General features: G+C 71.4%; 96 protein-coding genes, 1 tRNA gene and 5 pseudogenes (2 of these 102 running past the window's edge). 63 read left to right on the forward strand and 39 right to left on the reverse strand.

The window, feature by feature from the left end; translation table 11 throughout:
• Window positions 1-162 carry the start of a class I SAM-dependent methyltransferase gene (locus AB0I83_RS01705; RefSeq protein ID WP_363303194.1) on the reverse strand. Its footprint begins 648 nt before the window's first position, so 162 of the gene's 810 nt are visible here — the first part of the coding sequence; the start codon lies at window positions 160-162; its stop codon lies beyond the left edge, outside the window.
• Between the two features lie 98 nt (window positions 163-260).
• Window positions 261-1,757 (reverse strand): phosphatase PAP2 family protein, encoded by a 1,497-nt coding sequence (locus AB0I83_RS01710; protein ID WP_363303195.1) that lies wholly within the window; start codon window positions 1,755-1,757, stop codon window positions 261-263.
• Between the two features lie 214 nt (window positions 1,758-1,971).
• Here AB0I83_RS01710 and AB0I83_RS01715 point away from each other — a divergent pair, with 214 nt between their 5' ends.
• From AB0I83_RS01715 to AB0I83_RS01730, 4 genes are all read left to right on the forward strand, one after another.
• On the forward strand, window positions 1,972-2,745 hold the full coding sequence (locus AB0I83_RS01715) for an IclR family transcriptional regulator (protein ID WP_356531889.1): 774 nt from the start codon (window positions 1,972-1,974) through the stop codon (window positions 2,743-2,745).
• Window positions 2,742-3,590 carry an SMP-30/gluconolactonase/LRE family protein gene (locus AB0I83_RS01720; RefSeq protein ID WP_363303196.1) on the forward strand — a complete coding sequence of 283 codons (849 nt, stop codon included), beginning with the start codon at window positions 2,742-2,744 and terminating at the stop codon, window positions 3,588-3,590. The genes AB0I83_RS01715 and AB0I83_RS01720 overlap by 4 nt, the downstream gene beginning before the upstream one ends.
• 225 nt (window positions 3,591-3,815) lie before the next feature.
• Complete coding sequence (locus tag AB0I83_RS01725; protein ID WP_363303197.1) at window positions 3,816-5,054, forward strand: aminotransferase class I/II-fold pyridoxal phosphate-dependent enzyme; 1,239 nt, start codon at window positions 3,816-3,818, stop codon at window positions 5,052-5,054.
• Between the two features lie 13 nt (window positions 5,055-5,067).
• The gene (locus tag AB0I83_RS01730) at window positions 5,068-6,099 is read left to right on the forward strand and encodes an MBL fold metallo-hydrolase (RefSeq protein ID WP_356531894.1); all 1,032 of its coding nucleotides are present in this window, start codon (window positions 5,068-5,070) and stop codon (window positions 6,097-6,099) included.
• A 13-nt stretch (window positions 6,100-6,112) separates the two neighbouring features.
• Here the strand turns inward: AB0I83_RS01730 and AB0I83_RS01735 are convergent, their stop codons facing one another.
• Entirely contained in the window at window positions 6,113-6,733 is a 621-nt protein-coding gene (locus tag AB0I83_RS01735) for a VTT domain-containing protein (RefSeq protein WP_356531896.1), read from the reverse strand.
• Window positions 6,730-7,506 carry an MBL fold metallo-hydrolase gene (locus AB0I83_RS01740; protein WP_356531898.1) on the reverse strand — a complete coding sequence of 259 codons (777 nt, stop codon included), beginning with the start codon at window positions 7,504-7,506 and terminating at the stop codon, window positions 6,730-6,732. Before AB0I83_RS01740 ends, AB0I83_RS01735 begins: the two co-directional genes overlap by 4 nt.
• Window positions 7,507-7,687: 181 nt before the next feature.
• On the opposite strand from AB0I83_RS01740, the gene AB0I83_RS01745 reads away from it, so the two are divergent.
• Together AB0I83_RS01745 and AB0I83_RS01750 are read left to right on the forward strand one after the other, a co-directional pair.
• A complete protein-coding gene (locus AB0I83_RS01745; protein WP_356531900.1) occupies window positions 7,688-8,104 on the forward strand; it encodes a hypothetical protein in 417 nt (138 codons plus the stop codon).
• Between the two features lie 122 nt (window positions 8,105-8,226).
• Window positions 8,227-10,512, forward strand: a complete 2,286-nt coding sequence (locus tag AB0I83_RS01750; protein ID WP_363303198.1) for a phage holin family protein — start codon at window positions 8,227-8,229, stop codon at window positions 10,510-10,512.
• 20 nt (window positions 10,513-10,532) lie between these two features.
• Here the strand turns inward: AB0I83_RS01750 and AB0I83_RS01755 are convergent, their stop codons facing one another.
• Window positions 10,533-11,585: a LacI family DNA-binding transcriptional regulator gene (locus tag AB0I83_RS01755; RefSeq protein ID WP_356531904.1), complete on the reverse strand. Its 1,053-nt coding sequence runs from the start codon at window positions 11,583-11,585 to the stop codon at window positions 10,533-10,535.
• A gap of 206 nt (window positions 11,586-11,791) precedes the next feature.
• Between AB0I83_RS01755 and ligA the strand changes: the two genes are divergently transcribed.
• The 4 genes from ligA (at window position 11,792) to AB0I83_RS01775 (ending at window position 18,375) form a co-directional block, all read left to right on the forward strand.
• Window positions 11,792-13,888: an NAD-dependent DNA ligase LigA gene (gene ligA / locus AB0I83_RS01760; protein ID WP_363303199.1), complete on the forward strand. Its 2,097-nt coding sequence runs from the start codon at window positions 11,792-11,794 to the stop codon at window positions 13,886-13,888.
• An 882-nt stretch (window positions 13,889-14,770) separates the two neighbouring features.
• Window positions 14,771-17,059, forward strand: coding sequence for a protein translocase subunit SecD (gene secD / locus AB0I83_RS01765; protein WP_363303200.1), 2,289 nt, complete (start codon window positions 14,771-14,773; stop codon window positions 17,057-17,059).
• Window positions 17,060-17,193: 134 nt separating this feature from the next.
• Complete coding sequence (locus tag AB0I83_RS01770) at window positions 17,194-17,937, forward strand: YoaK family protein (protein ID WP_363303201.1); 744 nt, start codon at window positions 17,194-17,196, stop codon at window positions 17,935-17,937.
• Window positions 17,938-18,069: 132 nt separating this feature from the next.
• Window positions 18,070-18,375: a 4a-hydroxytetrahydrobiopterin dehydratase gene (locus AB0I83_RS01775; protein ID WP_363303202.1), complete on the forward strand. Its 306-nt coding sequence runs from the start codon at window positions 18,070-18,072 to the stop codon at window positions 18,373-18,375.
• Window positions 18,376-18,480: 105 nt separating this feature from the next.
• Here AB0I83_RS01775 and AB0I83_RS01780 read toward each other — a convergent pair whose 3' ends face one another.
• From AB0I83_RS01780 to AB0I83_RS01790, 3 genes are all read right to left on the reverse strand, one after another.
• Window positions 18,481-19,311 carry an aldo/keto reductase gene (locus tag AB0I83_RS01780; RefSeq protein WP_356531913.1) on the reverse strand — a complete coding sequence of 277 codons (831 nt, stop codon included), beginning with the start codon at window positions 19,309-19,311 and terminating at the stop codon, window positions 18,481-18,483.
• Between the two features lie 145 nt (window positions 19,312-19,456).
• Window positions 19,457-21,256, reverse strand: coding sequence for a long-chain fatty acid--CoA ligase (locus tag AB0I83_RS01785; RefSeq protein ID WP_363303203.1), 1,800 nt, complete (start codon window positions 21,254-21,256; stop codon window positions 19,457-19,459).
• 228 nt (window positions 21,257-21,484) lie between these two features.
• On the reverse strand, window positions 21,485-22,378 hold the full coding sequence (locus tag AB0I83_RS01790) for a LysR substrate-binding domain-containing protein (RefSeq protein ID WP_363303204.1): 894 nt from the start codon (window positions 22,376-22,378) through the stop codon (window positions 21,485-21,487).
• A 115-nt stretch (window positions 22,379-22,493) separates the two neighbouring features.
• Here AB0I83_RS01790 and AB0I83_RS01795 point away from each other — a divergent pair, with 115 nt between their 5' ends.
• Window positions 22,494-23,531, forward strand: coding sequence for a bile acid:sodium symporter family protein (locus tag AB0I83_RS01795; RefSeq protein ID WP_363303205.1), 1,038 nt, complete (start codon window positions 22,494-22,496; stop codon window positions 23,529-23,531).
• Window positions 23,532-23,603: 72 nt separating this feature from the next.
• Here the strand turns inward: AB0I83_RS01795 and AB0I83_RS01800 are convergent, their stop codons facing one another.
• Window positions 23,604-24,449, reverse strand: coding sequence for a helix-turn-helix transcriptional regulator (locus tag AB0I83_RS01800; RefSeq protein ID WP_363303206.1), 846 nt, complete (start codon window positions 24,447-24,449; stop codon window positions 23,604-23,606).
• A 134-nt stretch (window positions 24,450-24,583) separates the two neighbouring features.
• Between AB0I83_RS01800 and AB0I83_RS01805 the strand changes: the two genes are divergently transcribed.
• Together AB0I83_RS01805 and AB0I83_RS01810 are read left to right on the forward strand one after the other, a co-directional pair.
• Complete coding sequence (locus AB0I83_RS01805; protein ID WP_363303207.1) at window positions 24,584-25,030, forward strand: nuclear transport factor 2 family protein; 447 nt, start codon at window positions 24,584-24,586, stop codon at window positions 25,028-25,030.
• Window positions 25,027-25,890: an NAD(P)H-binding protein gene (locus tag AB0I83_RS01810; RefSeq protein ID WP_363303208.1), complete on the forward strand. Its 864-nt coding sequence runs from the start codon at window positions 25,027-25,029 to the stop codon at window positions 25,888-25,890. Before AB0I83_RS01805 ends, AB0I83_RS01810 begins: the two co-directional genes overlap by 4 nt.
• Window positions 25,891-25,935: 45 nt before the next feature.
• Here the strand turns inward: AB0I83_RS01810 and AB0I83_RS01815 are convergent, their stop codons facing one another.
• A complete protein-coding gene (locus AB0I83_RS01815; protein ID WP_363303436.1) occupies window positions 25,936-26,142 on the reverse strand; it encodes a hypothetical protein in 207 nt (68 codons plus the stop codon).
• 68 nt (window positions 26,143-26,210) lie between these two features.
• Window positions 26,211-26,498: a hypothetical protein gene (locus AB0I83_RS01820; protein ID WP_363303209.1), complete on the reverse strand. Its 288-nt coding sequence runs from the start codon at window positions 26,496-26,498 to the stop codon at window positions 26,211-26,213.
• A 175-nt stretch (window positions 26,499-26,673) separates the two neighbouring features.
• On the opposite strand from AB0I83_RS01820, the gene AB0I83_RS01825 reads away from it, so the two are divergent.
• Together AB0I83_RS01825 and AB0I83_RS01830 are read left to right on the forward strand one after the other, a co-directional pair.
• On the forward strand, window positions 26,674-27,516 hold the full coding sequence (locus AB0I83_RS01825; RefSeq protein ID WP_363303210.1) for a helix-turn-helix transcriptional regulator: 843 nt from the start codon (window positions 26,674-26,676) through the stop codon (window positions 27,514-27,516).
• Window positions 27,498-27,707: a DUF397 domain-containing protein gene (locus AB0I83_RS01830; protein ID WP_363303211.1), complete on the forward strand. Its 210-nt coding sequence runs from the start codon at window positions 27,498-27,500 to the stop codon at window positions 27,705-27,707. The genes AB0I83_RS01825 and AB0I83_RS01830 overlap by 19 nt, the downstream gene beginning before the upstream one ends.
• A gap of 62 nt (window positions 27,708-27,769) precedes the next feature.
• Here AB0I83_RS01830 and fdhD read toward each other — a convergent pair whose 3' ends face one another.
• The gene (gene fdhD / locus AB0I83_RS01835; RefSeq protein WP_363303212.1) at window positions 27,770-28,618 is read right to left on the reverse strand and encodes a formate dehydrogenase accessory sulfurtransferase FdhD; all 849 of its coding nucleotides are present in this window, start codon (window positions 28,616-28,618) and stop codon (window positions 27,770-27,772) included.
• A gap of 5 nt (window positions 28,619-28,623) precedes the next feature.
• Window positions 28,624-28,710, reverse strand: a pseudogene (locus tag AB0I83_RS01840) (Fe-S-binding domain-containing protein); the annotation flags it as partial.
• A gap of 257 nt (window positions 28,711-28,967) precedes the next feature.
• Between AB0I83_RS01840 and AB0I83_RS01845 the strand changes: the two are divergent.
• From AB0I83_RS01845 to AB0I83_RS01925, 17 genes are all read left to right on the forward strand, one after another.
• A complete protein-coding gene (locus tag AB0I83_RS01845) occupies window positions 28,968-29,918 on the forward strand; it encodes a beta-ketoacyl-ACP synthase III (protein WP_363303213.1) in 951 nt (316 codons plus the stop codon).
• Window positions 29,919-29,994: 76 nt separating this feature from the next.
• Window positions 29,995-30,672, forward strand: coding sequence for a GntR family transcriptional regulator (locus AB0I83_RS01850; RefSeq protein ID WP_363303214.1), 678 nt, complete (start codon window positions 29,995-29,997; stop codon window positions 30,670-30,672).
• 247 nt (window positions 30,673-30,919) lie between these two features.
• On the forward strand, window positions 30,920-32,101 hold the full coding sequence (locus AB0I83_RS01855) for an ROK family transcriptional regulator (RefSeq protein WP_356531934.1): 1,182 nt from the start codon (window positions 30,920-30,922) through the stop codon (window positions 32,099-32,101).
• A 315-nt stretch (window positions 32,102-32,416) separates the two neighbouring features.
• A complete protein-coding gene (locus tag AB0I83_RS01860; protein ID WP_363303215.1) occupies window positions 32,417-33,943 on the forward strand; it encodes a sugar ABC transporter ATP-binding protein in 1,527 nt (508 codons plus the stop codon).
• Window positions 33,940-34,992: an ABC transporter permease gene (locus tag AB0I83_RS01865; RefSeq protein WP_363303216.1), complete on the forward strand. Its 1,053-nt coding sequence runs from the start codon at window positions 33,940-33,942 to the stop codon at window positions 34,990-34,992. The genes AB0I83_RS01860 and AB0I83_RS01865 overlap by 4 nt, the downstream gene beginning before the upstream one ends.
• A 96-nt stretch (window positions 34,993-35,088) precedes the next feature.
• Window positions 35,089-36,126, forward strand: coding sequence for a substrate-binding domain-containing protein (locus tag AB0I83_RS01870; protein WP_356531939.1), 1,038 nt, complete (start codon window positions 35,089-35,091; stop codon window positions 36,124-36,126).
• A gap of 47 nt (window positions 36,127-36,173) precedes the next feature.
• Window positions 36,174-37,394, forward strand: a complete 1,221-nt coding sequence (locus tag AB0I83_RS01875) for a Gfo/Idh/MocA family oxidoreductase (RefSeq protein WP_363303217.1) — start codon at window positions 36,174-36,176, stop codon at window positions 37,392-37,394.
• A 12-nt stretch (window positions 37,395-37,406) separates the two neighbouring features.
• On the forward strand, window positions 37,407-38,411 hold the full coding sequence (locus AB0I83_RS01880) for a sugar phosphate isomerase/epimerase family protein (RefSeq protein ID WP_363303218.1): 1,005 nt from the start codon (window positions 37,407-37,409) through the stop codon (window positions 38,409-38,411).
• 319 nt (window positions 38,412-38,730) lie between these two features.
• Window positions 38,731-42,435, forward strand: a complete 3,705-nt coding sequence (locus AB0I83_RS01885; protein ID WP_363303219.1) for a ThuA domain-containing protein — start codon at window positions 38,731-38,733, stop codon at window positions 42,433-42,435.
• Window positions 42,436-42,531: 96 nt separating this feature from the next.
• Window positions 42,532-43,650 carry an inositol-3-phosphate synthase gene (locus AB0I83_RS01890; RefSeq protein ID WP_363303220.1) on the forward strand — a complete coding sequence of 373 codons (1,119 nt, stop codon included), beginning with the start codon at window positions 42,532-42,534 and terminating at the stop codon, window positions 43,648-43,650.
• Complete coding sequence (locus AB0I83_RS01895) at window positions 43,647-44,858, forward strand: SCO3242 family prenyltransferase (protein ID WP_363303221.1); 1,212 nt, start codon at window positions 43,647-43,649, stop codon at window positions 44,856-44,858. The genes AB0I83_RS01890 and AB0I83_RS01895 overlap by 4 nt, the downstream gene beginning before the upstream one ends.
• Window positions 44,855-45,718, forward strand: coding sequence for a sugar phosphate isomerase/epimerase family protein (locus AB0I83_RS01900; RefSeq protein WP_363303222.1), 864 nt, complete (start codon window positions 44,855-44,857; stop codon window positions 45,716-45,718). Before AB0I83_RS01895 ends, AB0I83_RS01900 begins: the two co-directional genes overlap by 4 nt.
• Window positions 45,712-46,365 carry an EboA domain-containing protein gene (locus tag AB0I83_RS01905; protein ID WP_363303223.1) on the forward strand — a complete coding sequence of 218 codons (654 nt, stop codon included), beginning with the start codon at window positions 45,712-45,714 and terminating at the stop codon, window positions 46,363-46,365. The genes AB0I83_RS01900 and AB0I83_RS01905 overlap by 7 nt, the downstream gene beginning before the upstream one ends.
• Window positions 46,365-47,213: a TatD family hydrolase gene (locus AB0I83_RS01910; RefSeq protein WP_356839809.1), complete on the forward strand. Its 849-nt coding sequence runs from the start codon at window positions 46,365-46,367 to the stop codon at window positions 47,211-47,213. The genes AB0I83_RS01905 and AB0I83_RS01910 overlap by 1 nt, the downstream gene beginning before the upstream one ends.
• Window positions 47,214-47,216: 3 nt before the next feature.
• Window positions 47,217-48,392 (forward strand): metabolite traffic protein EboE, encoded by a 1,176-nt coding sequence (eboE, locus tag AB0I83_RS01915; protein WP_363303224.1) that lies wholly within the window; start codon window positions 47,217-47,219, stop codon window positions 48,390-48,392.
• Window positions 48,389-49,780 carry a nucleotide pyrophosphatase/phosphodiesterase family protein gene (locus AB0I83_RS01920; RefSeq protein ID WP_356839811.1) on the forward strand — a complete coding sequence of 464 codons (1,392 nt, stop codon included), beginning with the start codon at window positions 48,389-48,391 and terminating at the stop codon, window positions 49,778-49,780. The genes eboE and AB0I83_RS01920 overlap by 4 nt, the downstream gene beginning before the upstream one ends.
• A 41-nt stretch (window positions 49,781-49,821) precedes the next feature.
• Window positions 49,822-50,892, forward strand: a complete 1,071-nt coding sequence (locus AB0I83_RS01925) for a sugar phosphate isomerase/epimerase (protein ID WP_363303225.1) — start codon at window positions 49,822-49,824, stop codon at window positions 50,890-50,892.
• A 76-nt stretch (window positions 50,893-50,968) separates the two neighbouring features.
• Here AB0I83_RS01925 and AB0I83_RS01930 read toward each other — a convergent pair.
• A pseudogene (locus AB0I83_RS01930) lies at window positions 50,969-52,325 on the reverse strand (DUF2254 domain-containing protein).
• A 191-nt stretch (window positions 52,326-52,516) separates the two neighbouring features.
• Between AB0I83_RS01930 and AB0I83_RS01935 the strand changes: the two are divergent.
• From AB0I83_RS01935 to AB0I83_RS01965, 7 genes are all read left to right on the forward strand, one after another.
• Window positions 52,517-52,604, forward strand: a tRNA-Leu gene (locus tag AB0I83_RS01935).
• Between the two features lie 210 nt (window positions 52,605-52,814).
• Window positions 52,815-53,831 carry a LacI family DNA-binding transcriptional regulator gene (locus tag AB0I83_RS01940; protein WP_363303226.1) on the forward strand — a complete coding sequence of 339 codons (1,017 nt, stop codon included), beginning with the start codon at window positions 52,815-52,817 and terminating at the stop codon, window positions 53,829-53,831.
• Entirely contained in the window at window positions 53,828-55,372 is a 1,545-nt protein-coding gene (locus tag AB0I83_RS01945) for a sugar ABC transporter ATP-binding protein (RefSeq protein ID WP_363303227.1), read from the forward strand. The genes AB0I83_RS01940 and AB0I83_RS01945 overlap by 4 nt, the downstream gene beginning before the upstream one ends.
• Window positions 55,362-57,326, forward strand: a complete 1,965-nt coding sequence (locus tag AB0I83_RS01950; RefSeq protein WP_356530473.1) for a substrate-binding domain-containing protein — start codon at window positions 55,362-55,364, stop codon at window positions 57,324-57,326. Before AB0I83_RS01945 ends, AB0I83_RS01950 begins: the two co-directional genes overlap by 11 nt.
• A 20-nt stretch (window positions 57,327-57,346) precedes the next feature.
• Window positions 57,347-58,306 (forward strand): ribokinase, encoded by a 960-nt coding sequence (locus AB0I83_RS01955; protein WP_363303228.1) that lies wholly within the window; start codon window positions 57,347-57,349, stop codon window positions 58,304-58,306.
• Window positions 58,303-58,692 carry a D-ribose pyranase gene (rbsD, locus tag AB0I83_RS01960; RefSeq protein WP_356530469.1) on the forward strand — a complete coding sequence of 130 codons (390 nt, stop codon included), beginning with the start codon at window positions 58,303-58,305 and terminating at the stop codon, window positions 58,690-58,692. Before AB0I83_RS01955 ends, rbsD begins: the two co-directional genes overlap by 4 nt.
• A 130-nt stretch (window positions 58,693-58,822) precedes the next feature.
• Entirely contained in the window at window positions 58,823-59,149 is a 327-nt protein-coding gene (locus tag AB0I83_RS01965) for a UBP-type zinc finger domain-containing protein (protein ID WP_363303229.1), read from the forward strand.
• 102 nt (window positions 59,150-59,251) lie between these two features.
• On the opposite strand, the gene AB0I83_RS01970 is transcribed toward AB0I83_RS01965, so the two are convergent.
• Both AB0I83_RS01970 and AB0I83_RS01975 read right to left on the reverse strand, forming a co-directional pair.
• On the reverse strand, window positions 59,252-60,787 hold the full coding sequence (locus AB0I83_RS01970) for an ABC transporter substrate-binding protein (RefSeq protein WP_363303230.1): 1,536 nt from the start codon (window positions 60,785-60,787) through the stop codon (window positions 59,252-59,254).
• Window positions 60,784-62,808, reverse strand: coding sequence for an ATP-binding protein (locus AB0I83_RS01975; protein ID WP_363303231.1), 2,025 nt, complete (start codon window positions 62,806-62,808; stop codon window positions 60,784-60,786). The genes AB0I83_RS01970 and AB0I83_RS01975 overlap by 4 nt, the downstream gene beginning before the upstream one ends.
• Window positions 62,809-63,190: 382 nt before the next feature.
• Between AB0I83_RS01975 and AB0I83_RS01980 the strand changes: the two genes are divergently transcribed.
• Window positions 63,191-63,625: a VOC family protein gene (locus tag AB0I83_RS01980; RefSeq protein ID WP_363303232.1), complete on the forward strand. Its 435-nt coding sequence runs from the start codon at window positions 63,191-63,193 to the stop codon at window positions 63,623-63,625.
• A gap of 38 nt (window positions 63,626-63,663) precedes the next feature.
• Here AB0I83_RS01980 and AB0I83_RS01985 read toward each other — a convergent pair whose 3' ends face one another.
• Window positions 63,664-64,473, reverse strand: a complete 810-nt coding sequence (locus tag AB0I83_RS01985; RefSeq protein WP_363303233.1) for an N-formylglutamate amidohydrolase — start codon at window positions 64,471-64,473, stop codon at window positions 63,664-63,666.
• A gap of 136 nt (window positions 64,474-64,609) precedes the next feature.
• Window positions 64,610-65,488: a septum formation family protein gene (locus AB0I83_RS01990; protein WP_363303234.1), complete on the reverse strand. Its 879-nt coding sequence runs from the start codon at window positions 65,486-65,488 to the stop codon at window positions 64,610-64,612.
• Window positions 65,489-65,933: 445 nt separating this feature from the next.
• Here AB0I83_RS01990 and AB0I83_RS01995 point away from each other — a divergent pair, with 445 nt between their 5' ends.
• Window positions 65,934-66,953 (forward strand): alpha/beta hydrolase, encoded by a 1,020-nt coding sequence (locus AB0I83_RS01995; RefSeq protein WP_356839826.1) that lies wholly within the window; start codon window positions 65,934-65,936, stop codon window positions 66,951-66,953.
• Between the two features lie 129 nt (window positions 66,954-67,082).
• On the opposite strand, the gene AB0I83_RS02000 is transcribed toward AB0I83_RS01995, so the two are convergent.
• The gene (locus AB0I83_RS02000; protein ID WP_356530454.1) at window positions 67,083-67,745 is read right to left on the reverse strand and encodes a ScbR family autoregulator-binding transcription factor; all 663 of its coding nucleotides are present in this window, start codon (window positions 67,743-67,745) and stop codon (window positions 67,083-67,085) included.
• Between the two features lie 562 nt (window positions 67,746-68,307).
• Here AB0I83_RS02000 and AB0I83_RS02005 point away from each other — a divergent pair.
• Window positions 68,308-68,988, forward strand: coding sequence for an HAD family phosphatase (locus tag AB0I83_RS02005; RefSeq protein WP_363303235.1), 681 nt, complete (start codon window positions 68,308-68,310; stop codon window positions 68,986-68,988).
• A gap of 292 nt (window positions 68,989-69,280) precedes the next feature.
• Here the strand turns inward: AB0I83_RS02005 and AB0I83_RS02010 are convergent, their stop codons facing one another.
• From AB0I83_RS02010 to AB0I83_RS02020, 3 genes are all read right to left on the reverse strand, one after another.
• Window positions 69,281-69,745 (reverse strand): SRPBCC family protein, encoded by a 465-nt coding sequence (locus AB0I83_RS02010; RefSeq protein WP_356530450.1) that lies wholly within the window; start codon window positions 69,743-69,745, stop codon window positions 69,281-69,283.
• Window positions 69,746-69,965: 220 nt separating this feature from the next.
• Window positions 69,966-70,622 carry a YceI family protein gene (locus AB0I83_RS02015; RefSeq protein ID WP_363303236.1) on the reverse strand — a complete coding sequence of 219 codons (657 nt, stop codon included), beginning with the start codon at window positions 70,620-70,622 and terminating at the stop codon, window positions 69,966-69,968.
• A gap of 202 nt (window positions 70,623-70,824) precedes the next feature.
• Window positions 70,825-71,289, reverse strand: a complete 465-nt coding sequence (locus AB0I83_RS02020; RefSeq protein WP_363303237.1) for a cyclic nucleotide-binding domain-containing protein — start codon at window positions 71,287-71,289, stop codon at window positions 70,825-70,827.
• A gap of 214 nt (window positions 71,290-71,503) precedes the next feature.
• Here AB0I83_RS02020 and AB0I83_RS02025 point away from each other — a divergent pair, with 214 nt between their 5' ends.
• Both AB0I83_RS02025 and AB0I83_RS02030 read left to right on the forward strand, forming a co-directional pair.
• The gene (locus tag AB0I83_RS02025; RefSeq protein ID WP_363303238.1) at window positions 71,504-71,953 is read left to right on the forward strand and encodes a universal stress protein; all 450 of its coding nucleotides are present in this window, start codon (window positions 71,504-71,506) and stop codon (window positions 71,951-71,953) included.
• Entirely contained in the window at window positions 71,950-73,074 is a 1,125-nt protein-coding gene (locus AB0I83_RS02030; RefSeq protein WP_363303239.1) for an adenylate/guanylate cyclase domain-containing protein, read from the forward strand. Before AB0I83_RS02025 ends, AB0I83_RS02030 begins: the two co-directional genes overlap by 4 nt.
• Window positions 73,075-73,114: 40 nt before the next feature.
• Here AB0I83_RS02030 and AB0I83_RS02035 read toward each other — a convergent pair whose 3' ends face one another.
• From AB0I83_RS02035 to AB0I83_RS02045, 3 genes are all read right to left on the reverse strand, one after another.
• Window positions 73,115-73,585 carry an ATP-binding protein gene (locus AB0I83_RS02035; protein WP_363303240.1) on the reverse strand — a complete coding sequence of 157 codons (471 nt, stop codon included), beginning with the start codon at window positions 73,583-73,585 and terminating at the stop codon, window positions 73,115-73,117.
• Between the two features lie 183 nt (window positions 73,586-73,768).
• On the reverse strand, window positions 73,769-74,179 hold the full coding sequence (locus AB0I83_RS02040; protein ID WP_356530443.1) for a VOC family protein: 411 nt from the start codon (window positions 74,177-74,179) through the stop codon (window positions 73,769-73,771).
• Window positions 74,180-74,264: 85 nt separating this feature from the next.
• Window positions 74,265-74,657: an AraC family transcriptional regulator gene (locus tag AB0I83_RS02045; RefSeq protein WP_363303241.1), complete on the reverse strand. Its 393-nt coding sequence runs from the start codon at window positions 74,655-74,657 to the stop codon at window positions 74,265-74,267.
• A 69-nt stretch (window positions 74,658-74,726) separates the two neighbouring features.
• Here AB0I83_RS02045 and AB0I83_RS02050 point away from each other — a divergent pair, with 69 nt between their 5' ends.
• The 3 genes and pseudogenes from AB0I83_RS02050 to AB0I83_RS02060 form a co-directional block, all read left to right on the forward strand.
• Window positions 74,727-75,107, forward strand: a complete 381-nt coding sequence (locus AB0I83_RS02050) for a hypothetical protein (protein ID WP_363303242.1) — start codon at window positions 74,727-74,729, stop codon at window positions 75,105-75,107.
• A gap of 129 nt (window positions 75,108-75,236) precedes the next feature.
• On the forward strand, window positions 75,237-75,704 hold the full coding sequence (locus tag AB0I83_RS02055; RefSeq protein ID WP_363303243.1) for an NUDIX domain-containing protein: 468 nt from the start codon (window positions 75,237-75,239) through the stop codon (window positions 75,702-75,704).
• A gap of 182 nt (window positions 75,705-75,886) precedes the next feature.
• A pseudogene (locus AB0I83_RS02060) lies at window positions 75,887-76,174 on the forward strand (hypothetical protein); the annotation flags it as partial.
• Here the strand turns inward: AB0I83_RS02060 and AB0I83_RS02065 are convergent.
• A pseudogene (locus AB0I83_RS02065) lies at window positions 76,164-76,400 on the reverse strand (IS5/IS1182 family transposase); the annotation flags it as partial. The pseudogenes AB0I83_RS02060 and AB0I83_RS02065 overlap by 11 nt on opposite strands.
• Window positions 76,401-76,526: 126 nt before the next feature.
• Window positions 76,527-76,694 (reverse strand): annotated as a pseudogene (locus tag AB0I83_RS02070) (transposase); the annotation flags it as partial.
• A 454-nt stretch (window positions 76,695-77,148) separates the two neighbouring features.
• On the opposite strand from AB0I83_RS02070, the gene AB0I83_RS02075 reads away from it, so the two are divergent.
• The 5 genes from AB0I83_RS02075 (at window position 77,149) to AB0I83_RS02095 (ending at window position 82,611) form a co-directional block, all read left to right on the forward strand.
• Complete coding sequence (locus AB0I83_RS02075; protein ID WP_363303244.1) at window positions 77,149-78,027, forward strand: helix-turn-helix transcriptional regulator; 879 nt, start codon at window positions 77,149-77,151, stop codon at window positions 78,025-78,027.
• A complete protein-coding gene (locus AB0I83_RS02080; protein ID WP_363303245.1) occupies window positions 78,024-78,278 on the forward strand; it encodes a DUF397 domain-containing protein in 255 nt (84 codons plus the stop codon). Before AB0I83_RS02075 ends, AB0I83_RS02080 begins: the two co-directional genes overlap by 4 nt.
• A 421-nt stretch (window positions 78,279-78,699) precedes the next feature.
• A complete protein-coding gene (locus AB0I83_RS02085) occupies window positions 78,700-79,986 on the forward strand; it encodes a cytochrome P450 (RefSeq protein WP_363303246.1) in 1,287 nt (428 codons plus the stop codon).
• A 32-nt stretch (window positions 79,987-80,018) separates the two neighbouring features.
• Entirely contained in the window at window positions 80,019-81,206 is a 1,188-nt protein-coding gene (locus tag AB0I83_RS02090; RefSeq protein WP_356530525.1) for a cytochrome P450, read from the forward strand.
• Between the two features lie 397 nt (window positions 81,207-81,603).
• Window positions 81,604-82,611: a LacI family DNA-binding transcriptional regulator gene (locus tag AB0I83_RS02095; RefSeq protein WP_363303247.1), complete on the forward strand. Its 1,008-nt coding sequence runs from the start codon at window positions 81,604-81,606 to the stop codon at window positions 82,609-82,611.
• Between the two features lie 74 nt (window positions 82,612-82,685).
• Here AB0I83_RS02095 and AB0I83_RS02100 read toward each other — a convergent pair whose 3' ends face one another.
• The 6 genes from AB0I83_RS02100 to AB0I83_RS02125 are packed head-to-tail and all read right to left on the reverse strand — an operon-like array spanning window position 82,686 to window position 91,301.
• Window positions 82,686-83,396 (reverse strand): hypothetical protein, encoded by a 711-nt coding sequence (locus AB0I83_RS02100; protein WP_363303248.1) that lies wholly within the window; start codon window positions 83,394-83,396, stop codon window positions 82,686-82,688.
• A gap of 33 nt (window positions 83,397-83,429) precedes the next feature.
• The gene (locus AB0I83_RS02105; RefSeq protein WP_363303249.1) at window positions 83,430-85,670 is read right to left on the reverse strand and encodes a glycoside hydrolase N-terminal domain-containing protein; all 2,241 of its coding nucleotides are present in this window, start codon (window positions 85,668-85,670) and stop codon (window positions 83,430-83,432) included.
• Window positions 85,667-87,643 (reverse strand): beta-galactosidase, encoded by a 1,977-nt coding sequence (locus tag AB0I83_RS02110; RefSeq protein ID WP_363303250.1) that lies wholly within the window; start codon window positions 87,641-87,643, stop codon window positions 85,667-85,669. Before AB0I83_RS02110 ends, AB0I83_RS02105 begins: the two co-directional genes overlap by 4 nt.
• A 25-nt stretch (window positions 87,644-87,668) precedes the next feature.
• Complete coding sequence (locus AB0I83_RS02115; protein ID WP_363303437.1) at window positions 87,669-88,604, reverse strand: carbohydrate ABC transporter permease; 936 nt, start codon at window positions 88,602-88,604, stop codon at window positions 87,669-87,671.
• A 5-nt stretch (window positions 88,605-88,609) separates the two neighbouring features.
• Window positions 88,610-89,626: an ABC transporter permease subunit gene (locus AB0I83_RS02120; protein ID WP_363303251.1), complete on the reverse strand. Its 1,017-nt coding sequence runs from the start codon at window positions 89,624-89,626 to the stop codon at window positions 88,610-88,612.
• Between the two features lies 1 nt (window position 89,627).
• Window positions 89,628-91,301, reverse strand: a complete 1,674-nt coding sequence (locus tag AB0I83_RS02125; RefSeq protein WP_363303252.1) for an extracellular solute-binding protein — start codon at window positions 91,299-91,301, stop codon at window positions 89,628-89,630.
• A 377-nt stretch (window positions 91,302-91,678) separates the two neighbouring features.
• Between AB0I83_RS02125 and AB0I83_RS02130 the strand changes: the two genes are divergently transcribed.
• The 10 genes from AB0I83_RS02130 (at window position 91,679) to AB0I83_RS02175 (ending at window position 107,307) form a co-directional block, all read left to right on the forward strand.
• On the forward strand, window positions 91,679-94,603 hold the full coding sequence (locus tag AB0I83_RS02130) for a glycoside hydrolase family 3 C-terminal domain-containing protein (protein WP_363303253.1): 2,925 nt from the start codon (window positions 91,679-91,681) through the stop codon (window positions 94,601-94,603).
• Complete coding sequence (yicI, locus tag AB0I83_RS02135; protein WP_363303254.1) at window positions 94,600-96,867, forward strand: alpha-xylosidase; 2,268 nt, start codon at window positions 94,600-94,602, stop codon at window positions 96,865-96,867. Before AB0I83_RS02130 ends, yicI begins: the two co-directional genes overlap by 4 nt.
• Window positions 96,868-97,296: 429 nt before the next feature.
• Window positions 97,297-98,829, forward strand: coding sequence for an aldehyde dehydrogenase family protein (locus tag AB0I83_RS02140; RefSeq protein ID WP_363303255.1), 1,533 nt, complete (start codon window positions 97,297-97,299; stop codon window positions 98,827-98,829).
• Between the two features lie 102 nt (window positions 98,830-98,931).
• Window positions 98,932-100,503, forward strand: coding sequence for a GMC oxidoreductase (locus AB0I83_RS02145; protein WP_363303256.1), 1,572 nt, complete (start codon window positions 98,932-98,934; stop codon window positions 100,501-100,503).
• Window positions 100,500-101,573 carry a glycine betaine/L-proline ABC transporter ATP-binding protein gene (locus AB0I83_RS02150; protein WP_363303257.1) on the forward strand — a complete coding sequence of 358 codons (1,074 nt, stop codon included), beginning with the start codon at window positions 100,500-100,502 and terminating at the stop codon, window positions 101,571-101,573. The genes AB0I83_RS02145 and AB0I83_RS02150 overlap by 4 nt, the downstream gene beginning before the upstream one ends.
• Complete coding sequence (locus AB0I83_RS02155; RefSeq protein WP_363303258.1) at window positions 101,573-103,555, forward strand: ABC transporter permease subunit; 1,983 nt, start codon at window positions 101,573-101,575, stop codon at window positions 103,553-103,555. The genes AB0I83_RS02150 and AB0I83_RS02155 overlap by 1 nt, the downstream gene beginning before the upstream one ends.
• Window position 103,556: 1 nt before the next feature.
• Window positions 103,557-104,546: an ABC transporter substrate-binding protein gene (locus tag AB0I83_RS02160; RefSeq protein WP_356530413.1), complete on the forward strand. Its 990-nt coding sequence runs from the start codon at window positions 103,557-103,559 to the stop codon at window positions 104,544-104,546.
• A 139-nt stretch (window positions 104,547-104,685) separates the two neighbouring features.
• Window positions 104,686-105,249 carry a PadR family transcriptional regulator gene (locus AB0I83_RS02165; protein WP_363303259.1) on the forward strand — a complete coding sequence of 188 codons (564 nt, stop codon included), beginning with the start codon at window positions 104,686-104,688 and terminating at the stop codon, window positions 105,247-105,249.
• On the forward strand, window positions 105,246-105,986 hold the full coding sequence (locus tag AB0I83_RS02170) for an ABC transporter ATP-binding protein (RefSeq protein ID WP_363303260.1): 741 nt from the start codon (window positions 105,246-105,248) through the stop codon (window positions 105,984-105,986). Before AB0I83_RS02165 ends, AB0I83_RS02170 begins: the two co-directional genes overlap by 4 nt.
• Window positions 105,976-107,307: an FtsX-like permease family protein gene (locus AB0I83_RS02175; RefSeq protein WP_363303261.1), complete on the forward strand. Its 1,332-nt coding sequence runs from the start codon at window positions 105,976-105,978 to the stop codon at window positions 107,305-107,307. The genes AB0I83_RS02170 and AB0I83_RS02175 overlap by 11 nt, the downstream gene beginning before the upstream one ends.
• On the opposite strand, the gene AB0I83_RS02180 is transcribed toward AB0I83_RS02175, so the two are convergent.
• Complete coding sequence (locus AB0I83_RS02180) at window positions 107,300-108,493, reverse strand: low temperature requirement protein A (RefSeq protein ID WP_363303262.1); 1,194 nt, start codon at window positions 108,491-108,493, stop codon at window positions 107,300-107,302. The genes AB0I83_RS02175 and AB0I83_RS02180 overlap by 8 nt on opposite strands.
• A gap of 217 nt (window positions 108,494-108,710) precedes the next feature.
• Window positions 108,711-110,600: an ABC transporter ATP-binding protein gene (locus AB0I83_RS02185; RefSeq protein ID WP_363303263.1), complete on the reverse strand. Its 1,890-nt coding sequence runs from the start codon at window positions 110,598-110,600 to the stop codon at window positions 108,711-108,713.
• A 323-nt stretch (window positions 110,601-110,923) separates the two neighbouring features.
• On the opposite strand from AB0I83_RS02185, the gene AB0I83_RS02190 reads away from it, so the two are divergent.
• Window positions 110,924-111,475: an EF-hand domain-containing protein gene (locus AB0I83_RS02190; protein WP_363303264.1), complete on the forward strand. Its 552-nt coding sequence runs from the start codon at window positions 110,924-110,926 to the stop codon at window positions 111,473-111,475.
• Between the two features lie 325 nt (window positions 111,476-111,800).
• Here the strand turns inward: AB0I83_RS02190 and AB0I83_RS02195 are convergent, their stop codons facing one another.
• The 4 genes from AB0I83_RS02195 to xylB form a co-directional block, all read right to left on the reverse strand.
• Window positions 111,801-112,172, reverse strand: a complete 372-nt coding sequence (locus tag AB0I83_RS02195) for a hypothetical protein (protein ID WP_363303265.1) — start codon at window positions 112,170-112,172, stop codon at window positions 111,801-111,803.
• A 263-nt stretch (window positions 112,173-112,435) separates the two neighbouring features.
• Entirely contained in the window at window positions 112,436-113,275 is an 840-nt protein-coding gene (locus AB0I83_RS02200; RefSeq protein ID WP_356530404.1) for a hypothetical protein, read from the reverse strand.
• On the reverse strand, window positions 113,275-114,552 hold the full coding sequence (locus AB0I83_RS02205) for a VWA domain-containing protein (RefSeq protein ID WP_363303266.1): 1,278 nt from the start codon (window positions 114,550-114,552) through the stop codon (window positions 113,275-113,277). The genes AB0I83_RS02200 and AB0I83_RS02205 overlap by 1 nt, the downstream gene beginning before the upstream one ends.
• A 70-nt stretch (window positions 114,553-114,622) precedes the next feature.
• On the reverse strand, window positions 114,623-114,711 hold the final stretch of the coding sequence (gene xylB, locus AB0I83_RS02210) for a xylulokinase (RefSeq protein ID WP_363303267.1). Its footprint extends 1,399 nt past the window's final position; 89 of the gene's 1,488 nt are visible here — the last part of the coding sequence; the start codon falls outside the window, past its right edge; its stop codon occupies window positions 114,623-114,625.

Below are 114,711 nucleotides of genomic sequence, written 5' to 3' on the forward strand. Positions count from 1 at the left end.
CGCGGTGATGGTGCCGGGTCCGCAGCCCACGTCCAGGACGGTCATGCCGGGGCGGAGTTCACCGATCAGGTACGCCGCCGAATTGGCGGCGGTCCGCCACCGGTGCGACCGAAGCACCGACTCGTGGTGGCCGTGGGTGTAGACGGCTGTTTCCTCTGGCATGGCCGTACGTCCTCTCTCCGGCCCCGGTAGCGGGCGATGGTGACGACGGTACGCCGCGATGTCGCATCATGAGATGGGCGTCTCATCAGGCGAACCATTCAGACGGGCATCGGGCAGTACACCGTGAGCGCCTCGGGCAGCTTGTCGATCATCAACTCCGTTCCGCTGTGCGCCACTTCGCCGTCGAACGCGTACGGGGTGCCCGGTGCGAGACCGGCGAGCCGCACCCTGCGGCGACGTACGGCCGCGTGGGCGGGGGACCGGGACAGAGGACCGGCGATCGCTGCTGCGAGGAGCCTGAGCCCGGGGGTCCGGCCGCCGTGCACCACGCGTACGTCCAGCAGGCCGTCCGCCAGGTTGTGCCGGCGGCCCGGGGCGGGGCCCACCCGCCTGAACAGGCCGTTGCCCACGAAGAGCAGCCACAGCGGCCGCTGCTCCCCCTGGAGCTCGGCGGTCAGGGGGCGTGAGCCGCGCAGCGCCTCGAAGGCGGCGAGGACGCCCGCCGGCCAGCCGCCGATCCGGGGCGACCAGCGCTCCCGGGTCCGGACGAGCTCCGGGTAGACGCCGAGGCTGAAGGCGTTGAGGAAGTAACCCGGTGCCCCCTCCGGCCCCTGCGGTCCCGGCCGGAAGCGGCCCAGGTCGACCCGGACCGCGTCGCCCGCGGTCAGCGCCGTCACCGTGTCGTGCACCGTCTCGATGCCCAGGTCGTAGGCGAAGTGGTTTAGGGTCCCGCCGGGGAAGACGGCGAGCGGCACGCCATGGGTGGCCGCGACGGCCGCGGCCATGTTGACGGTGCCGTCGCCCCCGCACACGCCCAGTGCCTTGCCCTGCCGCGCGGCCTTCTCCAGGCAGCCGGCGAGATCCGCCGGCGCGCACTCCACGGTCGCCGCCAGGGGCAGGCTGTCGCGGATCACGGCGGCCGTGGCGGTCGCGGAGCCCGACTTCCGGTTGACGACCACCACCAGGTCCTCGCCGGCGGTCAGCGCCGGGGCCTCGGCCGGCGGCCTGCCGGGGGCCGGCAGCTGCCCACGGGTGGGTACGACGCCCCGTAGCGCGAACGCGGCCCCGACGCCGAGCGCCGCGCCGGCCACCACGTCGCTCGGATAGTGCACCCCGGTGTAGACGCGGGACGCGGCGACGGCCACCGCCACCGGGGCGACGACGGCGCCCCAGGCCTTCGACTCCAGCGCGACGCCGGTCGCGAAGGCCGCGGCGGACGCCGCGTGTCCCGACGGGAAGGAGGTGGTGTACGGCTGCCGCTTCAGCTGCCTTATGACCGGTACCAGATCCACTATCGGACGCTCCCTGCGGACCGCCCCCTTGCCCACCGTGTTGATCGCCGCCGAGGCGACGGCCAACGAGGCGATCCCGCGCAGCGCCGCCCTGCGGGACCGGGCACTGCTGCCCAGCGCCGCCATGCCCGCCGCGGCCCCGAACCACAGCAGGCCGTGGTTGGCGCTGCGGCTCAGCCTGGGCAGCACGGGCTCGGCGCCGGGCCAGTGTCTTTCGGCCACGCGCTGGAACGCGGCCAGGTCGCGTTGCTGGAACCGGGCCCGCCAGCGGCCGGTGGAGGGGAGGTTGTTCGATGTGGACATGGGACAGCGAATACCCTGCGACCGGGCGGTGAACCAGGAGGCGCGCCCGTCCGGCACCGTCGGATCCGGCGGGGTCGTGGTTTATGTGGCGTTCTGCCCCCAACCGTGCCGCTCGGTCTCCGGGAGCGCATTGCCCGGACAAGTTCCCTGCGGTTAGCCTGCGTTCGTGATTCCGGTCAATGACCGGAGTGTCGAACAGGATTGGCAGGCGATCATGGGGCGACTCGTCCCCGCGGTGACCAGGGCGCTGGATGTTCTCGAGCTCTTCCTCCAGAGCGAGGGGACTCTGTCCGCACCCGAGGTCACCCGCAAGCTCCAACTGCCCCGGACCACCGTCCACGAGCTGCTCACCACGCTCGCCGCGCGTTCCTACCTGGTCGCGGTACCCGAGCAGCCGGGCCGCTACCGGCTCGGCGTGCGCACCTACCAGCTCGGCAGCCGGTACGCCGAGCAGCTCGACCTGGCGGCCGAGGGCCGGCAGGTGGCCGGCGAGGTCGCCGAGACCTGCGGCGAGACGGTCCACGTGGCGATCCTGGAAGACACCGAGGTCATCTACATCGCAAAGGTGGACTCCACCCACGCCGTCCGCATGGTCTCGGCCGCGGGCCGCAAGCTGCCCGCCCACTGCACCTCGGTCGGCAAGCTTCTGCTCGCCGCCCTTCCGGAGGCGGAGCTCGACGCGCGGCTCGACGGTCGGGAGCTCGTGGCCATGACCGACAACAGCCTCACCGACGCCGCGGAGCTGCGGGAGGCCCTCGACGTCGTCCGCAAGAGGGGCATAGCCGTCGAGCACCGGGAGTCGAACCCGGACGTGAGCTGCGTGGCCGCGCCGGTCCGTGACAGGGCCGGACGGGTGGTCGCCGCTCTCTCGATCTCCGTACCGATGATCCGCTGGAGCGAGGAGCGGGAGGCGGAACTCGCCCAGCTCGCCGCCAGGGGCGCCGACGCGCTGTCCGGGCGGCTGGGCCACCACCGGGGGCAGATGTGACGGCCGCTCCCGAGGTGGCCGTGCGGGAGTGCGCCGAGCTGGGTGAGGGCCCCACCTGGGACCCGGCCTCCGAGCGGCTGATCTGGGTCGACATCCTCTCCGCCCGCGTCCACACCTACCACCCGTCCACCGGCCGCCGTACGGTCATGGCCACCGGTCAGCACGTGGGTGCGGCCAAGCCCCGCGCGGGCGGCGGTCTCGCGGTCGTGCTCCGGGACGGCATCGGGCTGTACGACGCGGCGGGAGCCTTCACCTGGCTGGTCCACGACCCCGTCCCCGGCCGACGGGGCAACGACGCCGCCGTGGCGCCGGACGGCGCGCTCTGGGCGGGCAGCATGCGCTACGACGAGGCGGTCGGCGGCGGCACCCTCTCCCGGATCGCGCCGGACGGCACGGTGACGTGCGCACTGGACGCGGTGACGGTCAGCAACGGCACCGGATGGGGTCCGGACGGCCGGCTCATGTACTACATCGACACCCCGACCCGGCGGGTCGACGTCTTCGACGTGGACGGTGAACGAGTCACCGGCCGACGCCCCTTCGTCCTGGCCGAGCACGGGCCTGGCTGGCCGGACGGGCTGACGGTGGACGCCGAGGGCTGCGTGTGGGTCGCGTTCTGGGACGGCGCCGCGCTGCGCCGGTACACCCCCGACGGGCGGCTGGACCGGGTGGTGGAGCTGCCGGTCCGCCGGCCCACGGCGTGCGCGTTCGGCGGGCCCGGCCTGCGTGACCTGTACGTGTCCACCGCCCGCACGGGCCTGGACCTGCCCCATCCGCTGTCGGGTTCCCTGCTCGTGCTTCCGGACGCCGGGCAGGGCCTGCCGGGAGTTCCGTTCGCCGGGTGAGCGGGTGAGCGGGTGAGCGGGTGAGCGGGCCGGGCGGGCCGGGCGGGCCGGGCGAGCCGGGCGAGCCGGGTGGAGCGTCGGGCGAGGGGCGCGCGGGGCGGGTGATGCGCCAGGCGAACCGAGGCGGCCCGTTTCCGCCGCCCCCTTGCTCCGGTGCGCGGGCGCCCGCCCGGGAACCTCCGTATAAAGGGGCCTGAGGGCGACGCAGGCGGAGGAGGCCCCGGGATGGCACGGCGCGAGCGGAAGCAGCCCCACCCCCTCGGGGGCGACCGGGGCCCGGTCAGGTACGGGCCGCCCGCCCCCGATCCCGGCCTTCCCGTCCTGCCCGAACTCGCCGGGGTGCTCGCCGCCTCCGCCGCCTGGACCCGGCCCGAGCCACCCGGAGGCGGAACGATCCTGCGGGAGGCCGCCCGTGCTTACTGGGAGCGCCGGGGGCTGCACGGCGACCCCGGGAGCATCGTGGCCGCTCCCGGCCCGCAGCCCCTGCTGCTCGCGCTGATCGCCGCGCACGGCGGCGACGTGCTGATGCCCCGGCCCTGTCCGGCCGGCTGGATGCCGCAGGCGCGGCTGCTGGGCCGGCCCGCCTACCACGTGCCGACCCCGGCGGAATGCGGCGGCATCCCCGACCCGTACGCGCTGCTGGAGACCGTACGCAGGGTGCGCGCCGAGGGAGGCAGGCCCCGGCTTCTCCTGATCTCCGTCGCCGACGACCCGACCGCGACCCTCGCCCCGCCGGAACTGGTGCGTGAGGTCTGCGAGGCCGCCGTGGCCGAGGGGCTGCACGTCGTCAGCGACGAGACCTGGCGCGACACCCTGCACCGCCCGCACGACACGGTCCTGCTCAGTCCGGCCGAGATGTGCCCCGACGACGTCACGGTCGTGTGCGACCTGGCGGGAGCTCTCACCCCGTCCGCCTGGCCGGTGGCTGTCGCACGGTTCCCCGACACCGTGCGCGCGGCCGCCCGGCGTGCCCGCGTCCTGGACGTCCTCACCGCGCTCGGCGCCCTCGTCGCGGAACCGGTGGCCAGGGCGGCGGCCCACGCGCTGTGTGAGCCCGAGCCGGTCAGGGCGAGGATCCGCCAGGCGGCGGCCCTCCAGGCGCACGTGGCCTCCGCCGCCCACCGCGCGGTGCTCGGAGCGGGCGCCCTGGCCAGGCCGCCGCAGGCGGGACGGCACCTCTACGCCGACCTCGGCCCCCTGCGCACCCGCCTGGCGGCCCGGGGTGTCACGGACTCGATGGAGCTGGAGGAGTACCTCACGGAGCGCCTAGGCGCCCCCGCCCCCGGTGGGCACCGCTTCGGGGACGAACTGGGCGCCCTGCGGGTGCGGCTGAGTACCGGTCCGCTGCTCGGCTCGACCCCTGAGCAGCAGACGGAGTCCCTCACCGCGGTGGAGCCCTTGGAATTGCCCCATGTCGCCCAAGCGCTGAGCATCTTCGAAGCAGCCCTCGATGAACTCCGATGACAGGAGCCTCTCGATGACGGAACAGACCGAGCGCCCCCTCGCCGGAGCCGGCCACGCGCCCACGGGCCGTCCCGCGCCCGCCGCGGCGCCGCGCCGCCTCGGCGAGCTCCGTACCTGGCCCCGCACGTTCGCCGACCGGCTCACCGCCCCGCTCCCGGGTGTCAGGGGCATGACCCGGCTGGCCAGGGAGCGTGCCATGCGGCCCAACGCCGAAGGGCTCCGGGGTATCCACCGGCTGCCGTACGCCCCCCGGCCGCTGCCCGACGCGGGGCCGGACACGACCGCCGTCACCTGGGCCGGGCACGCCAGCTGGATCATCCGTATCGGCGGACTCACGGTCCTCACCGACCCGGTCTGGTCACGCCGCATCCTCGGCACCCCGGCCAGGATCACCCCGGCCGGGGTCCGCTGGGAGGAGCTCCCCACCGTGGACGCGGTCCTGATCAGCCACAACCACTACGACCACCTCGACGCCCCCACACTCCGCAGGCTCCCCAGGGACACCCCGCTCCTCGTCCCCGCAGGACTCGGCCGCTGGTGCAGGCGCCGCCGCTTCACCTGCGTGACCGAGCTCGACTGGTGGGAATCGGTGGAACTGGGCGGGGTCCGATTCGACTTCGTACCGTCCCACCACTGGTCCAAGCGCACCCTCCTGGACACCTGCCGGTCCCTCTGGGGCGGCTGGGTGCTCGGCGACGCGCAGGGGCGGCGGCTCTACTTCGCCGGGGACACGGGCTACGGCCACTGGTTCAAGGAGATCGGCCGCCGCTACCCGGGCCTGGACCTGGCCATGCTCCCGATCGGGGCGTACGAACCCCGCTGGTGGCTCTCCGACGTGCACACCGACCCCGAAGAGGCCGTACAGGCGTACGGCGATCTCGGGGCCCGTGCGATGGCCCCGATGCACTGGGCGACGTTCCTCCTCTCCGCGGAACCGGTCCTGGAACCGCTGACCCGGCTGCGCACCGCCTGGCAGCGGGCCGGGTACCCGCGCGCCGACCTCTGGGACCTGCCGGTCGGCGGCTCCCGCCTCCTGGACCCCTGAACCCGTCCCGCCCTCAGCCCGCCGTCCGGGCCCGCACCCGCCGCCAGAGCGCCGGCGTCCCGCTGATCAGCAGCGTCAGCACGACGGCGGCCACCACCCCCTGCCACGGCTCGCGGAACAACGAACCGCCCAGGATCCCGATCAGCTGGTACGTCGCGGCCCACGCGAGGCACGCCGGCACATCGCCCCGGGCGAACTGCTTCAGCGGCATCCGGCCGAGCAGGCAGGCCAGCATCACCGGGATGCGCCCGGCCGGTACGAGCCGGGACAGCACCAGCACCACCGTGCCGTGCTCGTCCAGCTTCTCCTGTGCCTGCGCGAGCCGTTCCGGAGCGGCCCGCCGGGTGATCGCCTCCAGCCACTTCGACCCGTTCCTGGACCGGACCCCGCGCTGTCCCAGCCAGTACAGGCACACGTCCCCGAGGAACGCCGCAGCCGCGGCCACGACGAACACCACGAGCAGGGTGAGGGGTGACATCCGGTGGAAGGCCACCACGGCGGCCGAACTCACCAGAGCCCCCGTCGGCACCACCGGCACCAGCGAACCCGCAGCCACCAGGACGAATAGCGACGGATAGGCGACGGCCTGCTGCGTCGACTCTGTCGGCAGCTCCCGCAGCACTTCCTGTATCACCTACGGGCCTCCGGCCTCACATGCTCGCCGTGCCCCAGCCGGTGCACCGCCACCTCCGGCGCCAGCAGGGCCGCCTGCCGCACGAACTCGTCGCCCGGCGAATGGAACTCGTGCGGCCGGACCCCGGCCATCCCGATCGGCCAGTACGTGCCGTAGTGCACCGGAACCGCGGACCGCGGCTCCAGCAGGGTCAGCACCTGCGCGGCGCGCGCCGCGTTCAGATGGTGGTGGCCCAGGTTCGGGCCCCAGCCGCCGACCGGCAGCAGCGCCACGTCGACCGGCCCCACCGCATCGGCCATCTCCTCGAAGAGCCCCGTGTCACCCGCGAAGTACGTCCGGGACTCGCCCTCGACGACGTAACCCAGGGCGGGCACCCGGTGCGGGCCGACCGGCAGCCTGCGCCCGTCGTGCAGGGCCGGGACCGCGCGGACCAGCACCTCGCCGACCCGCACCACGTCCCCGGGCCCGACCTCGGAGATCCGCAGCCCGCGCACCCGGCGCAGCACCCGCAGGCCGGGGACGGCCCGGACCGCCCCCCGGGGCACGACCAGCAGGCTGCCGGGGGCGAGCCGGGCCAGCGACGGCAGGTGCAGGTGGTCGGAGTGCAGGTGTGAAATCAGGACCGCGTCCGCCACCGCGGCCCGCGGGGGCGGCACCTCGCCGCGGCGGCGGCGCAGGTGCGCGAACCGGCGCACGAACAGCGGATCGGTCAGCACCCGGACCCCGCTGTCCTCGATCGTGCAGGTGGCATGACCCCACCACGTGACCTCCACCGCTCCGCCTCCTCGTCCGTGCCACCGACCTGTCCAGGCGTACGAGCCTAGGCCCTCCGCGCCCCTGCCCCGCCTGAGTGCTCCTTCGCGCCCGCTCCGGCACGGGTTCGCCCGGCTACACAGGGCTACGGGAGGGGTAGGGTCATTGCCTGCATCCGAGCGCGTGGGGGGGAAACGTTTCATGGGGGACGTCGTCGGGGACGTACGGGTGGCTGCCATCGCCAGTCTCACACCGCTGGAGGAGCTCGACGGCGACCCGTTCCTCGTCGACACCCGGAGCCAGCACGCCATGTGCGCGCGCTGGGCCGCCGATCAGGGATACGTCGTCACCCGCCAGCTGCGCGTCTACGGGCTGCGCCCCGACCACCACGCCCTGTGGGGCGGCGCGGACGGTGGCCACGTCGAGCTGTTCGTGGCGCCCAACGGGCGGGTGCTCGAACGCGCCCTCGTCTCGGTGCCGGGCTTCGAGGCCGAGTGCGAGCGGCGCGGTGTCCGGCTGGAACTCGCCGGTCTGGAAGAGCCCGAATACACCGCGCGCACCAAGGCCAGCGTCCACCGCAGGCTCTCCATGCCCACCGCCGGCTACGACGGCTGCTGACCCCCGCAGTGCCCGCCGGGGCCCGCGCGGGAACCCGGGGCCCCGAGGTACCCCGAGGGGGCTGTGGCAGGCTTGACGCGGCTCCGTGACGAACACCGGGCCCGGAGGTGAGGTGGAACGGCGTGAGCGACCGGCGATGGCGGACCGCGGGCGGAGCCCTGATACGGGTGATCTCGGTGTGGGCCGTCTCCACCCTCACCATGCTGGCGCTCGCCGGTCTCCTGCCCGACTTCCAGCTCCAGTCCGACGACGGCGACAGCGTCACGAGGACCGCGTTCACCGCCGCCTGGGGCGCCGGCGCGTTCGGCCTGCTCTCCGCCCTGGTGTGGCCCCTGCTCGTCAGGGCACTGCTCATCGTGCCCGCACTCGTACTGGGTGCGCTGGTCTTCTTCCTCAACGGCTCCCTCCTGCTGATCGCCCTGCGGCTCATCCCGGACGGGCGGGGGGACGCCGCCCCGGAGACCGCCGTCGTCGTGGCCGCCGTCATGTCGGCGGTCGCCTCCGGGGCGTCCACCGCGCTCGCGGTCCGTGACGACGACGCCTACCGGCGCAGACTCTCCCGCCTCGCCGACCGGCGCCGCAGACGCGACGGCACACCCGGGTCCGCGGACGGCGGGCGGGGCGGACCGCCCGGCATCGTGTTCGTGCAGCTCGACGGCGTGGGCCATCAGGTACTGGAACGGGCGGCGGCCGACGGCGTCATGCCGACCGTGGCCGGACTGCTGGCCGACGAGGCGGGGCACCGGCTCACCCCGTGGACGACCGACTGGTCCAGCCAGACGGGCGCCAGCCAGCTGGGCATCCTGCACGGCAGCAACCACGACGTGCCCGCGTTCCGCTGGTTCGAGAAGGAGAGCGGCACCGTCATGGTCTCCAGCAGGCCGGCGAGCGCCCTCGAACTCCAGCGCAGGGCGATCGCCCGCACCCGCGACGGCGGCCTGCTCACCGTCGACGGAGCGAGCCGCGGCAACCTGTTCAGCGGCGGAGCCGACCAGCTCGCCCTGGTCCTCTCGATGGCCGCCAGGCGAGGCAAGGGCCGCCGCTCCAGGGCCGGTTACTTCGCCTACTTCTCCGACCCGGCCAACGCCGTGCGCACGGCGCTGTCCTTCGTGGCCGAGGTGGGACGGGAGATCGGCCAGTCCACCCTGGCCCGGGTGCGCAAGGAGTCGCCCCGGGTCAAGCGCGGCGGGCTGTACCCCTTCATCAGGGCGTTCGCGACGGTCCTCGAACGCGACGTGGTGGTGGCCGCCGTGATCGGCGACATGTTCGCCGGACGCACCGCCGTCTACGCCGACCTGGTCGCCTACGACGAGGTCGCCCACCACTCCGGACCGCACAGCAGGGACGCGGAGAAGGTCCTGGCGCGCCTCGACCGCTCACTGGGACTCATCCTCAAGATCGCTGACCACACCCCCCGCGGCTACCGGATCGTGCTCCTCTCCGACCACGGCCAGAGCCCGGGGGAGACCTTCGCGGGCCGGTACGGCCTCACGCTCAAGGAACTCGTACGGGCGGGCTGCGGGCTGCCGGTGCCGCGCAGCGCGCAGCGCACCCGCAGTGCCTCGGAGGCCCGCGACGCCCTGCGTACGGCCCTGCACAGACCGGTCGGAGGGCGGGAGGCGAAGCACCCCGCGAAGTCGTCGGACCCGGTCGTGCTCGCCTCCGGGAACCTCGGTCTGCTGTCCTTCCCCGACATCGAGGGGCGCGCCTCGCGCGAGCAGCTCGACCGCAGGTACCCCGCGCTGCTCGGCACGCTCGCCGACCATCCGGGCATCGGTTTCCTGCTCGTGAGGAGCGAGAGGCACGGATCGGTGGTGCTCGGCAGGGGCGGGACGGAGACCCCGGTCGCGGAGCTGGCGGACGGTGAGGGGCCGATGGCGGTGTTCGGTGCCGGCGCGGCGGACGCGGTACGGCGCACGGACACCTTCCCGCACGTCGCGGACGTCATGGTCAATTCGATGTACGACCCCGGAACCGGCCGGGTGCACGCCTTCGAGGAGCAGATCGGCTCGCACGGGGGGCTGGGAGGCGAGCAGTCCAGGCCGTTCCTGCTGTGGCCGCGCACACTGGCGGACCCCATGGACGCGTTGGCCGCGGACGCTCCCCGGACGCCTGCCGCGGCCGGTCCGGCCCAGGGCGACACCCCCGCGGGTACGGCCCCGGCCGGTCCGGTCGGGGCGGAGGCCGTGCACCGGATACTGGCGCGCTGGCTGAGGGAGCTCTCCGGACCGCAGGTCCCGCTGCGGCCGGGTGGCCCCGACGTCGCCGGAGCCACCGGTGAACCCGTCACGGACGGGCCTGTCCGGCTGCTCGACGGGCGGCCGCCGGAAGGGCACGTCCCCGAGGTGCCGCTGCGGGGTCAGCCCCTCCCGGACCCGGACGACGTCGTCCCGGGCGCGCGCGGCTGACCCGTCCGGCGGGATGGAGGTCAGGCCGACTCGCGACGCACCAGTGTCGGATGGAAGATCACGGACGGTTCGGGACGGCCGGACTTGCCAATCTGCTTCAGCAGCAGGCGGGCCATCTCGGACGCCATCTCCTCCACCGGCTGACGCACCGTGGTGAGCGGGGGGTCGCAGGCCGGTGCCGCGCTGCTGTCGTCGAAGCCGACCACTGCCACGTCCCCGGGCACGTCCCTGCCCGCCCGCAGCAGCACGGGCATCGCACCCAGCGCCATCAGGTCCGAGGCGATGAACACCCCGTCCACGTCCGGCCGGTCCCGCAGCAGCTCCCGCATCGCCGCGGCCCCTCCCGTGTGCGTGAAGTCCCCCTCCGCGACCGCCACGTCCCCGATCCCGTGCTGCACCAGCGCGTCCAGGAACCCGTTCAGACGTGCCTGGCCCGCGGGCATGTCCTGCGGGCCCGCCACGGTGGCGAGACGACGCCGCCCCAGCGACACGAGGAGGTCGGCCGCCATCTGCGCACCCGCGCGCTGGTCGGCCTCGACGTAGGTGAGGGGCGAGTGCCTGCGCGGCCGGCCGGCCAGCACGGCGGGCAGCCCGGTGTCGTGGAGCAGTCCGGGCAGCGGGTCGTCGGCGTGCGAGGAGATGAGCACCACCCCGTCGACGTGCCCCTGGCGCAGGTAGGACAGCAGCTGATTCCGCGAGGCCTCGTCGTCGGCCAGCATCAGCACCATCTGGATACCCGCCGGGCGCAACACGTCGAGGACTCCGCCGACCACCCGGCCGAAGTGCGGGTCGGAGAACATCCGGCCGACGAACGGCTCGGCGACCGGGCGCCGTTCACGCTCGGACACCACCAGCGCGACCGAGTCGGTCCGCCTGGTCACCAGTGAACGCGCGGCGCGGTTGGGGACGTAGCCCGTCGTGGCCACCGCCTCCTCCACCACGCGCCGCAGGGCGGGGTCCACCGTGGTCGCACCGTTGATCACCCGGGAGACCGTGGCCCGGGACACGCCGGCCACCGCGGCCACGTCCTCCAAGGTGGCGGGGCGTACGGGCGGCGAGACGTCGGCAGTCATGCCGTCTTTTATACCGGGTGGCCCGACGGGCACGCGAAGGGTTCCGGCACGTCAGTGGGCGTGCCGTGCATGGGCGAGGCACCTGGCAGGTCGGGCAGCACGATCGGGTCGTCCGGGGCCCGGTGGGCGCAGGGGCATTCCGCGAGGGAGGTTCGCTCGATCCGGGGTCAGGCGCTGTTGTCAGTGGCGCACGGCAGGATGGTGGCATGACGACGAACCCAGTTGGTGCGCCCGCCGACAGTGCCGCCTACGCAGTTGCCGTGGAAGAGGCGAAGCGTGCCGCGGCCGCGTACTACACCGCAGGTGAGAGCAGCCTCGACGACGACGCGTACGACCGTCTCGTGCGCGGCATCGCGGCCTACGAGGAGGAGCACCCGCAGGAGGTGCTGGACGCCTCGCCGACCGGGAAGGTCGCGGGCGGGGCGGCGTCGGGGGATGTACCGCACACCGTTCCCATGCTCTCGCTGGACAACGTCTTCTCGGCCGAGCAGTTCGTCACCTGGACCGCGTCCGTGGAGCGGCGCATCGGCCGGCCCGTCGCCGCGTGGAGCGTGGAGCCCAAGCTCGACGGCCTGGCCGTCGCGGCCCGCTACCGCGAGGGCCACTTCGAGCGGCTGATCACCCGGGGGGACGGGACGGCCGGGGAGGACGTCTCGCACGCCATGGGTACGGTGCTCGGCCTGCCCGAGCGGCTCGGCGCCCCGGCCACCATCGAGGTGCGCGGCGAGATCCTCATGACCCAGGCGCAGTTCGAGCAGGCGAACGCGGTGCGGACGGAGCACGGTGCCGCCCCGTTCGCCAACCCGCGCAACGGAGCTGCGGGTACCCTCCGGGCCAAGGACCGTCCGTATCGCGTGGAGATGACCTTCTTCGCGTACGGGGCGCTGGCCCTGCCCGATTCGGGTGAGCTGACCGCGACCCTGGCCGAACTCCCGCACAGCGAGGTCCTGTCGTACGTCGCGGAGCTCGGTGTGCACACGGCCGCGGACACGGCGGTCGCGCCGCGCACCGTCACCACGGTCGAGGAGGTGCAGGCGGGCGTCGAGGACATCGCCGTCAAGCGGCCCTCCCTGCCGTTCGGGATCGACGGCATCGTGATCAAGGCCGACCTGGCGGCCGACCAGCGCGACGCGGGGTCCGGGACGCGGGCGCCGCGCTGGGCCATCGCGTACAAGCTGCCGGCCGTCGAGAAGGTCACCAGGCTGCTGGACGTCGAGTGGAACGTCGGCAGGACCGGCATCATCGCCCCGCGTGCCGTCCTGGAGCCCGTCGAGATCGACGGATCCACCGTCGGGTACGCCACGCTGCACAATCCGGCCGACATCACGCGCCGCGACCTGCGCCTGGGCGACCACGTGATGGTCTACAAGGCCGGCGACATCATCCCCCGCATCGAGGCCCCGGTCGCGCATCTGCGGACGGGCGAGGAGAAGCCGATCGACTTTCCCGAGGCCTGCCCCCGGTGCGGCTCGGAGATCGACATGAGCGAGCAGCGCTGGCGCTGCACCAGAGGTCGCGACTGCCGCCTGGTCGCCTCCATCTCCTACGCCGCCGGTCGCGACCAGCTCGACATCGAGGGCCTCGGCGCCACCCGGGTCGTCCAGCTCGTCGACGCGGGCCTCGTGACGGACTTCGCCGACCTCTTCAGCCTGAAGCGGGAGCAGCTCCTCACCCTGGAGCGGATGGGGGAGACCTCCACCGACAACCTCCTCGCCGCCATCGAGACGGCCGCACAGCGACCGCTGTCCCGCGTCTTCTGCGCCCTCGGTGTGCGCGGCACGGGCCGTTCCATGTCACGTCGTATCGCCCGCTACTTCGCCTCGATGGACCGGATCGTCGCCGCGGACGCCGAGGTGCTCCAGCGGGTGGACGGCATAGGCAAGGAGAAGGCGGCCGCGGTCGTCACGGAGCTGAGGGACCTGGAACCGCTGATCGGCAAGTTGGTGGCCGCCGGCGTCAACATGACGGAGCCGGGCGCGACCCCGCCGCCGGAGCCGGGAGCCCCGGACGAGGACGGCGCCGGGGAGCGGGAGACGTCCGGCCTGCCGCTCGACGGCATGACCGTCGTGGTCACGGGTGCCATGACGGGCGTTCTGGAGAAGCTCTCCCGCAACCAGATGAACGAGCTGATCGAGCGGGCGGGCGGCAAGTCCTCGTCCAGTGTCTCCAAGCGTACGAGTCTGCTGGTGGCGGGGGAGAAGGCCGGGTCCAAGCGGACCAAGGCCGAGGACCTCGGGGTCGAGACGGCCGCGCCCGAGGAGTTCGCGAAGCTGGTGGAGGCCTATCTGACCCCGGAGGTATGAAGCCCTTCGCGGGGCACGGACCTTGGAATGCTCAAGGCAGTGGCGTTTCTGTGACAGATATCGCATAGTGAGAGCTCCGCTGACCCTTGGTATGAGTGGGTCGGTGGCGCCGTGGGCGGTGAACGGCCGCAGCGGCAGTCCGAGGATGAGGGGCGATGCGTTCCTGCGTGACGCGTGGTGGCGTGGGCGGCCAGTGCCCGGACACCGACAGCGCCCCGGCCTCGCCCGCCGACGAACTCGGCGGCGGTGAGCTCGACATGATCACTGGCATACGGCGTGCGAAACACCACGCTGCGGCGCGCCGCAGGCCCGTGCCCACCTGTGGCGGAGTGCCCCGAGCCGGCGCGGTGGGGCCGGTCCTCGCCGCGCTGCTCCTCGCGATCATGGCTCTTCTCGGCGGCGCACCCGCTGCGGGCGGTTCGGCACCACCCGCGCCGGGCTCCTCCTCCTTCTCTTTCTCCTCCTCGTCGGCGTTCTCCTCGCCCGTCTCCGCTCCCGAGTCCGCTGCCACGGCCGTCTCCGGTCCAAGGGCGGGCGACCAACCCGCCCACGGCTGGTGGACGGAGGCGGTTCCCGCTTCCGTGCCGCGTGCCGGCCTCGACCGTCCGCACGCTCCGAACCCCTCCCCGCCGCCCGGTCACGGTGCCCTTCGACCGCGCCCGCCGGGCCTACGCGCTCCCGTGGGCGTCGCACCCGGAGCGGCCGAGGCCGGCCGCTCCGCGACCGCGCGGATCAGGGCGGCGCTGCCCGGCGTGCGCGGACCTCCCGGGACGGCGGCCGGCCCGCCGGCCCTTCACCGGTCCCGTTCCACAGACCTGGCGTCCCGCCCTTCCCGGCCTCTCTGAGCCCCGGGTGGACGACGCCCACCCGGGAGGATCCTCCATGACTCGCGCCACCGCGGTGCGGGCGGTTCTGGCTGCCGCCGCGCTGCTCGTCTCCGTGTTCATCACCTTGACCATGTCACCCAGACTCGGCCTCGACCTCCAGGGTGGTACCCGGATGGTCTTGCAGGCCAAGGACTCGGACACCGTCGAAGCGGACGGGGAGAGCACGGATCGCACACTGGAGGTGCTGCGCGGGCGCATCGACTCACTCGGTGTGGCCGAACCCGTCCTGACCCGCTCGGGCGCGGACCGCATCATCGTCGAACTGCCCGACGTCCAGGACCCGCGGCAGGCGGCCGACGTCATCGGCAGGACCGCACAGCTCGGCTTCCACGCGGTACGGGGCGACGCCGAGGAGCGGGACGGGCTCACACTGCCCGACGAACAGGGCCGCCTCCTCCCGCTCGGCCCCGTACGTCTGTCCGGTGCGGGGGTCGCGGACGCCACCGCGGACTTCGACGCCCAGCAGGGCGCGGGCTGGACGGTCTCGCTCGACTTCCACAAGGCCTCGGGCAAGGAGTGGACCCGGCTCACGGGCGACGCCGCCTGCCACCCGGTCGGGGACGACAGGCGGCGCGTCGCCATCGTGCTCGACGGAAAGATCATCTCCTCGCCCCAGGTCGATCCCTCGATCCGCTGCGAGGCCGGCCTGCCATCCGGCTCCACCCGCATCACCGGTTCCTTCGGCGCCGAAGAGGCACGCGATCTCGCACTGCTCATCAAGGGCGGCGCACTCCCCGTGCCCGTCGAGATCGTCGAACAGCGGACTGTCGGCCCGACCCTGGGTGCCGCAGCCGTCGAGGCCAGCGCCAGGGCCGCGCTCATCGGCGCCGCTGCCACCGCGCTCTTCATCACCTTCGTCTACCGGCTCTTCGGCGCCCTCGCGGCTCTCGCCCTGGCGGCGTACGGCGTGATCTCCTACGCCGTACTCGTCGCACTGGGCGTCACCCTCACCCTGCCGGGGCTCGCCGGGTTCGTCCTCGCCGTCGGAATGGCGGTCGACGCCAACGTCCTCGTCTTCGAAAGGGCCCGCGAGGAGTACGCGCGCCCGGGGAACGGCTCACTGCGTTCCGCGCTGAACGCCGGATTCCGTAAGGCCTGGAGTGCCGTCGCCGACTCCAACGCCACCACCCTGATCGCCGCCGCACTGCTGTTCTTCCTCGGCTCGGGACCTGTCAAGGGCTTCGGGGTCACGCTGGCCGTCGGAGTGCTGGTCTCGATGTTCTCCGCGCTCGTCATCGCCCGCGCGCTCACCGAGATCGCCGCCGGCTCCGGGTTCGTCAGCGACTACCGGGGAGTCAACGGAATCGGACGGCCGGGCCGCGTCCGCACCTGGCTGAACGAGCGTGATCCCCTGCTCTTCCGGTCTCCGCGCCGCCTGCTCGTGACGTCCGCCGCGATCGTCCTGATCGCCGTCACCGGCGTCCTCGTCCGCGGGGTGGACCTCGGTGTCGAGTTCACCGGTGGCCGGCTGGTCGAGTACTCCACCAGCCGGCCCGTCGACGTCGAGACCGCCCGCGACACGATCGCCGCCGCCGGATTCACCGATGCCGAGGTCACCACCGCGGGCGGGAGCGACCTCTCCGTGCGTACCGGCAAGCTCGACAACGACGGCGAGGACGCCCTCCGGGCGGCCCTGGCCGAGGAGGGCGGCGAGACCAGCAAGGTGCGTGACGAGCTGATCGGTCCGAGCCTCGGCGACGAGCTGCGCCGCAACGCGCTGATCGCGCTCGGTGTGGCCGTGTTCGTACAACTCGCCTATCTGGCCGCGCGGTTCCGCTGGACGTTCGCCGTGGCGTCGGTCGGGGCGCTGGTGCACGACGCCGTCGTCCTGGTCGGCGCCTTCGCCTGGCTCGGACGTCCGGTCGACGGGATCTTCCTGGCCGCTCTGCTCACCGTCATCGGCTACTCCGTCAACGACTCGGTGGTGGTCTTCGACCGGGTGAGGGAGCTGTGGGCGGGCAGCCCCCGTACGCCGGTCGCCGAAGTGGCCGGCCGCGCCGTGCTCCAGACCGTCCCGCGCACCGTCAACACCGGGATGGGTGCCCTGTTCATCCTGGTCGCCCTCGCGGTGCTCGGAGGCGACTCACTCGCCGACTTCGCGCTCGCCCTGCTCATCGGCATCTGCGTGGGGACGTACTCCTCGGCGCTGACCGCGGTGCCCGGAGCACTCCTGCTGGAGCGGAGCAGCAAGGCCCCGCCACCTGCCCGGAAGCGAGCGCAGGGCAGAAGGCCATCGGCCGGGCGGGCGCGCCGCGACCCGGCCGACAACGGGGCACGGGTCTAGGAACCCCGGGGGCACCGCCCCACCCCGGGCGCGCCGGACAGGACGAACGCGGTCCTGCCCGGCGCGTACGGGCGGCACGGCCCTGCTGCTGCGGCACAATCCCGATCACAGCCAGCGATCGGAGTGTGCCGCTCATGCCCGTCGTGCTGCGTGACGCCTGGGCCACGTTCGTGCCCGACATGGACGGTCCGGACGGGCCGCTGCCGCCCCTGCTCCTCGCCCTGACCGTGCTCACCGGGCTGGTCGACGCCTTCAGCTACCTGCTCCTGGGACACGTCTTCGTCGCGAACATGACCGGCAACGTCGTCTTCATGGGCTTCGCCCTCGCGGGCGCTCCCGGTTTCTCGGTCCTGGCCTCGTCGGTGGCCCTGGTGTCGTTCGTGGCCGGGGCCTGGTCCGGTGGGATCGCCGTGCACCAGGCCGACACGCACCGCGGCCGGCAGCTGCGGCACGCGCTCCTCGTCGAGACGGCCTGCGTCACGGCGGCCCTCACCGTCTCCACGGTTTCGGGCGGACCGTACACCGGGGGCGTCCGCTTCGCCCTCATCGCGCTGCTCGCTCTCGGCCTCGGCGCGCAGAACGCCGCCGTCCGGGCGCTGGCGGTTCCCGACCTCACCACCACGGTGCTGACGCGCACCATCACCGGCACCGTCGCCGACAGCCGGCTCGCCAGGGGGCCGGGGAGCCGAGCGGGCCGGCGCGGCCTCTCGGCCGTCGCGATGCTGGCCGGAGCGGTGGCGGGAGCGACGGCGGTGCTCGACGGCCGGCGCGAACTCCCGCTGCTGCTCGCCCTGGTGATCCTGCTCGGCGCCGTTGCCGCCACGGCCCTGCTCGGCCGCGGCGACGCGCCGTGGACGCGGCCGCCGGTCAAGACCTGATGCGGCCGAACCGATCGGCCGGGCGCGGGGCGGCGCGGCGGCGCTGTTCCGTGTCGGGCGCGACAGCGGTCCGGCCGGGAACGTAACGTCACGGGCACCCGACGACAGCACCGGATCCCGAGGAGCCGCCCTGTGCCCGCTGAACCGCTGTCCGCGCACGACGTCGAGGCCGCGCTGCGCGAGCTGCCCGACTGGCGGCTGGAAGGGGACCGGATCACGCGTACCTACCGGCTGCCCTCGCACTTCGCCGCCGCCGGGCTGACCGTCCATGTCGCCCAGATCCAGGAGGAGCTCGACCACCACTCCGAACTGACGCTGGGTTACAACACCGTGGCCCTCGCGGTGAACACGCACGACGCGGGCGGCGCCGTCACCCGTAAGGACGTGGCACTGGCCGAGCGCGTCGAGGCCGTCGCACCCGGGCACGGGGCGAGGTAGCGCAGCCGGGACGCACCGGCCGGGCCGCGCGCTCAGGGCCGCTGGTCGCACGGCCGCGCCCCACCGCTGTCGTGCGGTGGGGCGCGGCCGTGCGGAGCGTGGGTGTCAGCCGTTGACCTGGGCCGGGTCCGAGCCCAGTCGCCTGCCCTCGTCGAGTGCGGCGAAGGCGGCCATGTCGTCGTCGTCCAGTTCGAAGCCGAAGACGTCGATGTTCTCCGCGATCCGCGACGGCGTCACGGACTTGGGGATCACGACGTTTCCGGTCTGCAGGTGCCAGCGGAGCACCGCCTGTGCCGGGGTCCTGCCGTGCTTCTGGGCGACCGCGACCACCGTCGGGACCTCCAGGAGGCCCTTGCCGGCGCCCAGCGGAGACCACGCCTCGGTGGCGATGCCGTGCCTGGCGCCGAGGGCGCGGAGCTCGGCCTGCTGGAACTGCGGGTGCAGTTCGATCTGGTTGACCGCCGGCACGACGGACGTCTCGCCCAGGAGGCGCTCCAGGTGCTCCGGGTTGAAGTTCGACACCCCGATGGCCTTGGCGCGGCCGTCGGCGAGGATCCGCTCGAAGGCCTTGTACGTGTCGACGTAGGCGTCCTTGGCCGGTACCGGCCAGTGGATCAGGTACAGGTCGACGTACTCCAGACCCAGCTTGTCCAGCGACACGTCGAACGCGCGCAGCGTCGAGTCGTGACCCTGCTCGCTGTTCCACAGCTTGGTGGTGACGAAGATTTCCTCGCGCGGCACACCGGAGGCGGCGATCCCCTTGCCGGTACCCGCCTCGTTCCCGTAGATCGCGGCGGTGTCGATGCTCCGGTACCCGGCCTCCAGGGCCGTGGTCACGGCCGCAGTGGCCTCGTCGTCCGGCACCTGCCAGACACCGAAGCCGAGCTGCGGCATCTCGAGGCCGTTGTTCAGGGTGATGGTGGGGGCCTGGCTCACGAGCAGTCGATCCTTACGTTGTCGGTTGGTACTCCCGGGGAGAACGACCGGGGAAGCTTATGCATTCCCGTCCGCCCCGATGCGGAGAACCGCCGCAAGCACGACCGGCGTGGCGCCAGGAGGTGTTCCTCAGGGATCACCTGGATCACCTGTACAGGGCGTTCACCTCGGACGAGTAGGCCGTCTCGATCGCCTTGCGCTTCAGCTTGAGCGACGGGGTCAGCAGCCCGTGCTCCTCGGTGAACTGGTGGGCGAGGATACGGAACGTACGGATGGACTCGGCCTGGGAGACGGCCGTGTTCGCCGCCACCACCGCCCGGCGCACCTCCATCTCCAGGTCGGGGTCGCGCACCAGGTCGCCCGCTCCCATCGGCGTACGGCCCTGCATGGCGAGCCAGTGCTCCACCGCCTCGGTGTCCACGGTGACCAGGGCGGCGATGTAGGGCCTGTCGTTCCCCACGACGATGCACTGTGCCACCAGCGGGTGGGCGCGTACCCGCTCCTCCAGGCCGGCCGGGGCGACGCTCTTGCCGCCGGACGTCACGAGGATCTCCTTCTTGCGCCCCGTGATGGTCAGATAGCCGTCCTCGTCGAGCGAGCCGAGGTCGCCGGTGGCCAGCCAGCCCTCGTTCAGCACCGCGTCGGTGGACTTCGGGTCGCCCAGGTATCCGGAGAAGACGTTGGCACCGTGCACCCACACCTCGCCGTCCCGCGCGATGTGCACGGTCGAGCCGGGGATCGGCTGGCCCACGGTGCCGTAGCGGGTGCGCTCGGGCGGGTTGGCGGTGGCCGCGGCGGTCGTCTCGGTGAGTCCGTAGCCCTCGTAGACGCTGACACCGGCGCCCTCGAAGAACAGCCCGAGTCTCCGGTCCATGCCGGAGCCGCCGGACATCGCGTGCCGGACCCGCCCGCCCATCGCTTCGCGCACCTTGCGGTAGACGACCTTGTCGAAGAACTGGTGCTGCATCCGCAGGCCGGCGGACGGCCCGGGACCGGTCCCGAAGGCGCGCTCCTCCAACGCCTCCGCGTACTTCACCGCGACCTCGACCGCCTTGTCGAACGCGCCCGCGCGGCCCTCCGACTCCGCCTTGCGCCGTGCGCCGTTGAAGACCTTCTCGAAGATGTAGGGCACCGCGAGGATGAAGGTGGGCCGGAACGACACCAGGTCCGGCATCAGGGCCTTCGCGGACAGCTCCGGCTGGTGTCCCAGCTTCACGCGCCCGCGAAGGGCGGCGATCTCCACCATCCGGCCGAAGACGTGGGCGAGCGGCAGGAAGAGCAGTGTCGCCGTCTCCTCGCCCGGCTTCGAGAGGAACACCGGGTGCCAGCGGGCGACCATGGTGTCCGCCTCGAACATGAAGTTGGCGTGTGTGATCACGCAGCCCTTGGGGCGTCCCGTCGTGCCCGAGGTGTAGATGACGGTCGCCACCGAGTCGGGAGTCACCGCGCGACGGTGCCGGTGCACCACCTCGTCGTCGATCAGGGTCCCGGCCTCGACCAGCTCACTCACCGCGTCGGCGTCCAGCTGCCAGAGCCGGTGCAGGTTCGGCAGCCGGTCGATCACCGAGCCGATCGTCATGGCGTGGTCCTCGTGCTCGACCATGACGGCCACGGCCTCCGCGTCGTGGAGCATCCACAGGACCTGCTCGGCCGACGACGTCGGGTAGACCGGCACGGACTGGGCGCCCACGGTCCACAGGGCGAAGTCGAACAGGGTCCACTCGTAGCGGGTGCGCGACATGAGGGCGACCCGGTCGCCGAACCGGACGCCCTGCGCGATCAGCCCCTTGGCGAGGGCGAGCACCTCGTCGCGGAAGGCGGCGGCGGACACGTCGTGCCAGCGTTGCTCCGCGTCCTTCCGGCCGAGTGCGATCCGGTGGGGATCCTCCTCCGCGAAATCGAAGACGGTATCGGCAAGACCGCCGACTTGAGGGGCAGCGGCCATGGGTGGGACGGTGAACTCGCGCAATGACCTGCTCCTTGTGGCGCTCCGCACGGCGCCGCGACGCTATCGCACCGGGGGAGGCGGCGGGAGGGTCCGAAGTCTCCGGAAAACGTGGCATCTGGCCAGGTCGACCGTCTAAATCGGGCCAGATGGGCCAGGCTCGGGCGCACTTCTGACTGACGGGTAAGTGGCTCGGGCGGGAATCTCCACCGAATCTGTACCCGGCGCTTACGCCGGCTCGCCGTGCTGCGGCACGACCGGACTCCGGTGGAGCCGGTCGCCACCAGCGAGGATCGCCGCAGCCAGGGCGTCGGCCGCTCCCTGGGCGGTGTCCCGGCGTCGCCCGTGCAGCAGCACGAAATCCACATCCCCGAGCTCCGGCAGCCCTGCCCTGGACGGCACGGGAGTGAGCCCCGGAGGGATGAGCCCGCGCGTGTGCGCCATCACCCCCAGGCCCGCGCGGGCTGCCGCGACGAGCGCGCTCAGGCTCGCGCTCGTGCACGCGAACCGCCAGGGCATGCCGTGCTCCTCCAGCACCTCCAGCGCCCGTGCCCTGGTGATCCCCGGCGGCGGGAAGGCGATCAGCGGCAGCGGCCGGTCCGGGTCGATGCGCAGCTGCGGAGCGCCGATCCAGGCCAGGGTGTCCTGCCAGACCAGTTCGCCGTGGGTGTCGCCGGTGCGGCGCTTGGCCAGCACCAGATCCAGCCGCCCGGCCGCGAGCTGCCGGTGCAGGGCGCCGGACAGCTCCACCGTCAGCTCCAGCTCCACCTCGGGATGCTCGCGCCGGAAGGACTCCAGGATCTCCGGCAGCCGGGTCAGCACGAAGTCCTCGGATGCGCCGAAGCGCAGCCGCCCGCGCAGCCGGGTGCCCGTGAAGAACGCCGTAGCGCGTTCGTTGGCCTGCAGGATCGTCCGGGCGAAGCCCAGCATGGCCTCGCCGTCCTCGGTGAGATCGACCCGGTGCGTGTCACGGCTGAACAGCCGGCGTCCTGCCTCGGACTCCAGCCGGCGCACGTGCTGGCTGACGGTGGACTGCCGGATGCCCAACCTGCGCGCCGCCTGCGTGAAGCTCAGGGTCTGGGCGACGGCCAGGAAGGTGCGGAGCTGGACGGGGTCGTACATGCGCCGAGGTTATCGCGAACCGTGATGACAGTCAGTGCGGTATACCGGATTCCCGATCGCGGCGATCGGGAGCACGATGGGGAAGGCACGATTCCACCCAGAGAGCACGGAGCACATGACCCGCCGCACCAGCCGCCGTATCCCCGCGCCGCCGTCCTGGCTGCCGGTCGACCCGTACATCCTGGCGCTGATCGGCACGGTGGCGGTCGCCGCGCTGCTGCCCGCGTCCGGCACCGGTGCCGAGGTGGCCGGCGGCGCGTCGACCGGAGCGGTGGCCCTGCTCTTCTTCCTGTACGGGGCGCGCCTCTCGACCGCCGAGGCCGTCGACGGGCTGAAGCACTGGCGCCTCCACCTGACCGTCCTGGCCTGCACCTTCGTGGTGTTCCCCCTCCTCGGGCTCGCCAGCCACGGACTCGTCCCGTACGTCCTGACCCCGCAACTCCAGGAAGGCTTCCTCTTCCTCTGCCTGGTGCCCTCGACCATCCAGTCGTCGATCGCCTTCACCTCGATGGCCCGCGGCAACGTGCCCGCCGCCATCTGCGCGGGCTCCTTCTCCAGCCTCGCCGGCATCCTGCTGACCCCGCTGCTGGCCGCCGCGCTGCTGGGTGGCAGCGGCGGCGGGTTCTCCCTGGACTCGCTGGTGAGGATCGTCCTCCAGCTGCTGGCGCCCTTCGTCGCGGGGCAGCTGCTGCGTCGCTGGGTCGGCGGCTTCATCACCCGGCACCGCAAGGCCCTGGGCTACGTCGACCGGGGCTCGATCCTGCTCGTCGTCTACACGGCGTTCAGCGAGGGCATGGTGGCCGGGATCTGGCACCAGGTCACCCCGCTCCGCCTCGGCGCCCTGCTCGCCGCCGAGGCCGTACTGCTGGCCCTCATGCTCGCGGTCAGCTGGTACGGCGCGAAGCGGCTGGGGTTCGGGCGGGACGACGCCGTCGCCATCCAGTTCGCCGGGTCGAAGAAGAGCCTGGCCGCGGGGCTGCCGATGGCGAGCGTCCTGTTCGGCGCGCACGCGAGCCTCGCCGTCCTGCCGCTGATGCTCTTCCACCAGATGCAGCTGATGGTCTGCGCGGTGATCGCGAAGCGCCGCTCACGCGACCCGCTGCCGGACGGCGGAGCCGACGTCAGGCCCGTACCGGCTGAGGCGCTGAACTGAGCGACTCAGGCCACCAGTGGTCCGGGCGGCCGACGCGGGCAGCGTGCCGGCCCGCCTGGCCGGGACCATCGGTCACGGCGCCGCTCCGGGGGTGCCCAGCCGTGCCAGTGCGGTGGCGCTCGGGCTGCCGGGATCCGCGGTGTAGAGGATCAGTCGCAGTCCGGAGCCGGGCATGAGCAGGGTTTGTCGGTCCAATTCCAGTTCGCCGAGTCCGGGATGAAGCAGACGTTTGCGCAGCGAGGGCAGGGGACGCACATCGTGGCTGCGCCAGCCGGCGGCGAAGTCCGGGTCGTGTGAGGCGTACTCGTCGACCAGTTCGCCCAGCGCACGGTCCGCCGGACGGCGGGCGCCGGCCGCGCGCAGGTGGATGGCGGACTGCCGGGCGAAGTCGCCTTGCGCGCCGGCGGGTGCCGAGCAGAGGGTGCCGCCCAGCCGGATCGCGAGGCGCACGGTGTTGCGCTCGTGGACGGGCAGATGCGCGAAGTCGGTGATCAACGCGGACGCCGCTGCGTTCCACGCCACGATGTCCTCCAGGTCGTTCACCAGATAGCCGGGCACCGGCCCAAGCCGATGCAGCAGCCGGCGTGCATCGGCGGACACCGGCTCGCGACCGGCGTCCGCATGGGGCGGGATCTGCCCGGCCAGCCGTGCCAGGTGCTCACGCTCCGGAGCTGAGAGACGCAGCGCCGTGCCCAGCGCGGCCAGCACCTGCGGGGACGGGTGCGGCGCGCGGGCCTGTTCCAGCCGCTCGTAGTAGCTCGTGGACACCCCTGCCAGGGTGGCCACCTCCTCGCGCCGCAGCCCGGGGGTACGCCGGGCACGCAGGCCGGGCGGGTGGACGGCGCCGGCCGGTACCTGGTCCGGGCGCAGTGCCTCTCGCCGACGGCGCAGGAAGTCGGCCATCTCTCCTCTGCTCACCCGGTCAGGTTGGCACACCGGCGTGCGGCTCAGCCACGGACCAGTGGTCCGGGGCTTACCGGTGCGTTCCACGGCACCGCCCCGCCCGCAAGTCTGGTCCGGTCAGACGTACCGACGAACGCTGGAGGAACACCGTGTCACCACACACGTGCGAAGAGACTTTCCACCGACTGCTGAAGTTGCTGGCGGCCAAGGACATGGACGCCGTCGCCGATCTGTGGGCGGAGTTCGGCACCGCCGAATTCCCCTTCGCCGCAGGGGACTCACCGAGGCGTCTGACCGGACGTGAGGCCGTCCGGGAGTATCTGGCCGACTACCCGGACCTCATGGACGTGCAGGCGATCGCGGCCCTCACCGTGCACCGGACGGGCCGGCCGGACACGATCGTGGCGGAGTTCACCGCCCACGGCCGCACGATGGCCACGGATGAGCCGTACCGGTTGGACTACATCACGGTGCTCACCACCCGCCAGGGCCTGATCACCCGTTACCGGGACTACTGGAACCCGCTCGCCGCCGCCTCAGCAGCCGGCAAGCTGCCCGAACTGCTCGGCTCGCTGCGCGCGGAGTCCGCCCGATGAGCGGTGTACTGATCACCGGTGGCACCGGGAAGACGGGAAGCGCCCTGGCCGAATCGCTCCGCGAAAGCGGTGTGCCGGTCCGGGTGGCCAGCCGCAACCCGCCGGCGGACGCACCTGACGCGGCTCGCTTCGACTGGAGCGAACCGGCCACGCATCCAGCGGCACTGCGCGGGATGGACCGGGTCTACCTGGTGCCTCCTGTGGACACCACCGACCCGATGCCACTGGTCGAACCGTTCCTGGCCGAGGCCGAACGGGTCGGCGTACGGCGGCTCGTGCTGCTCGGCTCCGCCATCGTGCTGCCCGGCGCACCCAGCGCGCTGGAACTTGCCGCGCTCGTGCGAGCCCGGCCGGGCTGGGTGGTGCTGCGCTCCTCCGGATTCATGCAGAACTTCCTGCCTCCCCACCCGCTGGGTGAGCAGATTCGGCGTCGCGGCGAGATCCGCACTGCCGCCGGAGCCGGCCGCGTGGGCTGGATCGACGCCAGGGACATCGCGGCGGTGGCCGCCACGCTACTGACCGCACCCCACAGCCACACCGACGAGCGGCGTGACCACCTGCTCACCGGGCCGCAGGCGTTGAGCTACCGGGACGCGGCACAGATCATCAGCCGTCACACCGGCCGGTCGGTCCGGACCGTGCCGGTGGGGGCTGCCGAGCAGGCGGACACCTACCGGGCGTCCGGCATGCCGGACGCCTTTGCGACCGCCCTCGCCGCCGTCGATGCGGGCATCCGAACCGGGCGGGAGGACCAGGTCAGCACCGCGGTGCTGGACCTGACCGGTCGCCCGCCCCGCACCTTCGCCGAGTTCGTCCAGGATCACGCGCCCCGGTGGACGAACGGGACGCCCGAGGGCTGACCGTCCCGGAGTGGCAGCGACGATTCGTGGCGCAGGGCAGTGCGGTCACCGAGCTTCCTCCGCCGGATCGGTGTCCGGGGATCCCCGTATGCCGCCGAGTCCGAGGCCGGTGCGGCTGCGGGCGTTGGCCTCGGCGACGCGGGCGCTCAGCAATTCGGCCGGGCCGACCGGACGTACGTTGGCCGGGTCCGCGTCCCACTCACGGCCGCCGCAGAGCGGTCGGAGCTGTAGGTACGGGCCCTCGTGTCCCATCACGAGCCCCACCCGGCCGCGGTCACCGTCCCGTACGGCTGTCCCGACGCCGGGGAGGCCGTCGTCCCTCAACCGGTCGCTCCGTTCCTGATCACCGCGGCGAGGGCGTGCGCCACGGGGGCGGAGCAGATGCCGAGGTGGACGAGGGCGTAACGGGTCGGCCGCGTACTGCCGTCGCCGTCCGCGTCCGGCCACGGGGTACGGACGTCCATCGCGGGCAGTTGGATCCCGGCGCCGCTCAGCGCGGCGGCGAGGTCGTCGCGCGCGGCCACGGCTTCCTGGATCCTTGCCGTTGCCGGGGGGCCTGTGCGGGGGGTCCTGCGGGGGAGGGGCGGCTTCTGCGGCGAGGGCGTCATGGGTTTCTTCCTTCGGTTGCTCTTTCGCGGATTCCTCTGCCCGACCGCTCGTCCGGAACTACGTTGCGTGAGGGGCTCGTTACGAGAATGGCCCGGTCAGAGGTGTGACACACCGAAGGCGGGACGTGCTTCCCCGGCGGAAGAGGCAAGTTCCACACGTTCCACGGAGGGCACGATGCCGACGAGGCGGGCGGTCACAGGCCGCAGCAGGGAACCACGCGCCCGGTTCGCGGAGGAGCTGCGGCACCTGCGCACCGAGCGAGGCGACAGTCTGCGCCAGCTCGGTGAACGGCTGGGCTGGGACTGGTCGTTGTTCGGGAAGATGGAGAAGGGGGAGACGGTCGGCGGGCCCGAGGTCGTGGAGGCGCTCGACCAGTACTACGGGACGCCGGGCATGCTGCTGGCCCTCTGGGAACTGGCGATCAGCGACCAGACGCAGTTCAAGGAGCGGTACCGGCGGTACATGGCGCTGGAGGCGGAAGCCACGAGCCTGTGGCACTTCGCGGTGAGCGTGCTGCCCGGGCTGTTGCAGACTCCGGGGTACGCGAGGGAACTGCTGGTGGCGGGCGGTATCAAGGAGCCTGAGCTGACCCAGCAGGTGGAAGCGCGAATGGGGCGGAGGGAGTTGCTGGCGGGGGAGGCCGCTCCGGACTTCCGCACGATCCTGTCGGAGGCCGTGCTCCGGACCCCGATGCGTGACGCCGAGGAGTGGCGCCGGCAGTTGGAGTACCTCGTGGAGGCGTCGGAACGCCCGAACGTCGTGGTGCATGTCCTGCCTCAACACGCCGGACTGCATGGCCTGATGGGGGCTGACGTCTGGTACCTGCTCTTGCCTCAGGGGCATACCGTCGCGTACACCGAGAACGGATACCGGGGTGAACTCATCGAGGAATCCGGTCCGGTTGTACGTTTGCAGAAGACATACGATGCGGTTCGCGACCTGGCGTTGTCTCCGAGCGAGTCGCGGAGGTTCATCCTGCGGATGTTGGAGGAAGTGACGTGCGATCCATCGACCTGAGCACTGCGTTCTGGCGCAAGAGCAGTTACAGCAACCAGGACGGTGGCGCGTGCCTCGAGGTGTCTGATGACTTCGTCGCCGTCGTCCCGGTCCGCGACAGCAAGTGCCCCCAGGGCCCAGCCCTCACCTTCGCGGCGGACGGCTGGTCGTCGTTCCTGTCCGCGGTCAAGGACGGTGCCGTGGACGCCTGAGCCGTCGACCGCAGGCGGTGACCGGTGCGCCGGGGCGGGGCCGTTGCGCGTCACGGGTGGCCTCAGCCCTGGTCCACCGTCGCCCCGAGGGCGATGCGGTGGTCACCCGCGTACACGTTCATGGACGTCCCCCGCAGGAATCCGACGAGGGTCAGTCCGCTCTCGGCCGCCAGGTCCACGGCCAGTGACGACGGCGCCGACACCGCGGCCAGCATCGGGATTCCCGCCATCACCGCCTTCTGCGCCAGTTCGAAGGAGGCGCGTCCGGACACCAGCAGAATCGCCTGGGAGAGGGGCAGTCGGTCGTCCGTCAGGGCGCGCCCCACGAGCTTGTCGACCGCGTTGTGCCTGCCGACGTCCTCCCGGATGTCGAGGAGTTCGCCCTCCACCGAGAACAGTGCGGCGGCGTGCAGGCCCCCGGTCCGGTCGAACACACGCTGTGCCTCGCGCAGTCGGTCGGGGAGCGCGGAGAGCAGCGCGGGTGTCACCCTGACCTGGGGGGAGTCGGCGACGGGGTGACGGGTCGTGGTGCGGACCGCGTCGAGGCTGGCCTTGCCGCAGAGCCCGCAGGACGAGGTGGTGTAGACGTTGCGCTCCAGCGTGATGTCCGGGACCACGACGCCCGCCGCAAGCTGCACGTCCACCACGTTGTACGTGTTCACGCCATCAGCGGTGGCTCCGGCGCAGTACACGATGGACCGGACCTCGGAGCCCTCACCGATCACGCCCTCGCTCACCAGGAAGCCCGCCGCGAGCGCGAAGTCGTCGCCCGGGGTGCGCATGGTGATGGCGAGCGGCTTGCCGTTCAGCCGGATCTCCAGGGGCTCCTCGGCGACCAGGGTGTCGGGGCGGGTCGTGACCGCTCCGTCCCGGATGCGGATGGTGCGGCGACGCTCGGTGACCCGTCCCATAGCCGTCAATCCCGATTCTGTACGTGGTGGCAGCCGAAAGGGCCCTTGATACAGAGGTTGCCACGGGTCACCCGGTTGTCGTGCGGTGAGGTGGTCCCGACGCTTCCCACGCGGTCGACGGGTCGAGACTGACGGCCGGGTCGTCTCCATACTGTATGCATGGTCAGGCTGGTGACAGCGGGTGCCTGCTTCGTTCCCGTTTCCGGAGTGTCCCGCGCGGGTTCCCGGTGAGCTGTTCGAGACGCTCCAACCTCTGGCCCGTATTCCTGTGGGGTTACGTGCCCTTGTACCGGTCGGTAGCAACCAAGACTGGATAGTTCCTGCCAAACGTAGCGAGGGGAACCCGTACATGACCGGCTCACGTGTCGTGGCGCTCGGCCACTACCAGCCTGCCAAGGTCCTCACCAACCACGACCTGGCGGCCATGGTCGACACCAGCGACGAGTGGATCACCAGCCGGGTGGGCATCAGGACCCGGCACGTGGGCGGCCCCGACGAGCCCGTGGACGAGCTGGCGGCGCACGCCGCGGCCAAGGCGCTGGCGGCGGCAGGTCTACAGCCCTCGGACATCGACATGGTCCTCGTCGCCACCTCCACGGCGATCGACCGTTCACCGAGCATGTCCGCCCGGGTCGCCGCACGGCTCGGCATGGGCTCACCTGCGGTGATGGACATCAACGTGGTCTGCTCGGGCTTCACCCACACCCTGGCCACCGCCGACCACGCGATCCGGGCCGGCGCGGCCGAACGCGTCCTCGTCATCGGTGCCGACAAGATGGGCGACATCGTCGACTGGACCGACCGCACGACCTGCGTCCTGATGGGCGACGGCGCCGGGGCGGCCGTCGTCACCGCCGACCCGGACGGCGGTGACAGGCCGGGCGTCGGACCCGTCCTGTGGGGTTCGGTGCCCGGGATGGGCAACGCCGTCCGCATCGAGGGCACGCCCCCGCGGTTCGCACAGGAGGGCCAGTCCGTCTACCGCTGGGCCACCACCCAGCTGCCGCCTATCGCCCGGAAGGTCTGCGAGCGGGCCGGTGTCACCCCCGAGGAGCTCGCCGCCGTGGTGCTGCACCAGGCCAACCTGAGGATCATCGAACCCGTCGCCAGGAAGATCGGCGCGGTCAACGCGGTCATCGCCAAGGACGTGGTGGATTCGGGGAACACCTCGGCCGCGTCGATCCCGATGGCCCTGTCCAAGCTGGTGGAACGGGGAGAGGTGCAGAGCGGCGCGCCGGTCCTGCTCTTCGGCTTCGGCGGGAACCTCTCCTACGCGGGCCAGGTGATCCGCTGCCCCTGAGGCCCCCCGCCAAGGGATTGCGCTCGGTAGACTGTAGACGACAAGCGATGGTCCGGGCGCTCGGAGGGGGACCGCGATGTTGTCCGCAGGACTGCCGCAGGGCACGGTGCCGAGGCTGGAGCGACCGGGGCCGCTGCGGGAGCGCGTCTACGAGGCGCTCCTCGAACTGATCACCACGCGGGCTCTGAAGCCCGGTCGGCATCTGGTGGAGAGCGAGCTGGCCGGGCAACTGGGGGTGTCGCGCCAACCGGTGCGCGAAGCGCTCCAGCGGCTGAACACCGAGGGCTGGGTCGATCTGCGCCCCGCGCAGGGCGCGTTCGTCCACGAACCAACCGAGGACGAGGCGGACCAGCTCCTCTCGGTCCGTACGCTGCTGGAAGCCGAGGCCGCCCGGCTCGCCGCGGCCAACTCCGGGCGCCCGGGGATCGAGGCCCTGGAGGAGCTGTGCTCCCAGGGGGAGCGGGCCGTCGCCGCCGACGACGTGGACCTCGCCGTCGCCACGAACGCCGCGTTCCACGCCAAGGTCATGGAGCTCGCGGGCAACGTCGTGCTGGCCGAGCTCGCCGGGCAGGTGGACCGGCGGGTCCGCTGGTACTACACGCCGGTGGCCAGTCGGCGGGGCGCGCGGTCCTGGACCGAGCACCGGGCGCTGATCGCGGCGATCGCGGCCAGGGACGAGCAGCGGGCGACCGAGATCATGCGGGCGCACACCGAGCACACGCGCCAGACGTATCACCGCCGCGAAGAGGCCTGACGGCACGGCTCGCCTCACGTGGTGGAAGGCCGGGGTTCACAACCCCGGCCTTCTCCGTTCCCCGGTGCCCGGGAGGGGCCGGCTCTCCGAGCTCCGGCGGACGCCTGCGGACACCTTTGTCCTGAGTGTGGAGAAAGTTGGCACGGATTCCTGCGCAACTTCTTCCCACTCGGGTAAACCGCTGCTACGTTCCCCCTCGAAAGCCCGACGGACTGGCCGATGTGGCGGGGAGGGACGCGTGAGACGCATGACGGCACGACCCGCGAACACGCACCAGGCGCGACTGCTCCGGCTGTTGCGGGACGACGGACCCAACTCCCGTGCACAGCTGGGGGATCAGGTCGATCTCTCCCGCTCCAAGCTCGCCGTCGAGGTGGACCGGCTCCTGGAGACCGGTCTCGTCGTGGCGGACGGGCTCGCCGCCTCCCGCGGCGGTCGCCGCTCGCACAACATCAGGCTCGCACCCGAACTGCGCTTCCTCGGGGTCGACATCGGCGCGACGTCCATCGATGTCGCCGTCACCAACGCGGAGTTGGAGGTCCTAGGCCACCTGAACCATCCGATGGACGTACGCGAGGGGCCCGTAGCCGTCTTCGAGCAGGTGCTCACCATGGCGGCGAAACTCCGGGCCTCGGGGCTCGCCGAAGGGTTCGACGGCGCCGGCATCGGCGTACCGGGACCGGTCCGCTTCCCCGAGGGGGTGCCGGTCGCGCCGCCGATCATGCCGGGGTGGGACGGCTTCCCGGTCCGCGAGGCGCTCAGCCAGGAACTGGGCTGCCCCGTCATGGTCGACAACGACGTGAACCTGATGGCCATGGGGGAGCAGCACGCGGGCGTGGCCCGTTCCGTGGGCGACTTCCTCTGCGTCAAGATCGGCACCGGAATCGGCTGCGGCATCGTCGTCGGCGGCGAGGTCTACCGCGGTACGACGGGCAGCGCCGGGGACATCGGCCACATCCAGGTGGAACCCGACGGACGCGCCTGCGCCTGCGGCAACCGCGGGTGCCTGGAGGCCCACTTCAGCGGCGCGGCCCTCGCCCGGGACGCCGAGGACGCGGCCCGCGCGGGCAGATCCGCCGAACTGGCCTCCCGCCTGGACGCCGCGGGCAGGCTCTCGGCCATCGACGTCGCCGCGGCCGCGGCGGCCGGTGACCCCACCGCGCTGGACCTGATCCGCGAGGGCGGAAACCGCGTGGGCCAGGTCATCGCGGGACTCGTCAGCTTCTTCAACCCGGGCCTCGTCGTGATCGGCGGCGGGGTGACCGGCCTCGGCCACAACCTGCTGGCCAGCGTCCGGACCCAGGTCTACCGGCAGTCCCTGCCGCTGGCCACGGGGAACCTGCCCATCGTCCTCGGCGAGCTGGGGCCGGTGGCCGGAGTCACCGGCGCGGCCAGGCTCATCAGCGACCACCTGTTCTCGCCGGCCTGATGTCAGGGCCGGTACGCCGTCCGACGGGCGACCCGCAGTCATCACCGTGACCAGCCCGCCCGCAGGACCGCACCGCAGCAGAACCGCACCACGGCTCCGCCCGCAGGACCGCACCGCACGGCAGCACGCAGCACCATGGCACAGCACGGCAGCACCAAGCAGCTGGACCGCACCGCACCGCACGGCAGCACCACGCAGCAAGTCCGTCAGCAGTACCCGGCCCCGCCGGCACTGCGCCCTGCCCGCTCACCGGCCTTCCCCGCGCTCTCGGCTTCGTTCGAGCAGGGGAGACCCCGTTCGCCGAGGGGATTCGTCATGGCACCAGAACCACCCCTGCTCACGATGTCCGGCATCACCAAGTCGTTCCCCGGCGTACGCGCGCTCGACGGCGTGGACCTGGAGGTGCAGGCCGGCGAGGTCCACTGCCTCCTCGGCCAGAACGGCGCCGGCAAGTCCACCCTCATCAAGGTGCTGGCCGGAGCCCACCAGCCCGACGACGGAGCCATCACCTGGCTCGGCGAACCCGTCCAGCTCTCCTCGCCCATCACCGCGATGCGCCTGGGCGTCGCCACCATCTACCAGGAACTCGACCTGGTCGAGGGGCTGTCCGTCGCCGAGAACGTCTTCCTGGGGCACGAACCCACCAGCGCCGGTTTCGTCGTCCGCAACCGCGAGGCCCGCACCGAGGCCGCCGCGCTCCTGAAGCGGCTGGGCCACCCTGAGATCGACCCGGCCCGCGCGGTCGGCGACCTCTCCGCCGCCCACCAGCAGATCGTCTCCATGGCGCGGGCGCTCTCCCACGAGGTCCGGCTGATCGTGATGGACGAGCCGTCCGCCGCTCTCGACCCCGACGAGGTAGACAACCTCTTCCGCACCGTGGACGGCCTCACCGCCGACGGTGTGGCCGTCGTCTACATCTCCCACCGGCTGGAGGAGATCCGCCGCATCGGGGACCGCGTGACCGTGCTCAAGGACGGCCGGGCCGTGGCCGTCGGGCTTCCCGCCAAGTCCACCCCCACCCGCGACATCGTTGCCATGATGACCGGCCGCAACGTCGAGTACGTCTTCCCCGAGCGGCCCGCACCCGGTGTCGGACGGGCCACGGCCGAGCCCGTGCTGAAGGTCGAGGGGCTCACTCGCAAAGGCGAGTTCGAACCCGTGGACCTGGAGCTGAGGCCCGGTGAGATCGTCGGCCTGGCCGGACTCGTCGGCTCGGGCCGCTCCGAGATCCTGGAGACCGTCTACGGCGCGCGCAAGCCGACCGCGGGGCGGGTCCTCGTCGCCGGCAAGCCCCTGCGCCTCGGCAGCGTACGGGCCGCCGTGAACGCGGGAGTCGGGCTGGCCCCGGAGGAACGCAAGGCCCAGGCCCTGCTGCTGACCGAGTCCGTGACCCGCAACGTCTCCGTCTCCTCCCTCTCCCGCTTCGCCCGGGCGGGCTGGCTCGACCGGGGTGCGGAGCGCAAGGCCACGAGGGCGGCGACCCGCGAACTCTCCCTGCGTCCCGACAACCCGGACGCGGCGGTGCGCACACTGTCCGGCGGCAACCAGCAGAAGGCGGTCCTGGCCCGCTGGCTGCTTCGCGGCTGCCGGGTCCTGCTGCTCGACGAACCGACCCGCGGTGTCGACGTCGGCGCCCGCGCCGAGCTCTACGCCGTGATCCGCCGGCTGGCCGACGAAGGCCTCGCCGTTCTGCTCGTCTCCAGCGAAGTGCCCGAAGTGCTGGGCCTCGCCGACCGGGTGCTGGTGCTCCGCGAGGGTCGTGTCGTGCACACGGCCGACGCCAGGGAGCTCGACGAGCACCGTGTACTCGACCTCGTCATGGAAGGGAGCCCGACGTCATGACACAGCCCGCACCGTCGGCGCAGCACCAGGGGCCGGAGAAGGGGGCCGTCGACGGCCCCGCGGCCTCGCCGCCCCCGAAAAAGGCCGGTGGCCCGCGCGCACTCGGCCTGCGTGCCGATGTCCGGAACCTGTCACTGCTCGGTGTCCTCGCCGTACTGATAGCCGTCGGCGGATTCACCGAACCGGACGCGTTCCTGGACACCGGGAACCTCCAGCTGATCCTGACGCAGTCCTCCGTCATCGGGGTCGTCACCGTCGGTGTCACCTTCGTGATCATCAGCGGCGGCATCGACCTGTCGGTCGGTGCGATGGTCGCCCTGGCCTCCGTCTGGGCGACGACCCTCGCCACCCAGGACTTCGGCTTCGCGGGCATCCTGTTCACCGCCGTGGTCGTCGGTCTCGCCGCCGGACTCGTCAACGGGGTCCTCATCGCCTACGGGCGCATGGTCCCCTTCATCGCGACGCTGGCCATGCTCGCCTCGGCCCGCGGGCTCGCCCTGCAGATCACCGACGGCAAGACGCAGATCGTCACCGTCCAGTCGGTGCTGGACCTCGGCCTGCCCGACAGCTACGTCCTGGGCATCCCGCCCCTGGTCCTCGTCTTCGCCGCGGTGACCGTGGCCGGCTGGCTGATCCTGAACCGGACGACCTTCGGGCGCCGGACGGTCGCCGTCGGCGGCAACGCGGAGGCGGCCCGGCTCGCCGGCATCGACGTACGCCGTCAGCGCCTCTACCTCTACCTGCTCTCCGGGCTCTGCTGCGGCATCGCCGCCTTCATGCTGGTCATCCTGTCCGGATCGGGCCAGAACACCAACGGCAACCTCTACGAACTCGACGCCATCGCCGCCGCGATCATCGGAGGCACCCTCCTGAGCGGCGGCCGGGGCACCATCGTCGGTTCGGTGCTCGGGGTCCTGGTGTTCACCACGATCACCAACATCTTCGCGCTCAACAATCTGCAGAGCGACGTCCAGCAGATCGCCAAGGGCGCCATCATCGTCGCCGCCGTCCTCGTCCAGCGCCGCACACTGCGCGGCGGCGAGACCTGAGCGGGCGGCGCGGTCCGAGCACCCCCTCGGTGACAGAGCACTGATCACCCACCCGCTGTTCCGTACACACCGCACCGGATGAAGGGTTCGACAGCCATGCCAGAAACCAGCCGCAGAGGACTGCTCTTCGGCACCGCGGCCGTCTCCGCGGGAGCCTTCCTCACCGCCTGTACCAGCAACGAGCCCAAGGAGAAGGCGACCGCTCAGAGCAACCAGCCCGCCGCCGACGACAAGCCGGGAGCGCCCGTCACCATCGGCTTCGCCGGCCCCCAGGCCGATCACGGGTGGCTCAACGCGATCAACGTCAACGCCAAGTCGCGGGCCGAGAAGTACTCCGAGGTCACCCTGGAGATCACCGAGGGCTCCAACGACACGGCCGCCCAGATCGGCCAGGTCAAGACCCTCATCAACAAGAAGGTCGACGTCCTCGTCGTCCTCCCCGCCGACGGCAAGGCACTCACCCAGGTCGGTCTGGAAGCCATGAAGGCGGGCATCCCCGTCGTCAACCTGGACCGCATCTTCGCCTCCCCGCAGGCCTACCGCTGCTGGGTCGGCGGCGACAACTACGGCATGGGGCTCAACGCGGGCCACTACATCGGCGAGCAGCTCAAGGACAAGTCGGGCGCCAAGGTCGTCGAACTCGCCGGGATCGACAACCTGGAACTCACCAAGCAGCGCAGCAAGGGCTTCGCCGACGCCCTCAAGAACTACCCCAACGTCAAGCTGGTGGCCCGTCAGGCAGCCGACTTCACGGTGGAGTCGGGCCAGGCGAAGATGGCACAACTCCTCCAGGCGCAGAAGCAGTTCGACGCCCTGTGGAACCACGACGACGACCAAGGCGTGGGCGCGCTGCGGGCCATCCAGCAGGCCGGCCGCGACGAGTTCATCATGGTCGGCGGCGCCGGTGCGAAGTCCGCGATGGACGCCATCAAGGCCGACGACAGCGTCCTCAAGGCCACCGTCCTGTACCCGCCGACGATGGCCGCCTCCGCCATCGACCTGGCGCGTGCTCTCGGCCAGAGCAAGGGCGTCGCGGGCCTCTCCGAGATGGAGATCCCGACCTCGCTGACCCTGTACTCGGCCGTGGTCACCAAGGAGAACATCGACCAGTACCTGCCGACGGGCTTCAGCTGATCCCGCACCGCCGCCGCCACCGAACCACCGACGAGGAGGAAGTCCGCATGGCCCGTAGGGAAGAGACGGAGCAGGAGACCGGGGCACCGCCGCCCAAGGCGACGCTCGGGGTCGGCATGGTCGGATACGCGTTCATGGGCGCAGCCCACTCGCAGGGGTGGCGCACCGCGGGACACGTCTTCGACCTGCCGGCGAGACCGGCTCTCGCCGCGATCTGCGGGCGCGACCGTACGGCCGTCGAGGCCGCCGCCGCCCGGCACGGCTGGGCGGCGGCGGAGACCGACTGGCGCGCGCTCATCGCCCGGGACGACGTGCAGCTGGTCGACATCTGCACACCCGGCGACAGCCATGCGGAGATCGCCATCGCCGCGCTCGAAGCGGGCAAGCACGTGCTGTGCGAGAAGCCGCTGGCCAACACGGTCGCCGAGGCGGAGGCGATGGTGGAGGCCGCGGAGCGGGCAGCCGTCCGTGGCCAGGTGGCGATCGTGGGCTTCAACTACCGCAAGGTGCCGGCCCTCACCTACGCCCGCAGGATGATCGAGGAGGGCAGGCTGGGCATCCTGCGGCACGTACGGGCCACCTACCTTCAGGACTGGCTCGTCGACCCCGAGTCGCCCCTCACCTGGCGGCTCAAGCGCGAGCACGCCGGCTCCGGTGCGCTGGGAGACCTCGGAGCGCACATCGTCGACCTCGCCCAGTACCTGGCCGGCGAGCCGCTGGTCGGTGTGTCGGCGGTGAGCGAGACCTTCGTGCGCGAGAGGCCGGTGCTCGCCGGGCCGGGCGCCGGGCTCTCGGGCTCCGCGGACGGCACCGCGCGGGGGGCGGTCACCGTCGACGACGCGGCACTCTTCACCGGGCGCCTGGCGTCCGGGGCACTGGCCTCCTTCGAGGCGACCCGGATGGCTGCGGGACGCAAGAACGCCCTGCGCCTGGAGATCAACGGGGAGCGGGGCTCGATCGCCTTCGACCTGGAACGTCTCAACGAGCTCTCCTTCCACGACCACACCGAGCCGGCCACCAGCGCGGGCTTCCGCCGGATCCTCGTCACCGAGCCCCAGCACCCCTATCTGGAGGCGTGGTGGCCGCCGGGCCACGGACTCGGCTACGAGCACACCTTCGTCCACCAGGCCCGGGACGTCGTGTGTGCCATCGCCGAAGGCCGGTCCGCCGCACCGACGTTCGCCGACGGACTCCAGGTGCAGCGGGTGCTCGCCGCGGTCGAGGAGAGCGCCGCCAAGAACTCCGTACACACCCCGGTGCCCTTCTAGGAGGTTCCGCGCATGCCCCGTCCCTTCACTCTCTTCACCGGCCAGTGGGCCGACCTGCCACTGGAGGAGGTCTGCCGGCACGCCCGGGACTTCGGTTACGACGGTCTCGAACTCGCATGCTGGGGAGACCACTTCGAGGTCGACAAGGCCCTCGCGGATCCCGGCTACCTCGACGGGCGGCGACAGCTGCTCGACAAGTACGGCCTCAAGTGCTGGGCGATCTCGAACCACCTGGTCGGCCAGGCCGTCTGCGACAACCCGATCGACGAACGCCACCAGGGGATCCTGCCCACCCGCATCTGGGGGGACGGGGAGCCCGAAGGCGTACGGCGACGGGCCGCCGAGGAGATCGCGAACACCGCCAGGGCGGCCGCCGCGTTCGGCGTCGACACCGTCATCGGCTTCACCGGATCCTCCATCTGGCACCTGGTCGCGATGTTCCCGCCGGTACCCCCGCACATGATCGAGCGCGGGTACGAGGACTTCGCCGAGCGGTGGAACCCGATCCTGGACGTCTTCGACGCGGAAGGAGTGCGCTTCGCCCACGAGGTGCACCCGAGCGAGATCGCGTACGACTACTGGACCACCCACCGGGCCCTGGAAGCGGTCGGCCACCGGCCCGCGTTCGGGCTGAACTTCGACCCGAGCCACTTCGTGTGGCAGGACCTCGACCCGGTCGGCTTCCTCTACGACTTCCGCGACCGGATCTACCACGTGGACTGCAAGGAGGCGCGCAAGCGCCTCGACGGCCGCAACGGGCGCCTCGGCTCCCACCTGCCCTGGGGCGACCCGAGGCGCGGCTGGGACTTCGTGTCCGCGGGGCACGGTGACGTGCCCTGGGAGGACGTCTTCCGGATGCTGCGGTCCATCGGTTACGAGGGCCCGGTCTCGGTCGAGTGGGAGGACGCGGGCATGGACCGGCTGACAGGTGCGCCCGAGGCGCTGGCGTCGCTCAGGCGGTTCGACTTCGACCCGCCCACCGCGTCGTTCGACGCGGCCTTCGGCGGGGGCGACTAGCACCCGGGGGTGCGGGTCCCCCCGGGGACCCGCACCCCGCTCCGGCGCGACCCGGCCACCGGCGGAGCCTGTCTCCGGGGCGGCGCCGGGAGGCGGTTCGCCATGCCCTGAAACCTCTTTGTCCTTCCGTGGGGAGAAGTCGACCCGGTCTCTGCGCAAGGGCTTTCCGTCCCGGACGAACACGGCTAACGTCCCCTTCGTGTACACGACATGACTCACGTCACCGGTGCCCCACAGCTCCGATGACGAGCGCGGCAGTCCCCGCGCCGAACGGCAGAACGCACCCGCCCGAACAACCGGCACACTCCGGAGGACGCACGTGCACAGAAGCAGCAGACGGCTCCGAGCCCGAAAAACACTCGCCCTCTTCACCGGCGGACTGCTCGCCGCCGCCACGCTCACCCTGGGATCCCCGCCCGCCTCCGCCGACGCGCCCAAGGCGCCGGCCGCGCAGGACGCCGCAGAGGACTTCCAGCAGGTGACCCTCGCCAAGGGCGCCGCCGAGACCGGCGAACCCATCTCGCTCGCGGTACTCCCCGACCGCAGCGTGCTGCACACCGCGCGCGGCGGAGAGCTGCGGATCACGGACAGCGCGGGCAACACGCGGATCTCCGGCACCATCCCCGTCTACTCGCACGACGAGGAAGGCCTCCAGGGCGTCGGGATCGACCCCGGCTTCGCCGAGAACCGGGCGATCTACCTCTACTACGCGCCGCCCCTGGACACCCCCGCCGGCGACGCCCCGGAGAACGGCACCGCCGCGGACTTCGCGAAGTTCGACGGCGTCAACCGCCTTTCCCGCTTCGTGCTCAAGGAGGACGGGACCCTCGACAACGCCAGCGAGAAGAAGGTCCTCGACATCCCGACGACTCGCGGCATGTGCTGCCACGTGGGCGGGGACATCGACTTCGACGCGCAGGGCAACCTCTACCTCTCGACGGGCGACGACTCCAACCCCTTCGCGTCCGACGGCTTCTCGCCACTGGACGACCGGGCCGACCGCAACCCGGCCTTCGACGCCCGCCGCACCTCCGGCAACACCAACGACCTCCGCGGCAAGATCCTCCGCATCAAGGTGGCGGACGACGGCTCGTACACCGTCCCGGAGGGCAACCTCTTCGCCCCGGGCACGGACAGGACGCGGCCCGAGGTCTACGCCATGGGCTTCCGCAACCCCTTCCGCTTCAGCGTCGACCGGGCCACCGGGATCCTGTACGTCGGTGACTACGGCCCCGACGCCGGCGCCGCCGACCCGAACCGCGGGCCGGCCGGCCAGGTCGAGTTCGCCCGGGTGACGAAGCCCGGCAACTTCGGCTGGCCCTTCTGCACCGGTGACAACGATGCCTTCAACGACTTCGACTTCGCGACGGGTACCTCCGGAGCCCGCTTCGACTGCGCCGCCCCGAAGAACGAGTCGCGGTACAACACCGGTCTGGTGGACCTGCCTCCGTCGCAGGCCGCCTGGATCCCGTACGACGGCGCCTCCGTGCCCGAGTTCGGCACCGGCTCCGAGTCCCCGATGGGCGGTCCCGTCTACCACTACGACGCCGACCTCGACTCACCGGTGAAGTTCCCCGAGGAGTACGACGGCGACTTCTTCGCCGGGGAGTTCGGCCGGCAGTGGATCAAGCGCATCGAGCAGGACGGCGAAGGCGCGGTCCAGTCCGTCAACGACGTCCCGTGGACCGGCACGCAGGTGATGGACATGGCGTTCGGCCCCGACGGGGCGCTGTACGTCCTGGACTACGGGCTCTCCTGGTTCGGCGGCGACGAGCACTCGGCGCTGTACCGCATCGAGAACGCCACCGGCGGCCGCTCACCCATCGCCGAGGCCTCCTCGAACAAGACGTCCGGCGTGGCACCGCTCAAGGTGAAGTTCTCCTCGGCCGGCACGACCGACGGCGACGGCGACACGCTCACCTACGCGTGGGACTTCGGCGACGGCGGGAAGTCCACCGCGGCCGACCCCACTTACACGTACAAGAAGAACGGCACGTACACCGCCACCGTGACCGCCGAGGACCCGTCGGGCCGCACCGGTTCGGCGAGCGTGCACGTGACCGTCGGCAACACGGCGCCGACCGTGGTCCTGGAGGCGCCGTCCGACGGGCATCCGTTCGAGTTCGGCGACGAGGTGCCGTTCAAGGTGACGGTCACGGACCCCGAGGACGGCACCGTCGACTGCACCGAGGTCGAGGTCAAGTTCACCCTGGGCCATGACAGCCACGGCCACGACATCACCACCGAGCACGGCTGCGAAGGCACCATCAAGACCGCCATGGAGGGCGGCCACGACCCCAACGCCAACATCTACGGCGGCATCTCGGCGTCCTACACGGACGGCGGGGGCGGCGGCCAGGCCGCGCTGACCGGCCGTGACCAGGCGAAACTCCAGCCCCGTCACCGGCAGGCCGAGCACTTCGACGACTCCTCCGGCGTCACCACACCCGGCAAGACCAGTGCCCATGGCGGCAGGACCGTCGGCGACATCGACAACGGCGACTGGATCTCCTTCACCCCGTACATCCTGGACGGCTCGACCAAGCTCACCGCCCGGACCTCATCGGCCGGCGCGGGAGGCTTCCTCGAAGTACGCGCCGGATCGCCCACCGGCAAGATCCTCGGCTCCGCGCCGGTCCCGGTGACCGGCAGCTGGGACTCCTTCCAGGACATCGACGTACCGCTGCGCGGTGCGCCGAAGAAGGCCACGCAACTCTTCCTGGTCTTCAAGGGCGGAAGCGGAGCACTTTACGACGTGGACGACTTCGAGCTCTCGAACAGCCCGGTGGACAAGACCGCCAAGCGCGTCCTGGTCTTCTCCAAGACCGGCGGCTTCCGCCACGACTCGATCCCCGAGGGCACCGCCGCGCTGAAGGAGCTCGGCAAGGACGCCAACATCACGGTCGACTCCACCGAGGAGGCCGGCCAGTTCACCACCAGCAACCTGGCGCGCTACGACGCCGTCGTCTTCCTGTCGACGACCGGGGACGTCCTGAACGCCGACCAGCAGAAGGCGTTCGAGAACTTCGTGGCCACCGGAGGCGGCTACATGGGCGTCCACGCCGCCGCCGACACCGAGTACGACTGGGAGTTCTACGGCGGGCTCGTCGGCGCCTACTTCGACTCGCACCCGCAGATCCAGCCCGCGACCGTGCGGGTGGAGAACCACGACCACCCGGCCACCGCACACCTGGACGAGGCCTGGGACCGTACCGACGAATGGTACAACTACCGCACCAACCCCCGGGACAAGGCCCAGGTACTCGCCACCCTGGACGAGACCAGCTACACCGGCGGCAAGATGAAGGGCGACCACCCGATCGCCTGGTGCCAGGCGTACCAGGGCGGACGCTCCTTCTACACCGGCCTCGGCCACACCAAGGAGTCCTACGCCGAGCCGGCCCTCCGCCAGCACCTGCTGGGCGGACTGCGGTACGCCGCCGGACAGGTGAAGGCCGACTGCAAGCCGGACACCGGCTACCGGTCCATCTTCAACGGCACGACGCTCGACGGCTGGAAGCAGGCCGGCCCCGGAAAGTTCACCGTCGCCGACGGTGAACTGCGCTCCGAGGGCGGCATGGGCCTGCTGACCTACCAGGCCAAGGAGCTGGAGTCGTACTCCCTCAAGCTCGACTGGAAGATGGCGGGCGACGACAACTCCGGTGTCTTCGTCGGCTTCCCCGAGTCGGACGACCCGTGGTCCGCGGTGGACAACGGCTACGAGGTCCAGATCGACGCCACCGACGCGGCCGACCGCACGACCGGCGCCGTCTACACCTTCAAGTCCGCCGACATCAAGGCCCGTGACCGGGTCCTGCGGCCCCCCGGGCAGTGGAACAGCTACGAGATCAAGGTCCGGGGGGAACGCCTCCAGGTCTTCCTCAACGGTGTGAAGATCAACGACTTCACCAACACCGACCCCGTCCGCAGCCTCAAGGACGGCTACATCGGCCTCCAGAACCACGGGGCCGACGACCAGGTGTCCTTCCGTGACATCCAGCTGAAGGAGCTGCCCTCGACGTAGGGCGGCGACCTCCTGCGCCGACGGTGGGCGGGGAGGGCCCCGGCCTTCCCCGCCCACCGTTCACCACCCCTCTTCATCCCCCCAGGGAGGCAGCCCGTGACCGCACATGCCGTCCGTACCGGAGTCTGGTTCATCGGAGCCCGCGGCTCCGTCGCCACCACCGCGACCGCTGGGTGCGCGGCCATCGCGGCCGGTCTCCACCCGCCGACCGGCATGGTCACCGAGACGCCACCCTTCACCGACACCGGACTGCCGTCCCTGACCTCCCTCGTCTTCGGCGGCCACGACACCCTCGACTGCCCCCTGCCCAAGCGGGCCGAGGCCCTCGCCGCCGGCGGAGTGCTGCCGCACGGGCTGCCCTCGGCCGTCGAGGCCGAACTCGCCCGCGCCGACGCCGAGATACGCACCGGTGGACCGCTCGCCGGCGACACCCGCACCGACGAGGAGCTCATCTCCGCCTTCGCCGCGGACCTGGACGACTTCGCGCGCCGCCACGAACTGGCCCGCACCGTCGTCATCAACGTCGCGTCCACCGAGCCCGCACCAGGCGAGGCCGACACCCGGCTCCCCGCCAGCTCCCTCTACGCCGCCGCGGCGCTCCGTGCCGGCTGCGCCTACGCCAACTTCACCCCCTCCACCGGGCTGCGCAGCCCCCGGCTCCGGGACGCCGTCGACTCCTGCGGACTTCCCCACGCCGGACGCGACGGCAAGACCGGCCAGACACTGCTGCGCTCCGTGCTCGCACCGATGTTCGTCCAGCGCGCACTGCCGGTGCGGGCCTGGTCCGGCACCAACCTGCTCGGAGGCGGGGACGGGGCGGCACTGGCGGACCCGGCCGCCGCCGCGGCCAAGAATGCGGGCAAGGAACGCGTACTGGCCGACACGCTGGGAGCGGCCCCCGAGGGCGAGGTGCACATCGACGACGTACCGGCGATGGGCGACTGGAAGACCGCGTGGGACCACATCGCCTTCGACGGCTTCCTCGGCTCGCGCATGATCCTCCAGACCATCTGGCAGGGCTGCGACTCGGCCCTGGCGGCGCCCCTGGTCCTGGACCTGGCCCGGCTGCTCGCCCGCTCCCACGAGGCCGGCCTCACCGGCCCACGTCCCGAACTGGGCTTCTACTTCAAGGACCCCGACGGGGGACCGTCCGCCCTGTCCGAGCAGTACGCCTCCCTGCTGGCCTTCGCCGAGCGCCTGCGGGCCGCCCGATGAGGCCGCTGCGGCCGACCGCGGCGACGGCCGGGACGCCCCGGCTGCCCAGCGCCCGGCCGCCGGCCGCCGGGCCCGTTCCGGCGCCCTCAGACAGCCTGTCCGGTGCGGGCGGGACTGCGCCGGCACCGGACAGGCCCCGACCCCGGGCGCGCCTGGGCGCCTGGGCGGAACTGCTCCGCGTGTCCGCGCTGTTCAGCGTCCCCGGTGACGCGCTCGCCGGTGCCGCGGCGGTCGGCCGCCGCCCCGGGCCGGGGACCGCGCTGGCCGTCGGCGCGTCGCTGTGCCTGTACGAGGCGGGCATGGCCCTCAACGACTGGGCGGACCGCGAGGAGGACGCCATCGACCGACCGCACCGCCCGATCCCGTCGGGCCGTGTCGCCCCGGCCGCCGCGCTGACCGCGGCGGGCGCCCTCACCGCGGCGGGTCTCGCCCTGGCCGCCCGCGCCGGCCGCCCCGCCCTGGCCGTCGCATCCGGCCTGGCGGCGACGGTCTGGGCCTACGACCTGCACCTCAAGCACACGAGGCTGGGCCCGGCGGCGATGGCCTCCGCCCGCGCCCTGGACCTGCTGCTCGGCGCGACGGCGACGGCGACCGGCCGCGGGGGACCGGCGACCAGCCGCGGCGGATCGGGGGTCGGCCTCGGGGGATCGCGGGGCGGCCTCGGGGGAGAGACCCCGAAGGCGTCACGCTCGGCCAATCCTCCGGCCCCCGGCGCACAACGGCGGCGGGACGCCTCGACCCGCTCCGCACACCCACTCCGTGCCGCGCTGCCCTCCGCCCTCGTGCTCGGCGGACACACCTACGCCGTCACGGCCGTCTCCCGTCACGAGGCCCAGGGCGGTTCCACCTCGGCGCCCCTGGCGGCGCTCGCCGGGGTCGCGGCCCTCGGCGCGGCCGTCCTGCACCCCCGACCGGTACGGGGCGCAACCGGCGACGTACCGGGGAGCCCCGTGCCGACCGGCGCCGAACGGCTCCTGCTGCCCGCGTTCACCGGCACCTACCTGCGCACCTCGGCGGTCCCGCTCCTGCACGCCGCCCTCAACCCGTCCCCGCCCCTCACCCAGCGCGCCGTCGGCGGCGGCATCCGGGCGATGATCCCGCTGCAGGCCGCACTCGCGGCCAGGGCCGGGGCACCCCTCGTCGGGCTCGCGGCCATGGGACTCGTCCCCCTCGCACGCGCGCTCGCCCGGAAGGTGAGCCCCACGTGACACTCCGCCTCGGTTACGGCACCAACGGACTGACCGACCTCCGGCTCGACGACGCCCTCGGCCTGCTGGCCGACCTCGGCTACGACGGCGTAGGCCTGACCCTCGACCACATGCACCTCGACCCCATGGCCCCGGACCTCGCCGTCCGGACCCGCCGGGTGGCGGACAGGCTCGCCGAACTGGGCCTGGGCGTGACCGTCGAGACAGGCGCGCGTTACGTCCTGGACCCCCGGCGCAAACACGGACCCTCCCTCCTCGACCCGGACCCCGATGCCCGCGCGGCCCGCAGCGGCCTGCTCGTCCGGGCCGTCGAGGTGGCCGCCGACCTCGGGGCCCACGCCGTGCACTGCTTCAGCGGCCTCACCCCGCCGGGCACCACCACGGGCACCGCGTGGCAGCGGCTGGCCGAGGCGCTCGCCCCCGTACTGGACGCCGCCGAGCGGGCGGGCATCCCGCTGGCCGTCGAGCCGGAACCCGGCCACCTCCTGGCCACGATCGCCGACTTCCACCAGCTCCGCGTGCTGCTCGGCGACCCGGGCCCGCTCGGACTCACGCTCGACATCGGCCACTGCCAGTGCCTGGAACCCTCCTCGCCCGTCGACTGCGTGAAGGAGGCCGCGCCCTGGCTGCGTCACGTCCAGATCGAGGACATGCGACGCGGGGTCCACGAACACCTGCCCTTCGGCGACGGCGAGATCGACTTCCCGCCGGTGCTCGAAGCGCTCTCCGCCACCGGTTACTCCGGCCTCACCGTCGTGGAACTGCCCAGGCACTCCCACGTGGGCCCCGAACTCGCCCGCCACTCGATCGACTTCCTGCGCAGGGCCACCGGGACGACGAACGGAGCCGCACCGTGCTGACCGACCGCAAGGAACTCGAAGGCCTGCTCCGAGGGGCGGCCAGAGCCTGGCTCGACGAAGCGCTCGCCGAGGCCGCGCACGCGGCGGCCCACCCGGGCGCGGACAGCGGCGACCCACCCTGGGAGCTGCGATTCGCCTCCGCGGGAAGACAGTGCGGACCCGAGCACGCCGACTCCGTACGCGTGCTGCTGCTCGTCGAGGCGCGGGCCGGGCTGTCCGCCGTCACCAGGCTCTACGACCGGGGCACCGCCGCCGAACGCCGCGCCGTCCTCCTGGCCCTGCACCGGCTCGATCTCGGCGCCACCGCACTGCCGCTCGTCGAGGACGCGCTGCGTGCCAACGACACCCGGCTGGTCGCCGCGGCCGTCGGCCCGTACGGCGCTGCCCACCTGGACGCGCACGGCTGGCGGCACGCCGTCCTCAAGTGCCTGTTCAGCGGAGTTCCCGTCGAGGCCCTCGACCGGCTCGCGGACCGCGCCCACGGTGACGCCGAACTCGCCCGGATGCTCAGCGACTTCGCCGACGAACGCACCGCGGCCGGACGGGTCGTGCCCGCCGGTCTGCGCACCGTCCTCACCCTCACCGCCCCGGACCCCGCCCCCACCCTCACCCCCACCACCTCGTCCACGTCCACGGAGGAATCCTGATGCGGATCTTCGACCCCCACATCCACATGACCTCCCGCACCACGGACGACTACCAGGCGATGTACGACGCCGGGGTCCGCGCCCTCGTCGAACCCTCCTTCTGGCTCGGCCAGCCCCGTACCTCGCCCGCCAGCTTCTTCGACTACTTCGACGCCCTCCTCGGCTGGGAACCCTTCCGCGCCTCGCAGTACGGCATCGCCCACCACTGCACGCTCGCGCTCAACCCCAAGGAGGCGAACGACCCGCGCTGCACGCCCGTCCTGGACGCGCTGCCCCGGTACCTCGTCAAGGACTCCGTCGTCGCCGTCGGTGAGATCGGCTACGACTCGATGACCCCCGCCGAGGACACCGCGCTCGCCACCCAGCTCCAGCTCGCGGCCGAACACGGCCTCCCCGCGCTCGTCCACACCCCGCACCGGGACAAGCTCGCCGGACTGCACCGCACCATCGACGTGATCCGGGAATCCGACCTCGCCCCGGAGCTCGTCCTGCTGGACCACCTCAACGAGACGACCGTGAAGGACGCCGTGGACAGCGGCTGCTGGGCCGGCTTCTCCATCTATCCCGACACCAAGATGGACGAGGACCGCATGATCTCGGTCCTGCGGAACCACGGCACCGACAAGATCCTCGTCAACTCGGCCGCTGACTGGGGCAGGAGCGACCCGCTCAAGACACGCAAGGTCGCCGACGCCATGCTGGACGCGGGGTTCGACGAGGACGACGTCGACAAGGTCCTCTGGCGCAACCCCGTCGCCTTCTACGGGCAGAGCGGCCGGCTCCAGCTCGACGTCGCCGCCCCCGGCGCACTCCACGAGGGCAACTCCATCCTCCGCGGCGGGGAGTGAGGCATGCGCTTCCGCCACCCCGACGGCTCCACCGTCCACCTGGCCTACTGCACGAACGTGCACCCCGCCGAAACCCTCCAAGGAGTCCGCGCCCAACTGCGCGACCACTGCGAGCCCGTACGCAGACGGCTCGGGCGGGACCGCCTCGGCATCGGCCTCTGGCTGGCCAGGGACGCCGCGCGTGCCCTGGTCAACGACCCCGCCGCACTGCGCTCCCTGCGGTCCGAAATGGAGCACCGCGGCCTGGAGGTGGTCACCCTCAACGGCTTCCCCTACGAGGGCTTCGGCGCCCAGGAGGTCAAGTACCGCGTCTACACACCGGACTGGACCGACCCCGAGCGCCTCGCACACACCACCGACCTGGCCCGGCTGCTCGCCGCACTCCTCCCCGACGACGTCACCGAAGGCACCATCTCGACCCTGCCGATCGCCTGGCGCACCCCGTACGGCTACGACCCCACGGCGGCCGACACCGCGCGGAAAGCCCTCACGGCACTCGCGCAGCGGCTCGACGCCCTCGCCGAGCTGACCGGAAAGTCGATCAGGATAGGTCTCGAACCGGAGCCCGGCTGCACCGTGGAGACCACCGCCGACGCCATCGCCCCTCTCACCTCGGTGGGGCATGAACGCATCGGCATCTGCGTCGACACCTGCCACCTCGCCACCTCCTTCGAGGACCCGGACACCGCACTCGACGCCCTGCGCGCAGCCGGCGTACCCGTCGCCAAGGCCCAGCTCTCCGCGGCGCTGCACGCCGAACACCCACACCTGCCAGAGGTACGCGCCGCACTCGGGGCCTTCGCCGAACCCCGCTTCCTGCACCAGACACGCACCCTGACAGCCGCGGGCCTCCGGGGCACCGACGACCTCGAAGAGGCCGTGTCGGGCGGGACGCTCCCCGACAGCACGCCCTGGCGCTCCCACTTCCACGTCCCCCTGCACGCGCCGCCCGCGCCACCGCTCACCTCCACGCTCCCGGTGCTCCAGTCCGTACTGACCAGGCTCGTCGGCGGGGCCGCGCCCCTCACCCGGCACCTCGAGGTCGAGACGTACACCTGGCAGGCGCTCCCGGTGGAACTGCGGCCGCGCACCCGAACCCAGCTCGCCGACGGCATCGCCGCCGAACTCACCCTCGCCCGCGACCTCCTCGTCGACCTCGGGCTGAAGGAGCTCCCATGACCGCGCCCGAAACCGCCGCTCGTCCCACCCCCCTCCTCGTCCTCGACGTCGTCGGGCTCACGCCGCAACTGCTGGACCACATGCCGAACCTCCGGGCCATGGCCGGGTCGAAGGCACCGCTCACCACGGTCCTGCCCGCCGTCACCTGCGCGGCCCAGTCCACCTTCCTCACCGGCACCACCCCCGCCGAGCACGGCATCGTCGCCAACGGCTGGTACTTCCGCGAACTCGGCGACGTCCTCCTGTGGCGCCAGCACAACGGACTCGTCGAGGGCGACAAGCTCTGGGACGCCGCCCGGCGCGCCCACCCCGGCTACACCGTCGCCAACATCTGCTGGTGGTACGCGATGGGTGCCGACACCGACTGGACCGTCACCCCCCGGCCGGTGTACTACGCCGACGGCCGCAAGGAACCCGACTGCTACACCAGGCCCCCGGCACTGCACGACGAGCTGACCGAGAAGCTCGGCACCTTCCCGCTGTTCCACTTCTGGGGCCCCGGCGCCGACCTCGTCTCCTCGCAGTGGATCATCGACGCCACCCGCCACCTCCTCGCCACCCGCACCCCCGATCTGGCCCTCTGCTACCTCCCGCACCTCGACTACGACCTCCAGCGCTACGGCCCCGACGACCCGCGCTCGCACCGGGCCGCCGCCGACCTCGACCGCGCCGTCGCCCCCCTGCTCGACGACGCGAGGGCCGGCGGACGCACGGTCGTCGCCCTCTCCGAGTACGGCATCACCCGGGTCGACCGGCCCGTCGACATCAACCGCGCCCTGCGCCGGGCCGGCCTCCTCGAGGTGCACACCCAGGACGGCATGGAGTACCTCGACCCGATGGCCTCGCGCGCCTTCGCCGTCGCCGACCACCAGCTCGCCCACGTCTACGTACGCCGGCCCGAGGACCTGGAAGCGACCCGGGAAGCGCTGGCGGACCTGCCCGGCATCGAGCAACTCCTCGACGACGCGGGCAAGAAGGCCCACCACCTGGACCACCCCCGCTCCGGCGAGCTCGTCGCCGTCGCCGAGAAGGACGCCTGGTTCACGTACTACTACTGGCTCGACGACGACCGCGCGCCCGACTTCGCGCAACTCGTCGAGATCCACCGGAAACCGGGCTACGACCCGGTGGAACTCTTCATGGACCCCCAGGACCCCTACGTCCGGGTCAAGGCCGCCTCGGCGGTGGCCCGCAAGAAGCTCGGGATGCGCTACCGCATGGCGGTCGTGCCCCTCGACCCCTCACCTATCCGCGGCAGCCACGGCCGCCTCCCCACGAGCGACGACGAAGGTCCGCTCATCCTCTGCTCCACCCCCCACGCGTTCACCGGCCGAGTCCAGGCCACCGAAGTGAAGTCCCTGCTGCTCCAGCTTGCCGGACTGCACTGACAATCCGCTCCGCCCGCACATCCACAAGGAGATACGTGATCATGAGCCGCACTCCGAAGGACCCCGAGCTCGCGAGCAGACTCAGCCGCCGCAACGTCCTCGGCGTCGCCGCCGGAACCGCCGCAGCGACACTCCTCAGCGGTGCCGCCGCCCAGGCCGTGAGCCCGAACGGCGGTCACGGAAACGGCCACGGAAACGGACACGGCCACGGCAAGGGCCGCGCCGTCCTGCCCCCCGGCCGCCTCGGCATCCAGCTCTACAGCCTCCGCGACAAGGTCTCCACCCTCGGCTTCGCGCCCGTCTTCTCCGAGCTCGAGAAGTACGGTTACGACGAGATCGAGTTCGCCGGCTACACCCAGGGCTCGGCCGGCGCCATCACCCTCGCCCAGCTCAGGAAGCTGGCCAGGGACCACGGGCTGAACCCCATCGGCAGCCACGTCGGCTACTACGACGACAACAACCCCGGCGCCTACACCTTCGCCCAGAACCTCACCAAGGTCCTCGACGAGGCCGAGGCCCTCGGCCTCAAGCACATTGGCACCGCATCCGGTCCCTTCCGCTACGGCTCCACCGTGGACGGCTGGAAGCGCGCCGCCGAGGAGTTCAACACCTACGGCGCCGCCGCCCGCAAGCGCGGCATGAAGTTCTACCAGCACAACCACGCGGAGGAGTTCTCCTTCGCCACCGACAAGCCGGACGTCCGGCTCTACGACGTCCTGCTCGCCGAGACCGACCCCGACCTGGTCTACCTCGAGATGGACATCTACTGGGCCTTCTGCGCCCAGTTCCGCTTCGGCAAGCGGGTGGACGGCACACCGGCGCCCTTCAACCCCATCGACTACGTACTCCGGCAGCCCGACCGCTACCCGCTCTTCCACGTCAAGGACGGCACGCGCAACGACAGTGCCCGCGACGGCTACGACATGACCGACGTGGGCGACGGCGACATCGACTACAAGAACTTCCTGAGCCGGGTCACCGCACGCACCCACCGTGGCCGTACCTACCACCACTGGCAGACCGAGCACGACAACCCGGTCGATTCGCTCGCCTTCGCCCGCAAGTCCAGCGAGCACCTGCACTCGCTCCGCGAGAGCCGCTGCGGGGACTGAGCCACGCGCAGCGGTACGGGCGCCCGATCCGGGTCCCGTACCGCTGTCGTGCGTACGAAGCCGGCCACCTGTGCCGTCAGCCGATGCCCTGGCGGTCGGGACGCAGTGCGAACGCCCGGTCGGCGGCCTCGGGCACCGTCCGCCCCACCGCCTCCACCAGGAGCGCACGGTGCCTTCGGAGCGGCTCCCTCCGCTCCTCGCACGCCAGCAGCAGCAGATCGTCGAGCGCGGCCAGCAGCCGCCGGGTGACCTGCGGGCTCCCGGCCGCGCTCCAGCGGATCTCCTCGAACGCGAGATCCACCAGATCGGTCCAGCCCGGCACCTCCTGGACGAGCCGTACGTCGCCCCGCCGGTCCCGGTGGTGCAGCGCGCCCAAGGGCAGGTGTACGGCCATCGAGAGGAACTGCACGATCCGGTCCAGGCACTGCACCGCCGTGGTCGGATCGTGCACCGAGGGCGACAGGGCGCGCAGCGCGATGTCCGACAACTGCCGCAGGCCGAAGGCCGGGTCCTGGTACAGGGTCCGCTCGACCCCGACGGACAGGGTGCGCCTCAGGGAGCGCCGACGGGGCCGTCCCGCCGTGCACGGTCAGCACGGGCGTGCCCGGCACCACGAAGTCCCCGGTGCGGGGCAGCAGCCGCAGTACGGTCCCGTGCCGACCCGCGGCCCGCACCAGCCGGGCCACGCCCACCTCCCGCAGTACGCCCGCCGCCTCCCGGTGCACGAGCCGCGCGGTGGCGGGCTCCAGCGGCAGCGTCTCGACGGGCCCCCCGGAGTGGCTCGCCAGCGCACGCAGCGACTCGCGGGCGATGTGGTCCAGGACGGGACCGACCCGCATCAGCCGCAGCATGGAGGAGACGTAGGCGACGAACAGCAGCAGGCTGAGGCCGACCAGCCCCAGGGTCAGCAGGCTCTGCAGGAGCGGCACCGACGTCACCCGCCGGGGATCCGGGTCCGGCCCGCCCTCGTACGAGGTCAGGACCAGCAGCGAGAACGCGAACGTCGCCAGGAACACCGTCAGTGTGAGCTTGCTGATCCTGCTGCGTACGAAGATCCGCACCACGCGCGGAGTGAGCTGCCCGCTCGCCATCTGCACCGCCACCAGCGAGATGCTGAAGACGACACCGATGAAGGTCATCATCGCCGCACTGACGGTGGTCACGATCGTCCGCGCGTCCACGGCGAAGGTGAGGAGGTCCCCGATCTCGTCGTACGCCTGCTCATCCTTCAGATGCGTGACGATGCCGGTGTCCAGCTCGGCGAGGCCCCACCAGAGGGCGAAGGCGGCGAGCAGCCCGGCGGCCGGCGCGAACCAGAAGGTGTCGCGCAGCCGCTCGCGCAGCGAGGCCAGCGCGTGGGGCTGCCGAAGGACGTGCCTGCCGCCGGCGCTCGGGCCGCTCCTGCCACCGCTCGGGCCGCTCGTCGCAGTCATGCCCGCGAAGGTAGCCCGACGCGACTGCGCGTACATGGCACGCCACGGAAAGTGCGCTCGGCCGAGCCCCGTCGGTCCGGGTGCTCGCGCACCCGCACTGACCACCTAAAACGCAGGTGAGAGGCGCCCCGAACCCCTGGTATTGTTTTCTCTGTCGCCACGGGGAACTCACCGTGAACGGCAGACACCTTGTCCGGGTGGCGGAATGGCAGACGCGCTAGCTTGAGGTGCTAGTGCCCTTTATCGGGCGTGGGGGTTCAAGTCCCCCCTCGGACACCAGTGAGGACCCCAGTCGACCTGGGGTCCTTTTTCGTGTCCGGGTGACGTGCCGTCCCGTCACCCCGCCTCCTGCGTCACGATCCGGTCTCGTCCTACCTCCAGGTACTTGTTTTCAGCCATGTAATCGATTCCAATCATCCATGTAATCGATTCCACGGCTCGTTCCGCTGGTTTCGAGGCTCACGGAAACCACAAGGAGGTGGTCCGGAAATGGCGAGCATCAAGGATGTCGCGGCCCAGGCGGGAGTCTCTGTCGCCACGGTCTCCCGAGTCCTCAACAGCCATCCATCCGTCAGCCCGGACGCACGCGGACGCGTCCTCGCCGCCGTCGACGCCCTCGGCTACCGGCCCAACGCCGTGGCCCGCTCGCTGCGCACCGACCAGACGCGCACGCTCGGCCTCGTCATCAGCGACGTGCTCAATCCGTACTTCACCGCGCTGGCCCGCTCCGTCGAGGAGGAGGCCCGCGCGCTCGGCTACAGCGTGATCATCGGCAACGCCGACGAGCGGCCGGAGCAGCAGGACCACCACGTCCGTACGCTCCTGGACCGCAGGATCGACGGGCTCCTGGTCTCCCCGGCGGACGGTGACTCGCCTCTGCTGCGGGACGTCGCGCGCACCGGCACCCCGATGGTCTTCGTCGACCGCTGGATGCCGGGGGTGGACGTCCCCGTCGTGCGGGCGGACGGTCACCGGGCCATCCAGGACCTGGTCGCCCACCTGTACGCACTCGGTCACCGAAGGCTCGCCATCATCGCCGGCCCGGCGGCCACCACCACGGGGGACGAACGCGTCGAGGCCTTCCGCGAAGCGATGAGCGCCCACGGACTCGCCCTGCCCGACACCTACATCGGGCAGGGCGACTTCCAGGCCGACAGCGGCCGGCGGGCCACCGAGCACTTCCTGTCGCTCCACGAGCCGCCCGAGATCGTCTTCGCCGCCGACAACCTCATGGCACTCGGCGCCCTGGACGCCATCCGCGCACACGGCCTGCGTGTCCCCGAGGACATCGGGATCGCGGCCTTCGACGACATCCCCTGGTTCGTCCACACCGGCCCGCCGATCACCGCGATCGCCCAGCCCACGGGCGAACTCGGCCGCGCCGCCGTACGCGCCCTGGTCGACATCGTCGAGGGCCGCCCCCCGCAGTCCGTCACCCTGCCCGCCCGCCTCGTCGTACGCAGCTCCTGCGGCGAGCGCACCTCGAGCCCCGGGAGCAACGAGTGAGTGAATCGGTCGAGTTGCTGCGCATCGAAGGCGTACGCAAGACCTTCCCCGGCGTAGTCGCCCTGGACGGTGTCGACTTCGACCTCCGCAGCGGTGAAGTGCACGTCCTGCTCGGTGAGAACGGTGCGGGCAAGAGCACCCTCATCAAGATGCTCTCCGGCGCCTACCGCCCGGACAGCGGCCGGGTGTTCGCCGCCGGCCAGGAGGTGCGGATCCACGGCGCGCAGGACGCGGAGAAGCTCGGGATCGCCACGATCTACCAGGAGTTCAACCTGGTGCCCGATCTGACGGTCGCCGAGAACATCTTCCTGGGCCGTCAGCCGCGCCGCTTCGGCATGATCGACCGCCGGCGGATGGAGGCCGACGCCGAGGTGCTTCTGCGCCGCGTCGGACTGCACGTCTCCCCTCGGGTCAGAATCCGTGAACTGGGCATCGCCCGGCTCCAGATGGTCGAGATCGCCAAGGCGCTCAGTCTGGACGCCCGCGTCCTGATCATGGACGAGCCCACCGCCGTCCTGACCTCCGAGGAGGTCGACAGGCTCTTCGGGATCGTCCGGCAGCTGCGTGCGGACGGTGTCGGCGTCGTCTTCATCACCCACCACCTGGACGAGATCGCAGCCCTCGGTGACCGCGTCACCGTCCTGCGCGACGGCCGGAGTGTCGACCAGGTCCCCGCGTCCACACCGGAGGCGGAACTCGTCCGGCTGATGGTCGGCCGAAGCATCGAGCAGCAGTACCCACGCGAACGCCCGGAAACCGGGGAGCCGTTGCTCTCCGTGCGCGGGCTCACCCGTGACGGCGTGTTCCACGACGTCACCTTCGAGGTACGGGCCGGTGAGGTCGTCGGGCTCGCCGGGCTCGTCGGGGCGGGCCGCACCGAGGTCGCCCGCGCCGTGTTCGGCGCCGATCCCTACGACGCCGGCTCCGTCGACGTACGCGGTGAGCGGCTCGCCAAGCACGACGTGACGGCAGCCATGGGGGCCGGGATCGGTCTCGTACCCGAGGACCGCAAGGGCCAGGGCCTGGTGCTGGACGCCTCCGTGCAGGAGAACCTCGGCCTGGTCACCCTGCGCTCGGCGAGCCGTTCCGGATTCGTCGACATCAAGGGACAGCGCACCGCCGCTGCCCGCATCGCCGAGCAGCTCGGCGTACGGATGGCGGGCCTCGGACAGCACGTCCGCACACTGTCCGGCGGCAACCAGCAGAAGGTCGTCATCGGCAAGTGGCTCCTGGCCGACACCCGGGTGCTGATCCTCGACGAGCCGACGCGGGGGATCGACGTCGGGGCCAAGGTCGAGATCTACCAGCTGATCAACGAGCTGACGGCCTCCGGGCACGCCGTCCTGATGATCTCCAGCGACCTGCCCGAGGTCCTCGGCATGAGCGACCGCGTGCTCGTCATGGCCCAGGGCCGTGTCGCCGGGGAACTCCCCGCGCACGAGGCCACCCAGGACGCCGTGATGGCACTCGCCGTCAGCGCCGCCCCCATAACACCCACCGAGCACGCAGAGCACGCAGAGGAGAGCCCCCGTGGCCACTGACACGCATCCGAGCAAGACGGGCGCGGGCGGCGCCGGACACACCCTCCGCCGCCTCCTGCTCGACAACGGCGCCCTCAGCGCGCTGGTCGTCCTCCTGGTGGCGATGTCGCTGCTCTCCGGCGACTTCCTCACCACCCAGAACCTGCTGAACGTCGGGGTCCAGGCGGCGGTCACCGCGATCCTCGCCTTCGGCGTCACCTTCGTCATCGTGTCCGCCGGCATCGACCTCTCCGTCGGCTCGGTCGCCGCGCTCTCCGCGACCGTCCTCGCCTGGTCCGCGACGTCGGCGGGCGTCCCCGTCTGGCTGGCCGTCATCCTCGCCGTCGCCACCGGCATCGCCTGCGGCTTCGTCAGCGGGGCACTCGTCGCCTACGGCAGACTGCCCTCGTTCATCGCGACACTGGCCATGCTCTCGATCGCCCGCGGTCTGTCCCTGGTCATCTCCCAGGGCAGCCCCATCGCCTTCCCCGAGTCCGTCTCCGTCCTCGGTGACACGCTGGGCGGCTGGCTGCCCGTGCCGGTCCTCGTGATGATCGCGATGGGCCTGGTCACGGCGCTCGTCCTGGGCCGGACCTACATCGGCCGCTCCATGTACGCCATCGGCGGCAACGAGGAGGCGGCCCGGCTCTCCGGGCTGCGGGTCAAGAAGCAGAAGCTGGCCATCTACGCGCTGTCCGGCCTCTTCGCCGCCGTCGCGGGCATCGTCCTCGCCTCCCGCCTGGTCTCGGCGCAGCCGCAGGCCGCTCAGGGTTACGAACTCGACGCGATCGCCGCAGTCGTCATCGGCGGTGCCAGCCTCGCGGGCGGCGTCGGCAAGGCCTCCGGCACCCTGATCGGCGCGCTGATCCTCGCCGTCCTGCGCAACGGCCTCAACCTCCTTTCCGTGTCCGCCTTCTGGCAGCAGGTCGTCATCGGTGTCGTCATCGCCCTGGCGGTGCTGCTCGACACCCTGCGCCGCAAGGCAGGATCCGGCGCGGCGTCGGCGGCCGGTTCGTCCGCCGCACCCGGGTCGTCGGGGCCGGGGCGCGGGAAGCCGCTGCGGCTCGGTATCGCGGTGGTCTGTGTGGCGGCTGTGATCGCCGCGGTGACGTTCTTCAACTCCGGGTCCTCCGGCAGCACCACGAAGGTGGGCATGTCGCTCTCCACCCTGAACAACCCCTTCTTCGTGCAGATGAAGGAGGGCGCGCAGGAGGAGGCCGACTCGGCCGGGGTGGATCTGACCGTCACCGACGCCCAGAACGACGCCTCGCAGCAGGCCAACCAGCTGGAGAACTTCACCGGTTCCGGCGTGGACTCCGTCATCGTCAACCCGGTGGACTCCGACGCGGTGGGACCGGTCGTCCGCAGCGCCGACAAGGCCGGCATCCCGGTGGTCGCCGCCGACCGAGGCGTCAACAAGGCGCGGACCGCGACGCTCGTCGCCTCCGACAACGTGGCCGGCGGCAAGCTCGCCGCGAAGACGCTGGCCGACCGGCTCGGCGGCAAGGGCAGCATCGCCGTCCTCCAGGGCACGGCGGGCACCTCCGCCAGCCGTGAGCGCGGCGCGGGATTCGCCCAGGGCATCAAGGCGTACCCCGGCATCAGGATCGTGGCCACCCAGCCGGCCGACTTCGACCGCACCAAGGGCCTGGACGTCATGACGAACGTGCTCCAGTCCCATCCGGGGATCACCGGAGTCTTCGCGGAGAACGACGAGATGGCACTCGGCGCGGCCAAGGCGCTGGGCAGCAAGGCCGGCAGGTCCGTCTCGGTCGTCGGCTTCGACGGGACGCCGGACGGGCTCAAGGCGGTCGGAGCGGGCACGCTGTACGCGTCCGTGGCCCAGCAGCCCAAGGAGCTCGGGAAGATCGCCGTACGGAACGCGATCCGGGCCGCCGACGGCAAGAAGGTCGACAGCATGGTCAAGGTGCCGGTCAAGGTCGTCACCCGGCAGAACGTCGCCGACTTCTCCTGAGCACGGAAGGCACGATCCAGATGTACGAGCACGACCACGCGGCGGCCACGGCGACCACCACCCCCGCCGCCCCCGGACGGCGGTACGACCTCCTGGTCGTCGGCTCGGCCAACGCCGATCTGGTCATCGGCGTCGACCGCCGGCCGGGCCCCGGGGAGACGGTGCTCGGCTCCGACCTCGTCGTCCACCCCGGCGGCAAGGGCGCCAACCAGGCGGTCGCCGCCGCCCGCCTCGGAGCCCGTACGGCTCTGCTGGCCCGGGTCGGCGACGACGCCCACGGGCGGCTGCTGCGCGCGTCGCAGCGGGAGGCCGGTGTCGACACCGGCGGACTCCTCGTCGGAGGGGCGCCCACCGGCGTCGCCCTGATCACCGTCGACCCCTCGGGAGACAACAGCATCGTCGTCTCCCCGGGTGCCAACGCCCGGCTGACGCCCGAGGACATCAGGGCGTCGGCTTCCCTGTTCGAGGCGGCGAGCGTCGTCTCCGTACAGCTGGAGATCCCGCTCGACACCGTCGCCGAGACGGCGCGCGCCCTCGGCCCGGACACGAGGCTGGTGCTCAACCCGTCCCCGCCCGCGCCGCTTCCCGACGAGGTGCTGGCGGCCTGCGACCCGCTGGTCGTCAACGAGCACGAGGCGCGGTTCATCCTCGGGGACGGGGCCGGCGTCACCCCGGAGTCCTGGGCGCGCGACCTCACCGCGCTCGGGCCACGTTCGGTCGTGATCACCCTGGGCGCGGGAGGGGCGCTGGTCTCCGACACCCGCACCGGCGAGGCCGTACGCGTACCGAGCCCCGAGGTCCGCGCCGTGGACACCACGGGTGCGGGCGACGCGTTCACGGCCGCACTGGCCTGGCGCCTGGGCCTGGGCGAGGAACTCACCGAGGCCGCCGCCTTCGCCGTACGGGTCGGCGCGGCGGCCGTCACCAGGGAGGGCGCGCAGGCGTCCTTCCCGACCGCGGAAGAGGTCCCGGCACCGTGAAGAAGTCAGGCATCCTCAACCGCCATCTCGCCGGAGCACTGGCCGAACTCGGCCACGGCGACGGCGTACTGGTCTGCGACGTCGGGATGCCCGTCCCGGCCGGCCCCCGGGTCGTCGACCTGGCCTTCCGCGCGGGTGTCCCGCCGTTCGCCGAGGTACTGGACGGCCTGCTGGCCGAACTGGTCGTCGAGGGGGCCACCGCCGCCGAGGAGACGGCGGACGCCAACCCGGAGGTTGCCCGTCTCCTGGCCGCCCGGCTCCCGGTGCTCGCACACGTGCCGCACGAGCGGCTGAAGGCGCTCACCGCGTCCGCCCGCCTGGTGGTGCGGACGGGGGAGGCCCGCCCCTACGCGAACGTGCTGCTGCGGTGCGGGGTCTTCTTCTGACGGCGGACCCGGCAGGGGCTCCGCGACGTGTCGTCCGCCACCGTGGACAACCTGGCCACTACGCTCCACGGGGCATCGTGCCCCACCGTCGGCGGCCTCGGCCGGCGGACAGATCTCAGGAGGCGAGCCGATGGGCGGTTGGAAGGCAGCTCCCGACGCCGGCCTGCCGGGCGGCGGGCGCTGCACCCACGGGGACGCGGACGCGCACCTGCCGCCTCGGGAGGGCGTCGCGGCCTGCGACGACTGTCCCGAGGGCGCCCGGTGGGTGAACCTGCTGCGCTGCCTCACGTGCGGGCACACCGGATGCTGCGACAGCTCGCCGGGGAAGCACGCCTACGCCCACGCCGAGACCGGTGGTCATCCGCTGGCTCGCTCGCTGCGCTCCGGTGACACGTGGGCCTGGTGCTACGAGGACCAGCTGTTCGTCGTTCCCGACGACGGCGGGCGCGACGACTGAAGCGGACGACCGCGCGACAGCTGAAGGGTCCGACGAGTCCGGGCGCGACGCCTGAGCGGTGACCGGCCAGTCCGGGCTCCCGGCCCTGCGACGGGTCGGCCCCTACGGCCGCAGCACCTCCCGGAACGTGTACACCCCGGACGGCTCCATCCGCACCAGCGCCATGGGCTTGTGGTCCGGATTGCCGTCCGGGGCGAACGCGATGGGGCCGCTGAGCCCCGACACCGCGGCGCGTCCGCTGAGCTGGAGCAGCATCTGGAGCGTCGCGCCCGTGTTGACCTGCCCCTTGCCGTCCGGGCCCGCCGCGTTGCGCACCGCGACTCCGAGCGTCCAGAGCGCGTCGTGCCCCATGATGACCTGGCCGTCCTGCAACACCTGCATCGTGTCGTCGGGGGCGCCGCCGAACTCCGTCCGGTACAGGGCCAGGAAGTCGGGCAGCGGGTTGTTCGCCGCGGCGTAGAGCCGGCCGGCCAGGGCGGGGTGGGCGAGCGATGAGTACAGGACCGTGACCCTGCTGTCGGTCCACTCCGTACGGAACTTCTCGCGCCGCGCCTCGCTCTCCAGCGAGCCGTAGTAGGCACCGACCGCGTCGTCCCCGGTGATCAGGGTGACCGGGCACCGGCGGTCAGGCGCGGACATGGAGTAGATGAAGTTGCGGATGTCGACACCCCGGCCCGCGAAGAACACCGCGTCGGGCCGCAGGTCGCACACCTTGTCGGCGACGGACGAGAAGGCGTTGGAGACACCGTCCACCCCGGAGAGGAACTCCAGCGGTACGCCTTCCAGTTCCAGGCCGCGCCGGGCGGCGGCCGTCGCGAACGCGGTGGACATCGAGGTGTTGTAGATGTCGTCCTCGTTGCGGTCGCGGATGACGGCGACCTTGAAACCGGGGTCCTTCTTCTGCTGCGCCCGAAGGTAGTTGACCGCGCCACCGGCCTGGTCGCGGTTGGGCGCCGACGTCCTGAAGAAGCCGGGGCGGGCCACGTCGGACAGGCTGTCGGCGGTGACCGTCGCTCCCATCATGGGGATGCCCGCGTCACGCAGGGCGTCGACCGCGTTCTGCGTGCCGCCCCGGCTCGCGCCGAAGCCCGCGACGGCGACCAGGTGGTTCTCGTCCTTCGTCAGCGCCACGAGATCGTCGGTGAGGGAGCGCCACTGCTCCGAGCGCAGCCCGAGATTGCCGACCAGCAGGCGGATCTGCGGCAGTTCGCCGCGCCCCGCGCCGAGGTCCGGGTCGTTGAGCTCACGCTGGGCGAGATAGGCACCCATCAGTTCGCCGCGCAGCCCGTACTTGGCCTCCTCCTCGCCCTTGACCGTGGTCAGTGGCTCGATGTACGCCACGGAGACGTAACTCTTGCCCGACTTCTCGACGCGCTCGTTCTCCGCTGCGATCTTGCCCATGACCTCCTTCAGCGACGGGTCGAAGGCGAAGGACCCGTCACTGACGCCGATGCACTCCTCGCGGGCGCCCTTCTTCTGGATGCCGGGCGCGCACTCCACCTTGTTGTGCTGCCAGGCCTGGTAGGCCTCCACACCGCCCCACACCGCCGCGGTCAGGACGACCGCACCCGCCACGATCCACGGTGCCTTCCGCCGCGGCGGACGCGGAGGGACGAACGTGTCGTCGTCGAGGGTCACCACCACGGCTTCCTTTCGTAGCGCTGGGCCATCCGCAGCAGCACATGGCGGTCGTGCTCGTCACCGATCGGCCGACGGAGCGTCAGGAACTCCTCGGCGATGTCCGGATACAGCTCCGCGTACGGATCGCCCAGCGGATCCCCGTACGGCTGGGCAGCCCCGTCCGGGCGGGGGTGGGGGGTGATCCAGCCGGCCGCCAGCAGGCGGGTGATGGCACGCCGGGGTGCGTCACCCCCGGCGACACCGACGAGACGCTCGTACCGGTCGCGGGCCGCCTCCGGCAGTGCCCCGGCCCACCGGCACGGCGCACGCTGGAGCCAGGCCAGATCGGCGCACCACTCGTCGGCGCCCACCTCGTCGAAGCGTTCCCGCAGATAGCCGACGGCGGAGCCGAGGTCGTCCAGCGCCAGGTCGTGGTAAGCGACGGCGCGCAGGTCGCCCCTGGCCACCGCCGCCGCACGCAGCGCCCCGTGCGCGCCCGCCCACGAGCCGGGTCCGCCGTTCTCCGGCGCGCCGTCGAGGCGCCGCAGGAGCAGGAAGCGGGTGAGCCGGTGCAGGGAGGGCAGGCCCTCGTCCGGCTCCGGCACGGTCCGCAGGTCGTCCGCGCAGTAGCCGACGAACTCCCGCAGCACGGGCTCCTGCCCCTCCCAGAGGGATTCGCAGGTCTCCGCCCGGCCCAGGGTCACCCCGGCGGCGGCGCGCGGCATCAGCCGGCCGAGCTGCGCGGAGCAGTCACGCAGCAGCAGCTCCAGCAGCCGAGGCCCCGCGGACAGTGCGGGAACCGGCTGGACGCTGCCGTCCAGCGGCGCGAGGCACTGGTGGACACGCGCGTCCCACGGCATGTCGGCGGGCATGCGCCGCAGGTTGTCGAGCACCTCGGCGGTTCCCGCGGGATGCCCCCGGGTGACCTCGTACACGATCCAGCCGAGCCATTGCACGGCGTTGTCCGTGTGCGGCAGGACGGAGCCCGCGGGCAGCGTGTCCAGCGTCGCGGCGGCCTGCGCCTCGACCTCACGCCGGCTGAGGTCGCGCAACTGGCCCGCCACCACCAGCGGCCCCGCCGAAAGCGGCCGGAAGAGCGAGTGCTGCGGCCAGCTCTCGCGGTAGTCCGGACGGTGGCCGCTGCCGGTCTCCGCGCGGACGAGCGTCTCCGGACGCCTGCGCGCGGTCGTCACGACGAGCAGCGGGTCCGGGCGGCCGGAGCGCTCGCGCGATTCGAGCAGGAGCGTCAGGAAGGACTCGCCGACGGGGGAGTCCGCGTTGTCCAGCAGCGCGAGACAGTGCGTGGTGCGCCTGCGGTCGGCCCGGCCGGAGGCGTAGGCACCGCGCAGATCGGCCAGGAACGAGTCCAGCAGCACCCGTTCGGCTTCCGCCCGCTGCGCGGGATAGCCGTGGTAGAGCCGGTTGACGCCGACGAGGAAGTCGGCCGTCGCACCCCGCCCCGGCCCCGCCGACGACGTCTCCGCGAACCTCCTGCGCAGGCGCAGCCCGAGCCGCAGGCGTATCCCGCCCTGGACGAGGGGCATGACCACGGAACTCCAGCCGGGCAGCCCCAGCCCCGCGAGCTGGGCCACGCCGTCGACGATGCCCTGCAGTTCCTCGTACGAATGCTCCCGGGCCCGCCCCGCCCGCAGCGCCTCCGCCATGTCGCGGACGGCACGCTCCCGGCTGCGGGCGTCGACCGCGGTGCCCACGGCGGCGAGCAGCGACCCCAGTGCGGGGAAGCCCAGTTGCGGAATGCCGTCGTGGTGGGCGCTCAGCTGGAACGCCATCTCGATGAGTACGTCGATGGGTGTGCCGCCGCGCTCGCCGACCGGCTCCAGGTCGATGCTCGCCAGCGGTACACGCTGCGCCCACTGGCGCAGGTGCCCGGTGAGTGCGGTCTTGCCGCTTCCTCTGGTGCCCAGCAGCATGAGGGCCGGAATCGGACGGAGTGGCCCCTGCTGCCTGCTGAGGGTCTCGGCCACGCGCCGGCGCACGGCGACGTCACGCTCTGATCTGCCCGCTCTGCCGTCGGCCATCCAGCTCCCCCCGCCGACCGAACTACGTCCCGTCGAGAAAACTCGAACTCACGTACCACACAAGGATATTCGCAGTCGGGTCCGAATGGGTCCGCTTTCCGGAGGCGCTCCTTGTGAGCCTCCCGTGCGCCCCTCGCGCGCCCCTGCGGGGCAAGGTCCCGCACGCGCCGGACGCCCGCCACAGGACGGGCCTTCACCGCACCCGCTACGATCAGGCCTGTGACTGCCGGGTCGGCCATGGGCCATGTACGAGAGAAGCGCCCGGCCCCCGCGTGAGCGCGCGGCGGGCCCGCGCCCCGCCGTTCCGTCGTGACTCCCCTGCCCGGCGCCCGTGTGCGGCGCCCCGTCCCAGCGGAACCCACGACACGGAGACATGACCCGTATGACCCACACACAGCAGCATGACCCGTACGCCCCCGAACAGGGCTCAACGGTGGTCCAGTTGAACCACACCGCCGTATACGCCAGGGACCGCGGCCTGTCCGCCGAGTTCATCGCCGCGGTGCTCGGCCTGGAGGTCGGCGCCCCGTTCGGGCCGTTCCTGCCCGTCGACCTCGGCAACGGTGTGACCCTCGACTACTGCGAGTTGAGAGACGAGCCGGTGCAGGCACAGCACTACGCGTTCCTCGTCCCCGACGCCCAGTTCGCCGATATGCTCGCGCGGCTGGAGGCGCTCGACGTGACCTACTACGCCGACCCCAGGCACACCGAACCCGGCCGGACCAACCGTCTCTTCGGCGGCCGGGGCGCCTACTTCGAGGACCCCGACGGCCACAACATGGAGATCATGACCCGGCCCTACGCCCGGCCCCGCTGAACCTGTTCCGCGCACCGCCGGGGACCACGGGACAGCCCTCAGCCCGCCGCCCGTACACCGAGTCCGTCCACCAGCGCCGCCAGCGCCGCGGCCAGTGCGCCGAGTCCGGGCCCCGCGGGGCCGCCCGGTTCGGTCATGTACAGGTCGCGGCGGATCTCGATCATCAGCGCACCGACCCGGCGGTCCGTCCCGTAGTGCTTCAGCGGCACGTACGTACCGGGGAACGGGCTGTCGCGCCCGGTACCGCCGAATCCGGCGAACGCCGCCTCCGCCCGGGCCAGGAGCCAGGGCGGGGTGTGGAACGGGTCGGTGCCGAGACAGACCGGAGGGCGCGGTCCCGTGCCGTGCAGTTCGTAGGGGAGCGCGGTGGTCGGGTAGGAGTGGACGTCGATGACGAACGCGCGCCCCGTCGCGGCCAGCCGTTCGTCCACCGCGGCGGTCATCGCCCTCGCGTACGGGTGGAAATAGCGGTCGAGCAGCGGCTCCGGACGCGTCCCGGGCGGACGGAGCCGCTCCTGGTGGGTGGTGTGCGTGTAGACCGCGCCCATGCCGACGGCGAGCATCTCCTCGCGGTCGTCCGGGAACCGCTCGGGGTCGACGACCAGCCGCGACAGACCGTTGACGAAGCGCCACGGGCTCACCGCGCAGGACTCGGAGGCGCGGGCGGCCAGTTCGGCGGTGTGGGAGTCGGTGATGTGGTCGAGCTCGGTCTCCAGAGCCTCGTCACCGAGTGAGATGCCGTCGCGCACGTGCTCCGGCAGGGCTCTTGACGAGTGCGGGACATGCAGCAGCGCAGGTGATTCGGCCGCGCCGCACATCAGTTGGAACGGCTCGGGTTCGCGACTCAAGGGGCCGGTCCTTCGGTGTGCGGCGGGACTGGTGGCTGGAGGAGAGGCTACGCGGTCGGGGTGCGTCGGCGCGTTCGCCCAGCACCCCTCCCCGCGTCCGCCGCCCCGGGGGCGTCCGCCCGTACGTGCCCAGCTGTCAGCCCGCCCAGGTCTCCGCGTCGTCGGCCGGCACGGTGGTGGCGAGCTTCAGCTCCTTGCGCGCGGCGACCGTCCGGTTCGGGTCGATGCCGGTGAACGCCAGGTCGTAGGCGATGTAGAAGGCGTCCATGTCGCCTGCTGCCGCAGCGTCCTTCCAGGCGCCGGCCGTCTCCTGCAGCCGCGCACGGAGCTTGACGGTCTGGGGCTTCTGGATGCCCTTCAGCGTCTTGAGATGGGCGTCGAGCGCGGAGGCGACGGCCTCGGCCTGCTTCTTGTAACCGGCCAGGTCGTCCTCGATCTGATCGGCCTCGGGCTGGTTCGCCCAGAGCGCATCGTAGACGGCGTTCGCACCCTTCAGGTACGAGACCTGGTCTTCGTTCAGGGTGTCGTCCTTCAGTGATCCGTCGAAGGTGCCCATGTCCCTGGCGTAGGTGCAGCTCACTTCCCGGTCGCCCGTCGCCCAGCTCCGGCTGGTCGGGTAGTAGTAGAAGAGCCCGACGCCGTCGGGCACGGCCCACGGGTCGGAGACGAACTTCTGCGACTCGATCGGGCACCGCTTCTCGGCGATCTTCGTCGCTCCGGTGTCACCGGGGTACTCCGACTTACCGTCGATCGAGAACTCGCCGACGACCTGGCCCTTGTGCGGTTCCTCGCACGGGACGATCTCGACGCCGAACTCCTCGCTCGCGGTCGCCTCCCTGTTCGGGTTGTAGCAGTCTCCCGTGTCGAGAGAGAAGACGGACCGCTGGCGCAGCGCGGTCTTGGCGCCGCTCTTCGCGCTGTCGATGGCGTCGGCGCAGCCCACCGCCCCGACTGCGAGGAGGGCGACGACAATCGATATGTGGCGCAGGGGCCGGGACGTGACACCGAGAAGCATGACGTGAGCATCCTCAAACGGAAGGGATGTGAACAGGTGTGCGCATCGTATGGCACAACTGTGACGGCTCTGTGTGTAGGCGGCTCGGATCGAAAGGAGCCATCAAGACCATCCGAAGGAGTGGTGGTGCGGCATTTCTGCCGCCTTGGTGCTTGCAAGTGCGTTTGGGTCTGCATGGAATCCAATCGAATGGTTCGTCCATCCCCTGCCCGCTCCGTCCACCACCTGGAGAACAAGTGTGTCGTGCGCTCGGTCGACAACTCCCCGCGTCGTGCGGCCCGTCGGCGGCCGGTGTTGAAGCGCGCGTGGCACGAATGCCGGGACAGCGGACGGCCACCCCGAGATCCCACCCGGATGCCGGCTGAAACGTCCCGGTAATCCGCCCGGTGCGGGAACTTCCTACGCTCACTCGGGAATCGTCGTAACAGCAGACGGAGGCGGTGCCGTGGCCGGCGCACCAGCACGCGGACGACAGGCCGAACACGGCGTGGGGCTCTCCCACCGCGTCATCCACGGCTACCGCCGTGCGTACCGGATCGCGGGCGAGGGGCCCGCCATCCTGCTCATCCACGGCATCGGCGACTCCTCCGCGACCTGGGTCGACGTGATCCCCGAACTGGCCCGGCGGCACACCGTGATCGCCCCGGACCTCCTCGGGCACGGCGCCTCGGACAAGCCCCGTGCCGACTACTCGGTGGCCGCCTACGCCAACGGCATCCGGGACCTGATGGGTGTCCTGGGCATCGAACACGCCACCCTGGTCGGCCACTCGCTCGGCGGCGGTGTCGCCATGCAGTTCGCCTACCAGTTCCCCGAGCGCACCGACCGCCTGATCCTGGTCAGCGCCGGCGGAGTCGGGCGGGAGGTGAACCCCGCCCTGCGGGCCGTGTCCCTGCCCGGTGCCGACCTGCTGCTGTCGACGCTGCGCCTGCCCGGCATGCGACGCCAGGTCGGGCTCTTCACCCGGCTGATCAAGCTGTTCGACACCGACCTCGGCCAGGACGCGGACGAACTGATCGACCTCGTGGACGCCCTTCCCGACGGGACGTCCCGCAGCGCCTTCATCAGCACCCTGCGTGCGGTGGTCGACTGGCGGGGTCAGGCCGTCACGATGCTCGACCGGTGCTATCTCACCCAGGGCATGCCGACACTGCTGCTGTGGGGAGCGCGGGACAGCGTCGTCCCGGTCCACCACGCCTACGGCGCCCACGCCGCGATGCCCGGGAGCCGTCTGGAGATCTTCGAAGGCGCGGGCCACTTCCCCTTCCACTCCGACCCCGTCCGCTTCCGCGCCCTGGTCGAGGACTTCATGAGCACCACAGCCCCCGCGGACTGGAGCCCGGAACGCTGGCGCGAGCTCCTCCGCGCCGGGCGCCCGGGAAGTACGGACGGCGCACCGGATCCCGCGTTCGACCATGCGGTGGACCGCGATCTCCGGGAGGCGAGCGAGCGGAGCGCCACGTGAGCGCGCGAGTCCCGGTGCCACGAGACAGGTATCGGCCGCGCGGCCACGGTGAGGTGTACTTGTTCGAAGTGGCAGGGAAGGGGACCGGGTGATGCCCGTGACGCCCGCCCGGGGCGGACCGTGCCGGGCTCAGCCCACAGGGGACGGGACCCGGCCCTCCCGCGTCGCGGGAATCCTGATCCGCGCCCGGGCGACGAGGGTGCTCGGATCCGGTTCCGCCTGAAGCGAGTTGAGTACGAGCAGCCACCATCGTTCCAGCCGCTCGGTCCAGCTCTGCCCGCCCGGCACCTCGTCGGTCAGTGAGCACACTCCGAAGAAGGCACACACCAGTGTCACGGCCGTCCCCGACGGCTCGATCCCCTCTGCGAGCTCACCCCTGCCCCGGGCCTCCGCGAGGAGCCGCGTCACCGCCGGTGCCCAGGTGTCGAACGGCGTGGGGACGCCGGCGTCGATGCTGCGCCGTTCCGCCCAGAGCCGTGCACCCGCGCGCGCCACGGTGTCCTCGCTGAGGGCTCGGGCGACGTCGAAGCTGAGTGCCACCAGTTTCTCCAGCGGAGGGATCCCGGGAGCCGAATAGGGGACGGCGAGTTGTGGCCAGGTGGCGAACTGTTCCCGGACGACTGCGAGCGCCAGTTTCTCCTTGCTGGAGTAGTGGAAATAGATTGCTCCACTGGTTCTCCCCGAGTGCTGGCTTATGTCGTTGACGCTTGTGCCGACATAGCCTCGTTCGAGGAAGAGGAATGCGGCGGATTCCAGTAGGACCCTGCGGGTCGCGCGCGCTCTCTCCTGCACTTACGTTCTCCTTCGGATCAAATGTTCTACTGCTGCGCGCAGCTCGTTGGCACTTTCTGTCGACGGCGTAGTCGCAGCGCGCGAAGATTTTATTATTCTTCGACCGCGCTCCTGGTTCGGTGGCATCGCGCAATCTGTCTCTTCTGTGAGCAGAAACGTTCCTGATGGACAAGTGGCGCCCTGGGTGGTTCGTAACCCGATCGGCTTGAAGGCGCAGGTGGGGGGCGTTCCGAAATTCGGATGCCGGTGGTCCCGATGTCGATCGGGGATCTGTGGCCCAGGCCTGGGAGGTCGCTGCGGCGATCCCTCTTCTTGCACTCGAATTGGTGATTGCGGAATCCTGAGCGGCTAAATTAACGTAACGGTCACGATGTTTTCGGGATGGACCGGAAACAACGGAAGGCGTCCGGCGCGGCGCCTGCACGGCAGGACGATCCGCTGATTTGCGCGGCCGAAAGGCCCGGGACGTCAGCCATTGCTTCCGGCGGACCGCGCCGCTCCCTTCCACACCCTCCGCACCCGCGTATCGAACGGGTGGCGCAATCACTGAAACGGCAGATAAATGACAGCTCATCGCATTCTGTCCTGGTCCCCGTCAGCCATCGTGTTCGACTGCGACGGCACGATCATGGACACGGAGCGACATTGGCAGGAGGCCCGCAACACCGCCTTCCGTACGTTCGGCCTCACGCCGCCGGCGGGGTTCGCCGAACGCGCGAAGGGCGTCCACTACGCCGAGTGCGGTGCCCTCATGGCCGAGGAGACCGGGAAGCCCGACCTCGTCGACGACCTGACCGACGCACTCCTCAGGAACTTCACGGCACTCGTGGACGAGGACCCGGTAACCATGCCGGGTGCGGCGACGCTGGTCCGGCTGGCGGCCCGGCACCGCCCCCTCGCCGTCGCGAGCAACTGCCCGCGCGAGATGGTGGAGTCCTGCCTCGACCGCGCCGGCCTGCTCGGATGCTTCGGCCATGTGGTGGTCGCCGGTGCGAATGTTCGGCCGAAGCCCGAGCCCGACGTCTACCGGAGAGCCGCCGTGCTGTGCGGTGTCCAGCCGGAGGAGGCGCTCGCGGTCGAGGACTCGCTCACGGGCATGGAGTCGGCCCGACGCGCGGGACTCCGAGTCCTGGGAATCGGGCCGAGCCCCAACGGTCCTGGTGCGGAGCAGGCCGATATGTGGGTGGAGAGCCTCGCTGATCCGAACCTGATGAGCTGGGCGCGCGATCGCATCGGTTTGTAGGACGCCGCAGCGGCTTGCAGGACAGGGACGGCCCGTGCTCCTCATCCGCGGTGACGACGCACGCCATGGACGACTGCTCCCCGCGCCCGGCCTGGTGCTCGGGAGTGCCCCCACGGGACACGCACAGCGCGGATGCGCGCACCGGGCGCTGTGGGCCCCGGAGCAGTCGTCACCGGGCGCGCCCGCCCGCGGCCGGTGACGGCTCGGCCACCACCACGCAGGCGAGCCCGGAGGCCTGGGAGGGGCTCCCTCTCCCTCGCGCCTGCCGGCGGTGGCCGTCGGTCCTCGCGTGTCAGGCCGGCGGACCGCCGGGCGCGGAGGGGCCCAACGCCCGTTCGAGGGCGGCCGGCAGGTGCTTGGCGACCTCGTCCCCCAGCCGCTCGAACTCCTTCCTCAACACCGGCGTCGCGAGTCGGGCGAGTCCGTGGAACTCGAGGCGGGCGCGGTAGGTGATCCGGGTGCCACCGGTCTGCGGCTCGAAGCTCATGTCATCGGTGGACGTGACCGTCTTGTTGCGCCCGACGAAGGTGAGGTGGTCGCCACCCATCCGGGTCAGCTCGTAGCGAAGCTCGGTACGCCGCCCCCGGAACGTCGAGACGTTCTGCCACTCCGAGCCCACTGCCACCGGGCCGGGTGCGGTCGCTCGGCAGCTGACTGTGCCGGGGTCCCACTGTTCGGTGTGCGAGAAGTCCGCCAGGTACGCCACGATCCTGTCGAGCGGATGGCCCGAGTACAAGACGCGTTCAACCTCGATCACAACGACTCCTTCGACCACACCGACTCTTCCGCGCCCTCTTGGGCACGTCTACTCCCTTCCCCGGAACGATCATCGAATGCTGGTGGGTGGTGGCCGTTGCGGCGGACGGGTGCGGCAACGGGTGCGACCCGCCCTCTGAGGAGGGACGTGAACGGCCGACCTTCCGGTGCGTGGCCCGGAAGGTCGGCCGTTCACGTCCTGCGGACTCCCGCGGGGGGTGTCAGGCGGGCGACGGGGTGCGGATGGCCGCGATGTCGAACTGCAGGCGGAGCCTCTCGCTGACCATGGCACCGCCCTCGGCCAGCCTGGCGTTGTACGTCAGGCCCCAGTCGGAACGGTTGATCGTGGTGGTCCCGTCGAAGCCGACGCGCTCGTAGCCGAACGGGTCCATGACGTACCCGATGTAGGTGAGGTCCAGGACCACGGGGCGGGCCGTCCCCCGGATCGTGAGATCTCCGGTCATGCGGTAGACGTCCTTGCCCACGAGTTCCACGGCACTGCTCGTGAAGGTCATCCGCGGGTACCGCCCGGCGTCCAGGAAGTCTCGCCCGATCAGGTGGGCGTCCCGCTGCTCCACCCCGGTGTCGACGCTCGCCGTGGACAGCGATATCTCGGCGCTGGAGCGGGACGGGTCGCGCCCGTCGAAGTGGAGGCGGCTCTCGTACTCGAGGAAGGCACCGCGGACCGTCGTCACCATGGCGTGCCGCACCGAGAACCCGATCCTGCTGTGCGCGGGGTCGATCATCCACTCCCCGGTCAGGGCCGCCAGAGCGGGATCCGGCATAACAGGGCCTCCGGCGGCCCCGTATCCGGCGGGTGACTCCTCCACTGTGGGCTCCGGGCGACGGAGCAGGGAGCTGCGGCTGAAGAGGTTCATGACTGCTAGTTACTTGGAAGTAAGCGGCATTCGCAAGAGCTGGCCATGGACCCGAACATCACTGATCGAACTTTCACAAAGTGATGCACCGGGGGAGAGTCGGGGCGACCCCCGGTACCCCTCACCTCACGCCGCGCCGAGCAGCGCGGCTCCGTCAGGCCGAACGTGGGCCCGCATCCCGTGCGGCTCGTGGCCGGCCAGCTCACACGATGCCGACGTTGCCGTGGACGGCGTAGTTGTCGAGCAGTCGTGCCCTGGTCTCCTGCAGGCGGTGGGCGAGCACCCGGGTCACCCAGTTGCCGACGGCGGACCCGAAGGCCGGGTCGGCGTCCATGGCCATGCGTACGGCCCTCGCGTTGAACTCGTGCGTGCGCAGTGGCGTCGCCGCCTCACCGCCGTTGTGACACAGGTACGGCGGTAGCAGCCATGACCAGCCGATCAGCTCACCGGGGCCGAGGCGCTCGATGACCGCCCGGCCCTTGCCGGGCAGGCGCATGTCCAGTGTGACGGTGCCCGAGCGGACGATCCAGAAACGGTCGGCCGCGCTGCCCTCTTCGAAGAGCCGGGTACCCTCGGTGAAATTTGCCTCACGGGCAGTACGCATGAGCCGGTCCCGGTAGTCCGGAGGCAGGGAGTTCGCCAGCCTGGCCGGGGTGAAAGTGCGCATGATGCGGCCTCCTTTCGTCCCCCTTCCAGTCTCGCTGCGGCGAGTCCACAGCCGGTATGGGCCGAACGGTCCCTTCCCGCGGCTTCCCGTCCGCGGCGTTCCGGCGTGTCTTCCCTCGCAGCCCGTGACCTCATGGCCCCTGCCCCTTGCTCGGCCGACTCGCCGCGCTCTATCTTACTGGGCAGTAAGTTGACTTCGGAGTAAGGAGTTTGTCTTGACCGCCTATCAGACCGTCATGGTCGGCACGGACGGCTCGGCGTCGTCATTCGCAGCGGTGGAGGGAGCGGCCCGACTCGCCGCGGTGTGCGGGGCTGAGCTCGTGATCGCCTGCGCGTATGCGCCGCTTAGTGGCCCCGAACTCACAGCAGCCAGAGAGCAGTTAGGAGCCGAGGCGTATCAGGTGGTCGGATCGGCACCCGCTGAGGAGACCCTGCGAATCGCCGCGGACCGGGCCCGTGCGCAGGGCGTGGTGGACGTGCGGACGGTGGCGGTGCAGGACGAGCCGGTCGACGCACTGGTGCGGATCGCCGGGGAGTGTTCGGCCGACCTCCTGGTCGTCGGGAACCGGGGCCTGCGCTCGATAGCCGGGCGCATCCTCGGCTCCGTGCCCGCGGACGTCGCCAGAAGAGCGGGACTCGACGTGCTGATCGTGCACACCACATGAGTGCCGCGGAACCGCCGGAGGAACCAGCGGCGCCGCCCGGCGTCGACGAGCTGCGACGCACGGTCGAGGAGGTACTGCTCGGCGGCCGTCGGACCTGGACGCGGCGGGACATCGCCGAGCGGGCCGGGGTGGGGGCCGAGCGCACCGTGCAGATCTGGCGTGCGCTCGGGTTTCCGGTGGTCGACGACGACGCGAGGGTGTTCACCGACGGCGACGTCGACGCACTGCGCGCGGGGGAACGGCTCATCGAAGCCGGGCTCATCACCCCGGACAGCGAGACGATGATGGCGCGCGCCCTGGGGCATCACCTGTCACGGCTCGCCGAGTGGCAGGTGCACACCCTCTGGTCCTGGATGAACCGAGGCTCGGGCGCGACTCCGGACGGAGGATCGCTGATCGGTCACGCCGCGGCGTTGATGCCGGAGATGGAGCTCGTGCAGCGGCACGTGTGGCGCCGGCATCTTGCGGCGTATGCCGAACGGGCGCTCGCCGAGACGGAGGAGCATGCGCGCGCCGGGCCGGTGCAGGGCCCTGGGCCAGGAAAGGGCGCGCAGGAGGACGCCGTGGTGGGCGGGGCGGCGCCCGGTGAGGGCGCCGACATCCGCGACCTGTCGGTGGGGTTCACCGACATGGTCGGCTACACGCGGATGACCCGTGGACTGGCCGGCGCCGAACTCGTCCGGGTGCTCGACCGGTTCGAGAGCCTGACCGGCGATGTGATCGCCGACGGCCGGGGCCGGATGGTGAAGACCATCGGCGACGAAGTGCTCTTCGTATGCGAGTCGGCGTCCACGGCCGCTGACATCGCCCTCGAACTCACCGCCCGCGCCGAGGTGGAACCGGGGCTGCCGCAGGTGCGGACCGGGCTGGCTCACGGCGCTGTCCTCAGCCGTTTCGGCGACGTCTACGGTGCGGTGGTGAACATCGCTGCCCGGCTGACCGCGGTGGCCCGCCCCGGCGCGGTACTCACCAGCACGGCGTTCGCCGGCGAACTGGCGGGCATGGCGGCATACGAACTGAAGGTGCTCCGAGCTGTGTCGGTACGCGGATACAGCAGGCTGCGCCCGGTGCTGCTGAGGCCGGTCCAGCCCACCGGGGGGTCTCGAAGCGGCAAGCGGTGAGCCCGTGCGCAGGGGAGGGGAATCGGGGATCGGGTATCGGCTACGGCGACCGCACCTCCAGGACCGCCCACACCGTCTTGCCCGGCCCGTCCGCGCACGGGTACCAGCCCCAGTCGTCGGCGAGGGCGGCGACCAGGAGCAGGCCTCGGCCGCCGTCATGGTCGTCCGGTGGAGCCTCGGTCAGGGCGGGGATGCGTTCGCTCCGGGTGTCGGTGACCTCGATCCGGATGGCCGCACCCTCGGCGGAGAGGCGTAGGCGGAAGTCGCGCCCTGACACGTGACCGTGGCGCACGGCGTTGCTGCTCAGCTCGGCCACGGTCAGCGTCAGTGTGTCGTGCGCCTCGCTCCCGTACGGGATGCCCCAGGCGTCGAAGCGCTCGCCGGCCAGGCGCCGGGCCAGGCGGGCGCCGCGCGGCGTCGAGCTGAAGCGCATCGTGAAGTGGTGCCAGGGAAAGCGGGGTTGTGTGGGGCGTAGGGGGCGTACGGGGAGGGGCGGCTGCTTGCTGGTCATGCCTCAACGCTGACGCGTGGTGGCCGAGCGTGACCAGGGGTGACGCGCTGTCGTCAGGTGGCTGTACGTGATGTGTGTCGGCCTGTACGCGGGAGGGACGGCGGGGCCACCCCACCGACGCGGGAACGGCCGGTGCCGGCGCCTGGACCAACCCTGTGGTCCAGGCACCCGAGCCCCCGGCTCTCAGCCCTTCAGCTGGGTGAAGCGGAGGTGGTTGCCGAAGGGGTCGCGCAGGCCGCAGTCGATTCCGTACGGGCGCTCCGTCGGCTCGTCGGTGAACTCCACGCCCCGCGCCAGCAGGGTCTCGTACGTCTTGCGGCAGTCGTCCGTGGAGAGGATGAGCGCGCTGCCCAGTGCGCCCTTGGTCAGCAGGTCGCGGACCTGCTCGGCCGTCTCCTCGGAGATCGCCGGAGGGCCGGGCTTCTCCAGCAGGACCTGGCGGTCGGGATGGCCGGGGACGCTGACCGTCAGCCAGCGCATGAAGCCCATGTCGACGTCGGCGTTGACCTCCAGACCGAGCTTGCCGACGTAGAAGTCGAGGGCCGCGTCCTGGTCGAGGACGTAGATCTGTGAGTGCGTGATCGCGTTGAACATGTGGACCACGCTAATCGGCGGGGCCGACGGAAACTTATCCGAAACTGCTCAGTCGGCGGCCTGTGCGGAGAGGCAGCCGAGGGGTTCACACGGTCGGCCGCGTCCACGCCTTCGTGAAGCACGTGGGCACGTCCACGGCCGCCGCCTCCTTGCGGTACGTCCTCGGCGACCGGCCGACGATGTCGCGGAACGTGCGGCTGAAGGTACCGGTGCTGCCGAAGCCGACCTCGTAGCAGATGTCCGTGACACTCCGGTCGCTCTCCCGCAGCAGGAACATCGCCCGCTCGACCCGGCGCCGCTGCAGGTACCGGTGCGGCGTCTCGCCGAAGGTGGCGCGGAACGTGCGGGTGAAGTGCGCCGGGGAGACGTGGGCGATCCGGGCCAGGGCCGGCACGTCCAGAGGCCGGGCGTACGCGCGGTCCATCGCGTCCCGGGCCCGGAGCATGCGGCGGTTGGTCTCTTCGGCGGTGCGGCTCACCGCACCATCCCACCACAGGACAGCCCGCCTCCGGACGGCTCTGTCGTACCCCCTCGGTAGGCTCGGATCATGAGCGTCTCCCTCTACTACTGCGCGAGCCGGAACACTCCGCCGACCGATGCCGAGTCGGCCGCTGTCGAGCGGATCGTGGCCGCCCACCGGGCGTCCTTCCCGTACGAGGACCAGGAAAGCCTGTACCTCTACGACAGCGATGACAGCCGACCGGACGAGATAGCCGCCGGTTCCACCAAGATGCCGTTCGATCCCGGCGCGGTACTGCCGGTGCTCGACCATGTGCTGCGCTCGGTCACGGAGCTGCGCCGTGCCCTGCCGGGGGCGGAGTGGCGCGTCCACATGGACGATCTCGACGTCCCTTGGGACGAGACCGAGGGCTACGCCCTCCCCGGCATGCGTGATCCGGACCTAGCAGCCGAGCTGGGCGGCCTCTGACGACCCGGCCTGCCGATGTAAGCACTTCTTTGGGCTCCACCGCACGGAATGGAAGTGGCTCCAGGCGTAAGAAGTTGATCTGGCCCCACTCGCCGGACGGTGGATAGGGTTCGGGCGGGAGGCACGAGGATGAGTTTTCGGTTGGCGGCGTATGCCGTGTGCATCGAGGACGGGCGGGTCCTGCTCGCCCGTCACGTGCCACCGACTGGCGAAAGCAACTGGACTCTTCCGGGTGGCAGGGTCGAGCACGGCGAAGATCCGTTTGATGCGGTGATCCGGGAAGTCGCCGAGGAGACGGGCTGCATCGCGGTGGTGGATCGCCTGCTGGGCGTGGACTCTCGGGTCATCCCTGCGGCTGAAGCTCGTGCGCGAGTCGAGCATCAGAATGTCGGCGTTTTCTACCGCGTCCACATCACTGGCGGCCAGCTCCGGCCGGAGCCGAACGGCGAAATCGCCGAGTCGGTCTGGACCGACCTCTCAGACGTCCCCGGCCTGCGCCGGTCATCGCTGGTCGACATTGGCCTCTCCCTGGCCCAGGCCCTTCCGGCAACAGGCCACGTCGACCCTGTCCCGGTCGACGGCCTGATCCAGCACTAGGCATCACCCGCATCTGCCTGGCCTGACTCGCCTCGAAGACGCTTGCGAACGACCCGGCCAATCAAGGTCTGCGCCGTGCCCTCTCTGGAGTGAAAACCACCGCGAGACCCCACCCCCAGGGCTAATGGGGTCCCGCACCGTCGAGGTGGGCGGCTGAGAGACCGAGAGGTCCGCCGCCTATCCTCTACTCCCGGCACCACGATGGCCGGGTCCGCCAGCGGCACCTCGAGCAGTTCATGGCGTCGGGTGAGCCGTGGGTCGTCCCGTTCGTGGTGCAGTTGGCCGGAGAATACGTGCTGGAGATCCTTGAGCCGATAGGCCGGGGGCTGCCCGGGCTCGCGGTTCCGGGCTCAACCCAGCGCCGACTCCACGGGGAGTTCATCGCTCGGAATCCGGCCTTCTTCGCATGCACGGAGCGGCGCGTGGTGAGCTACTGGTCGTGCTACTACCGCTGGAAGTACGGAGCGTTTGTTGTGAGCGGTTGTGCTCCCGCTTCCAGCGGGGCAGTTCCTCGCCCTGCGTGCGGCGGTGCGGCATGATCAATCCGGTCCCTGGACAGCCGCCATCAGCCATCACTGTAGTCCGGCCGACCGCTGCCTTGGCCCCTGATTCCTCCCACGCTTTGCAGTCGTTCCGGTTGCCCGGCAGCGGCCGTCCGACGACAACGACCAGGCGAGTGTCGGCATCGATGACAACCGTGGAGTCCACCGAGACAACCCAGTTCAGCTCCTCGTCGGCGTCCGCCTGCGCCAGAAGCGCAGTGAACACCCGCTCCCAGGTGCCATCGGCGGACCACATCCGCAGCCGGTTGTAGACACCCCGCCAGTTGCCGTACTTCTCCGGCAGCTGCACCCACTGTGCCCCGGTCCGAAACTTCCAGGCGATGGCGTCGATCACCTCTCGGTGGTCCCGCCACCGGCCACCCGGATTCGGCACCCGGTCCGGAAGCAACGGCTCGATCCGCGCCCACTGCGCGTCAGTCAACGACACACCTGGACCAACGAGCAGACGATCCGGAGGAAGCGCCTATGCGCAGGCGTTGCGATCGGTCCACCCCGGCGCTCGAAGCTCGATGCCCGAGCTCCGGGCCCTCGTACCCGCCATCCGTCGACCACATAGTCTCTGCGGCCGGATTCGGGGTTCACGATCGGCAGGGGGCGTGGGTCGACCGCGAGCGGAACCAGTTCGTGTAGCTGGTCACCGGTGGTTGAGTATCGGCCCGCTTCCGCCACTCTTTGGAGGGATCTACTTGTGAACGATGTGCAGGCGTACGCAACGGTGATTACGGTGCCCGAGTGGGACGAGCCGAGGCGGGCGCTGCGGTTCCGGGGCCGCAGGCGCGGGTGATGTCGTCCTGACGGGTGAGCCGTGAAGTGCACTCCGCTGTATGACGGTGGGCGCGACGGACGCGGGGGTGTGTACGTACGGGGACAGGCGGTGGCGGATGACGTGGGACGAGACGGACGCGGGCGTGGGCGCGGGGGAGAGCGGGGAAGCCTCGTCGGGTGCCCCGCCGGAGGGCAAGGCGGAGAACGGGGTGGCGGTCGCGTTCGGGCGGCAGTTGAAGTTGCTGCGGGTGCGGGCGGGGCTGGACCGGGTGGAGTTCGGCAAGTGCCTGGGTTACGCGGCTCAGTCGGTGGCCTCGTTCGAGCAGGGACGACGGATTCCGCAGCCGGAGTTCGTCGACAAGGCGGACCGGGTGCTGGAGGCCGGAGGACTGCTGGTGGCGTTGAAGGAGGAGCTGGCGCGGTCGCAGTACCCGGCGTTCTTCCGGGACATGGCGCGCTTGGAGGCTGAGGCGGTCGAGCTGTGTGCGTACGACACACACATGGTCAAGGGTCTGTTGCAGACCGAGGAGTACACGCGGGCAGTTCTCGCCATGCGACGACCGTTGCTCAACGAGGACACCATCGAGCAACGAGTATCTGCACGCCTGGCGCGGCAAGAGATTTTCAGCCGTTGGCCCGCACCACTCATGAGCTTTGTTGTGGAGGAGCCGGTTCTGAGGCGCCCGTTGGGTGGTCGAGCTGTGCTGCATGGGCAACTTGAGCAACTGCTGAAGTTCGGCCGGTTCCGTAACGTGGAAATCCAGGTGATGCCGCTCGATCGGGACGACAACGCCGGTGTGGACGGAGCCTTCACTGTAGTTACGCGCAAGGGCGGGGAACAGCTCGTGTACACGGAGGCACAGGGGCGCAGTAACTGGCTGACGGATCGGGACGAGACGCGGCTCGCCGCAGCCCGCTATGGGATCATCCGGAGCCAGGCTCTCACTCCGCGAGAGTCCTTGGGCTTCATCGAGAAGTTGCTGGGAGAGCTATGAACACCACAGAAGTCTCTGCCTCGCAGGAGCTTGCTTGGTACAAGAGCAGCTACAGCGGGGCTGAAGGTGGCGACTGCGTTGAGGTCGCCTGGCGTAAGAGCACTTACAGCGTGGCTGAAGGCGGCGAGTGCGTCGAGTTCTCCGCCTCGGCCACTCGCGTCCGCGTCCGGGACTCGAAGCAGGGTAACGGTCCCGTGCTTGCCCTTGGGCCCGGCGCGTGGGCCCGCTTCGTGGGGCTCGTCACCGGCTGAGCGACGTACGCGAGAGGCCCCGCCGCGCGCCGAACTGGCTTTGTGGTGGGGCCCTTCCGTTCCTAAGGGGGGCTGCTCGTCCGCCTTCTCCTCGCGGTGGATCATCAGCAACGTCGCCCGGCGAGCGCGGGTCCCGGCCGGACCGGAAGCTCACGTCAGGGCCGAAGTGCTGGCGCCCCATGCCGGCGGTCGTGGCCTACGGAGGCGGGGCGCTACAGCAAGCCCGCCTGGGTGGAGTGGGCCTGGGCGTTCGTGCAGCGCCGCTCACCGCCGGGCCGTCGTCCCGGCACGCACACCTTCGGTGACTCGTCCCGGACCGCTGTCACGATCCGTGCCCATAGCTTCACCCAACCTCCCTATAGTGGTGCCGCGTTGATCGTATGGCCCCAACGCGCGAAGCCGTCTCACAGGAGTCCGTACGATGACGAACCCCTTCTTATCCGGCGCGTCCGCGCACCCCGGATGCCCCGCGCACGCCGCGACCGCCCCGGTGCCGCTCAGCGGACCGGAGTTCCACACGGAACCGCAGGCCGTGTACCGGAGCATGCGCCACTCCCACGGGCCCGTGGTGCCCGTCGAGCTCCCCGGGGGATTCCCGGCCTGGCTCGTCGCGGGATACCGCGAGCTCCACCAGGTCACCACCGACGGGGAGCTCTTCCCGAGGGACGTCGGCCTGTGGAACCAGTGGGAGCACATTCCCGAGGACTGGCCGCTGCTGCCCATGGTCGGGCGCCCCATGCCGTCCATCTACTTCACCGCCGGCGCCGAGCACCGGCGGCACTCCGAGATGGTGGTACCCGCGCTCGAGGCCGCCGACCCGTTCGAGATCCGCAGGCACTGCGAGCAGTTGGCCGACCGCCTCGTGGACGGCATCTGCGCGCGTGGCACGGCAGACCTCGTCGCCGAGTTCGCCGAGCCGCTGCCCGTCCTGGTCCTCTCCCGGCTCGTCGGATTCCCCGACGAGGAGGGGGCGGACATCGCCCGCGTGCTGAAGGACCTCGCCGACGGGGGCCCCGGGGCGCAGGAGGCGTACGGCCGCTTCGGCGAGCACATGCGACGGCTGGTGGCGGCCAAGCGGGCAGCGCCCGGCGACGACGTGACATCCAGGATGCTCGCCGACCCGGAACCCTTCACGGACGAGGAGTACGCGCTCGACCTGATGGCGATCACCGCGGCGGGACACCTCACCACCGCGGACTGGATCGGCAACTCCCTGCGGCTGATGCTCACCGAGGACCAGTTCGCCGAGTCCCTCGCGGGCGGGCGGCGCAGCGTCGGGGACGCGATGAACGAGGTCCTGTGGGAGGAGAGCCCGACCCAGATCCTGGCCGGCCGGTGGGCGGTCCGCGACACACGGCTCGGCGGGCGCGACATCCGCGCCGGGGACATGCTCCTGCTCGGCCTGGGCGCGGCCAACACCGACCCGCTGATACGCCAGGACATGGGCTCCGGCGGGGCGGGGCACCACGCGAGCAACGGTGCGCATCTGGCGTTCAGCCACGGCGAGTACCGCTGCCCGTTCCCCGCGCAGGAGATAGCGGAGACCATCGCACGCACCGGCATCGAGGTCCTCCTCGACCGGCTCCCCGACCTCGAACTCGCAGTCCCCGCAGAGGATCTCGTCCGGAGGCCGTCTGCCTTCCTGCGCGGGATGAACGCGCTTCCCGTCCGGTTCGCCCGCGCACACAAGACAGGAGTCCCCCTGTGAACTGCCCGCACGCGACCGTGGTCATCGACCCGATGGTGCAGGACCTCGACGGCGAGACCGAACGACTGCGGGAGGCGGACCCGCTCGCCCGCATCGAGCTCCTCGGCGTGCCCGCCTGGACCGTCACCCGGCACGCGGAGGCCCGTCGGCTCCTCGTCGACACACGGCTGGTCAAGGACCTGGACGCGTGGGGGCTCTGGCAGAGCGGTGAGGTCACCCACGCCTGGCCGCTGATCGGCATGATCGACGCGGGGCGCTCCATGTTCACCGTGGACGGCGAGGAGCACCGCCGGTTGCGTACGAAGACCTCGCAGGCGCTCACCCCGCGCCGGCTGGAGGCCGTTCGGCCGGCAATCGAGAAGTTCACCGAGGAACTCCTGGACGCGCTCGCGGAACAGGGCGCCGACGGGGTCGTCGACCTCAAGGCCGTGTTCGCCCAGCCCCTGCCGATGAGGGTCGTCGGCCTGCTGATGGGCGTGGACGAGGCGCTGCACCCCATGTTGACCCGGCGGTACAAGGCCTTCTTCTCGATGCTCACCCCGCAGGAGGAGCGCCTCGCGCTGCTGGCCGAGCTCGACGTCTTCTACGCCGAACTGGTGCGGGAGAAGACCGCGCACCCCACCGACGACCTCACCAGCGCGCTGATCCTCGCCGACGAGGGCGGCGAGCCGCTCACCGAGGAGGAGGTCGTCGGAAACCTCAAGGCGATGGTGGCCGCCGGGCACGAGACGACCATCGGGCTCGTGCTCAACGCCGTACGCGCCCTGCTCGCCCACCCCGACCAGCTGAGGAAGGTGCTGGACGGGGAGATCCCGTGGGAGGCGGTGATCGAGGAGACGCTGCGCTGGGACACACCCACCACCCACCTGCTGATGCGGTTCGCCACCGAGGACATACGGGTCGGCGAGCAGGTCATAGCCAAGGGGGAGGGGGTGGTGATCTCCTACCGGGCCATCGGACGTGACACCGCCCAGCACGGGGACGACGCCGATGCCTTCGACATCACGCGTCCGGCGCCGATCCGGCACATGACCTTCGGGCACGGGCCCCACATCTGCCCCGGCGCGGCGCTGTCCCGGGTGGAGGCCGGCATCGCGCTGCCCGCCCTGTTCGCGCGTTTTCCCGGGCTGAAGCTCGCCGTCGGGGACGACGAGATCCGCAAGCTGCCCGTCATGACGCAGAACGACATGGAAGCGTTTCCGGTGCTGCTCCACGGATGACAGGCGACGGGGCGCCCACCGGCCTGCCTCCCCTCGCCGGGCCGAAGACGGCGCTGCGACCCGGCAACCTTCGCGGCGGCAGCGGCGACCAAGGGGTGTCTGCGAAGCCTCACCTGGCCGGGTGAGGCTTCGCAGGCGCGCCGTTCCGTCACCGGCGTCCGGCCGGCGGGCTGGACACCCTCGGCGTACTGGGTCACCGTATGGAGCGGTGGTGGCTCTGCGAAAAAGGTGGAGGACCCCTGGTCGAAGCGCTTCGATTCCACTCTGGACACTGACTGTAGGCAAGTCTAGGCTCGACTGCGTCTGTGCATTTCAGAGCGTGAGGGAGAGTGCAGCGGCGCTGTCGAAGCGCTTCACCTGCTCTCCTCGTGATCGCCGTCTGTTGGGGAGAAGCCGAATGGTCACGCTTGCCGAGGTAGCCCAGCACGCCGGAGTGTCGGCGAGCACGGTGAGCTACGTCCTCAGCGGGAAGCGGTCGATCTCCGCTCCCACCCGGGAGCGGGTGGAGCACAGCATCAAGCAGCTGGGTTACCACCCCAACGCGGGTGCGCGGGCGCTCGCCAGCAGCAGGTCCAACATCATCGCGCTCATGGTGCCGCTGCGTACGGACATGTACGTGCCGGTGATGATGGAGATCGCCATCGCCGTCGCCACCGGGGCCCGTACCCACGGCTACGACGTCCTGCTGCTGACCGGCGAGGAGGGCTCCGCGGCCGTCCGGCGGATCGCGGGGAGCTCGCTGGCCGACGCGATGATCCTGATGGACGTCGAACTCCAGGACGAACGGCTGCCCCTGCTCCGCGAATCGGGCCGGACCTCCGTCCTCATCGGGCTGCCCGCCGACACCTCCGGACTGACCTGCGTCGACCTCGACTTCGAGGCCACGGGCGCGCTCTGCGTGGACCACCTCGCGCGACTCGGGCACCGGGAGGTCGTGGTGATCGGCGAGGCCCCCGCCGTCTACGAGCGCCACACCGGCTTCGCCGAGCGGACCGTGGACGGCGTACGGGCCAAGGCGCGCGAGACCGGTACGCGCATCCTGCACCGCCCCTCCGAGGGCGGTTACGCGGCGATGGCCGGCACCCTGACGCGGATCTTCGACGAGCGGCCGGACACGACCGGGTTCATCGTCCAGAACGAGGCCGCCGTCGAGCCGCTGCTCAATCTGCTCCAGCAGCAGGGGCGCGCCGTGCCGGAGGACGTCTCCGTCGTCGCGATCTGCCCCGAGCAGGTGGCCACGCAGGCCTCGGTCAGGCTCACGTCCGTCGCCATCCCGGCGCAGGAGATGGGCCGCCGCTCGGTGGAACAGGTGATGGCCAAACTCGCGGGCCGCGATTCCGACGAAGTCGATCTGCTGGAACCGGTTCTGACGGTGCGTGCGAGTACCGGGACGGCCCCGGCCTGACCTCGGAGCCGCCGCGACACACCTGTTCGCCGCGCGGGAGGCGGGCCGGGGGGAGCGCCCCCGGCCCGTCAGGTTCAGCTCGAAGAGACGCCGAACGAGTTGGTCGTGAAGTTCAGTCCGCCCGACGACGAGGTGATCTCGTATCCGAACTGGACGTCGCCGATGGTCTCATTGCCCCACCAGCCCTTCGTGTCCTTGATCCACTTCAGGATCGGCAGGATGTCCACCGACCCGGAGGACGAGTCGGAGGTCCGGAGGAACGAGAAGACCTCGTTGGCCCCGTTGTCGCCCTTGTAGACGGTCCAGGTGTGGCCGCCGAGAGTGACGTTCCCCTGTGAGGTGCCGAGGGGTCCGACCGCGCCGTTGTAGTTCACCCAGAGCATCACCTCGTAGTCGTAGTCCGTGTCCCAGATGTCGTACGACGTGTTGTAGGCGCCGGCCGACGGCACGGTCACGTTGTAGGCGCTGGTCAGCGACGAGAGCGATGTGATCGGCTTGTCGACGACCTTCTTGGCGTTCGGGTACGACTTGATGCCGCCCGTGTCCGGGTGGTTCGCCGTGACGGACCATTTGCTCGACGAGTCGGCCGAGATGGTCTGGGTGCCCGCTCCGGAGCCCCAGATGTTGTTGTAGAGGATGTAGCCGTCGGAGGTGGTGTAGTTGCCCCACTGGTCCGACGAGGTCCAGATCGCCGCGTGGGCCGGTGCGGCCGCGAAGCCGATCAGGGCGGCCACGGCCGCCGTCGGTGCCAGCAGCCTGGTCAGGGTGGATCGTGATCGTGCCACGGGGTGTTCCTTCCATGTGGGGATGGAGGACTGCTACCGCGGCCTCAGGGTGAGGACGCGGTCCACGCCGGCCGTCAGCTCCAGCGGAGCCGAGGGGATCCCGGCGGAGGTCTCGGTGCGGGCGGCTTCGTCCCCGTCGAGGGCGAGCCCGTCGCCCGTACGCAGATCGACGCGCGCGTCGCGGGTGGGGCGCAGCAGCGCGGTGGCCCCTTCCTCGGACCACCTCAGATCCAGCTCCGCGCCGAACCTGGTCCGTACGCCCCGGAGTTCGCCCGCCGGACACGCCGCCGGCACGGCCGGCAGCAGCACCAGGCGGCCGGGCGTCGACTGGACGAGCGACTCGATCACGACGGCCGGCAGTGCGTGTGCCGCGTCCGCGTTGTAGACGTTCCGCGACGGGTAGTGGGCGCTCATCAGCGAGTCGTGGAAGAAGTCGCCCCCCAGCACCGCGTCCAGTGCCGCGGACACCCGGGACGGGTCCCGCAGCCGGGCCGCGATCAGGGCGTGGTGCAGATGCCCGTGGGCGGAGTCGTTCTCGGAGCCCCGCAGTTCCAGCGCGCGGTGCGCCGCGGCGGCCGGAGCGGGGGTGTCGTACGGATTGATCGCGGTGAGCGGCCACACAGGGTACAGATGGCTGAGATGGCGGTGGTCGTACGTCTCCCGCAGGCCCGGCCACGCCCACTCGGCGAGCGCCCCGTCCTCGTTGACCGCGTAATCCGGCAACCGGGCGGCCAGCGCGCGCCAGCGTGCGGCGGAGGGGTGGCCGGGCGCGTGCACGGCGGCCGTCGTCAGGGCGTGGCGGGCCGCGGCGATGTCCATGGTGGCGTTCACCGTGACCCAGCTCGCGTTGGCGGGGCGGTTCTCCGGGGAGTAGGAGGGGACGATCGCGAGGTTGCCGTGCGGATCCTCGCGGTCGAGGAAGTCCTCGTAGAACAGTGCCGCCTCGACGAGTGCGCCGGTCAGCGCCTCGTCCGGGGCGCCCGTCGTGGCCTCGGCGTGCTCCAGGAGGGGGTGCAGCAGCCAGTCGGCCCCCGCCGTCCACAGATGCAGGGGATAGGCACGCTGGAAGTGCCTGGTGTGGCCCGACTCGCCGTCCGTGTGGGAGGGCGCCACGATGCCCCGGGCGCCGAAGACGGCCCGTGCGTTGTCCCGCCAGTCCTCCAACTGTCCTTGTACCAGGGCGGAATGGGCTTCGACGACCTCCGGGAGGGCGGCTGCCGGGGCCGAGGCGATCTGGAGGTTGAGATTGGCGTTCGTGGTGAACGCCCCCGACCAGGCGGTGTCCCAGTCGCCGGTCCACAGCCCCGTCAGACGGGGCGGCAGCACTCCGGAGGAGGAGAGCAGGTGGTAACGCCCCGCGGCGAAGAGCCTCTCCAGGAGCGCCGGACTCCCCGGGGAGCGCAGCAGCTCGCTGCCGGCCGGCTCCCGCCCGCGCGCCGCGTCCCGCAGTGTGAAGGCGGCCCGGCCGTACGCGGTCCGGTGCAGCGGCCGGTGCCGGTTCAGCAGCCCGGCGTAGTCCTCGTGCGGGACGGCCGCCCACAGGTCGGTGAGCTCCGGTCGGCCTGGCGCACGGGTCACCCGGGTCGTCAGCGTGAGGCTCCGCGCACCCTCGACGCGTATCCCCTCACCCGACACGGACACGCTGCCACCGTCCACCCGCGCCACGGTGACCCCCGTGTACCCCAGTCCGCTCCCCGGGTAGCCCAGCCGCAGCGCCAGGTGCGCGCCGTCCGGGGTGAGCACCGTGGCGCGGCTGACCGCCAGCCGCGCGGGTGCGCCGGGCAGTGCGTGGTCCAGGACGACGTCGGCGATCAGCCCGGGGTCGGTGACGTGCTGCACGATCACGTCGTCGGCGCGCGACACGAAGACCCGGCTGCGCCACGCCTCGTACGACGCGGTCACCTCACCCGAGGTGAAGTCGACCTCGCGCCGGTATCCGGCGACCGCCTCGTGCAGTCCCCGGCGGCGGCGGATCCGGGTCCGGAACGCGGGGTGGAACGGCTGTACCCAGGTCAGGGGGCGTTCCGTGCCGAAGTCCTCCGCCGCTTTCACGTCCCCGGACAGAAGCGCGACCTGGACCCTGCGGAGCCGGCCGGCCAGCTCGGGCGGTCCGAGGTCCTCGCTGCCGTTCGGGCGGACCAGGGAGTGGTGGTTGACGATCACCCGGTCGTCCCCGGGATCGCCGTACACCATCGCCCCGTGCCGGCCGTTGCCGCTGAGGAACGCGTCCTCCCAGCGGGTGGCGGGGTGCGGCTCCCACGTGCCCTCGATCATGCGGGGGCCTCCCCGAGCACGGCCACGCCGTAACGTCCCAGCTCCACGGCCCCTTCGGTCCCGGTGCCCGTCAGCAGGTCGACGCGGCCGGCCGGCAGTTTCACGGAGACCGGGACGCGGCCGTGGTTGAGCAGGAACAGCAGCCCGCCGCGCCGTACGGCCTCCACCCCCTCGGGCAGGCCCTCCAGCACCGGGCGCACCCCCGCCCCGGCCGCCACCCCGCTCAGCAGACCGCGCAGCGCCTCCGGTTCGGGCAGCGTCGAGACGTACCATGCCGTGCCCTTGCGGAGCACGGCGGGCAGCCCGTCCAGCTCACCTCCGCGGTAGGCGGCCACCGTCTCCGCGCCGGCGTCGGCCTCCAGCTCCTCCGACCACCGGGTGCCTCGGAAGCCGTCGCACTCCACCGTCGCTTCCGCGTCCAGTGGCCACCACTCGTGGAGCGTGCGGATGCCGAACAGCTCCCGCAGCCGGCTGTCCATGCCTCCGGGCCTGATCCGGTCGTCCACGTCCGAGACACCGGTGAAGAACCCGCAGACGAGGGTGCCGCCGCCGCGCGCGTAGGCGACGAGGTTGTCGACCGCCGCGTCGGTGAGCAGGCAGAGCTGCGGCACGAGCACCATGCGGTAGGCGCTCAGATCCGCCTCGGGACGCGCGAAGTCGGTGCCGATCCCGCTCTCCCACAGGGCGCGGTGCCACGCCTGGACCAGCTCGGTGTACGGGACCAGCGAGGAGGGCAGTCCCTCCTGCGTGCTCGCCCACCAGGCGTCCCAGTCGTGCAGCACCGCGACCTCGGAGGTCACCCCGGTGCCGCTCACCTCGGGTCCCAGGAGGGCGAGTTCGGCGCCGATCTGTTTGATCTCCCGGAACGTACGGCCGTGTTCGCCCGCGTGGCCGAGCATCCCGGAGTGGAACTTCTCCGAGCCCTGACGGGACTGCCGCCACTGGAAGTAGCAGAGGGCGTCCGCGCCCCTGGCGACCGCCTGCAGGGACCACAGCCGGTTCAGTCCGGCCGGCTTGGGATGGTTGACCCCCCGCCAGTTGACGGCTCCGGCGGCCTGCTCCATCAGCATCCACGGCCCGCGGGCCTGCGAGCGGGTCATGTCGGCCAGCATCGCGTTGTACTGGCCGCCCTGCGGGTCCTTCGGGTCCGGATAGACGTCCACGGAGACGATGTCCTCCCGCTCCGCCCAGGCCCACGCGTCCTGCCCCGCCCACAGCGGCATGAAGTTGGTCGTCACGGGGATGTGCGGCGTGTGCCTGGCGACGATGTCCCGCTCGGCGAGGTAGCACTCCATCAGGGCGTCCGAGGTGAACCGCTTGAAGTCCAGCACCTGGGTCGGATTGCGCATGTACTGCGCGCGGCGCGGAGGCAGGATCTCCGCCCACGCGTCGTAGCGCTGACTCCAGAACGCCGTACCCCAGGCCGTGTTGAGGGCCTCCAGGGTCGTGTACCGGTCGGCCAGCCACCGGCGGAAGTGGGCGGCGGTCTCGTCGCACCAGCAGTGCGTGCAGTACTCGTTGTTGATGTGCCACACCGTCAGTGCCGGATGGTCCGCGTAGCGCGCCGCGAGGTCCTCGGTCAGGGACGCGGCGTAGCGGCGGTAGACCGGCGAGCTCGGGCAGAAGTGCTGCCGCGAGCCGTAGCTGACGAGGGTGCCGTCCTCGGCGCGCGGCAGCGTCTCCGGGTGGAGCGCTCCCATCCAGGGCGGGGGAGAGGCCGTGGGGGTCGCGAGGACCACGCCCACGCCGTTCGCGTGCATGAGGTCCAGCAGCCGGTCCAGCCAGCCGAACTCCCTTGCACCTGGGCGTGGTTCGATCATCGCCCAGGAGAAGACGCCGACGGTGACGGAGTTGACGCCCGCCTCCCCCATCAGCCGGACGTCGTCGGCCCACACCTCCTCGGGCCACTGCTCGGGGTTGTAGTCGCCTCCGAAGAGGACGCGGCCACGGGTGGCGTCGTGCAGGGACGGCATGGACTTCTCGTTTCTCTACTGGGGGTCAGCCCTTGACGGCGCCGGTGAGCATGCCCTGCCTGAAGTGCTTCTGGACGAACGGTGACAGGACCGCGACCGGGATCAGGGCCAGCACCATGACCGCCATCTGGATCGCCAGCGGCGACAGATGGCCCGTGTTGATGACCTGGGCGAGGCCGGTGGGCCGCTCCTGCTTGAGCACGAGCTGGTTCATCACGTTCTGCAACGGCAGCATCTCGGGGTCGCTGATGTAGATGGAGGCGTTGAACCAGGCGCTCCAGTACCCGACCGCGTAGAAGAGCGTGATCACGGCGATGACCGCACGGGACAGCGGCATGACGATCTGCCACAGGATGCGGAAGTCGCCCGCCCCGTCGATGCGCGCGCTCTCCACGAGCTCCTGGGCGGTGCTCATGAAGAAGGCGCGCAGCACCAGGATGTTGAAGACGTTCAGCGCGCTCGGCAGGATCAGCGCCAGATAGGAGTCGGTGAGGCCAAGCCCCTGGACCACCAGGTAGGTCGGGATGAGGCCGGCGCCGAAGAACATCGTGGCGAGCATGAAGACCAGCAGCGGCCGGTGAAGTACCGACCCGGTACGAGAGAGGCCGTAGGCGCACATGATCGACACGGCCATGCTGAAGAGCGTCCCGGCAAGGGTCACGCAGATGCTGACCAGTGTCGCGCGGGTGACCTGGCCACCGCCCAGGAGCTCCTGGTAGGCGACGAACGTGACGCCGCGCGGGATCACGACCAGGCCACCGGCTTCGGTGATCGTCCTCACCGAGGACAGGCTGGTGACGACCACGACCCAGAGCGGGAAGAGGACGCCGAGGCACACCAGGACGAGGATCACGCCCTTGGAGGCCAGCCCCGCCTTCGACGGCTCCTCCTCCCACACGGGACGCAGGCGGCCGCGGGTTCCCGGCTTCGCCCCGGCCCAGCCGGTCACGCCGGAGAGCAGGCTGCTCACTTCTTGTACACCCCCTGCTCGCCCATGAGATGGGCGACCTTGTTGGCCCCGAGGACCAGCAGCAGACCGAAGACTCCCTTGACGATGCCGACCGCCGCCGCGTAGCTGAACCCGCCGTTGGTGATGCCGACGTTCCAGACGTAGGTGTCGAGCACCTCCGAGGCGCCCGGGCCGACGGCCGTGCGCTGGAGGAGGATCTGCTCGAAGCCGACCGTCAGCGCGTTGCCCACCTGGAGCACCAGTAGCAGGGCGACGACGGGGCGGAGGGCGGGCAGCGTGATGTGCCACATCCGGCGCCACCGGTTCGCGCCGTCCATGGCGCTCGCCTCGTACAGGTCCGGGCTGACCGAGGCCAGCGCGGCGAGGAAGACGATGACGCCCCAGCCGGCGTCCTTCCAGATCATCTCGAAGGTGATCAGGAACTTGAACAGCCCCGGATCGGTCATGAGGTCGAAGCCCTCGTGGCCGTGGTCGCGAAGCGTCTGCGCGATGAGCCCGGCCCCGCCGAACATCTGCTGGAACACGGTGACGACCAGGACCCAGGAGAAGAAGTGCGGCAGGTAGAGGATGGCCTGGGCCACCGCCCGCACCCGGGGGCGCACGAAGCTGTTGACGAACAGCGCGAGGAGGATCGGCACCGGGAAGAACAGTGTCAGTTGCAGAAGGAAGATCACCAGTGTGTTCCGCAGCGCCGACCAGAACAACCGGTCGTCCGCCATCTGCTGGAACCACTCGAAACCCACCCAAGGGCTCTGCGTGATCGCCTGGAACGCGTTGTCCGCGACGTACGGGTCGTAGTCCTGGAAGGCGACGACGTTGCCCGCGAGCGGGATGTAGGCGAAGACCAGCAGCAGCACCATCGCCGGCAGGGTCATCAGGAGCAGCGTGCGGTCCCGGCGCAGCCGGTGCCGCAGCGGCATGCCCTTGGTGTGGAGCGGGCCGCCCGGCGCCCGTGTCTCGACCGGCGGCGTCCGTGAATCCCGCGCGCGCCGGTCCTCTGTGCTCAGTGACATGTCAGGAGGCCGACCCACCGGTCTCGTCGAGCAGCTTCTCGTACCAGTCGCGGAGCCTGTCGCCGCCCTTGGTCCTCCAGTCCGAGACCTGCTGCTGCATGTCTCCGACCTTCTTGCGGCCGCGCACGATGTCCTTCTCCAGGTCCTCGAACTGCGCGTTGAGCTCGGTGTAGCGGGTGGGCTCCTGGATCTGCATGCCGAAGAACAGGGGCTTCCTCAGATGCGCCCCCTGGCGCTGCTGCCACTCGATGACGCCCTTCGCCACATCGGGGTGGTCGGGGTAGGCCCGGAAGGGAGCGGAGGTCGCGATGTACTCGTAGGTGGCGAAGACCTGGTTGTTGCCCTGTTCCGTCTTGACGAGGACGCCGTCCTTGAGGGTGTGGTGCGTACCCTCCAGGCCGTACGCCTTCAGACGCTGCTCCTTGGTGCCGTAGGGGGCGGCGGTGTAGTTCGCCAGCGCGAGGACGTCCTCGACGGTCCCGCGGTCCGCGTCCTTGTTGACGAAGCACCAGATGTTGGAGGGCGAGGCCTCGTAGATGACGGGGTCGCCGCCGTCGTGGGCGAAGAAGTCCATCGCGCCCATCCGGAAGTCCGGCTTGTCCAGCCGCTGGACCGTGGTCGCGGCGTACCAGTCCGAGATGTCGGCGTTGTACATCAGGACGTTTCCGGAGGAGAAGGAGGTGCGCATGTCACCCGTCTCGGCCTTGGCGTCCGGGTGCACGAAGCCGGCCGAGTAGAGCGAGCGGGACCACTCCAGCGCCTCGAGGTACTCGTCGGTCTCGTAGCGGTTGACCAGCTTGCCGTCGACGAGCTGCCAGTAGTAGGGCTTCTCGGGCAGCACCCCGAAGAAGACGTACGCCGACCACGTCATGTCGCCGCACGCCCACACCTTGCTCCTGGGGGAGTTGATCTCCTTGCAGAGGTCGTAGAACTCCTGCGTGGTGGTCGGGACCTCGTAGCCCTTCTCCTCGAAGACGTCCGCGCGGTAGAAGGGGGTGATGTTCGGTGTGGCCTCGGCGGGCATGGGCAGGCCGCGCAGCTTGCCCGCGAAGACGGCGCGCTGCCAGGCGCCCGTGGGGATGGCCGCGAGGTTCGGGTACGCCTTGACCTTGTCCCCCGAGAGGTAGGGGCCGAGGTCGGCGAACTTGTTGGCGACGGCGCTCGGTATCTTGCCGCCCAGTTCCCACCCGGGGACGACGACGGCGTCCGGGATGTTGCTGGAGGCGAGCACCGCGCCGAGCTTCTGGCCGTAGACGTTGCCGTCCTGGTTCTGCCACTTGACCTTGACGCCGACGGCCTCGTCCATCGCCGTCCAGTACGGGTTGCCCTCACCCGGCGAGGTGCCCCACAGCGGTGCCATGATGCTCAACTCGCCGCCCCTGCCGAGCTTCTTGGGCACCGACACCGCCAGCTGCGCGGCCGGGAGCGCGGTGGTGAAGCCGACCGCCGAGCCGTTCCTGCTCGGGATGTCCGGGGTGACCGCCTTGGAGGGGACGAAGGTCGGGAGGATGCCCTTGAGCTTCTTGCCCGTGGTCGTGCCCTCGTTCTTCGAGCCGCCGCCACCGCCGCCGCAGGCGGTGAGGAGCGGCATCCCGCCGCCCACGGCTGCCGCGACGACCGCGGTGGAGGCGAGGAACCGTCTCCGGCTCGGAGCGGAGGGGGAGTTCGGCGTCATTGCGTCAACCCTTCGTGGTGCACCAGGGCGATCCGGTGGCGAGTGCCGTCCGGTTCCTGTGTCTGAGGCAGGGGCGTAACCGACCGCGCCGGCGGAGGTGCGCCGGCCGAGACGAAGCGGGTCAACCATGAGGCGTCGAAGCGCTTCGATGTTGCAGCGAGGTTAAGTGAAGCGGTCGGGCCGCACAAGAGTCGGATTCCAGATTCCTCCGACCTGTGTCCCAACCGTTCCCCGCGCAGTGGTGGGCTCGGTGTCCGTAATGCTCAGGACTCACCCTTGACACCTGCGACTTGTGCGTCGAGCATCGAAGCGCTTCGAAGATCCTTCGAAACGCCTCGCTTTCGCGATACCTCCCACCTTTCCGAGGGGCCCCGCACGTGACGGACCATCCGCTTCCCTTCCGCGACCCGCAACTGCCCTTCGCCACGCGCGTCGACGATCTGCTCGGACGGCTGACGCTCGACGAGCGCGTCGCGATGCTGCACCAGTTCGCCCCCGCGGTGGAACGGCTGGGCCTCGGCCCGTTCCGTACCGGGCAGGAGGCACTGCACGGCGTCGCCTGGATGGGGCCGGCCACCGTGTTCCCGCAGGCCGTCGGCCTCGGGGCCACCTGGAACGAGGACCTGGTCCGCCGGGTCGGCGAGGCGGTCGGCGACGAGGTCCGCGCCAAGCGGGCCACGGACGACCGGGTCGGCCTCAACGTCTGGGCCCCGACAGTGAACCTGCTGCGGCACCCGCTGTGGGGCCGCGGCGAGGAGGGGTACTCCGAGGACCCGGCCCTCACCTCCGCCGTGGCCGTCGCCTACACGCGGGGGCTGCGCGGCGACCACCCCCGGTACTGGCGCACGGCCCCCGTCCTCAAGCACTGGCTCGCGCACAACAACGAGACCGACCGCGACACGGCCTCCTCCTCCGTGCGCCCCCGCGTCCTGCACGAGTACGACCTGCGGGCCTTCCGCGACGCGGTACGCGCGGGCGCGGTCGCCGGGGTCATGCCGGCCTACAACCTGGTCAACGGCCGCCCCAACCACGTCTCCCCGTATCTGGAGCGGTATCTGCGCGGCTGGACTGACCAGCCGCTCGTGGTCTGCTCCGACGCCGGCGCGCCCTCCAACCTGGTCGATTCCGAGCACTACTTCGACACCCACGAGGAGGCCACCGCTGCCTCCCTCAAGGCGGGTGTGGACAGCTTCACCGACCACGGCCAGCACTCCGCGGTCATGATCGGCCGCATCCGGGGGGCACTGGACAAGGGGCTGATCGACGCGAGCGACATCGACACGGCGGTCCGCCGACTGCTCACCATGCGCTTCGCGCTCGGCGAGTTCGACCCCGGGCTCGATCCGTACGCCGAGGTGGACGGACCGGACACCGCCGAGCACCGCGCGCTCGCCCTCGAAGCCGCCGAGCAGGCCGTCGTCCTGCTCAGGAACGACGGCCTCCTGCCCCTCGAACCGAAGCCGGGCCGGACCGTCGCGGTGGTCGGACTTCTCGCCGACGCCTGCAAGCTCGACTGGTACAGCGGCACGCTCATGCACCGCTCGACGCCGCTCGACGGAATCCGTGAACGCTACGGCGCCGAGAACGTCCTCTTCGCGGACGGCGTGGACCGGGTCCGGCTGAAGTGCTCCGAGGGCTGGCTCCAGGTGCCCGCGGCCGACGGCGCGACCGACGGTGAGGCGCGCGCCGCCGGTGGAGCCCTCGATCCCGCGCTCCTCGCCGGACGCACCGACCTGCCCCCGCTGACGTGTGGTCAGGAGGCCACCGAACTGGCCCTGACGGACTGGGGCGACGGCGTCCTCACCTTCCGTACGGAGGAAGGGCTGTACCTCTCGGTCGCCGACGACGGCCGTGTCAGGGCGTCCGCGGACGAGCCCGGCGGCTGGGTCGTCCAGGAGACGTTCCGCAGGGAGGCGGTGGAGGGGCACGAGGACGGACACCGCCTTCTGCACATCGGGACCGGTGGGTACGTGTCCGTCGCCGCCGACGGCGCGAAGGTTGCCGTCGCGGGCGAGAAGATTTCCGCCGCGGACGCCACGGTCTTCGTGACGGAGACCGTGCAGCGGGGCGAGGACGCCGTGGCACGAGCCGCGGCGGCGGCCGACACCGTCGTCGTCGTGGCCGGCAACGACCCCCACATCAACGGCCGCGAGACCGAGGACCGCACCACCCTCGCCCTCCCCGCCCAGCAGGACCGGCTGTGGCGCGCGGCCCACGCGGCCAACCCGCGCACCGTGCTCGTCCTCACCTCCGCGTACCCCTACGCCGTCACGGACGCGGCGGAGCGGCTCCCGGCCCTCCTGTGGACCGCTCACGGCGGCCAGGCGGCGGGCGCTGCCCTCGCCCGGATCCTGTCGGGGGACGTCTCACCGGCCGGCCGCCTCCCGCAGACCTGGTACGCGAGCGACGACGACCTGCCCGGCCTGTTCGACTACGACGTCATCGGCTCCCGGCAGACGTACCTGTACTTCGACGGGACCCCGCTGTACCCGTTCGGACACGGTCTCGGATACGCAGACTTCACCTACTCCGCGCTGCGGACCGAGGTGGACGGCGACCGGCTGGGCGTGTCGCTGACCGTCACCAACGACGGCGCGACCGCGGCCGACGAGGTCGCCCAGGTCTACGTCCGTGCGGCCGCGCCCGCAGAGACCGCGCCCTCGCCCGAGGGCCCGGGACGCCGGCCCGAGGCCTCGGACCTGCCGCTGCGCAAACTGGTCGCCCACCGCCGGATCAGTCTCGCGCCCGGCGCGGCGGAACGTGTCGAATTCGACGTACCCGTGGCGGAGTTGGGTCACTGGAGCGTGGCGCACGGCCGGTGGACCGTCGAGCCCGGTGCGTACGAGATCCTCACGGGCGCGTCCAGCGCCGACATCCGGCTCACCGCCACGGCGCTGGTCGACGGCGAACCGCTGGGCCCGCGCCCGGTGGCGGCGCGCGGTCTCGATGCCGTCGACTACGACCGGCAGGAGGACACGGAGATCGTCGACCGCACGAAGACCGAGGGCGACGCCGTGGCACCCGCCTCCGCGGACAGGGAGGGGAGCCTCGTCTACCTGGCGTGCGACTTCGGTCAGGGCGTGGACGGACTGGCCTTCCTGGCCTCGGGGGAGGGCGGCATCACCGTGAGCGCGGGCGGACAGAGCACGCTTCTCCGGTTCCCGGACACGGGCGGACCGTACGCGTACCGCACCTTCGAGGCCGCACTCGCCCTCCGCGGAGTGCATGAGCTGCGTATCGGCCTCGCGGGCTCCGTGCGCCTCGCCCGCATCGACGTCGTCCCCGGCAAGGAGTCCGCATGAGGTTCACCGACGGCTTCTGGCTGATGCGTGAGGGCGTCCGCGCCTCCTACGCCACCGAGGTCCGCGATCTGCGCGTCGAGGCCGACCGGTTCACCGCGTACGCGGCGGTCAAGCGGGTCGAAGCCCGCGGCGACACGCTCAACACGCCCCTGATCACGGTCGAATGCTTCTCGCCGGCCGAGGGTGTCATCGGCGTGCGCGCCACCCACCACGCGGGAAAGGCCCGGCGCGGACCGGACTTCACCATCCTGCCGGGCGACCCGGCCGCGCCCGCGCCACGCACCCGCCGGGACGGCGCCGCCACAGAACTCACCAGCGGTCCGCTGACGCTGCGGATGGACGGCGACGGGCCCTGGGGCATCAGCTTCCTGGACGCCGGGGGGCGCCGTCTCACCGGCGCCGAGCCGAAGGGGACGGCGTTCGCCACCACGGCGGACGGCGTCCACCACATGATCGCCCGACTCGGCCTGGACGTCGGGGAGAACGTCTACGGGCTCGGCGAGCGCTTCACCCCGTACGTGAGGAACGGTCAGACCGTCGACATCTGGCAGGCCGACGGCGGCACCAGCAGTGAACTCGCCTACAAGAACGTCCCGTTCTACCTCTCCTCGCGTGGCTACGGCGTCTTCGTCAACCACCCCGGCAAGGTCTCCTTCGAGATCGGCTCGGAGTCCGTCGGGCAGGTGCAGTTCAGTGTCGAGGACCAGTCGCTGGAGTACTACGTCGTCGCGGGTCCCACGCCGAAGGACGTCCTGGCGCGCTACACGGCGCTGACCGGGCGCCCCGCGCTGCCGCCGGCCTGGTCGTTCGGCCTCTGGCTGACCACGTCCTTCTGCACGTCCTACGACGAGGAGACCGTCACCTCCTTCGTCGACGGAATGGCCGAACGCGGCATCCCGCTCAGCGTCTTCCACTTCGACTGCTTCTGGATGCGCGAGTACCAGTGGTCCGACTTCCTCTGGGACCCCGAGGTCTTCCCCGACCCGGAGGGGATGCTGGCCCGGCTCAAGGCGCGCGGACTGCGGATCAGCATGTGGATCAATCCGTACATCGCCCAGAAGTCGGCCCTCTTCGCGGAGGGCGCCGAGCACGGCTACCTGGTGCGGCGGGCCAACGGCGACGTCTGGCAGTGGGACCTCTGGCAGCCGGGGATGGCCCTGGTCGACTTCACCGACCCGGCCGCCCGTGCCTGGTACGGCGACAAGCTCCGCGTCCTGCTCGACCAGGGGGTCGACTGCTTCAAGACCGACTTCGGGGAGCGCATCCCCACCGACGTCGTCTGGCACGACGGCTCCGACCCGGAGCGCATGCACAACTACTACGCGCAGACCTACAACCGAACCGTCTTCGAACTCCTGGAGAAGGAGCGCGGCACGGGGGAGGCCGTGCTCTTCGCCCGGTCCGCGACGGCGGGCGGCCAGCAGTTCCCCGTCCACTGGGGCGGCGACTGCTTCGCCTCGTTCACGGCGATGGCGGAGTCGCTGCGCGGCGGGCTGTCCCTGTCCCTGTCCGGCTTCGGCTTCTGGAGCCACGACATCGGCGGCTTCGAGGGCACCCCGGACCCTGCGGTCTTCAAGCGCTGGCTCGCCTTCGGCCTGCTCTCCTCGCACAGCCGGCTGCACGGCAACGTGTCCTACCGGGTGCCGTGGGAGTTCGGCGAGGAGGCCGTGGACGTGGCACGGAAGTTCACACTGCTCAAGCACCGGCTCATGCCCTACCTCTACGCGGCTGCCGCCGAGGCGCACCGCACGGGCGTGCCGATGATGCGCCCCATGCTGCTGGAGTTCCCCGCCGACCCCGCCTCCCGCACCCTGGACCGCCAGTACATGCTCGGCCCCGACCTGCTGGTCGCGCCGGTCTTCTCGTCGGACGGAGCGGTCGAGTACTACGTCCCCGAGGGGACCTGGACCTCGCTGCTCACCGGCGAGCGTGTCACCGGTCCCGCCTGGCGTCAGGAGACCCACGGCTTCGACAGCCTGCCCCTGCTGGTCAGGGACGGGGCCGTCCTGCCCTGGGGTGCCGACGACCAGCGGCCGGACGCCGACTGGCTGCACGGACTCACCCTGCGGGTGTTCGGCCCCGCGGCCGGTGACCGCACCGTCACCGTGCCGGACGCCACCGGAGGCACGGCGGCGGTGTTCCGCGTCGTACGGGACGAGGCCGGTGTGCGCGTCACGGCCGACGGGACCGACCTGGCGTACCGCGTGAGCGTGGAGGAGTCCGGTGCGACGGGGGAGGGGACGGGGACGGTGACCGTCGGCTGAGCCGGCGGAACGACCTGGCGCGGCCCCGTGCGTACGTACGCGCGGGGCCGCCCTGCGTGGGTGCGCCCCTCCCCGGTGCTCGATCCCGTCGGGCGGCTGCCGCGTCGGGGCGTCGCGGGATCCGGCCGTGGGCCCCCGGCGGCGTGCCTGCGCCGATCGGACCCGCCGATCCTGCCCGCAGCCGGGGTGGGTGCGGCCCGGCGCGCGGTCGCCAGGGGCTCCGGTACTTCGCCCGTCGAGTGCCCGCTGCCCCGTAAACGCGTCCGCAGGCAGTGAGTCATATCACCCAGGGTGAATTTCTCGGCATACATTCCGCCGGACCGGAGAGGTGTCCGGGCTGCTGGTGTGCCCCATCCCGGTCCACCGGCACGCGACAGTGCTCGGCCGGACCGGTGCGGAGCAATTCAGGCACGGAAGGCATATCGCTACATGTCGGCTCACCTCTCGTCGGTCCCTCCGGCGGCGGCCCAGGAGACCATCCACATCGACGGCACCTGGCGCGCCGCCGTCTCGGGCGCCACGCGCGAGATCCTGGACCCCGCCGACGCCACCGTCCTGACCCTCGTCTCCGAGGGCGGCACCGCTGACACCGACGCGGCCGTGGCGGCCGCCCGCCGCGCCTTCGACGACGGCCCCTGGCCGCACAGGCCGGTCGCCGCGCGCGCCGGACTGCTGCGCCGGGTCGCCGACCTCCTCCAGCGGGACCGGGAGGAGATCGCGATCACCGAGAGCCGCGACACCGGCAAGACCCTGGAGGAGGGCCGTGTCGACGTCGACGACGTGACCAACGCCTTCCGCTACTTCGCCGACCTCGTCATGAACGAGAGCGGCGGAAGGGTCGTCGACGCGGGCGACCCCGACGTGCACAGCATCGTCGTACACGAGCCGGTCGGCGTCTGCGCCCTCATCGCTCCGTGGAACTACCCGCTTCTCCAGGCCAGTTGGAAGATCGCCCCCGCCCTCGCGGCGGGCAACACCTTCGTGCTCAAGCCCAGTGAGGTCACCCCGCTCTCCACCGTCCACCTGATCCGGCTGCTCGCGGAGGCCGGACTGCCCGACGGCGCCGCCAACCTCGTCACCGGCGCGGGCGACCCCGTCGGCGCCCGGCTCTCCGAGCACCCGGACGTGGACCTGGTCTCCTTCACCGGCGGACTCGCCAGCGGTACGAAGGTGGCGCAGGCCGCGGCGCCCACGGTCAAGAAGGTCGCCCTGGAGCTCGGCGGCAAGAACCCCAACGTGGTCTTCGCCGACGCGTGCGGCACCGACGAGGCCTTCGACACCGCCGTCGACCAGGCGCTGAACGCCGCGTTCTTCCACAGCGGCCAGGTCTGCTCCGCCGGTGCCCGGCTCATCATCGAGGAGTCCGTCCGCGACCGCTTCGTCACCGAACTCGCCCGCCGCGCCGACGCCATCCGGCTCGGCCGGGGCACCGTGGACGGCGTCGAATGCGGTCCGCTGGTCTCCGCGCAGCAGCTCGCCAAGGTCGAGGCGTACGTGGCGTCCGCCCGTGAGGAGGGCGCCGTCGTCCGCTCCGGAGGAGCCCGCCCCGAACCTTCGGACATCCGGCCCGCCGACGGCTACTTCTACCGCCCGACCGTCCTGGACGGCTGCCACCGGGAGATGAGGGTCGTCCGCGAGGAGACCTTCGGCCCGATCCTCACCGTCGAGACCTTCCGTACCGAGGAAGAAGCCGTCACCCTGGCCAACGACACCGACTACGGGCTGGCCGGCGCCGTCTGGACCACCGACGCGGGCCGGGCCCGGCGCGTCGCAGGCCGGCTGCGGCACGGCACCGTCTGGATCAACGACTACCACCCCTACCTCCCGCAGGCCGAGTGGGGCGGCTTCGGCAAGTCCGGCACGGGCCGTGAGCTCGGCCCCACGGGGCTCGCCGAGTACCGCGAGTCCAAGCACATCTACCAGAACCTCAACCCGCGCCCGCAGCGCTGGTTCGCCGGCTGAGCACGACGACGACCCGCCCCGGCGGGCCGCACGCGACGGCCCGCCCGGCTTTTTCGGCAGCACCACGCACACGCAAGCACCTTGCAGAAGGAGCAGTGACCGATGCCCCCGCACCCCAGCACAGCCCGCCCAGAACCCGTCGACTACGTGATCGTCGGAGGAGGCACCGCCGGCTCGGTCATCGCCTCCCGGCTCACCGAGGACCCCGACGTCACCGTCACCGTGATCGAGGGCGGGCCGACGGACATCGACCGTGAGGACGTCCTCACACTCCGCCGCTGGCTCGGCCTGCTCGGTGGCGACCTCGACTACGACTACCCCACCACGGAACAGCCACGCGGCAACTCCCACATCAGGCACAGCCGGGCCCGGGTGCTCGGAGGCTGCTCCTCGCACAACACCCTGATCAGCTTCAGGCCGCTGCCCGGAGACTGGGACGAGTGGGCCGAGTCCGGAGCCGACGGCTGGGACGCCGCCTCCATGGACCCCTACTTCGCCCGGCTGCGCAACAACATCGTGCCCGTCGACGAGAAGGACCGGAACGCCATCGCCCGCGACTTCGTCGACGCCGCGCAGGCGGCGGCCGAGGTGCCGCGGGTGGAGAGCTTCAACCAGCAGCCGTTCCACGAGGGCGCCGGCTTCTTCGACCTGGCTTACCACCCGGAGAACAACAAGCGTTCCTCCGCCTCCGTCGCCTACCTCCACCCGCACATCGAGGCCGGTGACCGCCCCAACCTCTCGATCCTGCTGGAGGCATGGGCGTACCGGCTGGAGTTCGACGGCAACCGGGCCACCGGCGTGCACGTGCGCACGAAGGACGGCGACGAGCTGCTGCTGCGCGCCACCCGTGAAGTGATCGTCTGCGCCGGCGCGGTGGACACACCCCGGCTGCTGATGCACTCGGGCGTCGGGCCGGCGAAGGACCTTGCCGCGCTCGGCATCCCCGTCGTCCACGACGCACCCGGTGTCGGCGAGAACCTGCTGGACCACCCGGAGTCGGTCATCGTCTGGGAGACCGACGGACCAATCCCGGAGAACTCCGCGATGGACTCCGACGCGGGCCTCTTCGTGCGCCGGGACCCCGAATCACGCGGCCCCGACCTGATGTTCCACTTCTACCAGATCCCCTTCACCGACAACCCGGAGCGCCTCGGCTACGAACGGCCTGAGCACGGTGTGTCGATGACCCCGAACATCCCCAAGCCGCGCAGCCGCGGCCGGCTGTACCTCACCAGTGCCGACCCCGAGGTCAAACCGGCCCTGGACTTCCGCTACTTCACCGACGAGGACGACTACGACGGCCGCACCCTCGTCGACGGCATCAAGCTCGCCCGGGAGATAGCGAGGACCGAACCCCTCGCCCACTGGCTCAAGCGCGAGGTGTGCCCGGGACCCGAGGTCACGTCCGACGAGGACATCAGCGAGTACGCCCGCAAGGTCGCGCACACCGTCTACCACCCGGCCGGCACCTGCCGCATGGGCGCCGAGGGCGACCCCGCGGCCGTCGTCGACCCGCGACTGCGCATCCAGGGCCTGGAGGGGATCCGGATCGCAGACGCGTCGGTCTTCCCCACCATGCCCGCCGTGAACCCCATGATCGGCGTGCTGATGGTGGGCGAGAAGTGCGCCGAGCTGCTCCGAGCGACCCCGACCACCGGAGGCGATGTCCGATGACCGAAGCCAGTACCCCCGTGTCCAGTACCCCCGTGTTCAGCGTCAAGGACCTCTGGAAGGTCTTCGGCCCCAAGGCCGACCGCATACCCGGCAGCGAGCACGCCGGCCTGCCGCCCGCCGAACTGCGCGAGCGCACCGGCTGCACCGCCGCCGTGCGCGACGTCTCCTTCGACGTCAACAAGGGCGAGGTCTTCGTCGTCATGGGCCTCTCCGGCTCGGGCAAGTCCACGCTCGTGCGCTGTCTGACCCGTCTCATCGAGCCCACCAGCGGCAGCGTCGCCATCGACGGCGAGGACGTCCTCGCCATGGACGCCACCCGGCTGCGCGAACTGCGCCGCCACCGGGCCGCGATGGTCTTCCAGCACTTCGGACTGCTGCCGCACCGCACCGTCCTCGACAATGTCGCCTACGGCCTGGAGATCCAGGGTCTCGGCAAGGCCGAGCGGCGCGCCAAGGCCGCCGAACTCGTCGAGAAGGTCGGCCTCGCCGGACTCGAGGACCGCCGCCCCGCCCAGCTCTCCGGCGGTCAGCAGCAGCGTGTCGGGCTCGCCCGCGCGCTCGCCGTCGACCCGTCCGTACTCCTCTTCGACGAGCCGTTCAGCGCCCTCGACCCGCTGATCCGCCGCGAGATGCAGGACGAGGTCGTCCGGCTGCACCGCGAGGAGGACCGCACGATGGTCTTCATCACCCACGACCTCGGCGAGGCGCTCCGGCTCGGGACCCGCATCGCGCTGATGCGTGACGGCGGCATCGTCCAGCTCGGCACCCCCGAGGAGATCGTGGGCTCGCCCGCCGACGACTACGTACGCGAGTTCGTCCGCGACGTACCGCGCGAGCAGGTCCTCACCGTCGCCTCCGCCATGCGCCCGCCGGCCGCCGGAGAGGGCGAGAACGGCCCGGCCGTCCGCCCGGGGGCAACCGTCTCCGAGGCGATCGAGGCGGTCTCCCGCTCCGGTGAACCCGTCGCGCGGGTCATGGAGGGCGGCAGGCTGCTCGGAGTCGTCGACCGGGCCTGTCTGCTCGGTGTCGTCGCCGGGACGGGCGCGGTAGCCCGTGAGGTGACCGTCTGATGGCCACCGCCCAGGCGACCACACGCACCGCCGACGGCCCCCCGGGCAGCGGCCCGCTCGCCGCACTGCGCGGCAGGCCCGCCCTCGGCAAGATCCTCCTGCTGCTGGTCATCGCCGCCGTCGCCGTACCCCTCGTGCACGCACGCTGGGGCGGTGGTGTCTGGCCCGACGCGCTGACCGTCGATCTGACCGGACCCCTCGGCGAGGTCAACGACTGGATCATCGGCAACCGCGACAGCCACCCGCTGTTCCTCTACTTCTTCGGCCACATCAGCAACGCCGTCGTCCTCTCGGTGCGGGGTGTCTACCTGGCACTGCTCGCCCTCGGCTGGGCCGGCGTCACCGCGGTCGCCGCGCTCGTCGCCTGGCGGACCGCCGGATGGCGCCTCGCGGCGACCGCAGGGGTGTCCTTCCTCGTCTGCGGGCTGCTCGGCATGTGGGTGCCGACCATGCAGACCCTCGCCCTGATGATCGTCGCGGTGCTGGCCTCCGTGGTCCTCGGCCTGGTCCTCGGACTCGCGGGCGGGCTGTCCGACCGTACGTTCCGCATCCTGCGCCCCGTGCTGGACACCATGCAGGTGCTGCCCGCCTTCGCCTACCTGCTGCCCGTCGTGCTGGTGTTCGGCATCGGCGTGCCCGGCGCGGTCCTCGCGACCGTCGTCTACGCGGCTCCGCCGATGGCCCGGCTCACCGCGCTCGGACTGCGCGGTGCCGACGCCGGCGTGATGGAGGCGGTCGCCTCGCTCGGCGCGACCGGCCGCCAGCGCCTGCTGACCGCCCGGCTGCCGCTGGCCCGCAAGGAACTGCTCCTCGGGCTCAACCAGACCATCATGATGGCGCTCTCCATGGCCGTCATCGCCTCCGTCATCGGCGCCGGCGGTCTCGGCGACCGCGTCTACCAGGCACTGTCCTCCGTCGACGTCGGCGCCGCGCTCGCCGCGGGCATCCCCATCGTGCTGCTCGCCGTCGTGCTGGACCGCACGACCGAGGCGGCCGGCCGGAGGATCGGTGCCGAACCGACCGGTCCCGCCGCCCTGCGAGGGGTGCGCGGCTGGGGGGTCGCCGCCCTGATCGCCGCGGCCGTCGCCGTGGTCGGACGCTTCACCGGCGGCCGCATCTGGCCCGAGGGCGGCATCGTCGCCATCGCGGGCCCGGTCAACACCGCCAAGGACTGGATGGTCGACCACCTCTACACCGGAATCCCCGTCGTCGGCGGAACCGCCGACTGGGCCGCGCACTTCACCAGCTGGATCCTCAACCCGCTGCGCGGCGGACTCCAGGGACTGCCCTGGTGGTCCGTGCTGCTGATCGTCGCCGCCCTCGCCTGGACCATCGGCACCTGGCGCACCGCGCTGACCGCCGTGCTCGCCATGGCCGCCATCGGCGTACTCGGCGTGTGGGACCTGTCGATGGACACGCTCAGCCAGGTCGTCGCAGCCGTCGCCGTCACCCTGGTCCTCGGCTTCGGCATCGCCGTCGGCGCCGCGCGCAGCACGCGCTTCGAACGGCTGCTGCGCCCCGTGCTCGACGTCTTCCAGACCATGCCGCAGTTCGTCTACCTCATCCCGGTCGTCGCCCTCTTCGGCGTCGGCCGCGCCCCCGCCGCCGCGGCGGCCGTCGTCTACGCACTGCCCGCCGTCGTCCGCATCACCACCCAGGGCCTGCGGGGCGTCGACCCCGCCGCGATGGAGTGCGCCCGCTCGCTCGGCGCCACCAGCGGCCAGCAGCTGCGCCAGGTCCAGATCCCCCTGGCCCGGCCCGCGCTGCTGCTCGCCGTCAACCAGGGTGTCGTCCTGGTCCTCGCGGTCGTCATCATCGGCGGACTCGTCGGCTCCGGCGCGCTGGGCTACGAGGTCGTGTTCGGCCTCGCGCAGGGCGACCTGGCCACCGGCCTCGTCGCGGGCGCCGCCATCGTCTGCCTGGGACTGATGCTGGACCGGGTCACCCAGCCCACCGCCCGCCGCCAGCGGAAGGAGAGCTGACATGGCTCGAACCCGTACACGTAGCCGCGCCCGTCTCCGTACGTCCGCGACCGTCGCCTCCGCGGCCGCCCTGCTGGCCGTCACCGGCTGCGGCGCGGCCGACATGACCAAGCAGGCGAGCCCGTTCGCGGCCCCCGCCGACATCAAGACCGTCACCCTCTCCGTCCAGTCCTGGGTCGGCGCCCAGTCCAACGTGGCCGTCGCCCAGAAGCTCCTGGAGGACGAGCTGGGCTACCGGGTCGACCTCGTGCAGACCGACGAGGTGCCCGCCTGGGACGCCCTCAGCCAGGGCCGCGTCGACGCCATCCTGGAGGACTGGGGCCACCCCGACCAGGAGAAGCTCTACGTCAAGGACAAGAAGACCATCGTCCCCGGCGGCGACCTCGGCGTCACCGGACACATCGGCTGGTACGTCCCCAAGTACTGGGCGGACGAGCACCCGGACGTCACCGACTGGAAGAACCTCGACAAGTACGCCGACGAGCTGCGCACCGCGGAGAGCGGCGACAAGGGCCAGCTGATGGACGGTTCGCCGTCCTACGTCACCAACGACAAGGCGCTGGTGAAGAACCTCGGCCTGGACTACAAGGTCGTCTTCGCCGGCTCCGAGGCCGCGCAGATCACGCAGATGCAGCAGTTCGCCAAGGAGAAGAAGCCCTTCCTCAGCTACTGGTACCAGCCACAGTGGCTGTTCAACGAGGTGCCGATGGTCGAGGTGAAGCTTCCGGAGTACTCCGACGCCTGTGCGGCCAAGGCTCCGGAGGACATCGACTGCGCGTACCCGAAGACCCCGCTCCAGAAGTACCTGAACGCGGGCTTCTCCGAGCGCGGAGGGGACGCGGCCGCCTTCCTGAAGAAGTTCCGCTGGTCGGAGAAGGACCAGAACGAGGTCTCCGAGCTGATCGCCTCCGAGCGGCTGTCGCCCGACGAGGCGGCCGGGCGCTGGATCGAGGAGAACCCGGACGTCTGGAAGAAGTGGCTGGACCGGTGACCTGATCCGGATCTCCTCCCCGGCCCCCTGTCAGCCGCCGCGGCACCTGCTGCGGCGGCTGACGCGCGTCCAGGGCGAGTCCGGGGACATCGGCGGTGACTATTCACTCAGTACATATATTGCGTATATGGTCACGCCCATGAGTACCCGTCATGTCCTCCTGGGTCTGCTCGCGGCCGGGCCCTGTCACGGCTACGACCTCAAGCGGCAGTACGACGCACGCTTCCCCCAGGCTCGCCCGCTCGCCTACGGGCAGGTCTACACGACGCTCCAACGCCTCGTGCGGGACGGCCTGGCCGCGGTCGAGGGCACCGACTCCGACGGCGGCCCGGAGCGCACCCTCTACGGTTCCACGGACGAGGGAGCGCGCGAACTGGCCCGGTGGGCAGGCGAGATCACCCCTCCGGCCCCCTTCGTGACGAACGAGATCTTCGCCAAGGTCGTGGTCTCGATCCTCGTCGCGGCCGCCGCAGCGAAGACCGGACAGGGCGGGCCGGACGCCGCAGCGCACCTGAGGGCGCAGCGCGCCGCCCACATGGAGCGGATGCGTGAGCTCACCGCACTCAAGGCCGCGCCGGGCGCCGATCTCAGCACGGTGCTCTCGGCCGACTACGCACTTGTCCATCTCGACGCCGATCTGCGGTGGATGACCACCACCACGGCCCGCATCGACACCCTGACCGCGGAGGTACACGCAGCATGAGCCCATCGGAACAACAGCTCTTCCCGGGGGAGACCGCGCTGATCACGGCACGCGGTCTGAAGAAGGCGTACGGACGGACCGATGCGCTACGCGGTGCCTCGCTCGATCTCCACGCGGGCGAGATCCTCGCCGTCACCGGCATGAGCGGCAGCGGCAAGTCCACCCTCCTGCACTGCCTGGCCGGGATCATCCGCCCCGACGACGGCTCCGTCACCTACGGGGGTGAACGGATCGACCGGGCGTCCGAGGAGCGGCTCGGCGAACTGCGGCGCACCGACTTCGGGGTGGTCTTCCAGTTCGGGCAGCTGATCCCCGAGCTCACCGCGCTCGATAACGTGGCGCTGCCCCTGCTGCTCGCGGGGGCCCGTCGCGGCCCGGCGCAGCAGAAGGCGGGGGAGTGGTTGGAGCGTTTCGGTGTCCGGGGCCAGGTGGACCTGCGTCCCGGTGAGATGAGCGGCGGCCAGAGCCAACGCGTCGCGCTGGCACGCGCCTTGGTCACCGGGCCCAAGGCGGTCTTCGCGGACGAGCCGACCGGGGCGCTGGACTCGCTCGCCGGGGAACAGATGATGACCGCCCTGGTGCACACCGCGAGGGAGGCCGGTACGGCGGTGCTGCTGATCACGCACGACGCCCGTACCGCGGCCTACGCGGACCGTGAGGTGTGGCTGCGCGACGGAGTCGTCGACCCCGGTGCGGACTCCGTCACCGTCCAGGAGGCGGTACGCCATGAGGGCTGACATCCGCATGGCCTGGACCCTCACCCGCGGTTCCGGACGCCGTGAAGGGTGGCGGATCGCGCTCACCGCGCTGGGCGCCCTGGCCGCGACGGGATTCGCCCTCGCGGCGGTGGCGGTCGCCGCCGTCCGGGGCCAGGTGTCCATCCCGTCCGCGCACGGCCTGCTGAACCAGCCCGGTGAGCGCGCGGGAGTGGTGCTCACGCTCGTGCTCCTGCTGGTCCCCGGGCTGGGCTTCCTCGGACAGTGCACCCGCATCGGCGCCGTGCACCGCCACCATCGGATGGCGGCGATGCGGCTCACCGGGGCGACTCCCGCACAGGTACGGAGGATCGCGGCGGTGGAGGCCGCGTTCCCCTCCCTGCCCGGCTCGGTGGTCGGCTGCGCCCTCTTCGCCGTACTCCTCGCGGCCGCAGGGCACACACCGCCTCCCCTGGCCTGGGCGGGTTTCACGGCGGTCGTCCTCGCCGTCCCGGTGGCCGCGGCCCTGGTCGGCGTCCTCGCCCTGCGGCGTGTGGTCGCGTCGCCGCTCGACGAGGTGCGCCGCGCGGGCCCGGAGCGGGGCCCACGGGCGGTGTTCGGGTTCCTGGCCGCGGGTGCGCTGATCTCCGCGGTGGGAATGCTCCTGATCGGCCCCACCAGCGTCCGCGCCGCGACATTTCCCGTGCTGGTGGTGGCCCTGGTGTTCCTGACCGGGGCGGGGGTCATCTGGGCGGCCGGCGCGTCCGCCGCGTACCTGGGCCGGCGGCTCACCCGCCGGGCGCGGCAGCCCGCGGTCCTCATCGCCGCGGGGCGCCTCGCGCACGACCCCTGGGCGGCTGCGCGGACGCATGCGGCACTGCTGTTGGTCACCGTGGTCGGAGTCGCCTTCGTCGGCGTGCGGGGGGTCATGCTCGAGAGGCTCCACGACAGCGGGACCCTGCTGGAAGACCTGGCGTTCTACACCACCGGCATCGACCTCGCGGGAACCGCCGTGCTGGTCGCCCTGGCGATCAGCCTGTGCGGACTCGCCGTGGGGACCGCCGAGTCGCTGGCGACCCGCCGCAGGGGCCTGGCAGCCCAGGCCGCGGCGGGGGTGCCGCGCACCGTCCTGGCCAGGGCGGCGATCCTGGAGACGGCGCTCCCCCTGGCGCCGGCGCTCCTGCTCGCGGGCATCGGAGGCACTGCGGTGTACGTCGTGTACGCCCGGGTCGCTGGCACAGGCGTACCGCTGGCGCCGCTCCTCGTCCCCCTGGTCGTCTACGCGGCGTGTCTGCTCGCCGCGGCGACAGCCCTGCCGCTCCTGCACCGCGCGGCGCACCCCGCCGAACTCCGGTTCACGTAGCGTTCTTCGCGGGATCCGCCCCGCCCTGCGCACGCGTCGCCACCACCAGCGTGGCCGCGACCAGGGCGGCGGACAGGAGGCCGGTGGCGAGGACAGGGCCGGAGGTGAACGTCACGGCCAGGACGGCGAGGACGGCCGCCGGGTTGATGAGGTCGTTGCGGCTGCGCAGCTCGTCCGCCCGGTGGTGCAGCAGCCACACCAGGGTGATGAACACGGCCACCGGCACGGTGAACGTGGCCGCCGCGACGTGGTCGGAGAGGTGACCGTGACCGGTGGAGTGGGCGACGTTCACCGCCAGCCCGGCGCCGACCGCGGCGGCCGAGGCGAAGACGGCGTAGTGGCCGTAGCCCCAGAGGATCGCCGACCTGAGGCTGGTGAGCCTGCGCGGGGCGTTCTGCGCGAAGTACAGCCACCACAGGGCGAAGACGGTCAGTACGCCGCCGATGACGAGGGCCGCGATGTCGCCGGGCGTCGTCTCGCCGTCCAAGGCGGTACGCACGGCTGCGGTGGCCGCCGTCATGGTCTCGCCTAGGACGATTAGGGTGAACAGGCCGTACCGCTCGGCGATGTGGTGCGGGTGCCAGGTGGTCATGGTCGTGTTCTCGGCCCAGACGGGGACGGCGATCTCGGCCAGGACCAGGACTGCGAACGTTGGCAGCCCCCAGTCGTCGGGCACGGCCAGGCGGGCCACCCAGCCGGCCTGCACGACCAGGATGCCGGCCGCGTACCGCAGGCAGGAACGCCGTCGTTCGGGGTCGGAGCGGGCGGCGCGCAGCCACTGGGTGACCATGGCCAGCCGCATGACGACGTAGCCCCAGGTGATGACGGTGAAGTCCTCGTGCCGGAGCGCCTCGGCCGCGCCCGCAGCCACGACCAGTGCTCCCGTGATCTGGACCAGCGTGAGCAGCCGGTACGGGACGTCGTCGGTGTCGTACGCGGATGCGAACCAGGTGAAGTTCATCCAGGCCCACCAGATCGCGAAGAACACCATCGCGTAGCCGAGGACCGCGTGCCCGACGTTCCCCTCGGCGAGTTCGTGCTCGAAGGCGGCCGACGTCTGGGCGACGGCGGTGACGAAGCAGAGGTCGAAGAACAGCTCGAGAGCGGTCGCCGTCCGGTGCGACTCGCTGGCGAGACGGGCGACCATCGGCCGGTGCCATGCGTCGGCGGAGTGTGACTGGCTCATGCGTACCCGGTTTCGGCGTGGAGGGCTGTTCGGACCCGGCAGGTCTCCGGACCGCCGGGCCCGCCGTCACCGGCCTCGCGGGCACCGGGCCCGTCCGGCCCGACGGCCACCGGTCACGTTACGAGCGCCTCGCGACCGCGCGCAACGCCGACAGGCCGTGCCCCGCGCCCGTCGCCGCCGTCCGCGGGCGCGCTCGCGGACGGCCACGCCCACCAGGTCAGACGACCGGACGTGCCGGCTCCGGGCCGGGGCGCTCGAACTGGGTGCGGTGCAGCTCCTCGTACCGCCCTCCGGCGGCCAGCAGTTCGTCGTGCGTGCCCCGTTCGACGACGCGGCCCGCCTCGACGACCAGGATCAGATCGGCGGATCGCACCGTCGAGAGCCGGTGGGCGATCACCACCGCGGTGCGGCCCTCCAGCGCCTCGGCAAGCGCCTCCTGGACCGCCGCCTCCGAGGTGGAGTCCAGGTGCGCGGTCGCCTCGTCGAGGATCACCACCCGCTGACGGGCCAGCAGCAGACGTGCGATGGTGAGCCGTTGGCGCTCACCTCCGGAAAGGCGGTAGCCGCGCTCGCCGACGACCGTGTCGAGGCCCTCGGGCAGGGAGGCCACCAGGCCGTCCAGACGGGACCGGCGCAGCGCGTCCCAGATCTCCTCCTCGGTGGCCTCCGGGCGGGCGAGCAGCAGATTGGCACGCACCGACTCGTGGAAGAGGTGGCCGTCCTGGGTCACCATGCCGAGCGTCTCGCGGATCGACGCGGCGGTCAGATCGCGTACGTCGACCCCGTTCAGGCGTACGGCGCCGGCATCGGCGTCGTACAGGCGGGGGAGCAGCTGCGCGATCGTCGACTTGCCCGCCCCGGACGAGCCGACGAGCGCGACCATCCGTCCCGGCCCGGCCGTGAAGGAGACGTCGTGCAGCACCGTCGCACCGTCCCCCTTGTCCAGTGCGGCCACCTCTTCGAGCGAGGCGAGGGAGACCTTGTCGGCGGACGGGTAGCCGAACGACACACCGTCGAACTCGACGGACACCGGCCCGTCCGGCACCCGGCGGGCGCCGGGCTTCTCGGCGATCAGAGGCCGGAGGTCGAGGATCTCGAAGACCCGCTCGAAGCTGACCAGCGCGCTCATGACCTCGACACGGGCTCCTGCCAGCGCGGTGAGCGGCGCGTAGAGCCGGGTGAGCAGCAGGGCCAGGGCCACGACGGCTCCGGGCTCCAGGCTGCCGCGCAACGCGTAGAAGCCGCCGAGCCCGTAGACCAGGGCGAGGGCCAGCGCCGACACCAGGGTCAGCGCCGTGATGAAGGTGGACTGCAGCATGGCCGTGCGGATACCGATGTCGCGCACCCGGCCCGCGCGGGCGGCGAACGCGGCGGACTCGTCGGCGGGACGGCCGAAGAGCTTGATCAGCGTCGCGCCCGGCGCCGAGAAGCGCTCGGTCATCTGCGTCCCCATCGTGGCGTTGTGGCCCGCCGCCTCCCGCTGGAGAGCCGCCATCCGCGAGCCCATACGGCGGGCGGGGACGACGAACACCGGCAGCAGCACCAGCGCGAGCAGTGTGATCTGCCAGGAGATCGTGAGCATCACGCCCAGGGTCAGGAGCAGCGTGACGATGTTGGAGACGACACCGGAAAGGGTGTTGCTGAACGCCCGCTGGGCGCCGATCACATCGTTGTTGAGCCGGCTCACGAGCGCGCCGGTCCGGGTGCGGGTGAAGAACGCGACCGGCATCCGCTGGACGTGGTCGAAGACGGCGGTCCGCAGGTCGAGGATCAGCCCCTCACCGAGGGTCGCCGAGAGCCACCGTACGAGGAGCCCGAGACCCGCCTCGGCCACGGCGATCAGCGCGATGAGCAGGGCGAGTCGCGTGACCGTCCCCTGGTCCTCGCCCCGCACGATCGCGTCGACGACACGGCCCGCCAGCAACGGTGTGGCCACCGCCAGGAGTGCGGTGACCACACTGAGCAGCAGGAAACGGCCGATCCGGGCCCGGTGCGGCCGGGCGAACGCCGCGATGCGGCGCAGGGTGGCCCGCGAGAAGGGCCTGCGGTCCTCCTGCGCGTTCATCGTGCTGTGCAGTGAGTGCCACGCGGTGACTTCCATGTCCATGGGGGTGCCTCCGTAGTCGTTCGGTACGCACGGAACGCTAGGACCTCAACGAAACTTGAGGTCAAGTGTTCCTGCCGGTTTCACCCGGCGGAGCGGTCGGCGCGCCCGCACGTCGCCATGACGTCCCGGTCAGCCTGCACGGTCGGGGTGGGAACGGGGTGGACCGCGCCCGGATCAACCTCCGGTGACGGGGGAACCGCTTTCGGGCCCCCATTCCGCCCCTTGATCACCGATACGGGTGATCATCTGGGCATCTTCGCCCCTGGGAGGGGGCCGTGATCGATCCTGACCAGGTCAGAACCTGATCACGGAAAGGGATAACCATGACCACTGCGACGCAGGACACCATCACCGTCAAGCTGGAGCGCGCCTTCGACCAGATGGATGCCAACCAGGACGGCTACCTCGACTGGTCGGACTACCAGAAGCTCGCGGACCGCTACATCCAGGGGTACGGCCTTTCCAGGGACGACCGCCGGACCAGGGCGCTCCAGACCTTCTGCCAGATCTTCTGGCTGGAGTTGCTGCGTCACGCCGACGTGGACGGGGACCGGCTCACCAAGGACCAGTTCGTCGTCGCCAACCGCCTCGCGGTCATGGACACCAGCCGCCTCAACGTGACCGAGGGCGGCGGCCACGCGATCTTCGACGTCATCGATGCCGACGGCGACAACGAGATCAGCAAGGACGAGTTCGCCCGTCTCATGCGAGACGTCTGGAAGCACGACTCACCGGAGACGATGGACCTGTTCACCAAGCTGGACACCGACGGGGACGGGGCACTCTCCCGCCACGAGTTCATCCGCGCGGTACGCGAGCACTTCCTCTCCAACGACCCCGACGCCCCGGGCAGCATCTTCTTCGGCCACATCTGACCCACCGGCTCACGGCCCCCTTTGGCGCACCGGGGGGCGGTGGGCGCGGACGGTGCGGGGGAGCGGGGCTGCCGGGCGCTCTGACCTCCCGGTGGTCTCCGGTCCTGCTTCCAGTGCCGTGCCGTGCGACAGGGTTCCGGGCAGTCCCACTGAGTCGGGGGTGCCCGGAACTCCACTCGAACGCCGCTGAACCTCTGTGTCAGACCCGGGTCTCATGAGGTGCTCGCCGAGCAGAACACCGCATGCGGGCGGGCATCCGGCCTCAGTGGTCCACCACAGCCCTCACAGCGCTCGCCATGGGACTGGAAACGGGTTCTCAAGGCCGTCAGGCGCCCGAGGGCGACGGGATCGAACCGGCCGCCGCCCGCACCGCCGCCGCTGAAGCACTGTCAGGATCCTCTGCGCCGGAGGCCGCTTGCGGGCAGGAGGGCTCGTCCCCGCGCAGGCACGTGTGGGTCCACGCGGGCGCCCCGCCCACGGCCGGCCGCAACGCCGGCAGGCCCGGACGCGGTTCGGTACGCAACAGGTCCTGCCAGCCGGCCCGCCAGCGCTCGGTCACCACAGGTCCGGGGCCGGACAGCACCGCCGCCGCGTTCCGCGGGTGCGGGGTCGGCGGGTGCGGGGTCAGCAGGGCCGGGTGGAGGGCGGCGAGGAGCAGCGCGCCCAGCGCAATGCCCGCCCGCTGTGCGGTGCGCACGGTCAGCACCACCCCGAGGTGCGGGGGCGCGAGACGGGAAGCCTCGCTGGAATCAGGGGGATGCGCCCGCCGAGGGCCGTGGCACGGGCCGCCGCGCGGAGGCCCGTGCTGCCGGAGGCGGCCGGGAAGTCGTTCATGGCGCAAGCCTGACGGCGGCCCGCGCAACAGGGGGCGTTCTGCCGTCTCTTCACCCGTACGGGCGAGTCCGTACCGTGCCGGAGGGACGCGGGCCGTCGGCGGCCCTCCGGCACGGTGCGGCGGCCTCAGACGCCTTGAGGCGCCCGGCCGGGGCGGCCGCCGCCGCGGGTCAGGGAGTAGCCGAACACGGCTGCCAGCGCGGCGAGTACACCGCCGCCCACCGTCCACAGCCACCGGTCGGTCCACCAGCCGGAGGACCAGCCGTCCTCCGGTCCGCTGCCCGACGAGCCGCCGGACCGTGCCGAGGCGGACGCCTGGCCGGCGGAGGAGGCGCCGGGCACCAGGGGCTCCGCGAGCGCGCCGTCCACGTCGTGGGAGCCGCCCCGGTCCGCCGAGGTGACACGGGTCTCGACGTGGACCGGGAGCCCCAGGTCGTCGTCCGCCACGCCGACCACGGTCAGGCGGACGTAGTAGCTGCCCGGCAGCGGGTCCGACGCCCACGGCTCGGACCAGGCGCGCACGGTGCGCAGGACACAGGACAACTCGACGGTGCCCGCGTCGGGCGCCGCCTTCCTGGTCTGGTGGCCGTATACGCACGCCTGACGACGGCGGAGCCCGTCGTACACGTCGACCTGCCAGGTCGCCGCGCCGTGCCGAGTGGCTTCCTGAGGGAAACTCACCTTGGCCCGTACGGTGGCCTGTTGGCCCGCGTCGGCGGGGAAGGCCCAGTACAGGTAGTCGCCCGTGGACGCGTCCGCCGTGGCTTTCGTGCCCTGCTGGATCGCCGTCGCGGTGCGGAAGGTGGTGCCGGCTTCCGTCGGCCCGGCGGCCTCGCCGTCGGCGGGGCTCGCGCTCGCGGACGGGTCGTCGGCCACGGCGGCCCCGGCCGAGGTGAACAGGGCGGCTCCGGCGAGCAGTACGCCCAGGAGACCGCGTTCGAGCGTGCTTCTGCGGGTGGTACGCATCAGTTGGTCCTCCATACGGCGACGCGCCAGCGCGAGATCCAGCCGATCAGCAGACCGGCGATCAGTCCGGTCAGGACCATGACCCCCAGGAGCCACCAGCCCCGCCCGAGGCCGAAGGCCGCCGGGTCGGAGGCCTCGTCGGGTGCGTCCACCAGGTCGATGGTCAGCTCGACGGGCATACCGGGGGTCCTCTTCACGGACGAGGGCGCCGAGAAGGAGTTGCTGAGCTGGAGGCAGACGGACTCGGGGGCGGGTGCTTCGCCGTCGTCCGTCTCGTCCTCCTCCGCCTTCGGATAGCGCAGCCCGGACGAGATCACGTCCGTGCGCCCGGTACCCGCCTCCGAGCCGCGCACGATCTCGCGGCCGTGCCCGGTCACCGCGCGCAGCAGCACGCCGTAGTCGTTGTCGACGGCACGGTCCGCCGCCACGCTGACGGAGGCGCGCAGCTCCTGACCCGGAGCCACATCCACGCGGTACCAGCGGTGTTTGCCGATCTCCTGGCGGTCGGTGTAGAGGCCGGCCTTCAGTTCGGGGGCCGCCGAGCAGCTGCCCGCGCCCTCGGTCGCCACGGGGGTGACGACGGGTTCCGCTGCCCGGTCGACCAACTGCTTCACGCGGCCCGAGAGTTCGTCGGTGTGCTGGACCGCCGTGTACGTGCCGCCGGTGGCCTCGGCGATGCAGGTGAGCTGCTGCCGGATCTTGGCGTTCGGCACCAGGCCGAGCGTGTCGATGACCAGGTGGATTCCCCGGGCCGCGATGTCACGCGCGACCTCGCAGGGGTCCAGCGGACCGCAGGTGTCCTCGCCGTCGGTGATCAGGACAATCCGCCGGGTGGCGTCGCCGCCCTCCAGGTCGTCGGCGGCACCGAGCAGGGCGGGGCCGATCGGGGTCCAGCCGGTCGGTGCCAGAGTGGCGACGGCGGTCTTGGCCTCGGTGCGGTCGAGCGGGCCGACCGGGTAGAGCTGCTTGGTGTCCTTGCAGCCGACCTTCCGGTCGTCCCCCGGATAGTCGGCGCCGAGGGTGCGGATGCCGAGCTCGACCTCTTCGGGCACCGAGTCGAGGACGTCGTTGAACGCCTGCTTGGCGGCGGATATGCGGGACTCCCCGTCGATGTCGCGGGTGCGCATGGAGCCGCTGACATCGAGGACGAGTTCGACCTTGGGTGATGCGGCGGTGGGGGGTTCGTCGGCGGCGGCCGGGAGGGCGGTGCCGAGCCCGGCGGCCAGGGTGGCGAGCAGGACGCACACCCCGGCCGTCAGCCGTTTTCTTGTGATCATCGCCGGATCCTATTGAAGATCCGCCGCCACCCCCAAAACCGTTCTGCCGCACACGATTTCGGGGCCGCGCTCATCCGCCGAGCAGTGGCTCCGCCGCCCTGCCGAGTACCGAGCCCACGCGCTCCCACGTCTCCGTGTCCCTTTCCAGCGGGGGGAGTT

The sequence above is a fragment of the Streptomyces sp. NPDC049970 genome (genome assembly GCF_040660235.1).
In the GTDB taxonomy this organism is placed as follows: Bacteria; Actinomycetota; Actinomycetes; order Streptomycetales; family Streptomycetaceae; genus Streptomyces.

Excerpts from the sequence above, each read along its gene's own strand:
- AB0I83_RS01710 (WP_363303195.1), bottom strand. The coding sequence starts at position 1,757 with ATGTCCACATCGAACAACCTCCCCTCCACCGGCCGCTGGCGGGCCCGG.
- AB0I83_RS01715 (WP_356531889.1), top strand. The coding sequence starts at position 1,972 with ATGGGGCGACTCGTCCCCGCGGTGACCAGGGCGCTGGATGTTCTCGAG.
- AB0I83_RS01725 (WP_363303197.1), top strand. The coding sequence starts at position 3,816 with ATGGCACGGCGCGAGCGGAAGCAGCCCCACCCCCTCGGGGGCGACCGG.
- AB0I83_RS01730 (WP_356531894.1), top strand. The coding sequence starts at position 5,068 with ATGACGGAACAGACCGAGCGCCCCCTCGCCGGAGCCGGCCACGCGCCC.
- AB0I83_RS01745 (WP_356531900.1), top strand. The coding sequence starts at position 7,688 with ATGGGGGACGTCGTCGGGGACGTACGGGTGGCTGCCATCGCCAGTCTC.
- AB0I83_RS01755 (WP_356531904.1), bottom strand. The coding sequence starts at position 11,585 with ATGACTGCCGACGTCTCGCCGCCCGTACGCCCCGCCACCTTGGAGGAC.
- ligA (WP_363303199.1), top strand. The coding sequence starts at position 11,792 with ATGACGACGAACCCAGTTGGTGCGCCCGCCGACAGTGCCGCCTACGCA.
- secD (WP_363303200.1), top strand. The coding sequence starts at position 14,771 with ATGACTCGCGCCACCGCGGTGCGGGCGGTTCTGGCTGCCGCCGCGCTG.
- AB0I83_RS01770 (WP_363303201.1), top strand. The coding sequence starts at position 17,194 with ATGCCCGTCGTGCTGCGTGACGCCTGGGCCACGTTCGTGCCCGACATG.
- AB0I83_RS01785 (WP_363303203.1), bottom strand. The coding sequence starts at position 21,256 with ATGGCCGCTGCCCCTCAAGTCGGCGGTCTTGCCGATACCGTCTTCGAT.
- AB0I83_RS01790 (WP_363303204.1), bottom strand. The coding sequence starts at position 22,378 with ATGTACGACCCCGTCCAGCTCCGCACCTTCCTGGCCGTCGCCCAGACC.
- AB0I83_RS01795 (WP_363303205.1), top strand. The coding sequence starts at position 22,494 with ATGACCCGCCGCACCAGCCGCCGTATCCCCGCGCCGCCGTCCTGGCTG.
- AB0I83_RS01810 (WP_363303208.1), top strand. The coding sequence starts at position 25,027 with ATGAGCGGTGTACTGATCACCGGTGGCACCGGGAAGACGGGAAGCGCC.
- AB0I83_RS01815 (WP_363303436.1), bottom strand. The coding sequence starts at position 26,142 with ATGGGACACGAGGGCCCGTACCTACAGCTCCGACCGCTCTGCGGCGGC.
- AB0I83_RS01820 (WP_363303209.1), bottom strand. The coding sequence starts at position 26,498 with ATGACGCCCTCGCCGCAGAAGCCGCCCCTCCCCCGCAGGACCCCCCGC.
- AB0I83_RS01825 (WP_363303210.1), top strand. The coding sequence starts at position 26,674 with ATGCCGACGAGGCGGGCGGTCACAGGCCGCAGCAGGGAACCACGCGCC.
- fdhD (WP_363303212.1), bottom strand. The coding sequence starts at position 28,618 with ATGGGACGGGTCACCGAGCGTCGCCGCACCATCCGCATCCGGGACGGA.
- AB0I83_RS01845 (WP_363303213.1), top strand. The coding sequence starts at position 28,968 with ATGACCGGCTCACGTGTCGTGGCGCTCGGCCACTACCAGCCTGCCAAG.
- AB0I83_RS01850 (WP_363303214.1), top strand. The coding sequence starts at position 29,995 with ATGTTGTCCGCAGGACTGCCGCAGGGCACGGTGCCGAGGCTGGAGCGA.
- AB0I83_RS01855 (WP_356531934.1), top strand. The coding sequence starts at position 30,920 with ATGACGGCACGACCCGCGAACACGCACCAGGCGCGACTGCTCCGGCTG.
- AB0I83_RS01860 (WP_363303215.1), top strand. The coding sequence starts at position 32,417 with ATGGCACCAGAACCACCCCTGCTCACGATGTCCGGCATCACCAAGTCG.
- AB0I83_RS01865 (WP_363303216.1), top strand. The coding sequence starts at position 33,940 with ATGACACAGCCCGCACCGTCGGCGCAGCACCAGGGGCCGGAGAAGGGG.
- AB0I83_RS01870 (WP_356531939.1), top strand. The coding sequence starts at position 35,089 with ATGCCAGAAACCAGCCGCAGAGGACTGCTCTTCGGCACCGCGGCCGTC.
- AB0I83_RS01875 (WP_363303217.1), top strand. The coding sequence starts at position 36,174 with ATGGCCCGTAGGGAAGAGACGGAGCAGGAGACCGGGGCACCGCCGCCC.
- AB0I83_RS01880 (WP_363303218.1), top strand. The coding sequence starts at position 37,407 with ATGCCCCGTCCCTTCACTCTCTTCACCGGCCAGTGGGCCGACCTGCCA.
- AB0I83_RS01895 (WP_363303221.1), top strand. The coding sequence starts at position 43,647 with ATGAGGCCGCTGCGGCCGACCGCGGCGACGGCCGGGACGCCCCGGCTG.
- AB0I83_RS01910 (WP_356839809.1), top strand. The coding sequence starts at position 46,365 with ATGCGGATCTTCGACCCCCACATCCACATGACCTCCCGCACCACGGAC.
- eboE (WP_363303224.1), top strand. The coding sequence starts at position 47,217 with ATGCGCTTCCGCCACCCCGACGGCTCCACCGTCCACCTGGCCTACTGC.
- AB0I83_RS01920 (WP_356839811.1), top strand. The coding sequence starts at position 48,389 with ATGACCGCGCCCGAAACCGCCGCTCGTCCCACCCCCCTCCTCGTCCTC.
- AB0I83_RS01925 (WP_363303225.1), top strand. The coding sequence starts at position 49,822 with ATGAGCCGCACTCCGAAGGACCCCGAGCTCGCGAGCAGACTCAGCCGC.
- AB0I83_RS01940 (WP_363303226.1), top strand. The coding sequence starts at position 52,815 with ATGGCGAGCATCAAGGATGTCGCGGCCCAGGCGGGAGTCTCTGTCGCC.
- AB0I83_RS01955 (WP_363303228.1), top strand. The coding sequence starts at position 57,347 with ATGTACGAGCACGACCACGCGGCGGCCACGGCGACCACCACCCCCGCC.
- AB0I83_RS01965 (WP_363303229.1), top strand. The coding sequence starts at position 58,823 with ATGGGCGGTTGGAAGGCAGCTCCCGACGCCGGCCTGCCGGGCGGCGGG.
- AB0I83_RS01975 (WP_363303231.1), bottom strand. The coding sequence starts at position 62,808 with ATGGCCGACGGCAGAGCGGGCAGATCAGAGCGTGACGTCGCCGTGCGC.
- AB0I83_RS01980 (WP_363303232.1), top strand. The coding sequence starts at position 63,191 with ATGACCCACACACAGCAGCATGACCCGTACGCCCCCGAACAGGGCTCA.
- AB0I83_RS01990 (WP_363303234.1), bottom strand. The coding sequence starts at position 65,488 with ATGCTTCTCGGTGTCACGTCCCGGCCCCTGCGCCACATATCGATTGTC.
- AB0I83_RS02005 (WP_363303235.1), top strand. The coding sequence starts at position 68,308 with ATGACAGCTCATCGCATTCTGTCCTGGTCCCCGTCAGCCATCGTGTTC.
- AB0I83_RS02015 (WP_363303236.1), bottom strand. The coding sequence starts at position 70,622 with ATGAACCTCTTCAGCCGCAGCTCCCTGCTCCGTCGCCCGGAGCCCACA.
- AB0I83_RS02020 (WP_363303237.1), bottom strand. The coding sequence starts at position 71,289 with ATGCGCACTTTCACCCCGGCCAGGCTGGCGAACTCCCTGCCTCCGGAC.
- AB0I83_RS02030 (WP_363303239.1), top strand. The coding sequence starts at position 71,950 with ATGAGTGCCGCGGAACCGCCGGAGGAACCAGCGGCGCCGCCCGGCGTC.
- AB0I83_RS02035 (WP_363303240.1), bottom strand. The coding sequence starts at position 73,585 with ATGACCAGCAAGCAGCCGCCCCTCCCCGTACGCCCCCTACGCCCCACA.
- AB0I83_RS02040 (WP_356530443.1), bottom strand. The coding sequence starts at position 74,179 with ATGTTCAACGCGATCACGCACTCACAGATCTACGTCCTCGACCAGGAC.
- AB0I83_RS02050 (WP_363303242.1), top strand. The coding sequence starts at position 74,727 with ATGAGCGTCTCCCTCTACTACTGCGCGAGCCGGAACACTCCGCCGACC.
- AB0I83_RS02055 (WP_363303243.1), top strand. The coding sequence starts at position 75,237 with ATGAGTTTTCGGTTGGCGGCGTATGCCGTGTGCATCGAGGACGGGCGG.
- AB0I83_RS02075 (WP_363303244.1), top strand. The coding sequence starts at position 77,149 with ATGACGTGGGACGAGACGGACGCGGGCGTGGGCGCGGGGGAGAGCGGG.
- AB0I83_RS02080 (WP_363303245.1), top strand. The coding sequence starts at position 78,024 with ATGAACACCACAGAAGTCTCTGCCTCGCAGGAGCTTGCTTGGTACAAG.
- AB0I83_RS02085 (WP_363303246.1), top strand. The coding sequence starts at position 78,700 with ATGACGAACCCCTTCTTATCCGGCGCGTCCGCGCACCCCGGATGCCCC.
- AB0I83_RS02090 (WP_356530525.1), top strand. The coding sequence starts at position 80,019 with ATGGTGCAGGACCTCGACGGCGAGACCGAACGACTGCGGGAGGCGGAC.
- AB0I83_RS02095 (WP_363303247.1), top strand. The coding sequence starts at position 81,604 with ATGGTCACGCTTGCCGAGGTAGCCCAGCACGCCGGAGTGTCGGCGAGC.
- AB0I83_RS02105 (WP_363303249.1), bottom strand. The coding sequence starts at position 85,670 with ATGATCGAGGGCACGTGGGAGCCGCACCCCGCCACCCGCTGGGAGGAC.
- AB0I83_RS02110 (WP_363303250.1), bottom strand. The coding sequence starts at position 87,643 with ATGCCGTCCCTGCACGACGCCACCCGTGGCCGCGTCCTCTTCGGAGGC.
- AB0I83_RS02120 (WP_363303251.1), bottom strand. The coding sequence starts at position 89,626 with ATGTCACTGAGCACAGAGGACCGGCGCGCGCGGGATTCACGGACGCCG.
- AB0I83_RS02125 (WP_363303252.1), bottom strand. The coding sequence starts at position 91,301 with ATGACGCCGAACTCCCCCTCCGCTCCGAGCCGGAGACGGTTCCTCGCC.
- yicI (WP_363303254.1), top strand. The coding sequence starts at position 94,600 with ATGAGGTTCACCGACGGCTTCTGGCTGATGCGTGAGGGCGTCCGCGCC.
- AB0I83_RS02140 (WP_363303255.1), top strand. The coding sequence starts at position 97,297 with ATGTCGGCTCACCTCTCGTCGGTCCCTCCGGCGGCGGCCCAGGAGACC.
- AB0I83_RS02145 (WP_363303256.1), top strand. The coding sequence starts at position 98,932 with ATGCCCCCGCACCCCAGCACAGCCCGCCCAGAACCCGTCGACTACGTG.
- AB0I83_RS02150 (WP_363303257.1), top strand. The coding sequence starts at position 100,500 with ATGACCGAAGCCAGTACCCCCGTGTCCAGTACCCCCGTGTTCAGCGTC.
- AB0I83_RS02155 (WP_363303258.1), top strand. The coding sequence starts at position 101,573 with ATGGCCACCGCCCAGGCGACCACACGCACCGCCGACGGCCCCCCGGGC.
- AB0I83_RS02160 (WP_356530413.1), top strand. The coding sequence starts at position 103,557 with ATGGCTCGAACCCGTACACGTAGCCGCGCCCGTCTCCGTACGTCCGCG.
- AB0I83_RS02165 (WP_363303259.1), top strand. The coding sequence starts at position 104,686 with ATGAGTACCCGTCATGTCCTCCTGGGTCTGCTCGCGGCCGGGCCCTGT.
- AB0I83_RS02170 (WP_363303260.1), top strand. The coding sequence starts at position 105,246 with ATGAGCCCATCGGAACAACAGCTCTTCCCGGGGGAGACCGCGCTGATC.
- AB0I83_RS02175 (WP_363303261.1), top strand. The coding sequence starts at position 105,976 with ATGAGGGCTGACATCCGCATGGCCTGGACCCTCACCCGCGGTTCCGGA.
- AB0I83_RS02180 (WP_363303262.1), bottom strand. The coding sequence starts at position 108,493 with ATGAGCCAGTCACACTCCGCCGACGCATGGCACCGGCCGATGGTCGCC.
- AB0I83_RS02185 (WP_363303263.1), bottom strand. The coding sequence starts at position 110,600 with ATGGACATGGAAGTCACCGCGTGGCACTCACTGCACAGCACGATGAAC.
- AB0I83_RS02190 (WP_363303264.1), top strand. The coding sequence starts at position 110,924 with ATGACCACTGCGACGCAGGACACCATCACCGTCAAGCTGGAGCGCGCC.
- AB0I83_RS02200 (WP_356530404.1), bottom strand. The coding sequence starts at position 113,275 with ATGCGTACCACCCGCAGAAGCACGCTCGAACGCGGTCTCCTGGGCGTA.
- AB0I83_RS02205 (WP_363303266.1), bottom strand. The coding sequence starts at position 114,552 with ATGATCACAAGAAAACGGCTGACGGCCGGGGTGTGCGTCCTGCTCGCC.